The 112529-nt window shown below is 54.9% G+C and carries 111 protein-coding genes and 2 riboswitches (2 of these 113 running past the window's edge); of the genes, 74 read left to right on the forward strand and 37 right to left on the reverse strand.

Annotated elements, in window-relative coordinates:
• Positions 1 to 1519: the 3' portion of a M3 family oligoendopeptidase gene (locus AC2TF6_RS05950; RefSeq protein WP_491310308.1), read on the forward strand. 284 nt of this gene lie to the left of the window's left edge; the window shows 1519 of its 1803 coding nt (coding positions 285-1803); the start codon falls outside the window, past its left edge; it ends in the stop codon at positions 1517 to 1519.
• Positions 1520 to 1721: 202 nt separating this feature from the next.
• Here the strand turns inward: AC2TF6_RS05950 and AC2TF6_RS05955 are convergent, their stop codons facing one another.
• Positions 1722 to 2981: a methyl-accepting chemotaxis protein gene (locus AC2TF6_RS05955; protein WP_491310309.1), complete on the reverse strand. Its 1260-nt coding sequence runs from the start codon at positions 2979 to 2981 to the stop codon at positions 1722 to 1724.
• A 350-nt stretch (positions 2982 to 3331) separates the two neighbouring features.
• Between AC2TF6_RS05955 and AC2TF6_RS05960 the strand changes: the two genes are divergently transcribed.
• Positions 3332 to 3694 (forward strand): hypothetical protein, encoded by a 363-nt coding sequence (locus AC2TF6_RS05960; protein ID WP_009673102.1) that lies wholly within the window; start codon positions 3332 to 3334, stop codon positions 3692 to 3694.
• 78 nt (positions 3695 to 3772) lie between these two features.
• On the opposite strand, the gene AC2TF6_RS05965 is transcribed toward AC2TF6_RS05960, so the two are convergent.
• Positions 3773 to 4000, reverse strand: coding sequence for an alpha/beta-type small acid-soluble spore protein (locus AC2TF6_RS05965; RefSeq protein ID WP_009673104.1), 228 nt, complete (start codon positions 3998 to 4000; stop codon positions 3773 to 3775).
• Between the two features lie 289 nt (positions 4001 to 4289).
• Here AC2TF6_RS05965 and rnhA point away from each other — a divergent pair, with 289 nt between their 5' ends.
• From rnhA to AC2TF6_RS05985, 4 genes are all read left to right on the forward strand, one after another.
• Positions 4290 to 4931 (forward strand): ribonuclease H, encoded by a 642-nt coding sequence (rnhA, locus tag AC2TF6_RS05970; RefSeq protein ID WP_491310310.1) that lies wholly within the window; start codon positions 4290 to 4292, stop codon positions 4929 to 4931.
• 207 nt (positions 4932 to 5138) lie between these two features.
• Complete coding sequence (locus AC2TF6_RS05975; protein WP_491310311.1) at positions 5139 to 6251, forward strand: sugar ABC transporter substrate-binding protein; 1113 nt, start codon at positions 5139 to 5141, stop codon at positions 6249 to 6251.
• Positions 6252 to 6323: 72 nt separating this feature from the next.
• Positions 6324 to 7844, forward strand: coding sequence for a sugar ABC transporter ATP-binding protein (locus tag AC2TF6_RS05980; protein ID WP_491310312.1), 1521 nt, complete (start codon positions 6324 to 6326; stop codon positions 7842 to 7844).
• Complete coding sequence (locus tag AC2TF6_RS05985; RefSeq protein ID WP_009673127.1) at positions 7834 to 8820, forward strand: ABC transporter permease; 987 nt, start codon at positions 7834 to 7836, stop codon at positions 8818 to 8820. The genes AC2TF6_RS05980 and AC2TF6_RS05985 overlap by 11 nt, the downstream gene beginning before the upstream one ends.
• A 90-nt stretch (positions 8821 to 8910) precedes the next feature.
• On the opposite strand, the gene AC2TF6_RS05990 is transcribed toward AC2TF6_RS05985, so the two are convergent.
• Positions 8911 to 9330 (reverse strand): hypothetical protein, encoded by a 420-nt coding sequence (locus AC2TF6_RS05990; RefSeq protein ID WP_491310313.1) that lies wholly within the window; start codon positions 9328 to 9330, stop codon positions 8911 to 8913.
• 601 nt (positions 9331 to 9931) lie between these two features.
• Between AC2TF6_RS05990 and AC2TF6_RS05995 the strand changes: the two genes are divergently transcribed.
• Positions 9932 to 10966, forward strand: a complete 1035-nt coding sequence (locus AC2TF6_RS05995) for an AI-2E family transporter (protein ID WP_491310314.1) — start codon at positions 9932 to 9934, stop codon at positions 10964 to 10966.
• A 690-nt stretch (positions 10967 to 11656) separates the two neighbouring features.
• On the opposite strand, the gene AC2TF6_RS06000 is transcribed toward AC2TF6_RS05995, so the two are convergent.
• The gene (locus AC2TF6_RS06000) at positions 11657 to 11845 is read right to left on the reverse strand and encodes a hypothetical protein (protein ID WP_491310315.1); all 189 of its coding nucleotides are present in this window, start codon (positions 11843 to 11845) and stop codon (positions 11657 to 11659) included.
• Positions 11846 to 11986: 141 nt separating this feature from the next.
• Between AC2TF6_RS06000 and AC2TF6_RS06005 the strand changes: the two genes are divergently transcribed.
• The 16 genes from AC2TF6_RS06005 (at position 11987) to trpS (ending at position 29990) form a co-directional block, all read left to right on the forward strand.
• A complete protein-coding gene (locus AC2TF6_RS06005; RefSeq protein ID WP_491310316.1) occupies positions 11987 to 12850 on the forward strand; it encodes a metallophosphoesterase in 864 nt (287 codons plus the stop codon).
• Positions 12851 to 12982: 132 nt separating this feature from the next.
• The gene (locus AC2TF6_RS06010) at positions 12983 to 13141 is read left to right on the forward strand and encodes a hypothetical protein (RefSeq protein WP_491310317.1); all 159 of its coding nucleotides are present in this window, start codon (positions 12983 to 12985) and stop codon (positions 13139 to 13141) included.
• A 172-nt stretch (positions 13142 to 13313) separates the two neighbouring features.
• Positions 13314 to 14099, forward strand: a complete 786-nt coding sequence (locus tag AC2TF6_RS06015; protein WP_491310318.1) for a glucose-1-dehydrogenase — start codon at positions 13314 to 13316, stop codon at positions 14097 to 14099.
• Between the two features lie 19 nt (positions 14100 to 14118).
• Positions 14119 to 15807, forward strand: a complete 1689-nt coding sequence (locus AC2TF6_RS06020; protein ID WP_491310319.1) for a glycoside hydrolase family 13 protein — start codon at positions 14119 to 14121, stop codon at positions 15805 to 15807.
• Between the two features lie 106 nt (positions 15808 to 15913).
• Positions 15914 to 16102, forward strand: a riboswitch (cobalamin riboswitch).
• A 357-nt stretch (positions 16103 to 16459) separates the two neighbouring features.
• Positions 16460 to 18379: a precorrin-3B C(17)-methyltransferase gene (cobJ, locus tag AC2TF6_RS06025; RefSeq protein WP_491310320.1), complete on the forward strand. Its 1920-nt coding sequence runs from the start codon at positions 16460 to 16462 to the stop codon at positions 18377 to 18379.
• A 63-nt stretch (positions 18380 to 18442) separates the two neighbouring features.
• On the forward strand, positions 18443 to 19513 hold the full coding sequence (locus AC2TF6_RS06030) for a sirohydrochlorin chelatase (protein WP_491310321.1): 1071 nt from the start codon (positions 18443 to 18445) through the stop codon (positions 19511 to 19513).
• The gene (gene cobK, locus AC2TF6_RS06035; protein WP_491310322.1) at positions 19510 to 20289 is read left to right on the forward strand and encodes a precorrin-6A reductase; all 780 of its coding nucleotides are present in this window, start codon (positions 19510 to 19512) and stop codon (positions 20287 to 20289) included. Before AC2TF6_RS06030 ends, cobK begins: the two co-directional genes overlap by 4 nt.
• Positions 20289 to 20939 (forward strand): precorrin-8X methylmutase, encoded by a 651-nt coding sequence (locus AC2TF6_RS06040; RefSeq protein WP_009673181.1) that lies wholly within the window; start codon positions 20289 to 20291, stop codon positions 20937 to 20939. The genes cobK and AC2TF6_RS06040 overlap by 1 nt, the downstream gene beginning before the upstream one ends.
• Before the next feature lie 10 nt (positions 20940 to 20949).
• Positions 20950 to 22086 (forward strand): cobalt-precorrin-5B (C(1))-methyltransferase, encoded by a 1137-nt coding sequence (locus AC2TF6_RS06045; RefSeq protein ID WP_491310323.1) that lies wholly within the window; start codon positions 20950 to 20952, stop codon positions 22084 to 22086.
• Positions 22083 to 23339, forward strand: coding sequence for a precorrin-6y C5,15-methyltransferase (decarboxylating) subunit CbiE (cbiE, locus tag AC2TF6_RS06050; protein ID WP_491310324.1), 1257 nt, complete (start codon positions 22083 to 22085; stop codon positions 23337 to 23339). The genes AC2TF6_RS06045 and cbiE overlap by 4 nt, the downstream gene beginning before the upstream one ends.
• Positions 23336 to 24112 carry a precorrin-2 C(20)-methyltransferase gene (gene cobI, locus AC2TF6_RS06055; protein ID WP_491310325.1) on the forward strand — a complete coding sequence of 259 codons (777 nt, stop codon included), beginning with the start codon at positions 23336 to 23338 and terminating at the stop codon, positions 24110 to 24112. The genes cbiE and cobI overlap by 4 nt, the downstream gene beginning before the upstream one ends.
• Complete coding sequence (gene cobM, locus AC2TF6_RS06060) at positions 24109 to 24885, forward strand: precorrin-4 C(11)-methyltransferase (RefSeq protein WP_491310326.1); 777 nt, start codon at positions 24109 to 24111, stop codon at positions 24883 to 24885. Before cobI ends, cobM begins: the two co-directional genes overlap by 4 nt.
• Positions 24882 to 26243, forward strand: a complete 1362-nt coding sequence (locus AC2TF6_RS06065) for a cobalt-precorrin 5A hydrolase (RefSeq protein ID WP_491310327.1) — start codon at positions 24882 to 24884, stop codon at positions 26241 to 26243. Before cobM ends, AC2TF6_RS06065 begins: the two co-directional genes overlap by 4 nt.
• 30 nt (positions 26244 to 26273) lie before the next feature.
• Complete coding sequence (locus AC2TF6_RS06070) at positions 26274 to 27848, forward strand: cobyrinic acid a,c-diamide synthase CobB (RefSeq protein WP_491310328.1); 1575 nt, start codon at positions 26274 to 26276, stop codon at positions 27846 to 27848.
• Between the two features lie 152 nt (positions 27849 to 28000).
• A complete protein-coding gene (locus AC2TF6_RS06075) occupies positions 28001 to 28573 on the forward strand; it encodes a nitroreductase family protein (protein WP_491310329.1) in 573 nt (190 codons plus the stop codon).
• Between the two features lie 433 nt (positions 28574 to 29006).
• The gene (trpS, locus tag AC2TF6_RS06080) at positions 29007 to 29990 is read left to right on the forward strand and encodes a tryptophan--tRNA ligase (RefSeq protein ID WP_491310330.1); all 984 of its coding nucleotides are present in this window, start codon (positions 29007 to 29009) and stop codon (positions 29988 to 29990) included.
• A 36-nt stretch (positions 29991 to 30026) separates the two neighbouring features.
• Here trpS and AC2TF6_RS06085 read toward each other — a convergent pair whose 3' ends face one another.
• Entirely contained in the window at positions 30027 to 30218 is a 192-nt protein-coding gene (locus AC2TF6_RS06085; protein WP_009673090.1) for a DUF5325 family protein, read from the reverse strand.
• Between the two features lie 129 nt (positions 30219 to 30347).
• Here AC2TF6_RS06085 and AC2TF6_RS06090 point away from each other — a divergent pair, with 129 nt between their 5' ends.
• On the forward strand, positions 30348 to 30578 hold the full coding sequence (locus tag AC2TF6_RS06090) for an alpha/beta-type small acid-soluble spore protein (protein WP_491310331.1): 231 nt from the start codon (positions 30348 to 30350) through the stop codon (positions 30576 to 30578).
• Positions 30579 to 30730: 152 nt separating this feature from the next.
• On the opposite strand, the gene AC2TF6_RS06095 is transcribed toward AC2TF6_RS06090, so the two are convergent.
• A complete protein-coding gene (locus AC2TF6_RS06095; protein ID WP_491310332.1) occupies positions 30731 to 31714 on the reverse strand; it encodes a metal-dependent hydrolase in 984 nt (327 codons plus the stop codon).
• An 88-nt stretch (positions 31715 to 31802) separates the two neighbouring features.
• Between AC2TF6_RS06095 and AC2TF6_RS06100 the strand changes: the two genes are divergently transcribed.
• A complete protein-coding gene (locus tag AC2TF6_RS06100; RefSeq protein WP_491310333.1) occupies positions 31803 to 32096 on the forward strand; it encodes a hypothetical protein in 294 nt (97 codons plus the stop codon).
• Positions 32097 to 32234: 138 nt separating this feature from the next.
• Here AC2TF6_RS06100 and gerQ read toward each other — a convergent pair whose 3' ends face one another.
• Both gerQ and AC2TF6_RS06110 read right to left on the reverse strand, forming a co-directional pair.
• Entirely contained in the window at positions 32235 to 32738 is a 504-nt protein-coding gene (gene gerQ, locus AC2TF6_RS06105; RefSeq protein ID WP_491310334.1) for a spore coat protein GerQ, read from the reverse strand.
• A gap of 161 nt (positions 32739 to 32899) precedes the next feature.
• A complete protein-coding gene (locus AC2TF6_RS06110; protein WP_491310335.1) occupies positions 32900 to 33595 on the reverse strand; it encodes a response regulator transcription factor in 696 nt (231 codons plus the stop codon).
• Positions 33596 to 33900: 305 nt separating this feature from the next.
• Here AC2TF6_RS06110 and cyoE point away from each other — a divergent pair, with 305 nt between their 5' ends.
• Both cyoE and AC2TF6_RS06120 read left to right on the forward strand, forming a co-directional pair.
• Positions 33901 to 34890: a heme o synthase gene (cyoE, locus tag AC2TF6_RS06115; protein ID WP_491310336.1), complete on the forward strand. Its 990-nt coding sequence runs from the start codon at positions 33901 to 33903 to the stop codon at positions 34888 to 34890.
• A 92-nt stretch (positions 34891 to 34982) separates the two neighbouring features.
• Positions 34983 to 35615: an SCO family protein gene (locus AC2TF6_RS06120; RefSeq protein WP_491310337.1), complete on the forward strand. Its 633-nt coding sequence runs from the start codon at positions 34983 to 34985 to the stop codon at positions 35613 to 35615.
• Between the two features lie 7 nt (positions 35616 to 35622).
• Here AC2TF6_RS06120 and AC2TF6_RS06125 read toward each other — a convergent pair whose 3' ends face one another.
• From AC2TF6_RS06125 to AC2TF6_RS06135, 3 genes are all read right to left on the reverse strand, one after another.
• Complete coding sequence (locus AC2TF6_RS06125) at positions 35623 to 35970, reverse strand: toprim domain-containing protein (RefSeq protein WP_491310338.1); 348 nt, start codon at positions 35968 to 35970, stop codon at positions 35623 to 35625.
• 206 nt (positions 35971 to 36176) lie between these two features.
• Entirely contained in the window at positions 36177 to 36272 is a 96-nt protein-coding gene (locus tag AC2TF6_RS06130) for a YjcZ family sporulation protein (protein WP_491310339.1), read from the reverse strand.
• Positions 36273 to 36381: 109 nt separating this feature from the next.
• Positions 36382 to 37662 carry an MFS transporter gene (locus AC2TF6_RS06135; RefSeq protein ID WP_491310340.1) on the reverse strand — a complete coding sequence of 427 codons (1281 nt, stop codon included), beginning with the start codon at positions 37660 to 37662 and terminating at the stop codon, positions 36382 to 36384.
• A gap of 141 nt (positions 37663 to 37803) precedes the next feature.
• Between AC2TF6_RS06135 and AC2TF6_RS06140 the strand changes: the two genes are divergently transcribed.
• From AC2TF6_RS06140 to AC2TF6_RS06180, 9 genes are all read left to right on the forward strand, one after another.
• On the forward strand, positions 37804 to 37959 hold the full coding sequence (locus AC2TF6_RS06140; RefSeq protein ID WP_370001018.1) for a hypothetical protein: 156 nt from the start codon (positions 37804 to 37806) through the stop codon (positions 37957 to 37959).
• 56 nt (positions 37960 to 38015) lie between these two features.
• Positions 38016 to 38438, forward strand: a complete 423-nt coding sequence (locus tag AC2TF6_RS06145) for a hypothetical protein (RefSeq protein WP_491310341.1) — start codon at positions 38016 to 38018, stop codon at positions 38436 to 38438.
• A gap of 44 nt (positions 38439 to 38482) precedes the next feature.
• Complete coding sequence (locus tag AC2TF6_RS06150) at positions 38483 to 39628, forward strand: transglutaminase domain-containing protein (RefSeq protein WP_491310342.1); 1146 nt, start codon at positions 38483 to 38485, stop codon at positions 39626 to 39628.
• Positions 39629 to 39777: 149 nt separating this feature from the next.
• A complete protein-coding gene (locus AC2TF6_RS06155) occupies positions 39778 to 41823 on the forward strand; it encodes a peptidoglycan D,D-transpeptidase FtsI family protein (RefSeq protein WP_491310343.1) in 2046 nt (681 codons plus the stop codon).
• 602 nt (positions 41824 to 42425) lie between these two features.
• Complete coding sequence (gene asnB / locus AC2TF6_RS06160) at positions 42426 to 44300, forward strand: asparagine synthase (glutamine-hydrolyzing) (protein WP_491310344.1); 1875 nt, start codon at positions 42426 to 42428, stop codon at positions 44298 to 44300.
• A 98-nt stretch (positions 44301 to 44398) separates the two neighbouring features.
• Positions 44399 to 45151 carry a Cof-type HAD-IIB family hydrolase gene (locus tag AC2TF6_RS06165; RefSeq protein ID WP_009673175.1) on the forward strand — a complete coding sequence of 251 codons (753 nt, stop codon included), beginning with the start codon at positions 44399 to 44401 and terminating at the stop codon, positions 45149 to 45151.
• A 41-nt stretch (positions 45152 to 45192) separates the two neighbouring features.
• A complete protein-coding gene (locus AC2TF6_RS06170) occupies positions 45193 to 45669 on the forward strand; it encodes a DUF456 domain-containing protein (protein ID WP_370001028.1) in 477 nt (158 codons plus the stop codon).
• A gap of 85 nt (positions 45670 to 45754) precedes the next feature.
• Positions 45755 to 46477, forward strand: coding sequence for a ThuA domain-containing protein (locus AC2TF6_RS06175; protein ID WP_491310345.1), 723 nt, complete (start codon positions 45755 to 45757; stop codon positions 46475 to 46477).
• Positions 46478 to 46552: 75 nt separating this feature from the next.
• Positions 46553 to 48211, forward strand: coding sequence for a putative polysaccharide biosynthesis protein (locus AC2TF6_RS06180; protein ID WP_491310346.1), 1659 nt, complete (start codon positions 46553 to 46555; stop codon positions 48209 to 48211).
• Positions 48212 to 48309: 98 nt separating this feature from the next.
• On the opposite strand, the gene AC2TF6_RS06185 is transcribed toward AC2TF6_RS06180, so the two are convergent.
• Complete coding sequence (locus AC2TF6_RS06185) at positions 48310 to 49617, reverse strand: DUF2515 family protein (RefSeq protein WP_491310347.1); 1308 nt, start codon at positions 49615 to 49617, stop codon at positions 48310 to 48312.
• 220 nt (positions 49618 to 49837) lie between these two features.
• On the opposite strand from AC2TF6_RS06185, the gene AC2TF6_RS06190 reads away from it, so the two are divergent.
• A complete protein-coding gene (locus tag AC2TF6_RS06190; RefSeq protein WP_491310348.1) occupies positions 49838 to 51412 on the forward strand; it encodes a copper amine oxidase N-terminal domain-containing protein in 1575 nt (524 codons plus the stop codon).
• A gap of 141 nt (positions 51413 to 51553) precedes the next feature.
• A complete protein-coding gene (locus tag AC2TF6_RS06195) occupies positions 51554 to 52036 on the forward strand; it encodes a GNAT family N-acetyltransferase (RefSeq protein WP_491310349.1) in 483 nt (160 codons plus the stop codon).
• Positions 52037 to 52150: 114 nt separating this feature from the next.
• Here the strand turns inward: AC2TF6_RS06195 and AC2TF6_RS06200 are convergent, their stop codons facing one another.
• Together AC2TF6_RS06200 and AC2TF6_RS06205 are read right to left on the reverse strand one after the other, a co-directional pair.
• On the reverse strand, positions 52151 to 52348 hold the full coding sequence (locus AC2TF6_RS06200) for a type II toxin-antitoxin system antitoxin (RefSeq protein WP_009673157.1): 198 nt from the start codon (positions 52346 to 52348) through the stop codon (positions 52151 to 52153).
• Positions 52349 to 52356: 8 nt separating this feature from the next.
• Positions 52357 to 53199, reverse strand: coding sequence for an SPFH domain-containing protein (locus AC2TF6_RS06205; RefSeq protein ID WP_491310350.1), 843 nt, complete (start codon positions 53197 to 53199; stop codon positions 52357 to 52359).
• A 217-nt stretch (positions 53200 to 53416) separates the two neighbouring features.
• On the opposite strand from AC2TF6_RS06205, the gene AC2TF6_RS06210 reads away from it, so the two are divergent.
• The 4 genes from AC2TF6_RS06210 (at position 53417) to AC2TF6_RS06225 (ending at position 57023) form a co-directional block, all read left to right on the forward strand.
• Positions 53417 to 53761, forward strand: coding sequence for a thioredoxin family protein (locus AC2TF6_RS06210; RefSeq protein ID WP_370001044.1), 345 nt, complete (start codon positions 53417 to 53419; stop codon positions 53759 to 53761).
• A 296-nt stretch (positions 53762 to 54057) separates the two neighbouring features.
• The gene (locus AC2TF6_RS06215; RefSeq protein WP_491310351.1) at positions 54058 to 55089 is read left to right on the forward strand and encodes a COX15/CtaA family protein; all 1032 of its coding nucleotides are present in this window, start codon (positions 54058 to 54060) and stop codon (positions 55087 to 55089) included.
• 415 nt (positions 55090 to 55504) lie between these two features.
• A complete protein-coding gene (locus AC2TF6_RS06220; RefSeq protein WP_491310352.1) occupies positions 55505 to 56326 on the forward strand; it encodes a Cthe_2314 family HEPN domain-containing protein in 822 nt (273 codons plus the stop codon).
• Positions 56235 to 57023, forward strand: coding sequence for an SDR family oxidoreductase (locus AC2TF6_RS06225; RefSeq protein ID WP_009673113.1), 789 nt, complete (start codon positions 56235 to 56237; stop codon positions 57021 to 57023). Before AC2TF6_RS06220 ends, AC2TF6_RS06225 begins: the two co-directional genes overlap by 92 nt.
• A gap of 63 nt (positions 57024 to 57086) precedes the next feature.
• Here AC2TF6_RS06225 and AC2TF6_RS06230 read toward each other — a convergent pair whose 3' ends face one another.
• Positions 57087 to 57335, reverse strand: a complete 249-nt coding sequence (locus AC2TF6_RS06230) for a NifU family protein (RefSeq protein WP_009673094.1) — start codon at positions 57333 to 57335, stop codon at positions 57087 to 57089.
• A 208-nt stretch (positions 57336 to 57543) separates the two neighbouring features.
• Between AC2TF6_RS06230 and AC2TF6_RS06235 the strand changes: the two genes are divergently transcribed.
• Both AC2TF6_RS06235 and AC2TF6_RS06240 read left to right on the forward strand, forming a co-directional pair.
• Positions 57544 to 57786, forward strand: a complete 243-nt coding sequence (locus AC2TF6_RS06235; protein ID WP_370001050.1) for a hypothetical protein — start codon at positions 57544 to 57546, stop codon at positions 57784 to 57786.
• 88 nt (positions 57787 to 57874) lie between these two features.
• On the forward strand, positions 57875 to 58129 hold the full coding sequence (locus AC2TF6_RS06240) for a YuzB family protein (RefSeq protein ID WP_491310353.1): 255 nt from the start codon (positions 57875 to 57877) through the stop codon (positions 58127 to 58129).
• A 55-nt stretch (positions 58130 to 58184) separates the two neighbouring features.
• On the opposite strand, the gene AC2TF6_RS06245 is transcribed toward AC2TF6_RS06240, so the two are convergent.
• Both AC2TF6_RS06245 and mqnE read right to left on the reverse strand, forming a co-directional pair.
• Complete coding sequence (locus AC2TF6_RS06245; RefSeq protein WP_009673186.1) at positions 58185 to 59249, reverse strand: NAD(P)/FAD-dependent oxidoreductase; 1065 nt, start codon at positions 59247 to 59249, stop codon at positions 58185 to 58187.
• A gap of 80 nt (positions 59250 to 59329) precedes the next feature.
• The gene (gene mqnE / locus AC2TF6_RS06250) at positions 59330 to 60433 is read right to left on the reverse strand and encodes an aminofutalosine synthase MqnE (RefSeq protein ID WP_491310354.1); all 1104 of its coding nucleotides are present in this window, start codon (positions 60431 to 60433) and stop codon (positions 59330 to 59332) included.
• Positions 60434 to 60805: 372 nt separating this feature from the next.
• Between mqnE and AC2TF6_RS06255 the strand changes: the two genes are divergently transcribed.
• Together AC2TF6_RS06255 and erpA are read left to right on the forward strand one after the other, a co-directional pair.
• Positions 60806 to 61009, forward strand: a complete 204-nt coding sequence (locus AC2TF6_RS06255; RefSeq protein ID WP_016423556.1) for an aspartyl-phosphate phosphatase Spo0E family protein — start codon at positions 60806 to 60808, stop codon at positions 61007 to 61009.
• Positions 61010 to 61110: 101 nt separating this feature from the next.
• Positions 61111 to 61470, forward strand: coding sequence for an iron-sulfur cluster insertion protein ErpA (erpA, locus tag AC2TF6_RS06260; protein ID WP_170318715.1), 360 nt, complete (start codon positions 61111 to 61113; stop codon positions 61468 to 61470).
• Between the two features lie 184 nt (positions 61471 to 61654).
• Here erpA and mscL read toward each other — a convergent pair whose 3' ends face one another.
• Together mscL and AC2TF6_RS06270 are read right to left on the reverse strand one after the other, a co-directional pair.
• Positions 61655 to 62080, reverse strand: a complete 426-nt coding sequence (gene mscL / locus AC2TF6_RS06265; RefSeq protein WP_085981308.1) for a large-conductance mechanosensitive channel protein MscL — start codon at positions 62078 to 62080, stop codon at positions 61655 to 61657.
• A 93-nt stretch (positions 62081 to 62173) separates the two neighbouring features.
• The gene (locus tag AC2TF6_RS06270; protein WP_009676280.1) at positions 62174 to 62335 is read right to left on the reverse strand and encodes a hypothetical protein; all 162 of its coding nucleotides are present in this window, start codon (positions 62333 to 62335) and stop codon (positions 62174 to 62176) included.
• 441 nt (positions 62336 to 62776) lie between these two features.
• Between AC2TF6_RS06270 and sda the strand changes: the two genes are divergently transcribed.
• Positions 62777 to 62932 carry a sporulation histidine kinase inhibitor Sda gene (gene sda / locus AC2TF6_RS06275; protein ID WP_009676266.1) on the forward strand — a complete coding sequence of 52 codons (156 nt, stop codon included), beginning with the start codon at positions 62777 to 62779 and terminating at the stop codon, positions 62930 to 62932.
• 40 nt (positions 62933 to 62972) lie between these two features.
• Here sda and AC2TF6_RS06280 read toward each other — a convergent pair whose 3' ends face one another.
• Positions 62973 to 63227, reverse strand: coding sequence for a hypothetical protein (locus tag AC2TF6_RS06280; RefSeq protein WP_491310355.1), 255 nt, complete (start codon positions 63225 to 63227; stop codon positions 62973 to 62975).
• Positions 63228 to 63328: 101 nt separating this feature from the next.
• Complete coding sequence (locus AC2TF6_RS06285) at positions 63329 to 64264, reverse strand: NAD(P)/FAD-dependent oxidoreductase (RefSeq protein ID WP_491311598.1); 936 nt, start codon at positions 64262 to 64264, stop codon at positions 63329 to 63331.
• Between the two features lie 467 nt (positions 64265 to 64731).
• Between AC2TF6_RS06285 and AC2TF6_RS06290 the strand changes: the two genes are divergently transcribed.
• Complete coding sequence (locus tag AC2TF6_RS06290) at positions 64732 to 65925, forward strand: NAD(P)/FAD-dependent oxidoreductase (protein ID WP_491310356.1); 1194 nt, start codon at positions 64732 to 64734, stop codon at positions 65923 to 65925.
• 120 nt (positions 65926 to 66045) lie between these two features.
• A complete protein-coding gene (locus tag AC2TF6_RS06295; protein ID WP_009676256.1) occupies positions 66046 to 66324 on the forward strand; it encodes a hypothetical protein in 279 nt (92 codons plus the stop codon).
• A gap of 394 nt (positions 66325 to 66718) precedes the next feature.
• Here AC2TF6_RS06295 and hemQ read toward each other — a convergent pair whose 3' ends face one another.
• Complete coding sequence (hemQ, locus tag AC2TF6_RS06300; protein ID WP_491310357.1) at positions 66719 to 67465, reverse strand: hydrogen peroxide-dependent heme synthase; 747 nt, start codon at positions 67463 to 67465, stop codon at positions 66719 to 66721.
• 193 nt (positions 67466 to 67658) lie between these two features.
• On the opposite strand from hemQ, the gene AC2TF6_RS06305 reads away from it, so the two are divergent.
• A complete protein-coding gene (locus tag AC2TF6_RS06305; RefSeq protein WP_009676274.1) occupies positions 67659 to 67922 on the forward strand; it encodes a YuiB family protein in 264 nt (87 codons plus the stop codon).
• Positions 67923 to 68015: 93 nt separating this feature from the next.
• Here the strand turns inward: AC2TF6_RS06305 and AC2TF6_RS06310 are convergent, their stop codons facing one another.
• Positions 68016 to 68240: a PspC domain-containing protein gene (locus AC2TF6_RS06310; RefSeq protein WP_009676275.1), complete on the reverse strand. Its 225-nt coding sequence runs from the start codon at positions 68238 to 68240 to the stop codon at positions 68016 to 68018.
• A 267-nt stretch (positions 68241 to 68507) separates the two neighbouring features.
• Here AC2TF6_RS06310 and AC2TF6_RS06315 point away from each other — a divergent pair, with 267 nt between their 5' ends.
• Entirely contained in the window at positions 68508 to 70016 is a 1509-nt protein-coding gene (locus tag AC2TF6_RS06315) for a replication initiation and membrane attachment family protein (RefSeq protein ID WP_491310358.1), read from the forward strand.
• 33 nt (positions 70017 to 70049) lie between these two features.
• Positions 70050 to 71000 carry a primosomal protein DnaI gene (dnaI, locus tag AC2TF6_RS06320; RefSeq protein ID WP_009676271.1) on the forward strand — a complete coding sequence of 317 codons (951 nt, stop codon included), beginning with the start codon at positions 70050 to 70052 and terminating at the stop codon, positions 70998 to 71000.
• A gap of 140 nt (positions 71001 to 71140) precedes the next feature.
• Here the strand turns inward: dnaI and AC2TF6_RS06325 are convergent, their stop codons facing one another.
• Together AC2TF6_RS06325 and AC2TF6_RS06330 are read right to left on the reverse strand one after the other, a co-directional pair.
• The gene (locus tag AC2TF6_RS06325) at positions 71141 to 72148 is read right to left on the reverse strand and encodes a protoglobin domain-containing protein (RefSeq protein ID WP_491310359.1); all 1008 of its coding nucleotides are present in this window, start codon (positions 72146 to 72148) and stop codon (positions 71141 to 71143) included.
• 193 nt (positions 72149 to 72341) lie between these two features.
• The gene (locus AC2TF6_RS06330) at positions 72342 to 72488 is read right to left on the reverse strand and encodes a YqzM family protein (protein ID WP_009676287.1); all 147 of its coding nucleotides are present in this window, start codon (positions 72486 to 72488) and stop codon (positions 72342 to 72344) included.
• A gap of 259 nt (positions 72489 to 72747) precedes the next feature.
• Between AC2TF6_RS06330 and trxA the strand changes: the two genes are divergently transcribed.
• Positions 72748 to 73062: a thioredoxin gene (trxA, locus tag AC2TF6_RS06335; protein ID WP_009676258.1), complete on the forward strand. Its 315-nt coding sequence runs from the start codon at positions 72748 to 72750 to the stop codon at positions 73060 to 73062.
• A gap of 163 nt (positions 73063 to 73225) precedes the next feature.
• Positions 73226 to 75247, forward strand: a complete 2022-nt coding sequence (uvrC, locus tag AC2TF6_RS06340) for an excinuclease ABC subunit UvrC (RefSeq protein ID WP_491311599.1) — start codon at positions 73226 to 73228, stop codon at positions 75245 to 75247.
• 248 nt (positions 75248 to 75495) lie between these two features.
• Here uvrC and AC2TF6_RS06345 read toward each other — a convergent pair whose 3' ends face one another.
• On the reverse strand, positions 75496 to 77154 hold the full coding sequence (locus tag AC2TF6_RS06345) for a CPBP family intramembrane glutamic endopeptidase (RefSeq protein ID WP_491310360.1): 1659 nt from the start codon (positions 77152 to 77154) through the stop codon (positions 75496 to 75498).
• 179 nt (positions 77155 to 77333) lie between these two features.
• Positions 77334 to 77483: riboswitch (cyclic di-AMP (ydaO/yuaA leader) on the forward strand.
• A 57-nt stretch (positions 77484 to 77540) separates the two neighbouring features.
• On the opposite strand from AC2TF6_RS06345, the gene AC2TF6_RS06350 reads away from it, so the two are divergent.
• The 3 genes from AC2TF6_RS06350 to AC2TF6_RS06360 are packed head-to-tail and all read left to right on the forward strand — an operon-like array spanning position 77541 to position 80863.
• Positions 77541 to 78884, forward strand: a complete 1344-nt coding sequence (locus AC2TF6_RS06350; protein ID WP_491310361.1) for a TrkH family potassium uptake protein — start codon at positions 77541 to 77543, stop codon at positions 78882 to 78884.
• Positions 78885 to 78898: 14 nt separating this feature from the next.
• A complete protein-coding gene (locus AC2TF6_RS06355; protein WP_009676247.1) occupies positions 78899 to 79561 on the forward strand; it encodes a potassium channel family protein in 663 nt (220 codons plus the stop codon).
• Positions 79562 to 79585: 24 nt separating this feature from the next.
• On the forward strand, positions 79586 to 80863 hold the full coding sequence (locus AC2TF6_RS06360) for a cation:proton antiporter (RefSeq protein ID WP_491310362.1): 1278 nt from the start codon (positions 79586 to 79588) through the stop codon (positions 80861 to 80863).
• A 134-nt stretch (positions 80864 to 80997) separates the two neighbouring features.
• On the opposite strand, the gene AC2TF6_RS06365 is transcribed toward AC2TF6_RS06360, so the two are convergent.
• Both AC2TF6_RS06365 and AC2TF6_RS06370 read right to left on the reverse strand, forming a co-directional pair.
• Positions 80998 to 81219, reverse strand: coding sequence for a hypothetical protein (locus AC2TF6_RS06365; protein WP_218228106.1), 222 nt, complete (start codon positions 81217 to 81219; stop codon positions 80998 to 81000).
• A 338-nt stretch (positions 81220 to 81557) separates the two neighbouring features.
• Positions 81558 to 82457: a LysR family transcriptional regulator gene (locus AC2TF6_RS06370; protein WP_491310363.1), complete on the reverse strand. Its 900-nt coding sequence runs from the start codon at positions 82455 to 82457 to the stop codon at positions 81558 to 81560.
• Between the two features lie 292 nt (positions 82458 to 82749).
• Between AC2TF6_RS06370 and AC2TF6_RS06375 the strand changes: the two genes are divergently transcribed.
• The 10 genes from AC2TF6_RS06375 to AC2TF6_RS06420 all read left to right on the forward strand — a co-directional run bounded on the left by AC2TF6_RS06375 (position 82750) and on the right by AC2TF6_RS06420 (position 95173).
• On the forward strand, positions 82750 to 83427 hold the full coding sequence (locus tag AC2TF6_RS06375; RefSeq protein WP_009676260.1) for a succinate dehydrogenase cytochrome b558 subunit: 678 nt from the start codon (positions 82750 to 82752) through the stop codon (positions 83425 to 83427).
• Positions 83420 to 85192: a succinate dehydrogenase flavoprotein subunit gene (sdhA, locus tag AC2TF6_RS06380; RefSeq protein WP_491310364.1), complete on the forward strand. Its 1773-nt coding sequence runs from the start codon at positions 83420 to 83422 to the stop codon at positions 85190 to 85192. Before AC2TF6_RS06375 ends, sdhA begins: the two co-directional genes overlap by 8 nt.
• Positions 85193 to 85194: 2 nt before the next feature.
• A complete protein-coding gene (sdhB, locus tag AC2TF6_RS06385; protein WP_009676242.1) occupies positions 85195 to 85965 on the forward strand; it encodes a succinate dehydrogenase iron-sulfur subunit in 771 nt (256 codons plus the stop codon).
• Positions 85966 to 86119: 154 nt separating this feature from the next.
• The gene (locus AC2TF6_RS06390; protein ID WP_491310365.1) at positions 86120 to 87004 is read left to right on the forward strand and encodes an EamA family transporter; all 885 of its coding nucleotides are present in this window, start codon (positions 86120 to 86122) and stop codon (positions 87002 to 87004) included.
• A gap of 247 nt (positions 87005 to 87251) precedes the next feature.
• Complete coding sequence (locus AC2TF6_RS06395; RefSeq protein WP_491310366.1) at positions 87252 to 88547, forward strand: ABC transporter substrate-binding protein; 1296 nt, start codon at positions 87252 to 87254, stop codon at positions 88545 to 88547.
• Positions 88531 to 89448 (forward strand): carbohydrate ABC transporter permease, encoded by a 918-nt coding sequence (locus AC2TF6_RS06400; protein WP_491310367.1) that lies wholly within the window; start codon positions 88531 to 88533, stop codon positions 89446 to 89448. The genes AC2TF6_RS06395 and AC2TF6_RS06400 overlap by 17 nt, the downstream gene beginning before the upstream one ends.
• Positions 89445 to 90284, forward strand: a complete 840-nt coding sequence (locus AC2TF6_RS06405; RefSeq protein WP_491310368.1) for a carbohydrate ABC transporter permease — start codon at positions 89445 to 89447, stop codon at positions 90282 to 90284. The genes AC2TF6_RS06400 and AC2TF6_RS06405 overlap by 4 nt, the downstream gene beginning before the upstream one ends.
• Positions 90285 to 90300: 16 nt before the next feature.
• Positions 90301 to 91761, forward strand: a complete 1461-nt coding sequence (locus AC2TF6_RS06410) for an arylsulfatase (protein WP_491310369.1) — start codon at positions 90301 to 90303, stop codon at positions 91759 to 91761.
• 77 nt (positions 91762 to 91838) lie between these two features.
• Positions 91839 to 92717, forward strand: coding sequence for a MurR/RpiR family transcriptional regulator (locus AC2TF6_RS06415; protein ID WP_491310370.1), 879 nt, complete (start codon positions 91839 to 91841; stop codon positions 92715 to 92717).
• A gap of 80 nt (positions 92718 to 92797) precedes the next feature.
• Positions 92798 to 95173: a polysaccharide lyase 8 family protein gene (locus AC2TF6_RS06420; RefSeq protein ID WP_491310371.1), complete on the forward strand. Its 2376-nt coding sequence runs from the start codon at positions 92798 to 92800 to the stop codon at positions 95171 to 95173.
• A gap of 303 nt (positions 95174 to 95476) precedes the next feature.
• On the opposite strand, the gene AC2TF6_RS06425 is transcribed toward AC2TF6_RS06420, so the two are convergent.
• The 5 genes from AC2TF6_RS06425 to AC2TF6_RS06445 form a co-directional block, all read right to left on the reverse strand.
• Entirely contained in the window at positions 95477 to 96475 is a 999-nt protein-coding gene (locus AC2TF6_RS06425; RefSeq protein ID WP_491310372.1) for a zinc-dependent alcohol dehydrogenase family protein, read from the reverse strand.
• 143 nt (positions 96476 to 96618) lie between these two features.
• Positions 96619 to 97599 (reverse strand): cation diffusion facilitator family transporter, encoded by a 981-nt coding sequence (locus AC2TF6_RS06430; protein WP_491310373.1) that lies wholly within the window; start codon positions 97597 to 97599, stop codon positions 96619 to 96621.
• Positions 97600 to 98215: 616 nt separating this feature from the next.
• Complete coding sequence (locus AC2TF6_RS06435) at positions 98216 to 99022, reverse strand: histidinol-phosphatase (RefSeq protein ID WP_491310374.1); 807 nt, start codon at positions 99020 to 99022, stop codon at positions 98216 to 98218.
• 11 nt (positions 99023 to 99033) lie between these two features.
• A complete protein-coding gene (locus AC2TF6_RS06440) occupies positions 99034 to 99936 on the reverse strand; it encodes a LysR family transcriptional regulator (RefSeq protein ID WP_009676241.1) in 903 nt (300 codons plus the stop codon).
• A 247-nt stretch (positions 99937 to 100183) separates the two neighbouring features.
• Positions 100184 to 100963 carry a TIGR01457 family HAD-type hydrolase gene (locus AC2TF6_RS06445; RefSeq protein WP_491310375.1) on the reverse strand — a complete coding sequence of 260 codons (780 nt, stop codon included), beginning with the start codon at positions 100961 to 100963 and terminating at the stop codon, positions 100184 to 100186.
• 405 nt (positions 100964 to 101368) lie between these two features.
• On the opposite strand from AC2TF6_RS06445, the gene AC2TF6_RS06450 reads away from it, so the two are divergent.
• Positions 101369 to 101824, forward strand: coding sequence for a chemotaxis protein CheX (locus tag AC2TF6_RS06450; protein WP_009676282.1), 456 nt, complete (start codon positions 101369 to 101371; stop codon positions 101822 to 101824).
• A gap of 407 nt (positions 101825 to 102231) precedes the next feature.
• Positions 102232 to 103008 (forward strand): SDR family NAD(P)-dependent oxidoreductase, encoded by a 777-nt coding sequence (locus AC2TF6_RS06455; RefSeq protein ID WP_491310376.1) that lies wholly within the window; start codon positions 102232 to 102234, stop codon positions 103006 to 103008.
• A gap of 107 nt (positions 103009 to 103115) precedes the next feature.
• Here the strand turns inward: AC2TF6_RS06455 and AC2TF6_RS06460 are convergent, their stop codons facing one another.
• On the reverse strand, positions 103116 to 103364 hold the full coding sequence (locus tag AC2TF6_RS06460) for a YkuS family protein (protein WP_009676264.1): 249 nt from the start codon (positions 103362 to 103364) through the stop codon (positions 103116 to 103118).
• A gap of 57 nt (positions 103365 to 103421) precedes the next feature.
• A complete protein-coding gene (locus tag AC2TF6_RS06465; RefSeq protein WP_491310377.1) occupies positions 103422 to 103679 on the reverse strand; it encodes a DUF2573 family protein in 258 nt (85 codons plus the stop codon).
• Positions 103680 to 103818: 139 nt separating this feature from the next.
• Between AC2TF6_RS06465 and AC2TF6_RS06470 the strand changes: the two genes are divergently transcribed.
• The 5 genes from AC2TF6_RS06470 (at position 103819) to AC2TF6_RS06490 (ending at position 109251) form a co-directional block, all read left to right on the forward strand.
• Positions 103819 to 104760 carry an alpha/beta hydrolase family protein gene (locus AC2TF6_RS06470; protein ID WP_491310378.1) on the forward strand — a complete coding sequence of 314 codons (942 nt, stop codon included), beginning with the start codon at positions 103819 to 103821 and terminating at the stop codon, positions 104758 to 104760.
• Positions 104761 to 104959: 199 nt separating this feature from the next.
• Positions 104960 to 105541 carry an RNA polymerase sigma factor gene (locus tag AC2TF6_RS06475; protein WP_009676277.1) on the forward strand — a complete coding sequence of 194 codons (582 nt, stop codon included), beginning with the start codon at positions 104960 to 104962 and terminating at the stop codon, positions 105539 to 105541.
• A 153-nt stretch (positions 105542 to 105694) separates the two neighbouring features.
• A complete protein-coding gene (locus tag AC2TF6_RS06480; protein ID WP_491310379.1) occupies positions 105695 to 107209 on the forward strand; it encodes a DEAD/DEAH box helicase in 1515 nt (504 codons plus the stop codon).
• 118 nt (positions 107210 to 107327) lie between these two features.
• The gene (locus AC2TF6_RS06485; protein WP_491310380.1) at positions 107328 to 107876 is read left to right on the forward strand and encodes a hypothetical protein; all 549 of its coding nucleotides are present in this window, start codon (positions 107328 to 107330) and stop codon (positions 107874 to 107876) included.
• 169 nt (positions 107877 to 108045) lie between these two features.
• A complete protein-coding gene (locus tag AC2TF6_RS06490; protein WP_491310381.1) occupies positions 108046 to 109251 on the forward strand; it encodes an S-layer homology domain-containing protein in 1206 nt (401 codons plus the stop codon).
• Positions 109252 to 109504: 253 nt separating this feature from the next.
• Here AC2TF6_RS06490 and AC2TF6_RS06495 read toward each other — a convergent pair whose 3' ends face one another.
• Both AC2TF6_RS06495 and AC2TF6_RS06500 read right to left on the reverse strand, forming a co-directional pair.
• Complete coding sequence (locus AC2TF6_RS06495) at positions 109505 to 110518, reverse strand: LLM class flavin-dependent oxidoreductase (protein ID WP_491310382.1); 1014 nt, start codon at positions 110516 to 110518, stop codon at positions 109505 to 109507.
• A gap of 266 nt (positions 110519 to 110784) precedes the next feature.
• Positions 110785 to 112529, reverse strand: partial view of a putative bifunctional diguanylate cyclase/phosphodiesterase gene (locus AC2TF6_RS06500; protein ID WP_491310383.1) — the 3' portion only. The gene runs 268 nt beyond the window's last position; only the last 1745 of its 2013 coding nucleotides appear in the window; the start codon falls outside the window, past its right edge; it ends in the stop codon at positions 110785 to 110787.

The raw sequence follows: 112529 nt of genomic DNA on the forward strand, positions 1-112529 counted from the left end.
CGGTAAAGTGAAAACGCTCTATGCCGATTTCCTGGCATCTCTGACCCGTCTGGACCCTGTGATCACGGGAACGCCGGATGACGTCTGGAGCGCTCTGCTTGAGCAGGAAGGTCTCCGCGAGATCGCGTTTTCCCTGAACGAGCGCAGAACGCAGGCGAAAGAGAAGCTTCCGCCGGAGCAGGAAGCGCTGATCAGCGACTTGGCCGTTGACGGCTATCACGGCTGGAACGACCTTTACAACACGACGGTGGGCCAGTTCCGTATGGTGGTGGAAGAAAACGGCGAGCGCCAGGAGCTGTCGGCGGGCCAGGCCTTTAACCGCCTGCATACGCCGGAGCTTGCGAAGCGCACCGAGCTTTTCAACCAGTGGGAAGAGGCATGGGCCGAGAAAGCCGACTTTGCGGCGGAGGCTCTCAATCATATCGCCGGCTTCAGGCTGCAGGTTTACAAACAGCGCGGCTGGGATTCCGTACATAAAGAACCGCTTGAAATTAACCGCATGAGCAAGCAGACGCTCGATGTGATGTGGGACGTCATTACCCGCAATAAGGGCGTGCTCGTCGATTATCTGAACCGCAAAGCACAGCTGCTGGGCCTTGAAAAGCTGGCGTGGGCGGATGTGGACGCCCCTCTGGAAGGCGGAACGAAGACCATCGGCTACGACGAAGGCGCCAAGCTGATCGTCGACCAGTTCCGCGACTTCAGCCCGCGTCTGGCGGATTATGCCGCGGAAGCGTTCGAGAACCGCTGGATCGAAGCGGAAGACCGCGCAGGCAAGCGTCCGGGCGGCTTCTGTACGTCGTTCCCGCTGGCGAAGCAGACGCGCATTTTCATGACCTACAGCGGAACACTGAACAACCTGTCCACGCTCGCTCACGAGCTCGGCCACGGCTTCCATCAGTATCTGATGGATGATATGCCGGCGCTGGCCCAGGAATACGCCATGAACGTGGCGGAGACGGCTTCCACCTTCGCGGAGCTGATCGTCTCCGACGCGGCTGTAAAAGCGGCTGTCAGCGACGAGGAGCGCATCGTCCTGCTGGAAGACAAAATTCAGCGCGCGGTCGCGTTCTTCATGAACATTCACGCCCGGTTTATTTTCGAGACCAACTTCTACGACGAGCGCCGAAAAGGTCTCGTAAGCGCAGACCGCCTCAGCGAACTGATGGTCCAGGCGCAGAAAGAAGCGTTCAACGATTCGCTCAGCGCTTATCACCCTCATTTCTGGGCGGCGAAGCTGCACTTCTACGCGACGGATGTGCCGTTCTACAACTTCCCGTATACGTTCGGTTTCCTGTTCAGCGCGGGCATTTATGCGCGTGCGCTCGAAGAAGGAACCGCGTTCGAGGACAAATACGCGGCGCTTCTCCGGGATACCGGCAGCATGACGGTCGAAGAGCTGGCTCATAAGCATCTCGGCGTCGATCTGACCCAGCCGGATTTCTGGCAGAGCGCGGTCGATACCGTTATCGAAGACGTGAACGAATTCATGCGCCTGACGGAAGGCAAAGTGAAGTAAAACCGTTCCTTGCAGCCCAAAGAACCTTTACATCCACAAATTGTGGATGTAAAGGTTCTTTTTACATGAACACGCCGGCGGATCGGGATTAAACTTTCTCAAGATGACTTTTGCTGCTGTCATTACACGGCCGCTGTATCCCAGGCCCGGTTTTGTGCTCGGCCAAGTCTCTATTTTAACTCAAACAAGTTTCTATTTTAACTCAAAATTTAAAAATTTGTATCGTCTGCTCCAGCTGTTTGACGGAACGTGTCATTTGTTCGCACCGGCTCACCATTTCGAGAACGCCGCTGATCTGCTCGTTCATCGAAGCGGACACTTCCTCCGTTCCCGCAGCGGACTGCTCGGTAATGGCGGAGATGTTCTCCATCGTTGCGGAAATTTGACGTGCGCCTGCCAGCATATGGTCGCTCTCTCCGGCAAATTCTCCGATCCGGTCGGAAATAAAACGGACGGCGTTAAAAATATCGGAGAAAACGGCCTCGGTGTCCCGGATCAGCTCCGTCTGTCTGCCGACTGCTTCCTCATTTACTTCGATATGAGACAGCGCCTGACGAATGCCGGATTCGATGGCCGTCACCAGCCCGAACACTTCCCGCGTCTGGGTCGTCGCTTCTTCGGCCAGCTTCCTCACCTCCTGCGCAACTACGGCAAATCCCCGCCCCTGTTCCCCCGCTCTTGCCGCTTCTATTGACGCGTTCAGCGACAATAGGTTGGTTTGTTCGGCAATTTCCGAGATCGCCTTGGTGATTTTGGAGATTCCTGCGGTTTGTTCCGCAAGCGTGCGAATCGTGTCGGAAACGCGCGCGGTAGCTTCGACATTTCTTTTCATGCCCTGCCCCTGTATTTCGACAGCTTCACGGCCTTTGTCTACAAGCGACAGCATTTGCTCCGAACGGGCATTCATCGTTTTGGTCGACCCCGCGAAGTTCGAAACCTTCTGCTCGATATCTTTCGTAGAGACGGAGATGGTGGAGACTTCTTCCGAAATCTGTCCGGCTCCCGAGGCGAGCTCCTGGGCGGAAACCGTCACCTGCTGAAGAACGTCCTTAAGCTGCAAGTTCTGGGAATAGATGCTTTGGCTCGTATCGGCGACTTGTCTCGTGATGGCTCCGGTTTCGCCCAAAATGCCGCGCAGCTTGTCGATCATGCTGTTGAAGGAACGTCCGAGATCGCCCAAGGCATCGTCCGTTGCCGCATCCACCTTGCGGGAGAAATCGCCTTTGGAGATGTTGAGAGCCGCGCGGGTAAGGTCTTCGACCGGTTCTGTAAGCGCTCTCTCGAACCAGCGGACGAAAGGGAAACTTGCAGCCAGCATAACCGCGAGAAAAATAAAGCCGATCAAGCGGTTGGAACCCGGAAGCAGGAGAAGGAGAAGCAGCACCGCGGAATAAACGGCGATCAAGCCGTAACAGCCGGCCAGCAGCTTGCTTTTGAAGGAGAGAGACGACCAGTTCTTCATACTTAACGCTCCTATAGACAGAGTAAATTCAAAATGTAACATATTTCCTGCCGCCATTATATCACCGTGTTTTATAAGGGTCTATAGTTTTATTTGGTGTAAAAAAGGTGAGTGAAAAGACCTAGAAAAGAAATGGGAATATAGGTCCTAAAATAAATTTTATCTTAATTTTAGAAGGAAAAACCATATGAAATGTGACTTTTAGGCGGATTTTAGCGAGAAAAAGATTGAAAAAAATAAAATTAATGTAAAATTTTGTTGTATTGGATCTAAAGACACATTATACTGTGGCTACATACCTAGAACATACAAATTCATACCATTTTAAGAGGGACATAAGGGGGAAAATCATGATTATTGAACCGATTTCATTGGTGCGTCAGGTTGAAATTGTATTTACCGAGCTTCGGCAGGAATTGAGCGAGTTAAACTCGGGAACGGTCTTTTTGCAGATCCGCAACAATGCGGTCGGAAAGTTCGGCGTCCGGCATAATCCTCTCGAAGGAAGGGACGGGGTTGTGCAGAAGAGCGGGACGGGTCTGGCGGAATCCCAGTGGCAGGCTTTCCGGAAGCTTGCGCTGGATTCCCTGAAGTACAAAGTGAATTGGACGCACGGGGAAATTACGTTTGATTTCACGGTAAAGAAAGAAACGCTGTATGCCAGCGTCATGTTCGAATCGAACTATAACATGTCCAGCCTCATCCGCGGATAAAGACGTTTAAAACAAGCAAAAAGGTGGCTGTTTCGGCCACCTTTTTTGGTCGTGCTTAAGTATGTTTGAATCAGACGATTAACGTCCCAGTTTGCCTGCCAGCTGTTGCTCGGCGATTTGAACCAGTCTGCGAGTGATGTGTCCACCGATCGCGCCTGTGTCGCGAGTAGCCATGTAACCGTAGTAGCCGTCTTGAGGGATTTGAATACCAAGCTCTTGAGCGACTTCGTATTTCAGCTGGTCCAAAGCTTGGTTAGCTTGTGGAACAACCAGTGTGTTGCTGCTGCGGGATTGTCCTGCACCCATTGATATCACCTCCTTCGGTAATGGGTAGTATGAACCGTTTTGTTAAAAATACTCATGCCTGAAAAAAATATTTTAACTTGTCGAAAAGAGTCTGGATAGAGGTGTATAAATAGGTAGAAAAAGTCGAAAGCGTCAAAAAAGGAAAAGAAAAGAGGGTCTTTATGAAGGGCGGCAAGGAGGCTTTATGAACGGGCGGAGCCCCGTCATTTTGTGATAAACTATAGGCCGGGGATCGGACAGATACGCACGTAGTCCGGAACGACCCCTTTGCATGGAAAGGAAGGGAAGTATGGCCGAGAAAAAGTTTTATGTGGTATGGGTGGGCAGAACCCCGGGAATTTATTCGACTTGGGCCCAGTGCAAGGAGCAGACCGATGCGTTCCCGCAGGCCAAATACAAGTCGTATCCGACGGAAGCCGAGGCGCGGGCCGCTTTCGAACGCGGCTGGCAGAAGTCGCTTGATTTCGGAGCGAAGAAAAAGTCCGCGGGAGCGGGGGGATCAGGGAAATCCGAGGCGCCTCCGGAGGTGGATTACGACAGCATTTCCGTCGATGTGGGCTGTTCCGGCAATCCCGGAATCGTGGAATACAAAGGCGTGGATACGAAGACGGGCGAAGTGATTTTCTACAGAGGGCCGATTTCCAAAGGGACGAACAATATGGGGGAGTTTCTCGCCATCGTTCATGCTCTCGCCTATCTGCAGAAGCAGGGAAGCGGCAAGACCATTTATACGGATTCGATGACCGCCCTCAGCTGGCTCCGCAAAAAAGAGGTCGCTTCCAATCTGGTCAGGGATGCTTCGACCGAAGAAATATGGACCTTGGTAGACCGCGCGCTTGAGTGGATCCGCACCAACACATACACCAATAAAATCGTGAAATGGGATACTAAAAAATGGGGCGAAATCAAGGCCGATTTCGGCCGTAAATAAGCCAGGCTCTTAGTCCGGAATGCTATCCGGGCTGAGAGCTTTTTTAGTTTGCGCGCAAAAAGGGCGTCTCGGAACCTGCGCAAGTGCGCCTAAAATTTTCGTTGACGAAAAGAAGGACGTACAGTATGATATGCCTTAATCCAACTGGAATACTTGGATTAAACAGAATCTTTTACACAGAAAATGAACAACGGGGGAGATGGAACTATGAAAGGGATACGCAAAGTTGTCCATGTTTTCACTATGATGATTCTCATCGTCGGTCTGGTGGCGGCATGCGGCAAAGCAAACACGGAGACAACTACGGGATCGGCCGCGCAGACACCTGGCGCCTCGCCGGCTGGCGGAGATAAAGCAAATGCCCTGGCGGGCAAGAAAGTCGCGCTGATTATGCGTCAGAATCTCGGAACATTCTCGGCTCAATACGTGGAAGGCGTGAAGGAGCAGGTTACCAAGCTTGGCGGTACGGTAACGGTGATTCCTGCGGACGGCGATCTGACGAAGATGGCCTCCAACCTCGATGCGGCCGTCAATCAGAAATTCGATGGTATTCTGCTCGATCACGGAACACCGGATGCCCTTCAGAACGGAATCAATAAAGCCGTGGAGAAGAAAATTCCGATCGTCGCATTTGATTCCAACGTCAAAGGACCCGGCATCGTGGCACTGGAGCAGAACGACCAGAAGCTGGCTGAACTGACGCTGGAGCAGCTCGGTAAAGACGCCGGCGGCAAAGGCAACATTGTCAAAGTATGGGTAGCGGGCTTCCCTCCGATGGAAAGCCGACAGATTGCCTACAAAGCTTTTATGGATAAGAACAAAGACATTAAAGAGGTCTCGACGTTCGGTAACGCGCAGAACCCGGCTTTGGATACGCAGGCGCAAATGGAAGCGATCTTGAAAAAGTATCCGAACAAAGGCGATATTACGGCCGTGTGGGCGGCTTGGGACGAGTTCGCCAAAGGCGCAACGCGCGCCATTCAGCAGGCGGGCCGCACGGAAATTAAAGTATACGGCATCGACATGAGCGACGAGGACCTTCAGCTCATTCAGGATGCGAACAGCTCCTGGGTAGCTTCGGCCGCTGTCGATCCGAAAGATATCGGACGCATTCAGGTCCGCTACCTGTATCAGAAGCTTCACGGGGACCAGACTCCGGAGAAAGTCATCCTGGAGCCGGTATTCGTTTCCCGCGACCAGCTGCCGAAAGACAAGAAAGTAACGACGGCGGAACTCAGCCAGTACGTGAAAGGCTGGGGCAACAGCCAGCAGGGCTATACCGACTGGCTTAAGGAAGCCGAGAAACAGTCAGGCAAATAAGAAGAATACGCGAAATCCCATCGGGTTGTTGACGATGGGATTTTGAAAGTTCGGGGAGGAGTACGGTTCATCATGACGATGACTTCACTATCCGTGCTGCGGATGAACGGCATAACGAAAACATTTCCGGGCGTAAAAGCGTTGTCGGAAGTGGATTTTGAAGTAAAAGGCGGAGAAATTCACGGGCTTCTGGGAGCCAACGGGGCGGGAAAAAGCACGCTCATGAAGATTTTGTCCGGCGCTTATACCGCCGACGGGGGAACGATCGAAATCGACGGGGCGCCCGTGCCGATTTCGTCGCCCAAGGATGCGATGCGTCAGGGAATCTTCTGCGTGTATCAGGAAGTCGACACCGCGCTCGTCCCGGAGCTCACGGTGGCGGAGAACGTGCTGCTGGACAGCGTCGCGCACGGGAGCGCCTGGCTCCGCTGGGGCACCTTGAACCGGGAAGCGGCGAGAATCCTCGCCTCGATAGGCTCGGACATCCCGGTGAAGCTGAAGGCGTCTCAGCTGACCATCGCGCAGAAGCAGCTCGTGCTCATCGCACGGGCGGTGGCTCATGCGGCGAAGTGCGTCATTTTCGACGAGCCGACGGCTCCCCTCAGCCTAGAAGAATCGGAGCAGCTATTTGCGATTATGGAACGGCTGAAGGCAAACGGCGTCGGCTGCGTATTTATTTCGCACCGGCTTGCGGAAGTGACCCGGCTGTGCGACCGGATCACGGTCATGCGGGACGGAAGCCGCGTGCTGACGAAGGCCGCCCAGGGCACCAGCCACGGCGAAATCATTGAAACGATGCTCGGCAAGACGTTCGCCGAGGAGTTTCCCAAGCTGCCGGCGGACCTGGGCGGGACGGTGCTGGAGGTCCGGGGGCTGCGCCGCGGAACGAAGGTGCGCGGGGTTGATTTCACGCTCCGCGAGGGCGAAATCCTCGGCATCGTGGGCCTGGTCGGCGCCGGTAAAACCGAGCTGAGCCGGCTGCTCTTCGGAGCCGACCGAGCCGACGGCGGCGAAGTCTCCCTGCGCGGCAAACGGCTTCGGCTCTCCGAGCCGGAGGATGCCGTCCGCGCAGGCGTGGTGCTTGTGCCGGAGGAGCGGCGCAAGCAGGGCGTGCTTGTGGAGGAATCGGTCCAGCGCAACTTGTCGCTGCCGATTCTCCGGAGCCTGAGCGCCGGCGGATTCATCCGCCGGCGCGAGGAGCGCGGCCACGCCGAGCGGCTGATCGGCCAGCTCGGGGTGAAGCCGTCGCAGCCGGAGCGGCCGGTGAAGCACCTGAGCGGCGGCAACCAGCAGAAGGTGGCCGTAGGCAAGTGGCTGCCGACGGACGCTTCGGTGTACATGTTCGACGAGCCGACGAAGGGCGTGGATGTCGGCGCGAAGAGCGACATTTTCCGGCTGATCGGACAGCTGGCGCAGGAAGGCAAGGGCGTTATCTACCTGTCCTGCGAAATCGCCGAAATTCTCGGGATCGCCGACCGGATTCTCGTGATGAGCTACGGCCGGATCACAGGCGAGCTCAGCCGCGAGGAAGCCACGGCGGAAGCCATTTTATCTTATGCCAGCGCAGGGGAGGCCGAACACGTTGAAAGATAAAGCACTGGACGTTTCGTTCCGCTACGGGACGCTTGTCGTCATCGCCGCGGTTTTTGTCTTTTTTTCCATTACGAACCCGAACTTCTTAAGTTATGATAATATTTTTGATATATTGCGTTCCATTTCTATTGTTACGTTTGTGGCGATCGGCGTCACGTTGTCGCAGATTGTCGACGGATTCGACTTGTCTGTCGGCTCTACCGTTTCCATTACGACCGTCGTGGCCGCTTCGCTGATGGTCTGGTACGAGCAGCCTCTGATCGTGGTTCTGCTGGTGCCCTTGGCGATCGGTATCGGAATCGGCCTGCTCAACGCCTTCCTTATTGTGAAGGTGCGCATTCCCGACCTGCTTGCCACACTGACGGTGATGTATATTATCGCAGGGGTGCACAAGACGTACACCAAAGGGTTTTCGGTCTACAACAACATGCCGATGCCCGACGGAACGACGGCAAAGGGTGTAGTGACGGAAAGCTTCAAATGGCTGGGCCAGGGAAAAATCATCGGCCTGCCGGTTCCCGTCGTCCTGATGATTATCGCGGTAGCGGCCGTCCATATTTTCTTGACGTATACGCGCTGGGGCCGTCAGCTCTATATTACGGGAGGCAATCGTGAAGCCGCCCGATTGTCCGGGATCGGCGTAAACCGGGTGCGGACGGCCGCCTACGTGCTCTCGGGGCTCTTCGCCGCGATAGGGGGAATCCTGTATGCGGCCCGGATCGGTTCGGGCCAGATCGACGCGGGGGCCCCGCTGCTCATGGAAGCGGTGGCGGCCGTGTTCGTGGGGTATTCCGTCCTGGGCGCGGGCAAGCCCAATGTAATCGGCACTTTCTTCGGAGCGGTGCTGATCGGCATTTTGCTCAACGGCTTGACGATGCTGAACGTGCCGTACTACTCCTTCGATATCATCAAGGGGGGCGTGCTTCTTGCGGCGCTTGCCGTTACGTTCGTTCACTTGAACCGCCGGCGTCAGTAGGCCGGCACGAACAAAAGACCTTGAAGGAAATCCTTCAAGGTCTTTTTTTGAAGATAAAGCGGCTCTTCCGAACCCCTCGTCAGGAAGATTTTAGTTGACGGTGGACAGATTGAGCGTATAATTTTTTCTTGTATCGACATTCAGGAAAGCTGGAGTCACTTTAACGTAAAAAGTAGTCCCGGACGCGCCGCCGTTCAGCGTAACCGATCCGTTGCCGCTTGCGGAGGACTGGTAAACAGGCACACCCAGCGGGGACAGTGTATATAACGTAATGAGGTAAGGGTAGCCGGAAGGAGACGTTAGCGTGACTTTGTGTACGCTGCCGGCCGGAACTTGGTCGGACCACCAGTCTCTGTCGAGCGATCCGCTCAGTTTGCCGTAGTTGTCTCCTTGGGACAAAACATTGGCGGTTGTGTAAGTATCGTTAGGCTCGGTTTCGGTGTTAGCGTAAGCGGAAGAGGCTCCTAAGGTCAGCAGGAAAAGAAGCGTGAGGACAACGATTTTTTTCATAAACGATACCTCCAGGTTATAATAAATAGTAGGTTGGCCAACCTACCTTAAAAAATAACATAAAAAGGTAGAATTGTAAATTTAGTATTTGTAAAAACATCCGCTTCATTGCCTCGATTAAGCTCTACAAGCAGAAAAAAAACAGCCAGCCCCGTTTATCAAAAGGAGCAGGCTGCTTTTACAACCTTCGGATTCTAGCAAACTTTCACTTTCCGGAGGTATAGAAAACCCGATTGTTAGACAGGATGTATAAGGAGAAAGAGTCATACCCGTTTTCCGGCCGTTGTGGTGCAAACAAGCCGGCTAGAGCCTCATGTACAGCAGCCAGCCCAAACTTCCGGCAATCGCGCCTGCCGCCACAGCGACCCAGAACCAGCCATTGTGCAGCAATTGCCGCAAAAATGCAGGAAGTTCCCGCATAAAACCGCCTCCTTTTTCATACTTTTTATCATAATCGCAAGGGCAGGGGCGTGCCGCCCGCAATTTTTGCTGAAAGTTCTGAAATACCGGAACCATCTCCCCGTCTTTACGTTATATAGTAGAGAGAGTTAGAGCGGGCGGAAAGGCCCCGAGTTTTGTGAGGATAGGAGCACACCATCACATGTTTACCAAACAATATTTTCAAAGCAAAGGTTTCCGGAGGATTTTGATCTTCGCCCTGCTTGCCCTTATTCTTTATGCTATGCAGAGTATGATCAATCTCATTCTGCTTACGTTCATCTTCGCTTTTCTGATGGACCGTATGCAGTCGTTCGTCTCATCCAGGCTGAACCGGTATATGAGAGTGGACCGGCGCTGGATCGTTGCGATTCTGTACGTGGTTATTCTGGCGCTGCTGGGGATCGGAATGTACAGGTATTTGCCTGTCGTGGCCATCCAGGTATCGCAGGTCGTCAGGCAGCTGTATGAATTTTATACGCAGCCGCAGGACAATGAGGTGCTCAGCTATATCATCAACCTGATTAAACCTTACATTGAACAGACCGAGCTCTCGAAGTATATGAATCAGGGATTCGGCTTTGTGTTCAAATCGGTGACCGACATCGGAAAAGTGCTTCTGCATGTGTTCATCGCCCTGCTCCTCAGCCTGTTTTTCCTGCTCGAGAAGCCGAGAATCATCCGCTTTACCGCGAAGTTCAAAGACAGCAAAATCGCGGCGTTTTACGAAGAGGTGGCCTATTTCGGCAGCCGTTTTGTCCACTCTTTCGGTAAAGTGCTGGAAGCTCAGTTCCTCATTGCGCTCGTAAATGGGATTCTGTCCGTTATCGCGCTGTGGATTCTCGGTTTTCCTCAGCTGTTCGGCCTCGGCCTGATGATTTTCCTGCTGGGCCTCGTCCCAGTGGCGGGCGTCATTATATCCCTGATTCCGCTCTGTACGATTGCTTACAGCATAGACGGGATCATGATGGTGGTATATGTGCTTGTCCTGGTCGCTGTTCTGCACGCCCTGGAAGCTTATATGCTGAATCCGAAGCTGATGTCCGCCAAAACGAACCTGCCCGTGTTTTACACCTTTATCGTCCTCATCTTCTGCGAGCATTTTATGGGTGTGTGGGGACTGATTATCGGGATTCCGATCTTTATGTTCCTGCTGGACGTACTGGATGTGACCCGGGAAAAAGAAACCGTTGCTTAAACCGAAAAGAGCAAGCGTCCCTTAAAGGGATGTCTTGCTCTTTTCGGTTATGCTGCTGCCAATCGGTCAGCCGGTAGAACGGGCCGCGGTACCGTCGCCTTCCGGATGTATCGGGAAGGCATGTGCCCTGCATGCTGACCCAGCGCTATGACCGGATTCGCCTGAATCGTGTTTTGAACCGGATGGGCGCAGCTGATCGAAAATAGGTGTTGAAAAAAGTAAGTCATCTATGATATAATTTGTAATTGTATTGTTAAACCCTCTTTTTTAGTTCCTCTTTTATGAATAACATTCCTCCACCGAATCAAATTCCAACAACCCTAAGAATTTGTTTACCGTGTTACTTGATTCACACTGGCGCGGTCATCGGAGCCGCAAGGATGAAAGAGAGGCAGGGCTTTCATTGTTTTAGGAACACTAATTGGTCATTTCTTTATTCAGAGATCATTAGGAACTAGAAAACAAGGCCGTTTCTTCGAGCCTTCTATATGAGTATACTAACGACATTTTCTATAGAAACGGCAGTGGGTTTCTTTCCGCCATAGTAGCCATGGCACAAGGAAGAAGCAGATGGACACATAACCGCTACAGGCAGTAAACGAACATACGAAAAACCCGTCAGCATGGCTGGCGGGTTTTTTCTGTTTCCGGTTGTTTTTGCGGTGCTCGTTTTTATCTCAGCAGTCGATTTCAAATGAATTTGAAACGGCGTTTCAGCAGAAAACGGAGAATGAAATAAACCGCAGCTCCCCCCAAGAGGAATGCAAAGCAGTAGGCATAATTGTACGCGCCGCTTTGCTGATATTGATAGTAGGCGTACGTGAAATTTTTGGCGACAAGCCCGGCAAAACAAGCTCCGCAAACTACGACGCTCCACAAAAAGTAAGGCTCCAGACTGGGAAAAGCATTTTTCCGGATCCTTAACGGTGCTGAAGAAGAGAAGTTGCGATTTTGGCCTTCCGGCCGGAGACATGTTAATATCAAGTACAAACGAAACCGGAGAAAGGAAAAGGAAACACGATGGACCCCAATCCGAAGATGACACGCAGAGCCTTTCTGGCAAAAGGCAAATTTCTGGCAGGCGCTTTGTTGGCAGCCCCTTTTGTTTCCTACGGATACGCGCGGTTTGCCGAACCGCGTTGGATCCGCACCAAGCATGTCCCGCTGGAGCTGGAACGGCTGCCGCAGGCGTTCGATGGCGTACGTGTCGTCCAGTTCAGCGATGTTCACGTCGGACCCTATCTGGCGCCCGGAGATCTGCCGCAGCTTGTGGACATGATCAACGCGCTGAAGCCGGATTTGCTGTGCTTCACCGGCGATTTGTACGATTACCGCGTGTATGACGCTTCCGCAGTCAGTCAGGCATTGGCGGCACTCAAGGCCCCGCTGGGTAAATTCGCGGTACTCGGCAATCACGATTATTACGGCTCACCCGGGGAGACGGAGAAGGTGCTGAAGCCGGGAGGCTTCGAGCTGCTCACGAACCGGTCCGTCGCGGTCGGCAAAGACAAGGCGCTGATCCGGGTGGCCGGCGTCGATGACATGTGGGAAGGCCGCCCCGATCTGAACCGGGCGCTGAAAGGCGTACGTCGAGACGACTTCGTGCTCCTGCTGTCCCATGCCCCGGATTTCGCGGATATCGCGCTGGAAGCGCCGGTTGATATGCAGCTGTCCGGGCACAGCCACGGGGGGCAGGTCCGGCTGCCGTTCTACGGCGCGATTACGACGCCGATGTACGGACGGAAGTATGTCGACGGCTTGTACAAACTCGGCGGGGGCAAGCTGCACGTGTACACGAACCGGGGCATCGGCATGACGATGCACCCCGTCAGGTTCTGGTGCCGGCCTGAGCTGACGGTGTTCACGTTAAAAAAGCGCTTGTAACGCCCCATAGGACGGCAGCACCGGCGGAGTATCACTTAATTTAGCCGAATGCGGGCTGACATCCACTCCATCTTAGCGGAACCTCATATAGTGTACGGTAAGACATTAACTCACCGAGAGGGGATACGAAAGATGGGTTATGTTGGAGGAGTAGGCGGAGTAGGCGTAGGTGGCGTAGGAGGCTACGGAGGCGGAGGCTACGGAGGATACGGGGGCATAGGCACGAGCGTAGGTGCGATTCTGGTTCTGTTCATTCTGCTGGTTATTATCTCCCGCACGTTCCTGTACTAATTTCCTTATAAGTTCCGGCGGCCGGGTTAACGGCCGTAAGCGTTCATGAACAAACTCCAGGCTGCTTGCAGCCGGGGTTTGTTCTTTTTTTATGCGTTTTTTCCTTCTAAAACGTTTAATTAAGGTGGAGGTCTTCTGTGAGGCCGCATTCCAAAATCAAGGAGGTACCGCCATGTATAAGGATTTGGAAGGAAAAACGGTTGTCATCACGGGAGCGTCCACGGGGATAGGAAGAGCGGCTGCGGTCCGTTTCGGCCAAGAGAAAGCGAATGTCCTGATCAATTACTTAAGCCATGAAGAAAACATTCCCGCCTTGATCGCTGAAGTGGAAGCCGCGGGGGGCAGAGCGCTGGCCATCCGGGGAGACGTGACCAAAGAAGAGGACGTGAAGAAGCTGGTGGAAACCGCCCGTGAGCATTTCGGTTCTCTGGACGTGATGATCAACAACGCGGGAATCGAGAATGAAGTTCCTTCTCAGGAGCTGTCCACCGACGATTGGCGCAAAGTGCTGGACGTGAACCTGACCGGGGCGTTTCTCGGCAGCCGGGAAGCCATCTCCTATATGCTGGAGCATGAAATCAGAGGGGCCGTTATCAACGTTTCAAGTGTGCACGAAATGATCCCTTGGCCCCATTTCGTCCATTATGCGGCGAGCAAAGGCGGCATCAAAATGATGACTGAAACGCTGGCGCTGGAGTTTGCGCCCAAAGGAATCCGGGTGAACAATATCGGGCCGGGGGCGATCGACACGCCCATCAATGAATCCAAATTCGCCGACGAGCAGGCGCGCGCCGGCGTGGAAGCCCTCATTCCGATGGGATATATCGGCAAACCGGAAGAGATTGCGGCCGTAGCCGCCTGGCTGGCTTCGTCGGAGTCCAGCTACGTCACCGGCATCACGCTGTTCGCGGACGGAGGGATGACGAAATATCCGTCGTTCCAAGGAGGAAGAGGCTGAGAGAGAGGAGAGAATTCACATGAACCAAACATGGTGGAAAGAAAGCGTCGTGTATCAGATTTATCCGTCCAGCTTCAAAGATTCGGACGGGGACGGCCGAGGAGACCTGCGCGGGATCATTTCCAAGCTGGATTATCTCGCGGAGCTTGGCGTCAACGTCATCTGGCTGTGTCCCGTTTACCGCTCGCCGGGCGCCGACAACGGCTACGATATCAGCGATTATTACGAGATCGATCCGCAGTACGGCACGATGGAGGATTTTGACGAGCTGCTTCTGGAAGCGCGCAAGCGCGGGCTAAAAATCATGATGGATCTTGTGCTGAACCATACCTCCGACCAGCATGCCTGGTTTAAAGAATCGCGTTCTTCCAGGGACAATCCCAAACGCGACTATTATATCTGGAGGAAGGGGAGAGAGGGGCTCTTCCCGAACAACTGGGAGTCCTACTTCAGCGGAAGCGTCTGGGAGCACGACCCGGAGACGGATGAGTATTACATGCATCTGTATTCGAAGCATCAGCCCGACCTCAACTGGGAGAACGACGAAATGGTCGACGAGCTTTTCCGGATGGTGCAATGGTGGCTAGGCAAGGGAGTCGACGGTTTCCGCTTCGATGCCATCGCTCATATCGTAAAAGCGCAGGGGCTGCCGGATGCCGATAATCCCCGGCATTTGCCCGTTGTGCAGGCTTACCAGCTTTTTTCGAATCTGGAAAAGGTACATACGCTGCTGCACAAACTCAATGACCGGGTGCTGTTTAACTACGACATCATGACGGTCGGCGAAACATCCGGACTGGGTCCGGAGCAGGCGCTGGATTACGTGGGGGACGAGCGCCATGAGCTGAACATGGTTTTCCAGTTCGAGCATATGAATCTGGATGCGGCTTCCGCCGGGACGGGCAAATGGGAGTCGAAGCCGTGGACCCTGCTGGAGCTGAAAAAAGTGATGAGCCGCTGGCAGACGGTCCTTCACGGCAAAGGCTGGAACGCCAACTATCTCGGCAATCACGATCAGCCCCGTCCCGTTTCGAGGTTCGGAGATGAAGGCCGGTACCGGGTGGAATCGGCCAAAATGCTGGCTGCGTTTCTCCTGACGCTGGAGGGGACGCCGTATATTTTTCAGGGGGAAGAATTCGGTATGACCAATGTCGCGTTCGATCTGATCGGCGATTACCGCGATGTGGAAACGATCAATTACTACAAGCAGGCCAAGCTGCTTGGCAAGCCCCAGGACGAAGTCATGAAGGCGATCTGGAAAAAAAGCCGGGACAACGCCCGCACCCCCATGCAGTGGGACGATACGGCGAACGCCGGATTTACGACGGGGGAACCGTGGATCAAGGTCAACCCGAATTATACCGGGATCAATGCGGCGGCAGCGGCAGCAGATCCGAAGTCCGTCTACCACTACTACCGCAGCCTAATCGCGCTTCGCAAAAAGCATCCCGTCATCGTTTACGGCGAATACAAGCTTCTGCTTCCGCTGGACACGGAAATTTATGCGTATACGCGGACGCTGAACGGGGAGAAGCTGCTGGTGATTCTGAACTTTTTCGACGGAACGCCGGAGTTTACATGGCCGGAAGAGCTGGGAAAGGGGAAGGACGCGGAGCTTCTCATTTCAAATTACGATCCCGTCTCCGGCGAAGATACCGGCGTCCTCAAACTGCGGGCTTATGAAGCCAGAGTTTATCTGCTCGGTTGAGGGGGAGCGTTTATCGGCATAGACAAGTTCTTTGACCGGATGTTATGATGAACAGAACACAATCGAATATGGTAAAAACAGGTGCGGAGCCCATTCGAACGGATCAGACAGTCCATAAGAACCGGGTTCGGCTTAAAACGGGAAGTTCGGTGAAAGACCGACGCGGACCCGCCACTGTAAGGAGCCCCCTGCAATCGCAGGGAAAATTTTTTTCGGCATCAACGTCACTGGATTTTCCGGGAAGGCGCCGAAGAAAGCTCCGAGCCAGGAGACCTGCCTGTTTAAATAACACTAGATAACCTACGAGGATTTAGGGAGGTGTTGAGAACGGCTGAATCGCTGCCAACGGCGGCTTGCCGGAACGTGGGCGTACAAGATTGCCCGGGGCCGGCGACTGTGCGGGTTGGAAGCATATGCGGGATATTCCCGCTTAATGGCTCGAAAGTTCGAAGCATTTCTATCCGAAGAGGGTGGAAATGCTTTTTTTATTGTCCGGACGAGACGGGAAGGCAAACGGCAGGTCGCCGGAAGGCGCACCGCCGTGCATATAGAAGGCCGCCTGTTCGAAGCGGACAGGAAGGCCGGACTGCTTGATAACGGTTGTTCAGCGTAAGCGCTGGAGCTTTTTTTACAGGGAAGAGGAGGAATGGGAATGGCCGGTAAACTGCTTATCATCGGATTTGGCCCCGGGGACGAAGCCCATATTACAAAACGCGCGCGCGAGGCGATTTCGGAAAGCGAAGTCATTATTGGCTATAACACTTACGTGGATCTGATACGCAGCCTGATCGACGGCAAACAGGTCGTGCGTACGGGCATGACCGAGGAAGTGAGCCGTGCGCAGGAAGCCGTCAGACAGGCGGAGGCCGGACGTAAGGTGGCCGTTATATCCAGCGGAGATGCGGGCGTCTACGGTATGGCGGGTCTCGTGTACGAGGTGCTGATCGAGAAAGGATGGAAGCCGAGCGATGGCGTGGAAGTCGAAATCGTGCCCGGCATCTCGGCGATCAACTCGTGCGCTTCGCTGCTTGGAGCTCCCGTTATGCACGACGCATGCACGATCAGCCTCAGCGATCACCTGACGCCGTGGGATCTCATCCGGCGCAGAGTCGAAGCGGCCGCATCCGCCGATTTCGTCATCGCGCTGTACAACCCGCGGAGCGGCAGAAGAACACGCCAGATCGTGGAGACGCAGCAGATTTTGCTGAAACACCGCTCTCCCGATACTCCGGTGGGTATCGTCAAAAGCGCCTACCGCGACAGGGAGCACGTCGTGCTGACGACGCTTGCGGAGATGCTGGAGCATGACATCGGCATGCTTACTACCGTGATCATCGGCAACTCCGCGACCCGCAACTACGAGGGACTCATGATTACGCCAAGGGGCTATCAGCGCAAGTATACGCTGGACAGCGATATTCAGCCCCTGCGCCCTCATGAGCGTCTCCGGCGGGAAGCCGAGCCGTGGGCTCTGGAGCAGGAAGCGGAAACCGGCGCGGAAACGGAAGCGGCCCTGACGGGACAGCCCGGTACCGCTTTCCGGTCCGCGGAGCAGCGGGAAGCCGGCAGCGCCGGTCTGCCGTCCTTCTTCGACGAGGACGAGTACGGGGATGACGGCTACGGCGAATACAGCCCCGAAGCCGAAGGGACCGGTACTGCCGACGACTACGACCGCGAAGATTCGCCGGTCCGCATACAAGCGGCCGGGACACGGTCCGCGTACGATACGCCCGCGTCTTCGGGGGCCGGGGAGTACGGGGACTCGGCGGTTGCGGTCGCCGTACGTCCGTCTGCCGCACCTGCGGCTTCCTTCGAAGCTTCGGCTCCTACCGCGTATGAGCTTGCGGAAGAGGCGCTCCGTCTCGTGACGGGCGAGCCCGTCGGAACGGCTCCCTCCGCTTCCCCAAGCGGATTTTTCCGCCAGCAGGCTATTCTCGAGTTCGCCGTCAGCCCCGGACTTGCGAACAAAAACCTGACTGCCAAACAGCTGATGGTCCTCGCGGCCGCTGTCGGCGATACAGGAACGATGGAATATACGCCTCATCATCAGCTGCTCGTCAAGCTGCGGACCGACGATCCCGATTCCGTAACGAAACGGCTTCGCGGAGAAGGGCTTCTGCTGGCTCCGGTCGGCGATGTGGTCCAGGTCAAAGCCTGCGACTTCTGCAATATGGACAAGGGCGACGCCGTGCCGTATGCGGAGGAGCTTCACGATCTTCTGGGCGGAGCGGCCGTGCCCAAAGAGATGAAAATCGGTTTCAACGGCTGCGGCATGGCCTGCTACGGCGCGGTGAAGGAAGATATCGGCATCGTGTACCGCCGGGAGAAGTTTGATCTGTTCCTCGGGGGGAAAACGGTCGGCCGCAATGCCCACGCGGCGCAGCCCGTTGCGGAAGGCATCGAGCCGGACAAACTGGTCGAGACCATAGAGCGGATCGTCGCCCGGTACCGGAACGAAGGGCACCCGAACGAACGGTTCCATAAGTTTTTTGCCCGCGTAAAAGAGCTGGAAGGCTACCGTCACCGGGAAGTCCCCGCTTTTCAAATCGAAAACGCTTTGTGCGGAGATTAACGAACCCGTAAACATGAGGAGTTCTTTTCAATACAGGGATACAAAAAAAAGGAGGCAGAACCGATGGATGCGGTACTGTTTGTAGGTCACGGAAGCCGTGACGCGGAAGGGAACAGCGAGGTCCGGGCGTTTGTAAGCCGGCTCGCCGAAACGATGGAGCAGGCCATTATCGAAACCTGTTTTCTGGAGCTTGAAAAACCGACAATTTCGCAAGGGATACAGACTTGCGTCAATAGAGGAGCCACACGAATTGCCGTGGTGCCGATCATTTTATTTTCCGCCGGTCATGCCAAAATTCATATTCCGGCTGCCATTGACGAAGCGAAAGAGCGTTACCCGGGCGTGCAGTTCATTTACGGGCGGCCGATCGGCGTACATGAAGGTGTAGTCGACATCATGACGGCAAGGCTGGGCGGGGCGGACCGGTTCCGCGAGGAAACGCCGGGGGATACCGCCGTGCTGGTCGTCGGACGCGGAAGCAGCGATCCCGATGCGAACAGCGAGCTGTTCAAAATTTCCCGCCTGCTCTGGGAAAAGCTCCAGGTTCCTTGGGTCGAAACGGCATTTATCGGCGTAACGGCGCCGCTTCTGGAGAACGGGATCGAACGCTGCCTGAGATTGGGCGCGAAGAAAGTGATCGTGCTTCCTTATTTTCTTTTTACGGGGATTCTGATCAAACGGATGGAAGGCATGCTGCTCGACTTTTCTCTGCGCTATCCCGATTGTACGTTTGAGATGACCGATTATTTCGGCCTTGATCCGATTCTTGGCGGCATTCTCCGCGACCGCGCGGGCGAGGCGCTTCAGGACGAGGTGAAAATGAACTGCGACATGTGCTCCTTCCGTCTGGAAGCGATGAAACATATCGATCACCACCATCATCACGACCACGATCATGATCACCACCATGAACACGATCATCACCACGGGCACCATCATGACCATGAGCACGATCACGGCCATGCACACGAACACGTTCACGGCCATGAACATCACGATCATGAGGCGCACGCGCATAACCACGCGGACGACCGCCGTGCCGCAGGTGAGGCCGGCGCCATCGGCGGCGAAGCGTCCCAGTCTGCGCCGGGCCCTGTAGCCGCAGGCGCGGCCGGCCAGGAGGGAGGACGATGATCCTCCTCCTGGCCGGCACGAGCGACGCCCGCGAGCTCGCGGTGCTGCTGGCGCAGGCCGGGCACCGCGTGCTGGCGACGATCGTCACCGACAGCGCCGCCAAGAGCCTGACCGACGCCGGCATCGCCGCCGCCGTCGGTCGCCTCGACGCCGAAGCCCTGGCGGCGCTCATCCGGCGCGAAGAGGTCTCGCTCGTCGTAGACGCGAGCCATCCCTTCGCGGAGGAAGCCTCGCGCAACGCCATGGCGGCGTCGAAAGCGGCGGCTGTGCCGTACGTCCGCTACGAACGCGAAGGGTCGGACCTGCAGGTCCGGCCCGGCATCGTGTTTGCGGACGATTACGCGCACGCCGCCGAGCTGGCGGCCGTTTGCGGCGGTGTTGTCATGCTGACGACGGGCAGCAAGACGCTGCATATTTTTGCCCGGCGTCTCGGCGGTCTGCCGGACGTGAGGCTCGTCGCCCGCATGCTCCCGCGTCTTGACAATATGGAGAAGTGCGAGGAGCTGGGGATCGAGCAGCGCAATATCGTGGCGATGCAGGGTCCTTTTTCCAAGGAATTGAACAAGGCGCTCTATGCTCATTACGGCGTGACGCTGATGATTACCAAAGAAAGCGGAAAAGTCGGCGCGGTGGACGAGAAGCTGGAAGCGGCTCTGGAGATGGGGATCGAGACGATCGTGATCGGCCGTCCGGGCCTGGAATACGGCATTCATTTTTCCGATTATGAGGGCGTGCTGAAAGCGGCCGCCGATCTTTTGCAGGAGGTATCTTCCTAATGGACTTTCGTACCGAATTTAAACCGCTGACGGTTCAGCCGCAGGAAATAGAAGCGAAAAGTTTTGAAATGATTACGGAGGAGCTGGGTTCTCACGACTTTACCGAGGAGCAGTACCCGGTTGTCCAGCGGGTCATTCACGCATCGGCCGATTTCGAGCTGGGCCGAAGCCTTGTTTTTCATCCCCGTGCCATAGAAGCCGGGATTGAAGCGATCCGGGCGGGCCGCACGGTCGTGGCGGACGTTCAGATGGTGCAGGTGGGAATCAGCAAACCCCGCATCGAGAAATTCGGCGGCAAGGTCAACGTTTACATCTCCGATCCGGACGTGATGGAAGAGGCCAAAAGGCTGAACACGACACGCGCGATCATTTCGGTCCGCAAGGCGATCCGTGAAGCGGAAGGCGGGATTTTCGCCATCGGGAATGCTCCTACGGCTTTGCTGGAGCTGATCCGTCTGGTCAAGGAAGGCGAAGCGCGCCCGGGACTTATCGTAGGCGTTCCGGTCGGTTTCGTATCCGCGGCGGAATCCAAAGAAGAGCTGCTTCAGCTCGACGTGCCGTTCATTACGAACATCGGCCGCAAAGGAGGCAGTCCGGTCGCGGTCGCGGCAGTCAATGCGCTGTCTCTGATGGCAGAGAAGCGGGGGTAAGCTTACGCCTATGGAAGAGCAGGCAGCCAAACCGCTCCGCCACGGCTACACGACAGGCTCCTGTGCCGCGGCTACGGCCAAGGCGGCTCTGACCGCGCTGATCGAGCAGGAGCTGCAAAGCGAAGCGACGATCCGGCTGCCGATCGGGGAGGTCGTCACGTTCACGATGACGGCCTGCTCCGTCGGAGAGGAATCGGCTTCTGCCGAGACGGTCAAAGACGGGGGCGACGACCCCGATGCGACTCACGGCGCCCGGATTATTACCGAGGTGAAGTGGCTATCGGAACCCGGGATCGTCATCGACGGCGGAATCGGAGTAGGCCGGGTCACGAAACCGGGTCTGCCCGTTCCGGTCGGCGAGGCGGCGATCAACCCCGTTCCGCGCAAAATGATCCGGGAAGCGGTAGAAGACGTCCTGAACGTTTACGGTTCCGACCGCGGCGTTCAAGTAGTCGTTTCCGTTCCGGACGGCGAGGAAATCGCGAAGAAAACATTGAACGGCCGTCTGGGGATCATCGGCGGCATTTCTATTCTGGGAACGCGGGGAACCGTCGTCCCTTTTTCCACGTCGGCCTACAAAGCGAGTGTGGCCCAGGCGATCCGCGTCGCCGTACGCTGCGGCTGCGAGCACATCGTGCTCTCGACCGGAGGACGTTCGGAGAAGTTCGGCATCGACCTGTATCCCGGGCTGTCGGAAGAAGCTTTTGTCGAGATGGGGGACTTTGTCGGCTTCGCTTTGAAGCAGTGCCGGGGCCAAGGCGTGAAGAAGATTACGCTCGTCGGCATGATGGGCAAGTTCTCTAAGCTGGCGCAGGGCGTCATGATGGTCCATTCCAAAAGCGCCCCGGTGGATTTCGGGTTTCTGGCCGAGCTCGCGGAAGCGGCCGGCGCGGATGCCGAGCTCATCGGCGAGGTGCTCTCGGCCAACACGGCCTCCCAGGTGGGGGACCGGATGCAGGAGCTGGGCCTGACGGCTTTCTTCGAGGAAATGAGCAGCCGCTGCTGCCGGGAAAGCTTGAAGGAAATGGGAATGGAGCAGACGGCGCGGGAGAACGACGGATCTGTCACGATTGAAACGTTCCTGATCTCCATGAAAGCCCAGCTTCTGGGTCAGGCTGTTTTATACGGAAAGGGGAAAGACAAGTGAACAAACCCATTAAAGTGATCGGGATAGGGGACAACGGAGCGGACAGCCTGCTCCCGGCGTACCGGCAGTGGATCGAGGAAAGCGAGGTGCTGGTCGGAGGGGAGCGGCATCTGGCTTTTTTTCCGGATTACCGGGGGGAGAAGAAGGTGCTGAAAGGCGGCTTGTCGGCAATAACGGACCAGCTTGCGGCAGAGGATCGGACGGTTGTCGTGCTGGCGTCGGGCGATCCCCTGTTCTACGGCATCGGCTCCCTGCTCGCGCGTAAGCTCCAGGTAGAGCTGTATCCGTACCTGAGCTCGCTCCAGCTTGCTTTCGCCCGGATGGGCGAGAGCTGGCAGGACGCGCACGTCGTGTCCCTGCACGGCCGCAGCATCAAGGGCCTTGCCCAGCGAATCGACGGCAGGCCGAAGGTAGCGCTGCTGACGGACGAGCATAATACGCCGGCCGCTATCGCCGCTTATCTGCTCGAGTACGGCATGACCGAATACGGCGCCTTCGTAGCCGAAAATGCCGGGGGAGCCGCCGAGCGCACGGGCTGGTACGAGCTGGAGCAGCTTGCGCGTACCGAGTGCGCTCCGCTTAACCTGGTGGTGCTGAAGCGTACGGGTCCTTCACCGGTCTGGCCGCTCGGCATTTCCGATGAGCAGTTCGCCCAGCGCAAGCCGGACAAAGGGCTTATCACCAAACGCGAGGTGCGCGTGCTGAGTCTTGCCCAGCTCGCTCTCCGGCCGGACAGCGTGGTGTGGGACATCGGGACCTGTACCGGCTCCGTTGCCATCGAAGCGGGAAGAATCGCCCGCGAGGGAGCGGTTTTTGCCATCGAAAAAAACGAGGGAGACCTCGCCAACTGCCATGCAAACGCGCGGCGTTTCCGGGTCGATCTGATGGCCGTGCACGGAAGGGCGCCTGAAGGACTGGAGGCGTTCCCCGATCCCGATGCGATTTTCATCGGCGGTACCGGCGGAGAGATGAGAGAACTCCTGCGCATCTGCGCTTCGCGGCTGAAGAAAGGGGGCCGCATTGTGCTTAATGCCGTCACCATAGAGAATTTAAGCGATGCGATGCGCGCTTTTGCCGAAGAAGGGATGCGGACGGACATCCAGCTCGTCCAGATTTCGCGGAGCAAGCCGATTTTGCAGCTGACGCGTTTTGACGCGCTGAATCCGGTCTATATCTTGACGGCCGCGCACCCTCCTGAAGAGAACACGGATACATTCGACATACCTGTAGAAAAAGGAGACACAGCCACATGAGCGAATATGCAGCAAGCGGCCCCCGTTCGGGTGGTGCCGGGCAACCCGCGAATCGCGCGGAATCAAGCGGAACAGGGACCCTGTACGGGCTTGGAGTCGGTCCGGGGGACCCGGAGCTTCTGACCGTTAAAGCGTTCCGCATTCTCAAGCAGTCCCCGGTAATCGCGTACCCGCGCAAAAAAAGCGGTGCCCAGAGCTACGCGCTGAAGATTGCGGAGACTTACGTCGATACGACGGCGAAGGAAATGCTGGGGCTGACTTTTCCGATGACGAAAGACCGGGAAGCCCTCGAAAAAAGCTGGAACAAGACGGTGGATGCCGTATGGGAACATCTGGCCGCGGGCCGGGATGTCGCGTTTCTTACGGAAGGCGATCCCATGCTTTACAGCACGTTTATCCATATGATGCGTTTTCTCAAGCAGCGCCATCCCGAAGCGAAAACCGTATCGGTCCCGGGCATTTCTTCCGTCAACGCCTCGGCATCCCGGCTGGGCATTCCGCTGGCCGACGGAGACGAGCGGATCGCCATCGTTCCGGCAACGGACGATTACGGGGCGGTCCGGGAAGCGATCGAAGAGCACGACTGCGTCGTGTTTATCAAGGTGGCGAAAGTGATCGATCTTATGCTGCAAGTGCTCGGGGACCTCGGTCTTACGGACAAAGCGGCCGTGCTCACGAAAGTGACGTCCGCCGAAGAATCCGTCTGGCTGGATGTGCGGGAGCTCCAGGGCCGGCAGCTTGAATATCTGACTTTGATGGTGGTGAGAAAATGAGCCGTGTGGTTATTATCGGCGCGGGGCCCGGAGACCCCGATCTGATCACGGTAAAAGGACTTCGTCTGCTGCAGGAGGCCGATGTCGTCCTGTATACAGATTCACTTGTTAACGACGACCTGATCGCCCGGGCCAAACCCGAGGCCGAGGTGCTCAAAAGCGCGGGCATGGAGCTGGACGAAATGGTCGCCCTTATGATCAAGCGGGTGGAGGAAGGAAAGCTGGTCGCGCGCGTTCATACGGGCGATCCTGCCGTGTACGGAGCGATTATGGAACAGATGACTCTGCTCAAAAAAGCAGGCGTTCCCGTAGAAATTATTCCGGGCGTAAGCTCGGTATTCGGCGCCGCCGCAGCGCTTCAGGCGGAACTTACGATTCCGGACCTCACTCAGACGCTCATTCTGACGCGGGCGGAGGGCAGAACGCCTGTACCGGAAGCCGAGCAGCTTCGTGAGCTGGCCAAGCATCACTGCACCCTGGCTTTGTATTTAAGCGCAACTCTGGTCAAAAAGGTCGTCGGAGACCTGCTGGAAGCGGGCTGGAGCAAGGATACGCCGGTAGCCGTCGTTCAGAAAGCAACCTGGCCCGACCAGTTGATCGTCCGCACGACGGTGGAGAATCTGGAAGCGGATATGCGGAGCAACGGGATTCGCTCCCATGCGATGATTCTTGCAGGATGGGCGCTGGACCCTCATATTCACGATAAGGAATACCGCTCGAAGCTGTATGACAAATCGTTTACGCACCGCTATCGCCGCGGGGTGAAGCCATGATTTCCCTCCAGGAAGGAATCGCGCCGGAAATCCGGGTACGCTCCGATTACGCGGTTATCGCCATCACGAAGCACGGGGTGGAGCTTGCCCGTAACTTGCTCCGGTCTTTCGGCGGCGTGGACGTGTATTACATGAGCAAATTCTCGCGCGGCGATGAGGACGTTGTCTTTGCCGGTAGCGCGGAGGAATTAACGTCCGCAAGCGCAGACGGGGGCCGGGCCGCGGGTTCCAGCGAGGCTGGAGCTGAGGCATCGGCCCGGGCGGCAGCCGCAAACGCGGCGGTATCCCCGGCTGGTATCGCATCCGCCGGTACGGCCGGGACCACGCCAGTCGATGCGGCTGTAGTCGGAGCGGCTGCTCCCAACACAGCAAGCAGCCCTTACGGGGGCATCCAATTGTTCGAAGGCAGCGTCAGGATGCTTTTTCCCGCGTTATTTCCCGCGTATAAAGGGATTATCTGCATCATCTCGCTCGGAGCCGTAGTACGCATGATTGCGCCGCTGCTGCAGGACAAGAAAAAAGACCCGGGCATCGTCGTCATCGACGACAAAGGGGAACATGTCATCAGCGTGCTGTCCGGACATTTGGGCGGCGCGAACGAGCTGGCCCGTGAAGTCGCCGCCGCGATGGGGGCCCGTGCGGTCATCACGACCGCTTCGGATGTCCAGAAAACGATCGCCGTCGATTTATTCGGCCGCCGGTTCGGCTGGGAATGGGAATCCGCCGACAAACTGACCCCGGTCAGCGCTTCGGTAGTCAACGAAGAGCCGGTCGCCGTCGTCATCGAATCCGGGGAGCCGGGCTGGTGGACTCTGGACACCCCCGTTCCGCCAAATATCCGTAGCTACGGCAGCGTGCAAGAGGCGCTGGAAGCGGCGCCGCATGCGGCGCTCGTCGTCACGCACCGGCTGCTGTCATCGGCCGAGCAAGCGATTCTGAGCAACGGCGTCCTTTACCGGCCGAAGGTGATCGTACTCGGTATCGGCTGCAACCGGGGAACCCCGGCGGAAGAGATCGAAGAAGTGATCGCCTCCACGCTGGCCGAACTGGATTTTTCGATCCGCAGCGTGAAGACGGTGTGCACCATCAACCTGAAGGCGGATGAGGAGGGGCTTTTGGCCGTTTGCGGCAAGTATGGCTGGCCTTTGGTCACTTATACGCCGGAGGAGCTGAACGAAATGCCGATGAATCAGCCGTCTCCTACCGTGTTCAAATATACGGGCGCGTACGGGGTCAGCGAGCCTGCTGTCCAAAGATACATCGGCGGCTCCGTCCCCTTGGCCCTTGTGAAGAAAAAATCGGGAAACGTAACGATTTCAGTCGGCATTCAGCCGTTCACGGAAGAGCTTCCCCAGTAAATAACGGCACATGGAAAGAGAGGGACAGAGATGGCTGCTGAGCAGGAAAAAGAACCGGGAATCCTCTCCGGAACGGCGGAAACGTCTGCCGCAGATTTTGTCCCGGAAGCGGGCGGTCTGATCGTCAGCCGGGCTAAGCGGCTCCTCATCGCAGGAACGGGCAGCGGCGTCGGCAAGACGACGGTCACGATCGGCGTTATGGCCGCTTTGAAAGCGAGAGGCTTGTCCGTACAAGGCTTCAAGTGCGGTCCGGATTATATCGATCCGACCTATCACACCGCGGTTACGGGCCGTCTGTCCCGCAATCTGGACAGCTGGATGCTTCCGGCGGACACCGTACGCGAGATTTACTGCCGGGCGTCCCGGGACGCCGACATCGCCGTCATCGAAGGCGTAATGGGTTTTTATGACGGCAAAAACCCGAAAACGAACGAAGGCAGCTCGGCCGAAATCAGCCTGCTGCTTGATTGCCCGGTCATTCTGGTCGTGAACTGCAAAAGCATGGCGCGCAGCGCGGCCGCCATCGTGAAGGGCTTCCAGCTTCTGGACCCGCGCGTCAGGATCGCCGGGGTTTTCGCCAATCTGGTCGGCAGCGAGGGGCATTACCGGATCGTCCGGGACGCTATTGAGCAGGAGTGCGGGGTCCCGGTAATCGGGTACATGCTGCGGGACGAGAATCTGGCGATGCCGGAGCGTCATCTGGGGCTGGTCCCGTCCATCGGGCGGGGCGAGCTGTCGCCGTTCTTCTCGCAGCTGGCGGAGCGCATTTCCGCTCATACGGATTTGGAGCGGCTTTTGCAGGCTGCCGATACGGAGCCGCTGGAAGCGTCTGCCCGGATCTTCCGGCCGCAGGAAGCGGATGGAGGCGGCACAGCCCCGGAGGCGTCGCGCAGCCCGCTGACAGGCGCGGACGCGGATGCGGCTTCCGAGACGGTTCGCCCGCCGGAACCCCGGGTGCGTATCGCGGTCGCCAAAGACGCGGCTTTCCATTTCTACTACCCGGAAAATCTGGAACTGCTTCAAGCTTACGGGGCGGAGCTCGTTTATTTCTCCCCGCTTGCCGGAGAGAAGCTGCCCGCAGGTGCTGACGGGCTCTACCTGGGAGGAGGGTTCCCGGAGGAGTTTGCCGAACGCCTGGCGGAGCTTCAGGAGATGAAGCAGTCCATCGCCGAGGGCATCGGATCGGGTCTGCCGACCTTGGCGGAGTGCGGCGGGTATATGTTCCTGACCGACGCGATCGTGGACACCTCCGGCAGGCAGTATCCGATGCTTGGCCTCGTTCCGGGCAAGGTGACTATGCAGACCAAGCTTGCGGCGTTAGGCTACAGGGAAGCGACGGGGACGGAAGGGAATTTCCTGCTCGGTCCGGGCGATACCGCGAGAGGGCACGAATTCCATTATTCCGTATTCGAGCCTGCGGCGTCTGCGACGCTCCCGCCCGCGTACCAAACGAAAGGAATGCGCGGATCGAAGGAAGAGGGGGCGCTTAACGGCAGCCTCGTATCGGGGTACACCCATCTTCATTTCGCTTCCAATCCCGACATGCCGCGCAGATGGATCAAGAAATGCCTTCTTTTCCGGAAGATGCGGGACGGCCTTGTTTAACAGCACGGCCCAAATTCCCGGATGACCTTTTTGCCTTGTGCGAGAAGAGATGGTTTCAGCTTGCTGTTTTTGAGCCATACCGAACGATTTTAAGGAATGACTAACATTCCGAAGTTATCTGTAACCCAAACTTTTTCGGAGGTGCACCATACATGACTACAGCCGCAGCATCTATTCTGGACCTGCTGAACAAAAGGCGTGCCGTGCGCGGGTACACGGAGCATCCGGTCGAGGAGCAGGATATCCGCACGCTTTTGCAAGCGGCCGTTACAGCGCCTAACGACAGGCTCAGAGAGCCCTGGCATTTTTACGTCATCCAAGGAGAAGCCAAAGCACGCTATGAGGCTGCTGCCGAAGCTTTTCTGACGGAAAGATTTCCGACCAAGCCTCATCTGGTGGAAGAGACGATGAAGGCCGTCAAAGGCGTGCCGCTCGTCATCGTCGTGACTGCGGACGTCATTCCCGGCGACGAACCTTCCAGCCGCGACAACGAATATGCGGCCGCCTGCGCGATATACGGCATGTGGCTTACGGCCGAAGAGATGGGTCTGGGCCTTGTTTGGCGGACCCGGGGAGTGGGGCTGGTCCATGACGGGCGCATGCACGAGTTTATCGGTTCGCCCGAGAACCGGAAGGTCGTCGGGACTCTTTTTATCGGTCACCCGGCAGAGCCTGCGAAACCTACGGCAAGAGCCCCTTATGAAGAGAAAACGACCTGGCTGTAGTTGCCGCTGTCGTTGACATTAAGAGCAAACGGGGTATAATAAATAAAAATCGATGCAATCAACGCGAAGACGGGAACAAGTAAGCGGTATTCGTTCCGTACAGAGAGCCGGTGGGTGGTGTGAACCGGCGGAACATGCAGGCCGAATGGATCCCCGAGCTTAAAGTGGAACGGAAAGCGGACCGGCGATGACGGTTCATGGAACCAGCTGCTTTTTTTAAGCCGCATGGACCTTTCCCAGTATACGGAAACGGCTTTTCTCCCCGTTATCGGAGACGAAGGTTTGTTCTTTTTGTGGTCCGCGGATTTCGGGTGCGGTACCTGCAGCAGGCAAACGAATAAGGGTGGCACCGCGGTCTCTCGTCCCTTCGACGAGAGGCCTTTTTTGCGTTTATTTTCCAATCAAAATTCAGATCCAAACAGGAGGTTTTGTCATGAAACGCGTACTTTCGGGCATTCAACCAAGCGGTCAATTAACGCTCGGCAACTATATCGGGGCCCTTCGCAACTTTGTTAAACTCCAGAACGAGCATCAATGCTATTTCATGATCGTAGATCTTCATGCCATCACGGTTCCTCAGGACCCGGCGGCATTGAAAGAACAGACGGAATCGGTAGCGGCGCTTTATCTGGCCTGCGGAATCGACCCTGCCAAAGCCAGCGTCTTCCTGCAGTCCACAGTCAAGGAGCATGCCGAGCTGGGATGGCTCCTGACGACGCTGACTTACATCGGCGAACTGGAACGGATGACCCAGTTCAAAGACAAATCGGCCGGTAAGGAATCTGTCGGCGCCGGGCTGTTCACGTACCCTTCGCTGATGGCGGCGGACATCCTGCTGTACAACGCGGACCTCGTTCCGGTAGGCGAGGATCAGAAGCAGCACCTGGAGCTTACGCGCGACCTGGCGGCCCGCTTTAACCACCGCTACGGGGATACGTTCACGATTCCGGAGCCGTATATTCCGGAAGTGGGGGCGCGCATCATGTCGCTGGACGATGCATCCAAGAAAATGAGCAAGAGCAATCCGAACCCCGGCAGCTTCATCGCCATGCTGGATGAGCCTTCGGTAATCCGCAAAAAGCTCAGCCGCGCCGTGACGGACTCGGGCCGCGAAGTGAAGTTCGATCCTAAGAACAAGCCGGAAGTGAGCAACCTCATGGGCATTTATTCCCAATGTGCCGATATGACGGTAGCCGAGGTGGAAGCGAGATACGAAGGCCAAGGCTACGGCGCCTTCAAGAAAGATCTCGCCGAAGTCGTCGTGGCGGCGCTGGAGCCGATTCAGCAGCGTTACCGCGAGATCCGCGAATCCGGAGAGCTTTACGATGTGCTCCGCAAGGGGGCGGCCGAAGCGTCGGAGGTTGCGGGAGAAACGATTAAGCAGGTTAAAGAACGGATGGGCTTTGTTCTTCTGTAAAGCAAATTAAAAAAAGCGCCGCAGCGGCGCTTCGGGTTATTGTTTCCCCGAGGCTTCCCGCTTGCGGCGCATTTTTGCTTTTGTAGCGAATCCGAATCCCATAAAACCGATGGACAAGACGATAAACAGCACGACCAGCAGCGGCTCCCTCAGGGCGATGGCGAAGCTGATGCCTGCCAGAAGTAGAGTGCCGATCACGGCAAAAAGTAGTGCGAGTCCGCGACTCATTGAAAATCCCCTGCTTTCAAAGTTTTTTTTGTTTGAGATGCGTATAGAATTCTTCAACCGTCACATACTATCTTTGCAAGCTTGCAAATACATCAAGAATCTTAACTGACCGAAAGGAGTCTGATCCCAATGGGAACTGGACAATCTCGCAGCAGCAACGTACTGGTAGTACCTCAAGCTAACCAAGCTCTGGAACAATTGAAATACGAAGTAGCTCAAGAACTCGGCATTCAAATTCCTCAAGATGGTTACTACGGTTACATGGCTTCTCGTGACACTGGCGCGATCGGTGGACACATCACTCGTCGTCTGGTGCAAATCGCTGAGCAACAGCTGGCAGGTCAAGGTCAAGGCCGCTAATCTTGCGGAAACTGTAATACGCAGTCTTCATATGAGCCCGAGGGACTTGTCCCTCGGGCTTTGCCTTGTGATCCCGCCGATGCGGACACGGCAAAACCGCGCCGGTATCGGCGCGGATTAACCGTCGTACATAAGCGATGCCGTGCCCCGCTCTAGTAGCTGTCCACACGGAGCCGCTTCTGAAGACGGTCGTCGCTGAGCCAGCCGATATAGGAATCGAGCGGCTTGTAGCTGTGGTCCATGAGCAGCACGGCAACGAACGGATACTGCTTGCGGTGCCGATACCTTACATCGCTCCATCTTACTTCATAACCCCAGGGCTTTTCAATCACCTGAGCGCACGCATGGCCCGAGAAATAAAGGAAAGCCTGGATGTCCTTATGGCTTTTGGACGCTTCCGCCGCCGGATGGATGTCGCATTGGACCTGATCGATCCACCGGAGATTCCCTTTTCGCAAGTCTCCAAGGGTGTACAGGCCGTCTTCGCCCTGCTTGACCACATTCCACGCCGTTAAACTATAGGTGGGAATGGCCATATATTTATCCCCGGCTTTGTGTGCGGGATCTTGGACCGGCAGCTTCTTTTCCACCAGATAGTGGGCGAGTGTCCGCCATACGTAATAGAGAGCGATCAGCCCGTACAGCACCGGGAAAATCAAGGTGGGTTCCGCGGCGTGAACGGCCCACAGAAATATCGCGACAAGGTGAGCGGTAAAAATAAACGGATCGAAAATGTGGATAATGTTCCACGATATCCATTTCTGGTTAAAAGGCCGGAAGGCCTGCGTTCCGTAGGTGTTGAACAAATCGGTAAAGACATGAAACGCCACGGCGATCAAAACCCACATTCCTAAATGCAGGACGGGCACACCCCGGAAAATAAGGGCGAGAACACCTGTGATAAGCAGAGTCCAAAGAGCGACGAACGGCAGGGAATGCGAAATGCCGCGGTGATTGCGGATATAGACGGCATTGTTTTTGAATCTGAGCAGGGTATCGAAATCCGGAGCCTGCGAGCCCAATACGGTCCCGATGAAAACAGCGGTCATGACCGAAGGGTTGGAGGCTACTACCGGATCCACCATGGATAAGCCGGCGAGGCCGAAGCCGATGACTAAATGGGTTCCCGTATCCACTGGCTCTCCTCCTAAGCTGGAATTGTCTTTGACGGTATATTATAGTTTACCATGTTCGGTGTGAATTTAAATCAAGCGGAGGGGAAAAATGAGTAAAGTTTTTGTTGAATACGCCATACTGCCTGAATCGCGCGAGGCTTTCCTGTCCTTTATGCGGGAAAGACTCCGGGATAACGAAAAACTCTCCTTATTGGAAGGGACAGACCAGCCTAACTTGTTCGTCGAGATATGGACTCCCGTTTCCCCTGACGAATACACTCGTATGCGGGAAGTCCGTCTCAGCGGCGGAGATCCTATATGGGGGCGTATGCACCCGTGGATCAAAGGCGGCGGGGAGAAGCTGCACATCTGGCATTTCCGGTCCATCGGTCCGGATGAATAGAAGGGCATTCCGGCTACGTTTCATTAACCTTTAGAGACGGGTTAGAACCTGAAAGAGCCTATGACTTAAGCGAAATAAAGCTGCCGGGCGGGCAAAAGGAAAGCCCCGGCTGTCTGCCGGGGCTTCGTCCTGAATCCGTTACCGGGGCTGAACCGGCTTGTTGAAATAGTTCAGCGGCTCGTCAAACGTCACGTAATCCAGATTGACCATCAGCAGAAGATAGCGCATGCCCGTTTTGGGATCGCTGATGATGATGTGATCGCGCCCCGCCGCTTCGATAACGCCGCGGAAAATTTTCGCGTTCCATTCTTTATTGTTCTCGTACGTCATGTAGAAGGTGCCGACTTTACCCAGATTGAGCCGCAGAATGTTCTCGATGAACGATTCTTCCAGGGGAAGCTGGCTTATTGGGCCTCCGCTCGGGACCCCAGTGCCGCCCGATCCCGCTCCCGGAGGAGGAAATTGGCCCGGATAAGACGGATAGCCGGGGAATTGTGAGCCCGGAAACGAGGTTCCGGGTAACTGGGAACCCGGGAACGAAGGATAGCCGCCCTGCGCGGATCCGGGGTAAGACGGATAAGTCGTGTAACCGGGAGCTGTTGTGCCGTACGATTTGCTGCCTGGATTTGAACTGATCGTCATGGGAGTACACCCTCCTTATAATGCCCACTAGGTTCGCTGTTGCGCCGGCTTTTGCCGGATGGGCGCTTTTCCCTACTTAGCATATGGTCTAGGCGCTTGTCTCGTGACACAAAAAAAACCTTGCGCCGGCACAAAAGCCGTCGACAAGGTATTCATTAGGGCTATTCCGCGGCGAGAACGAATTTATATCCGACTCCCCACACGGTTTTGATGTATTTGGGATCTTTGGGATCGACTTCGATCTTCTTGCGCAAATTCGCGATATGTACGTCTATGGCCCGTTCCGTTACAAAAGAATCGATGCCCCTGATCCGGTTAAGCAGCTCTTCGCGGCTGAACACTTTTCCCTCATGCAGCCAAAGCAGTTTAATAAGTTCAAACTCGGAGAAAGTTGTTTCCACAGGTGTGTGGTTGACGTATAAACAGCGCTTATCGGTATCCACATGAATGGACGGCGGAGCCTCCCTAACCGCAGGGGCGGATTTGGCCTGTACGATTTGAGACCGTCTGAGAAGAGCCTGAATCCTGGCGGAAAGCTCGCGCATGCTGAAAGGCTTGCATAAATAATCGTCGGCGCCGATCAGCAGGGCTTTCACGCGGTCGGACACATCGTTCTTCGCAGAAACCATGAGGATAGGCAAGGAAGACAGACTGCGGATATCCGCGCACAGCTTCATCCCGTCGGAATCGGGGAGCATGATATCCAGGACGATCAGGTCGGGCTCGAATTCTTTGAAAAACCGGAGCCCCGATTGACCGTCCGAAGCGCGTTTTACCGTGTAGCCGTCTTCCGCCAGGTAAATCGACATCATATCCCCAATGCTGTTATCGTCCTCAATGATCAGAATGCTCGACATTAAGGGGGACCCTCCTTGCATGAGGTTGATGAAAATTGTTAGGAAAATGTTTAGGAATCTAAATCTTTTCTAACTGCTTTCTTTAATTTTCCTAAAACGATTAATTTAACTATACTAAATCCGTTTTGTGACGTCTAGGAAAGAATTCGTCGGGAACGTGACGGGACCGTCTGTCCGAATTCGACAATATGATGACAACTCATGCCATTACATTGTCAAACGTGGTCCTGCTTGATATGATGAGTGGGTACGAAAGACAGATGACTCGTTATGGTTTTGATGAATTTCTATGGAGGTTGAGATCCTTGGATAAACAATTAGGATACAAGGCTGCTCCCGATACGGTGCTTCACGCGGATCATCAAGCGGAAGTCGAATCGGCGGCGCAGACTGACGTTCCTTCGGAGCCGGCTACATGGAAAGATTATTTCGCCCTGACCAAGCCGGGGATTATATTTTCTAATCTGATTACCGCTTTCGGCGGATTTTGGATCGCATCGGCGGGAAACTTTACGATAGACTGGTTTTTCCTGATGATTTTCACCCTGGTCGGCACGGCGCTTGTCATGGCTTCGGGAACGGTGCTTAACAACTACCTGGACCGCGATATGGACGCCAAAATGGAACGGACGAAGAAGCGGGCTACCGTAAGCGGCAAAATCAAGCCGTCCGTGGTGCTCGGCTACGGGATTATTCTCGGCATCGCGGGTATTGCCCTGTTGTTTGTCGCCGTGAACCCGTTAAGTTCTCTTCTCGGTTTGACCGGTCTTTTCCTGTATGTGTGGGTTTACACGGCTATTTTCAAACGTACTTCCGTATGGAGCACGTTCGCGGGAAGCTTTTCCGGAGCGGTTCCGCCCGTGATCGGTTACTGCGCCGTTTCAGGCAAGCTCGATATGACCGGGCTCATCCTGTTCCTCATCATGTTCCTGTGGCAACCGCCGCACTTCTGGGCGCTTGGAATCCGCAGGAAGGAAGAATACCGTGCAGCCGGTTATCCGCTGCTGCCTGTCGTGAAAGGCAACTACGTCACCAAAGTAAGCATGATGCGTTACATCGTCCTGCTGGTGCCGGTTTCCCAGCTTCTCTTCTTCTATAGCGGAGACGCTCACGTTGGACCGCTGTATTTCTTCGCGGCGACGATTATGGGGCTGATCTGGGCCTTTATGGGCTACAAAGGATTTAAGACGAAAGATGACGACAAATGGGCCAAAGGCATGTTCATTTATTCCGTGAATTACCTGACACTGCTGTTTTTGATCATGGTGGTCGATTCGACCATTATGAACTTATAAAGTAGATTACCCAAACTTGAATCCAGATGAACAAGACATCCCATGGCGACATTGCGACATGGGATGTTTATTTAGAGGGGAGAAGTGTATTTATGGCGGGTGGATTTTGGGCAAAAAACTGGTTTAAGGTAGGTATTACCGTCGTTCTGCTTGCGATCATCGCATCGTTTGCCTACAAATTATACGGTCAGGAGCAGGCCAGCGCTTATTTGAAGGATAAGCCGGTCGGCACCGCGGCGCCTTTTGAACTGACGGATACGGAAGGCAAGAAGGTTTCTTCTTCCGATTTGGACAACAAGGTTAAACTGGTGTATTTCTTTTTCGCAAGCTGTCCGGACGTATGTCCGATAACGACCAATTTTTTATCCAAAGTCCAGGATGAGATGAAAGCCCAGAAAGTATTTGGGGACAAAGCGGACATCGTATCGATTTCGTTTGATCCGGCCAGAGACAATCCTGCCGCCCTCAAGGAGTATGCGGTCCGCAACCGCGCCGATTTCACGGGATGGAAATTTCTGACCGGCACGGACGAACAGGCAATGGCACAGCTGGCCAAGAAGTACTCCATCGGAGTCACGAAGGACAACACGGGGAATTTCACCCATTCCAATGTCATCCTGCTGGTGGACAAAAAAGGCCAGATTCGTACGTATTACAATCCGGGCAGACCCGATCTTGATTACAAAACCATCGTGAAGGACATCAAGACGTTAAGCAAGGAATAGGCGGAACCTACAAGGCAGGAGCCGGGGGATACACAATGTATTCTTCGAGCCCTGCCTTTTCCAGTTGCTGGATCAAGTATTCCTCGGGTGTGCCTTCCACGCCCGCGTATCCGCGTCTCGTGTAAATTTGCTCGCCGTCCGGGAACAGGTCCCGGAGGCGGCCGCGGATTTTTTTGCCGGAAGAATCGTTGTCGGTAAACACATACACTTCACTCGTCCCGACTTTTTTCTTCAGCTGTTCCAGAGCTTCGGTGCCGGGAGTCCCGTATGTACAGTATATATCCACTTCACTGATGAGCAGACGCCTAAGCCTGCTGCGGTCGTTTTTTCCCTCTACAATAATGGCGATAGACATATTCCCGGTTCCTCCGTTCAAGCTCATTCCGCTTGTCTGTTCAAGGTGCAGATAAGTGTCGATATTTATTATAATGGACAGAATTCCGGCTCACAAATAGTCCGATCGGCAAAGAACGATGTGCATTTCCTGGGAAATGTCGAAACGGCAAAAAGACGGCTTGAACGCTCAAGCCGTCTTTCGCGCCTTTTGCAGGCGCTATAGGGTTAGATGAAGGTGCGCGAAATGATAACCAGCAAAATGAACAGAACGAGAATCGTTCCCGTCGAAGTCCAACCGCCATATCCGCCGACTGTTCCCATTCGTCTTCACTCCTTTATTAGAAGATCACCCGCCCCTGTATCAATGGCGCCGCGAGAAGGAATTCCTGTGCTTTTGCCCGAATCGGACGTGAAATGAGACGGACGGCTATCAGACTGCCGCGGGCTTCTGTCTCAGAACCCGGAACGGAAGCAGTGTCAGGGCGGCCATGAGGATAACGAAGGCAATGAAGTAAGGCGAGATGGAGTCGCGGAGCTTGCCCGCCACCATCGGACCGATAAAAGCGCCGATGGAGTACGCGATGGAGAGGAGCGAGAACACTCTGCCGTAACGGTTGCTGCTCGTTATTCCGGCGAGTAGGGTTGCGAGCGACGGGAAAATAAGGCCTTTGGCCATCCCGATCATAAACAGGGTGACCGTCAAAGGAAGCGGCCAGTCCACCGCGAGACCGAAGAAAAGCACCGCGAGGGCAAGAGCGCCGGAAACGGTCCGGTGGGCGGGCGGTATCCGGTTCAGGAACAGCATGCTGAGCGTAACGAGAGCGCCGAGACTGATCAGAGAGAAGAAAAGGCCGGAAGTAAGCAGCGAAGACTGGGCTGTTTTCATCAGGGGAAGCTCGAAGAACAAAATTCCTTGCGAACAGGAAATCGCCAGCGGAACGAAATAAAACATCCACGGGATTTTGTCCGCGCCCCCGGCAAGACCTCCGGAGTTGTCCGCTACCGGCGCATGAAGCTGTGCAGCCTTCCGTCCGGTGCCCTGCGAACCGGGTGACGGCGCGGCTGCTTCCGTGCCGCCGCTTCCCGGCTTGCGCGACATGGCGGCGGATACGCTTATCCCTGCGGAACCGGCCCCCGTGTGAAGCGGGGGAGCCGCGGGTTCCGGGCGCGTTTCTTTCAGCCACGGAATGGAGAGCAGCCCTGTCACGATAAGGAGCCAGCCGAGGAGGGTGAAGGAGGCCGTGAAGCCGAACTGGGCGACGAGATAGGCGCCGGCCGCGGGCGAGACGACGGAAGCGAGCGTGTGGATCAGCCCGTTTCCGGCCATAAGCTTGCTCTGGTGCACGCTGTCTTTAGCGATTTTGGCCAGCATCGACAAGCAGGCGGGAGACAGGAAGGCGAGAACGAAACCGCTGATGGAACGGATCATCAGAAGCTGCCAGGGGTCTTTAACCTGCGATTGAAAGATAAGTACGATACCTGCTACAATCAGGCTGAACACGATGAAGAGCTTGCTTCCGTATTTATCGACCCCGTATCCGGCAAGAAGATTGCCGGGGAGATGGGTGAGGGAATACATGCCCATGATCAGACCGATAAAAGAAGGCGCCGCGCCCAGGGACAGGGCGAAGGGTGTCAGGATGGGGTATTGGGCATGTAAGTCGAAGAATGCGACAAACATGAAGAAATAGAGCCATATTGCCGTTTTCATACGTAGCACACCGCCTCGTTATTTTTGCTGGCGAAACAACTTCTCGGTTCCGTTCGTCTTTTCTAGATGTACGCCCCTTGTCCCGTACTTATGCTACCGTTAGCGTTCAGGCACGTAATAGGAAAGGAAGAAGGTGGCCGTATGGACCGGTTCATCGTCGCTCTGCTGGCTGCGCTCGGCGCTTTGGCCGTTATCCGGTTTCTGAAAACGAGACGGAGCGTGCAGCAGGAAACCGACCGCGAAGAACAGATTCGGCAGGAATTGAAGGAGCTCCGCAGAAAACGGGAAGAGGAATAAAAGCTTCCGCCGGGCGGAGCCGGTATTTTATTTTACAAAGGGGGATATACAAGGAAATGGATGCCTGGATAGCGTTTTTTCAGGAGCGCTGGCTGCTGATTCTCGTGGCTGTCATCGTTCTGCTCGTCGTCGTCAGTCTCGTCAAAACCGTGGTCAAGTGGCTGCTGGTTATCGCCATTGTGGGGGCGCTGGTGGTTTACGGAGCCAACTATAAGGAAACGCTGCAAAGTATCGGAAACGCCGCGTTAACCGAACTCAGCAGTCAAGCGGTCAAAGCCGTGCAGAACGAGGCGAAGGATGCCACCTACACGGCCAACCCGGACGGTACTTATACAGCCTCGACCAAAAATGTTAAAATTGTAGGAACACCCGGTTCGTCCGAAGTGTCCGTCACGTTTATGAACCAGACTTTTAAGGTTAAAGCAGAAGAAGCGGTCCGCGCATTCGTCGAGCAGGCGAAGAAGAACGCCGGCCAATAATACAAAGCGAAGTTATATGTGTGTAAAAGGAGGCCCGCCTGCCTATGTTTACCTCGTTGTTTTCCGGGGACACGACGATCAATTTCATCTCGGTTGCACTTATCCTCATCGTGATCGTTTCAGCCATTCAAGGCATCATACGCGGAGCCTCCGGTTCTGCCAAGCATCTGCTGCATATGGTCTGCGGAATTCTGATCACGGTAGTGGCCATCTATCTGGCCTGGCAGACGGCGACCCTGGTTTCGGACCCAGTCCGCAACTGGCTGAGCAGCCTTGCCATTCAAATACCCGCCCAGGAAATGCCCGTCTGGAAGCAGACGTATTACACGGCGGTTACGGCTATCCGCGACTTTGAACTGTTCCGCTTCGGCGTCCTGTTCCTGCTGGCTTATCTGATCATCCGTCAGGCTCTTTACTGGTTCGTCGATCCCGTTCTGCTCAGATGGGCGCAAAGCCGCTGGGACCGGGAAAGCAGCCCTTCCGTCATCAGCGCGGCGACAGGCGGACTGATCGGCTCCGTAACGGGCGTTTGGCGGGCCCTGCTCGTCGTAGCCGTGCTGTTTGTTTTTGTGACGCTGTTCCCGCAGGCGAAGCCCGCAGGGTATATCCAGGCTTCGTCCCTGTACCAGAAAGGCGCGCAGGAAGTCATCCAGCCGTTTACGGGCGATTTTCTGCAAAACCAGGTGCCGGTCTTCACCAGGGCCGTGGAGCAGGAATTCAGCCAGATTCTGCAGCGCAAATACGAGGTTCTGGACGCGAATATTCCGAACAATATTTCCGCGGCCGCCCAGGAAGTCACGAAGGCCGGCAAGACGGACGAGGAGAAAGCGGAGCTGCTCTATAAATGGGTCGGCAGCCGGGTCGAGTACGACTGGAACAAAGTCGAGCTTTATGAGCAGCAGCGTATCTGGAAGGAACAGACACCGGAGGATACGTTTGCGACGCGCAAAGGAGTATGCATCGACTATTCCCGTCTCTACGCCGTTATGGCCCGTTCCGTCGGTCTCGACGTGAAAGTGGTGACCGGCCTCGGGTACGACGGCCGGGGCGGATACGGTCCGCATGCCTGGAACGAGGTGTACCTGGCGGATTCCAAGAAATGGATTCCGCTCGATTCCACCTGGTTTTCCAGTGGAGGCAACTGGTTTAACCCGTCCAATTTTAATCAGACGCATATCCGTGAAGCTTAGAGGACCGCTCCCTTACGGGGGGCGGTTTTCTTTTGCCGGAACCCCAAGGGATTGATTCTCCCATTCTCTTACATTTTTCTAGCGGTACATGTCTATGGTAAACTGGTAGATAGAGCAAGGATAGAAAAGGACACAAGGAAGGAAGCAAGATGCACAACGAAGATTTTGAAAAACCGGATTCCTCTAAACGCACGCGTTTCTCTGTTCGCATTAATTTGTTCTTTTTCACGACGTTTATTTTGTTTTCCGTTCTGATCGTCCGTCTGGCCATCCTCCAGTTTGTCGAAGGAGACAGGCTCGCGGAAGAGGAGAACTCGGCCACCAACCGGGAAACTCCCATCCCGCCGATCCGGGGCAATATTTATGATTCCAACAGCTACCCCATTGCCTATACGATTCCGGTCCAGTCTGTCTTTTTCCGGATTGAATCGGGGCAGAACAATAAGGAAGAGGTAATCGGTCTCGCCCGTAAGCTTGCGGACGTTTTCCAGCAGTACGGTTCCAAGACGGCCAAACCTTTGACGCCCGAGGAAATCGTAGAGCTGATGGACGTAGGCTACGATATCAACCAGCAGCAGACGAAGGCGCCGAGCTATTACTCCATTCCGAGAAGGATCAAAGCCGATCTGACGAAGGAAGAGGTCTCCTATTTGCTGGAGCACCGGGATGAATTCAAATGGATCGAAGTGATGGAAGAGAGCATCCGGACCTACGACCAGGATAAAATCGCCGTTCAACTGACCGGATACATGCGGCAGTTTTCGACTGCGAGGGAATCCAAATACGGGCTCAGCTTTTATAAAAACAAAGAAAACACGACCGAATATCTCGATACGGAAGACGTCGGCTATGACGGGCTTGAGCTGATGTATCAGGAAGAACTGCGCGGCAAGAACGGCTATAAGAAATATCCCGTGAACTCCTCGCAGAAAATTATCGGGCCCGTGTCTATCACGAAGCCCGAAAAAGGCAACAACCTGTACTTGACGATTCACAAGGACATCCAGAACCGCACGGAACAGAAAATTATGGATCATCTGGCTTACTTGCGTCAGCCGAAATCGAGCTCCTACGGTTATTCGCCCAATGCCCGTTCGGGTTACGCCGTCGCCATGGAAGTCGATACGGGACGTGTCGTCGCCATGGCCAGCATGCCGGATTACGATCCCAACCTATGGACCGGCGGGATTAAGACGACGGAGTACAAAAAAATCCAGCCGTTCGTCAACAACGGGACGATTACGACGGCCTATCCGGATTATCCGGAGAACGAGCTGAAAAAGCACGCCAATTCCATCGTGTACGTGGGCTCGACGATTAAACCGCTGACTGTGCTTGCCGGTCTTAAAGAAGGCTTTTTCGGCGTGAACGATTATTATAACGACAGAGGCTCTTATTCGTTCGGTAAAAAGGGATCGCAAAGCACGATCTGGAACTCCGGCCGCAAAGCGTTCGGCCCGATCAATGCCGCCGATGCGATTAAGCACTCCTCCAACACGTTTATGTCCGCATTGGTCGGGGAACGGCTGTATTTCGACCGGGAAGACGGGCTGAAGGTGTGGGACGATTACTTGAAGCGGTTCGGCCTCGTCGTGTCTACGGAAAGCGGCCTTCCGAACGAGTATGCGGGCTCCAACGAGTCGCTCGCCAACGCGAAGCTCGACAGCAAGCAGTCCGCGCTCGTTTACGCTTCCTGGGGGCAGAACGAGAAGTCGACCACGCTGCAGCTCGCCCAGCATGCTGCCATGCTCGCCAGCCGGGGCAAACGGATGAAGCCGTTGTTCGTGGACCGCATCACGACCTACGAAGGCGAAACCATCAAGAAGTTCGATCCCGTTGTGCTCAGCGAGGAAACTTCGTTCAAGCCCCAGTACTGGGACACGATTTTCAAAGGCATGAAGGAAGTCAGCAAGCAGGGCTTCGACGGCGTCAACTACACCGTAGCCGCCAAAACGGGTACGTCCACGCAGCAGATCGGCTCCAAAGAGGTGGACAACGCCGTATTTATCGCGTTCGCTCCGGCCGATAAGCCGAAGCTTGCCGTTGCGGTCGTCGTCCCGGAAGGGGGCTACGGCTCCTACGGTGCCGCTCCGATCGCGAGGGAAATGTTCGACGCATACGACGAATATATCGGCCTGAACGGCACCCCGCGCGGACCGGCTAACGGCAAGACGGACGGCGCAGCTAAGAACTAGGCCGGGACACCGCGTGCAGTCTCCTCACCTGGGGCTCCGCGTGACGGTGGACGCCCGCCGGGCGGGAGTCTGTGTGGGGAGACGAACTCCCCGGACACGGAGAGCGCGGGAGCTTGCCGTGTCGGCGGAGGCTGCTGCCCGCACGGGTACAGCCGGGCCGGCGGGCAAAACCGTCGGCATGACCGGCCGCCAGACAATATCGCCAAACCGGGCACTTGTTCATATTTGTCACTTCTAAACGGGAAGGGACATAAACTGAGAGCAGGGAACCCGGTTTTTTTTTGCTTCAAAAGTTGCCTAATGCCAACAATTATGTATAAAGGAAAAGGGGCGGTGGATATGAAAAAACGGAGGCTGGCTTCATCTGTTAAACGCCTTATGTGGGTTATTGCCTTTTTGTAAACGAGGGCTGCCCGCAGTCCCCGGAAAAAGGCGGAGACGCTTCTATTCCAAGGAATTTGAAGCGTCTCCGGCGAGCTTAAAAAGCCGCGGTTAAAGGGGGCCGCGAGTTTTCATTTTCAGAAAGGCGACCGGGTGTGCTATACTAGTTTATCGAATAACAACAAGACTAGTTGTAGCTTTAGTGGAGGTGTGAATCACTCGTGTGTGGTATCACCGGTATTATGTATTTTGAAGATAGAGAGCCATCCGTATCCATGCTTCAGCAGATGACGGACGTGATTCATCACCGCGGCCCGAACGACTCGGGCTTCTGGACAGAGAATCGGATCGGGCTCGGGTTCCGACGACTGTCGATTATCGATATTGCGGAGGGCCATCAGCCGCTTTGCAACGAAGACGAATCCGTTTGGATCATTTTTAACGGGGAAATTTACAATTATAAATCTTTGCGGAGCATGCTGCAGGACCGCGGCCATGTTTTCCGGACGAACAGCGATACCGAAGTCATCGTCCACTTGTACGAAGAATTCGGCGAAGAATGCGTGAAGCATCTTCGCGGCATGTTCGGTTTTGCCATCTGGGACCGCCGCAAGAAGCAGCTCTTCGCCGCCCGTGATCATTTCGGCATCAAACCTTTTTATTATCAGTACAACGACCGGCAGCTGCTGTTCGGTTCCGAGATCAAAAGCCTTGTCGCATCGGGAAGCGTAAGTCCGTCCATTCGGACCGAGAGCCTGATGAACTACTTGACGTTCCAATACGTCCCTGAACCGAACACGATGTTCGAGGGGATTCAGAAACTGCCGCCGGCGCACTACATAAAAGCGTCCTTCGACGGCGAAATGTCGATTCACCGCTATTGGGATCCGATGTTCGATCCGGTGGACCGCCCCTTCGGGGAATATGTGGAGCAAATCCGCGAAACGCTCAAAGATTCCGTCGTCCATCACATGGTCAGCGACGTGGAGCGCGGCTGCTTCCTGTCCAGCGGAATCGACTCGACCGCGATTGCGGCTCATATGCGCCAGATCGAGCCTATCCGGACGTTCTCCGTCGGTTTCGAAGGTCCGAACAACGAGACCCTGATCGCGGCCGAAACGGCCAAAGCGCTCGGTACGGAGCACTACTCCAAGATCATCACGCGCGAAGATTTCTTCAACACGCTGCCGAAAGCCGTCTGGCATCAGGACGAGCCTGTTGCCGACCCTTCGGCCATCGCGCTCTATCACGTGGCTCAGCTTGCCCGTGAGCACGTTACCGTGACGCTGTCGGGCGAAGGCGCGGACGAGCTGTTCGGCGGCTACCGGATCTACCGGGAGCCTCTGTCGCTGGCTCCGCTGGAGAGCCTGCCGCTTTCCGTACGCCGCATGCTTCACCGGCTGGTGAAAATGCTGCCCGCCGGCATGAAGGGCCGCAACTACCTGCTTCGCGGAACGACTCCGCTGGAGGAGCGTTTCCTCGGCAACGCGAAAATTTTCACCGAGGATATGAAGGCGGAAGTGCTGCGCGTGGACAGCGAGATGTTCAAGCAGTATCAGAATCCGTTCCAGATTGCCGCCCAATATTACGACAAGACGAAGCATCAGGATCCCGTGACGCGGATGCAGTACATCGACATGAACCTGTGGATGCCGGGCGACATCCTGATGAAAGCGGACAAAATGACGATGGCCCATTCCCTGGAGCTGCGCGTTCCTCTGCTCGACAAGGAACTGTTCGAGGTTGCCCGCCGCATCCCGACGAAATACCGGATCGCCGAAGGAACCACGAAGCATATCTTCCGCAAAGCGATGGAAGGCATCGTGCCGGATTTCATCCTGAACCGTCCGAAGCTCGGATTCCCGGTTCCGCTGCGCGACTGGCTCAAAGGGCCGACGGGCTCCACCATGGTGGAGCAGATTAAAGCGAGCGGCATCGAAGACTATGTAAAAATCGACGCGGTCGAAAGAATGGCCAAGCTCCATCAGGACGGACAGGGCGATTATGCACGCCGTCTGTGGACCATTTACATGTTCGCTCTCTGGCACGCGACCTACATGGAAGAAACCACGAAGAAAACCGTAGCCGCGTTCTGACATAAAAGTTTCGTTTAGCTCCAGATTCCCCTACAGGGAGTCTGGGGCAATACTTACGAAGCGGCTTTCCTAAAGGAAAGCTTGGAGGAGGAAACATTTTGAGTCAATATAAGCTGGTAGCATTGGATATGGACGGCACGCTGCTTAACGAAGAAAAGCAGGTTTCCCCGGCGAACCGGGAAGCGATTTACGCGGCTCTGGAAGCGGGAGTCACCGTTATTTTCTCGACCGGGCGCGGCGTGCAAAGCGCCCTTCCTTATGCGGAAGAGCTCAAGCTGGAAACCCCGATTGTTTCCGTTAACGGAAGCGAAGTCTGGAAAGCTCCGCACGACCTTCTGAAACGTACGCTGCTTGATTTGGATCTGGTCAAACGGATGTACGACCTGGCGATTGAGCACGATACCTGGTATTGGGCTTATTCGGTCGAGGGCATGTACAACCGGGATAACTGGGCGGAAGATATCACCAAACCCGAGTGGCTCAAATTTGGCTTTTACACGGAAAATAAAGAAAGCCTGGAGATCATCCGCGGAGAGCTGGCCCGCTGGGGAGAGCTTGAAATCACGAACTCCCATCCGGACAATCTCGAGCTGAACCCCAAAGGAATCAGCAAAGCGAGCGGCATCGAAGAAGTCTGCAAGCTTCTCGGCATCGAGATGTCGCAGGTCATCGCCATGGGCGACAGCGAGAACGACATCGCGATGATCCGCGCGGCGGGTCTGGGCGTAGCGATGGGCAATGCCCAGGACGGCGTGAAGCGTATCGCCGACCTTGTTACGGTTACCAACGACGAGGACGGGGTCGCCAAAATCATTCAGGAATACGTGCTGGACCCGTTATCCGCCCGTTAAGATAACCGCGGACGTTTTTCGGGAAGAAAGGATGAGAAGACATGGCTATTTTGGGATGGATCCTCATTATTTTGCTGTTTGCCGTCGGGATGCTGGGTGCGATTTTTCCTATTCTTCCGGGCGCGCTCGCTATTTTCGGAGCCTTTTTCGTCTACGGGTTTTTCTTCAGCTTTGAACCTTTCGGCTTCTGGTTCTGGCTGATCCAATCGGCGATCGTTATCGCCATCACTATCGCCGACTATCTCGTGAGTGCGTTCGGCGTCAAGAAATTCGGCGGTTCCAAGGCGTCCGTATGGGGAAGCACGATCGGTCTGCTCGCCGGTCCGTTCGTCATACCGGCTTTCGGGCTTATCCTGGGGCCTTTTATAGGCGCTGTGCTGGGCGAACTGATCCATGGCTCGAACCTTAAGCACTCCGCCCAGGTCGGGGTAGGATCGGTTCTCGGTTTCTTCTCCAGCGTTGTCGTCAAAGTCGTTCTTCAACTGCTGATGATCATTCTGTTTATCATTTGGATTTAACCCGTTCAGGGATACCCGTCAAAAAAGGCGGACTGCGGAAGCGCGCGGAATACGCCTTATCTCTCCTTTGGAAAGGAAGACCGAAATGATTAAAGTAACCGTGTGGAATGAAAACGTGCATGAGAAAACGAATGCCAAAGTAGCCGAAGTATATCCGGAAGGCATCCACGGAGCGATTGCGGCGGGGATTGCGGGAGACTCCTTCCAGATCCGGACCGCAACGCAGGAACAGCCCGAGCACGGGCTTACGCAGGAGGTTCTGGATGACACGGACGTTCTGATCTGGTGGGGACACAAAGCTCACGGCGAAGTCGCCGATGAAATCGTGAACCGCGTACACCAACGCGTATTGGACGGCATGGGACTTGTCGTACTGCACTCCGGTCATTTCTCGAAAATTTTCAAAAAGCTGATGGGCACTTCCTGCGATTTGAAATGGCGCGAAGCCGGCGAGAAAGAACGCCTGTGGGTCGTGGATCCTTCCCATCCGATCGCCGAAGGCATCGGGCAATATTTCGAGCTGGAGCAGGAAGAAATGTACGGGGAGCATTTTGATATTCCCGCGCCGGACGAGCTGGTCTTCGTCAGCTGGTTCGAAGGCGGAGAAGTATTCCGCAGCGGCTGCACCTATCACCGCGGGCAGGGCCGGATTTTCTATTTCCGTCCCGGTCATGAAACGTATCCGACCTATTACAACGAGAACGTTCTGAAAGTCATTACAAACGGCGTGAAATGGGCGGCTCCGGTACGTACGGCCAAGCCGGTTTACGGGAACGCGCAGCCTTTGGAGAAGCTTCAGGCGAAGTAAAACGGCGTCAGCCGATCACGTCCGGAAAAGGATCTCCTTTTCCGGTCTTATTATGTATGGGGAGAAGGAACGACATTGTCTAAGGATTCGCTAGTCAAAGGCACTCTGATCTTGACGGTCGCGGCTTTGATTGCCCGCTTTCTCGGTGTATTTCAGCGTTTTCCGCTCGTTTATATGCTGGGGAACGAGGGAATGGCGAGTTATGCGATCGCTTTTAATCTCTACAGCAATCTGCTGGTTATCGCAACGGCGGGCATTCCGAGTGCCCTGAGCAAAATGATTTCCGAGCGGACCGCGCTCGGGCGGATGGATGAAGCGAACCGGATCTACAAAGCCGCGTTGATATTCGCGGCCTTGGCCGGCGTTGTCATGTGCGCGATCCTGTTCCTTCTGGCTCCGCATTATGCGGAATCGTCCGGTGATCCTCATGCCACGCTGGCTACGCTGGCCATCGCTCCGGCGCTGCTGTTTTTCCCGCTGATCGCCATCATGCGCGGTTATTTCCAGGGCCGCCAGAGAATGATGCCCAACGGCATCTCGCAGGTGATCGAGCAGATCGTCCGTCTGATTACGGCGGTGGGGCTGGCTTATCTGCTGCTGGGCGTCTCGCTCGACTGGGCCGTGGCGGGGGCGTCCTTCGGCGGTGTAACCGGCGGAATCGCAGCCTTGGCCGTCATGCTGTATTACGCGCTTAAGCTGCGTAAAGAAGACAGGGGGACGTTGCCGGTTTCCGAACCCGTATATACGGAAACCGGTCAAAGCCGCCCATCGGGAGAAAAGATCCGTTACGGGCAAATTTACGGCCAATTGCTCAGATTGTCCATTCCGATCGTTATTTTTTCGATTACGGTGACGCTGATTTATAACATTGACTCTTCCACCATTATTCCGCTTCTGCGGGATCAGATCGGCGAAGCCAAAGCCAAGGATATCGTCGGTATCCTCGGCGGGCAGGCCCAATCGCTTGCGGGGCTGCCGATCGTGCTGGCGATCGCGCTCAGCCAGTCGGTCGTCCCCATTATTTCGGGTGCCTACTCCCGCCGGGACTTGGAACTGGTCCGCAACCAGTCCTCCCGCGTGATGCAGCTCGCTATCCTGTCCGGCCTGCCCATGGTTCTGGCGATCTGTACGGCGGCACGCCCGCTTTCGGGCATGTTCGACTACGGCGGCACTCCGACAGGCTACGAGTACGGCCCTCCGATGATCGCCATGATGACCGCGGGAGCGATGTTCCAGATCATCATGCAGACGTCGGGCGCCGTCCTGATGGGCATGGGCAAAATGCGCGCGCTCGTGTCCAGTGTCGTTTTCGGCATAGCCGTAAAGTTGCTCGGCAACCTGATTCTATCGCCGTGGCTCGGCATTTACGGCATTCTGGCGTCGACGATGCTCTGCTTCATCGTCATGTCCGCCTTTAACCTGGCCGTGATGCGCAATGTGGTTACCTTCCGCATCATGGCTCCGCGCCGCTGGACCGGCCTGATCGTCACGACGGCTGTCGTCGTGGTGATCGGCGTGTTCGCGGAGCGGCTGCTCTTCGAGCATCTCCACTTGTTCCCGTGGAGAGTCGTGAACGCAACCGTCAACGCCGTCCTGATCGGCGCCTTGGCTTGCGTGCTCTATGTCATCCTTCTGTTTGTCACGAAAGTGGTCACGAAGGATGACATCAAGACCTTCCCCGCGCCGCTGCAGAAGCTTTATGCCAAGGCGGGCCGCGTGCTCGGCCGGGGATAAAGCTCCCGCGGGGCGGCCGCAAGGACCGGCGCCGCCGGACCAACCCATAAAAACGCCCGATGTGCCTCTGCATAAGCAGAAGGGACGCCGGGCGTTTTTTAGTCCCCTTTCAACTGAGTGGACGCGAGGGCGGCCAGTTGAATTTTATGGAGGCCGAAGCAGCATTCGGCGCTCATCTCGAACAAAGCGGGGACGTCGATGTCCCCGAAGTAGCCCGTCACGCTCCCGGCATACGCGGGGAACCAGTCCCCGGGCTCGGGAGCCGTCAACGGGACGTCCTTCCACGTGCGTTCGAGCTCCGGACTGTAGATGCCCGCGGCTCCGGCCTTCAGTTCGCAGCCTTCCAGCTTCGGGCCCGCTGCGCTGACTCCGGGGGCGTCCTTGCGGATGCGGGAGAACAAATGCGGCCAGTAGTCCGCACGTGAGCCGGTGTGCGGCTGTGCGGAAGCGAAAAGCACCACGCCTTGGTGGACCGCCGGAATGCCGAACAAGATGGCGTACAGCGTTTTTCCGAATCCGATCCGTTCCTTGATATCCGTGAAGTTCTCCAATATTTCTCCGGCCAAATTCAGGCGGTCTGCGGACTTGTGCATAGGATCTTTGTGCAGGGCGAAGGGAAAGAAAACCTGATTCAGCTGAAGGAGCGCCTGGGCTTGAAATTCCGCCGTTTCCATAACATGCGTAATGAAATACTGCTGTTTGACTACACGGCTTTCTATAAAATGTTGTTCATTTACGATTAGGGAGACCGTTAGCAGCACCGGATCGTGAACCGCCCAGAATTCCTCCCAGACGGGCCTCATAAAAACGGACACCCCGAAGGCCGGGAGCAGATGAAACAGAGGCTCGCCGGACCGCTTCGACTCCTCGTAGAGCAGCAGCTGCGGGTAAGCGTCCCCGAATATGAGCGCATTCGCTCTCTCCAGAAAAGCGAAAAGAGCTTCGCGTCCCGGACGTTTCAGCAGGGCGGGAAGAAACTCCCCTTCCAGGTCCGTCATGTTCCAGCCGCCGTTGCGGGAGACCATATGGGCGAGAAGGGCCCAATGAAGCTCGGGATGCTGCTCATACAGGTTCCAGTAAGCCCGGGTGCGGGTTACGTTGTTCCGGTTTTTCCGCTGCGTATCGAGGCGGATGCGTTCCACGAGCCGCCGCTCCTGCGCGGACAGGGAAAACTCCGGAGCCGGCGGGCTTACGGGCAGTACCGCGAGGTCCTTCCATGTCCTGCGCAATCTTTTGACACTGTCTTTGCCCGGTACAAGTTTCTGGGCACTCTGGCCCAAGTGAAACGCGGACTGCAAAGAAGCCAGTTTGCCTGATGCAAGCTGGGTAATCGTGTGCGGTACGCCCGCCAGCCAGTGTCCGATCGCTTTGAGCGGATTGTTCTCTTTGACCCCGTTGCCGTTCATGATACAGCCTCTTTTCCCCGGAATACTTTGTGAAGCAGCCGTAACGTCAATTATTAGGATGCCCGTTTTTTCCGATTTTCCATCTTCTTGCACGATATGCAAACAAATGGGCAGAGGTCCTGCTTTCCAGGAAAATTTATCGGGAATGTGAGTCTTTTTGCTTACTTGTGCGTATATAAAAGAGTTAGCAATACTTGGGAGATGGAAAGGAGCCGGAGAAATGAAAGTGAATAACTGGAAGAAGGTTGTGTGCGGGGGGACAGGCGCGCTCATGATCGTCCTTACGGGTTGCGAATCCGTAGGAGGTCTTGATGTGAATAAGGCGCTGGTCAACCAGTACGCCGTCAAATCGGCGGAATCGCAGGAGTCACTCAAGTTTGAACTTCTGACGGGAGATCTGGCCGGGCTGCCGCCCGAGGCGCAGAAGCTGGTAGGCCTGTTTAAAGAAGTGACGATCAAGTTTACGGAGGAGAAGATCCAAGATCCCCGGAACGCATCGATGAAAGGCGAATTTACATACGGCAAGGGAAGCATCCCTTTCGAGCTGTCCCTTCAGAACGAAGATATTATTATCCGCATCGAAGGCGTAAGCAAGCCGATTTACATTCGCAACGCGCAGACAGGTCCGCTTAACGGAGGCTTACTTGTACCGGGCCAGAAGAGCATCCAGGAGCTTCAGAAGGTGATCGAGGACAAACTTCCGACACTTGCGTCGTTCTTCATCGGCCATGCGCCGAATCCGAAGACGATCGGGGTTACGTCCGTTTCAGAGAAAGTGAACGATGAGACGGTTTCCCTGCAAAAACTTCATGCCGAAATTAAAGGCAGCGAAGCGCTCGGTCTGGTCAAAACCTTCCTGCAGAACATCGCCGCAGATGAGAAAGGCCTGAAGGAATTCCTCGGCACCGTATTCGACGTATTCGGGCCGATCGCCAAAGAAGCCGCCGCACAAGCGGGCGAGGAGAACAAGCTGCTGGATGCTTATCTGTCCAACAAAACGCTAGCGGTCGAAACGATGTATACCGCCGTACAAACCGGGCTGAAGGATGTTCTGGCAAGCTATGACGAAACGACCGACAAGCTGGTGAACGGTCCCGGCAATGAGCCGATCCGCGACATTCTGAGCGACCGCTCGTCCGTAAACGTGGACTTGTATGTGGACAGCTCCCAGCAAATCCGCAAAAGCAGCGCGGGAATTACCATTCCGCTGCCTGAAGCGGAAACGGGATTGAAAGGGATCAAACTGAGCATGGCCGGAGAAAGATGGAATATTAATCAGCCCGTCACGATCAGCCCTGTCAAAGCCGAAGGAGACCGTTTCGTCTTCGATGCGGCCGATCCCGAATCGATTCCTTCTCTCGGAAGCTTCCTGAAATCGGTGGATAAAAATTCCTCGATTTACAAGCTGCTCAAAGAGGATTTCCAGATTACGAAGCGTTCCTTTACGCTGCCGCTGGACGATGAGGACATGAGTTTGTTCGGCTTTGGGGGCTACCGCAAAGGCGACGTTTCCATGGCGCCGGTGACGTACGTAGCGAATATGCTGGACGCGAAAGTGAAATGGGACGGGGAAACGAAGCAAATTACGGTAACGGATGACCTCGGCGGCCATACGATCGTGTTTACGCTGGGCAGCGCCGAAGCGCTTGTCGACGGTAAGCCGGTGACGCTGGAGCAGGCTGTCGAGCTTCACGGGGATTACACCAGCGTTCCTTTGAGATTCCTGACCGAAGCGCTGGGCGGGGAAGCGAAATGGGACAGCAAGCAGGATGCTGTTATCATTACACGTCCATAAATACGGCAGAAATTGAAGGCGGAAGCCGAATAGCATGAGCAGGGAGCGGGCTGTATACAGTCCGCTCTTTTTTTGCCCGCAATGGGTTAAAGCCGGGTGCATACGGCGATAATCCTACAAAGATGGCAAAGAGGAGATAAAATGGAAATCAGAAAATTTCAGGTATCGGATATTCGCGCCATCGTCTCGTTGTTTTATGAAACCGTTCATTCCGTGAATAAGAAAGATTATACCCAAGAGCAGCTTCATGCATGGGCATCCCAAGAGGAAGAGGAGCTCAGATTGGAATCCTGGAAGGATTCGATGAGCCGCAATATCACGTATGTCGCTCTAATTGATGGCAAAATTGTGGGTTTTTCGGATATGACCGTAAACGGATACGTGGACAGACTGTACGTGGATAAGGATTTTCAAGGAGAGGGAATAGCTTCAGCTTTAATGAACGTTCTTGAATACGAGGCAAAAAACCGGGGGGTTGCCGAACTGGAAACGGACGCGAGTATCACGGCGAAACCGTTTTTCGAACATCACGGGTTCCGGTTGGTTCGGAAGCAAAGCGTGGAACGCAGAGGGATTAAGCTGGTTAACTTTAAGATGAAGAAAGAATTAAGCCGTGACGTTTGAGAGAAAAGACCAGCAGCGCAGCTCACGCATGGCCTTAAAAATGTAGAGCCGATATCCCCGAGGGGAGTATCGGCTCTCTTATGGTGGGGCGGGAGGTTTATGTCGCCTCTCGCCTCAGTTCTCATTCTCCAATTCCCCGTCCGGAGGCGGTGCCGGTGCGTGGCCCGGCATTCTGCCTGCACGCACCAGCGCCTCCCGGAGCAGGAATTCGATGTGCCCGTTGACGCTGCGGAACTCGTCGGCTGCCCAGCGCTCCAAAGCTTGATGGAGCTTCGGATCGAGCCGCAGCGGAAAGTTCTTCTTAACAACCATGTGTCAGCTTAATAAATGGAGCTGGAGTTGATGACAGGCTGGGCGGACCTGTCGGAGACAACCGCTACGAGCAGGTTGTTGATCATCGCGGCTTTGCGCTCTTCATCCAGCTCGACGACGCCTTCCGCCTGAAGGCGGGCGATTGCCATCTGCACCATGCTGACCGCGCCTTCTACGATCTTCTCGCGTGCGGATATGATGGCGGAGGCCTGCTGGCGCTGGAGCATGGCGCTTGCAATCTCGGTGGAGTAGGCCAAGTGAGTCAGCCTGGACTCCAATACTTCAACCCCGGCTACGCTGAGACGGCTTTGCAGCTCGAGGGTGAGTTCCTTGGCAACCTCTTCGCTGTTGGCGCGCAGAGAGTAGGCTTCTCCGGCATAGGAGTCGTACGGGTATTTGGAGGCGACATGACGGAGGGCGGTTTCGCTTTGAATTTCCACGAATGCCTGGTAATTATCGACTTCGAACTTGGCTTTGGCCGTATCGACTACGCGAAAAACGACGACGGCCGCAATTTCAATGGGATTGCCGTCCACATCGTTGACTTTCAGCCGCGCGCTGTTGAAGTTGCGGACACGCAGCGATATTTTTTTGCGCTCGCTGAAAGGGATCGTTACCCAGAAGCCGCTGTCGCGGACTGTGCCGCTGTAGCGGCCGAAGAAATTGACGATCATCCCCTGGTTCGGCTGTACGACGGTAAACGAGCTGAGTACTACGCCTGCCAGCACAAACAGCAGTACGGCGGGGATAATCAGCTCCGCGGTCAGGCAGAAAATACCTGCTCCGATAAATACGACCATAGCAAGCAGGCCGACAAATCCATTGATTTTCCAGACATGACGTTCGGTCATCGCGTTCATCTCCTTTTAGACAATCAGAAAATTTTAAATATCTTTTTGATATTTATATGATATCACTTTTTACAATGTATGTAAATGGTCGAATGGACCGCATTTTTGCTGTTATTGACAGGCCCGGAGGAGCATGCTATAAGATAAACAAGTTTATCAGATTCCGATGAAGCCGGTCGGGAATGAAGGCCGGACGATTCTATTCGAGGTGATCCCCATGGAAAAAGTCCACAATGAACAAGATTTCCGGGCGGCGGTAGAGAAATCCGAAGTGACCGTTGCCGTTTTTAAAGCAACCTGGTGTAAAGACTGCCATTATATCGAGCCTTTTATGCCGGATCTGGAGAAGGCGTATGCCGGGCGCATCTCGTTCATCGAGCTGGACCGGGACGAAGTGCCCGATCTCTGCGAGGAATTGAACATTCTGGGCATTCCGAGCTTTATCGCCTTCAGCGGCGGGCAAGAGCTGATCCGTTTTGTCAGCAAGCTGCGCAAAACGCGTGAAGAGATCGAGCAGTTCCTTGACCGCGCGATCGAAGTGGGCAACGCGCTGGCCAAGTAATACAGGCACTCGGGAGACTCGTTCTCCTTTAAGTAGAACAAAAACAGCCGTTTCTTCGGGAACGGCTGTTTTTTTGTATACCGTTTCCAGCCGCGTCTTTCTGCATAATTTGCGGTCATTAGGGACTCCCTAATGATGGGCTGCGTGCCAGCCGCTTCTTTCAAGGCTTTGTAACATTTGCGAATGGAATTGGCCCCGAATAGTAGCTATAATGAATACAAGCGGCATTGCTGCTGTCGGCAGCCAAATCTCTTGCAAAAATAGCCTTATTGATTATAGAGAAGTAGGTGCATGGTATGTATAAATTAACGAAGCGGCTCTCTTTACTCACCATGATCGGCATGTTCCTGATCGTGATTATGGGCGCGCTCGTAACCAAAACCGATTCGGGTTTGGGCTGCGGTAACGAATGGCCGCTCTGCAACGGCAAGTTCGTCCCGGCCTATACGATCTCATCCGTTATCGAATACAGTCACCGGGCGGTGACGGGCCTTGTGGGTCTGCTGCTACTCGCCACATTTATTCTTGTTTTCAAAACGGTCAGCCGTAAGGACGCGAAGTATTTCGTAGCGGGTGCGGGCTTCTTCACCGTGCTGCAGGCGATTATGGGCGCCCTGGCCGTTGTCTTTTCGCAGTCTTCCGCGGTTATGGCGCTTCATTTCGGCCTTTCGCTGCTTGCCTTCGCCATGACGCTGCTGCTCTGGCTGACGTTCACGAAATGGGGAAACTACACGGTTTCCGTCGCCCGCACGGCGGACGGCCGCACACCGGCGCTGCCGAAAGATGCCGCTCCGATCGGCCGCGGCTTCCGCGCATTCGTCTGGTTTGTCGGCGTCTACTGTTACATCGTCGTTTATGTGGGCGCTTTTGTCCGGCATACGGAGTCTTCGGGAGGCTGCATCGGCTGGCCGCTCTGTAACGGACAGGTCGTCCCGGAACTGACGGGCGCCACCGGAATCGTATTTGTCCACCGCATCGCGGCGGTGATTATGTTCATCTTCGGACTCGCTTTGTTCTTGATCGCACGCAAGAAATACAGCCATCTTGAAAATGTGTACAAAGGCGCGGGCTGGGTGCTGGGCTTCCTGATCGCTCAAATTTTCAGCGGAGCTACCGTTACCTGGTCCTTGGGACACGATACGGCTTTCTTGTTCACCGGCATGATCCACGCGGTTCTGATCTGCGCCTTGTTCGGATGGATCAGCTACCTGTGCGTCGTGATGCTGAATGCGCGCGTACCGCTGGGCGCCGAGCAGCCGCGCAGCAAGCAGGAAAGTCCGAAGCCGGCGAAGGCTCCCGTTAACCGAAAGGAAGCCGTAACGGAATGACTTTTTGCGGTCCTGGCTGTCTCCGGCGTCCCTTCAACCCGAGAACTTGCGGTCGATTCCACGCCGCATTCAATTAGAGGAAGGAAAACGCGCTGCTTTTCACGAATGTGAAGGGCAGCCGTTTTTTTTGCCTCGAATATATTCGGGACTTGCTGCCTGGAGGAACCTGATATTCCGGTGTATGCGCGCCAACCAATGCGGGCGGTGCAGAGCGGCTTAACTGTTCCGGCGGGACTGTCCGGGCCCAACGGTGACGACTCCCGTTTTTCGAAAAAGGCTCATTTAGGGTAATCCAAAAGTAGACGCCCCGGAAGGAGCGGCCGCTTCATAGGAAGCTCCGGCCCGGCCGGACCTGAATGTATGGATCGCGGAGACGGAGCTCATACTGAAAAAAATAAGGAAATGAGTGAAAGCTATGCTAAGAACGATTTTCAACGAGACGAAACGCGGCGAGCGCTCCGACGAGCGGCTGGAACAAGCTTTCACTTCGATCAAGCGTTATTTGACCGTCCTTCAGCAAAGCCGACATTCTTCGCCCTCCTACAGCCCCAAAAAGCTGCATAGACTCTATGTATGGTCCCAAGGGTTTCTCGATGCCTTGGATGAGCTGGAGGAAAGCAAATACTGCGCCGGTCGTTTTGCCGAGCGTGTCAAGAAGTCTTATCTCGATGAAATGCAGCCCGAGGAGCTGGACGATTACAGGCGGTATGTTTATTTTTATAAAAACGCGCTTATCCGTCTTTTTTCGGTGCTGGATAAGCTGGGGTATTTTTTGAACGATTTGTTCGACCTCAAGACGGAGACCCTCAAAACGCACTTTTCCTTTTTTACCGTATTGCGTAAAATGAGAGAGAGCGGGGTTCATCCCGCCCTGCAGCAAAAATTGTACGAACTGAAAACAGAAGCCAAACAGCCGCTTCAGGTTCTTCGCAACCAGCGGAATATGGAAATTCACTACGTGAATGTAGAGATGCTGGATGATCTGATGCTGTCCCAATCCTATTTGGGCGACCGTATCCAAGTGGAGAATATCGCGGATAATCTGGCGCAGATGGACCGCGGATACGAGATGGTTTGCATCACGATGGATCTCGTGTTCCAGTATATATCCAGGGGCAGCACAGGGGGAAACGGGGAGGAGAATCATGGCGGAGGTACGCAGAACGGCTCTCATCACGGGCAGCGCGAAAGGGCTCGGCAAAATGGCGGCGCTAACGCTGGCCAATCAAGGGTATGATATCGTTATCAATTATGTACATAGTGAAGAGGAAGCGCACGATCTGGTCAGGCACATCCAGAATACGGGCGTCCGCGCCGCCGCGATTCAAGGCGACGTCTCCCGCGGCGAGGATATCGAGCGCATCGCGGAGACGGTGGGGGAAACGATGGGCGGCGTCGATGTGCTCGTCAACAACGCCGGCCCTTTCATCCGCGAACGGAGGCTGTTCGCGGATTATACACGCGATGAGATTGATTATCTCATCAACGGCAACCTGCTCGGCGTGATCCGGCTGGATCACGCGCTGCTGCCCCACATGCGGCGTAAGCGCTGGGGCCGCATCATCCACTTCGGCTTCGGCCATGCCGCCGAAGCGCGTGCTTGGCCCCACAGGGCCGTCTACGCGGCCGCCAAGGTGGGGCTGGTTTCGTTCACGAAGACACTGGCCGAAGAAGAAGCGGCCCACGGGATCACCGTGAACATGATCTGTCCGGGCGATATCCGCGGAGCCAACAAGGAGAAGCGGATCGAGGAAGTGGAGAACTGCACCGACGATGAAACGCCTCGGGGCAGACCCGGCACGGGCGAGGATGTCGCCCGGGTGTTGTCCTTCCTATGCGACCCGAAGTCGGATTTCCTGACGGGGAACATCATGGAAGTGAACGGCGGCCTCGATCCGATCCAGACGCTGCCGATGCTGAAGCAGGGAAGGTAAGCAGCACCGGCTTCGCACCCATAAGCCATAAAAAAAACCGGCCCCAAGGGCCGGTCTTTTTTATTAGAATACTTGAACAACCTCGACAACGCCTTCTACTTCTTCGACAAGCGCACGCTCGATACCGGCTTTCAGCGTAATTGTGGAGCTCGGGCAGCTTCCGCATGCACCCATCAGCTTCAGTTTTACGATACCGTCTTCCACGTCCACCAGTTCCACGTCACCGCCATCACGCTGCAGGAACGGGCGAAGCTTATCTAGAACCTCAAGTACTTCATCATACATGGTTGCACTTTGGGTATTTTCAGTCATTTCAATCGACTCCTTTCTTATTTTATTATAGTACATTTCGGGAAAAAAAAATATCCCCCGCATAGAAAGGGGCGGCCGGACGTTCGGGCCGGCCATTTATTTTTTTTCAAAAAAACACTTCTTATTCCTTGGCATATGTTATATAATACAAATCATATAAAAGGAGAACTGTATTATAACATTCAAAAGCGGAGAGGATTGAGTCACGATGAACGAGAATAACGATTGCTTCCACTGTTATGGAGATGGGGAAACGGAGTGTCAAAGCTGTTCCGGTGAAGGAAGCCGGGGAGACCGGGGAATCTGCACGTCCTGCGGGGGAAGCGGGAAAACGGCCTGCGCGCGCTGCAGCGGAAGCGGTGTAGTGGCCGATGCGTTCGACGTTCAAGACTCGATCACCGACATTATGCGGAGCCTGTACTTCAGACCGGAGTATACCAGGGGAAGATAATGGCGTGCCGTCCGTCCGCGATCCTATGCTCAAATCTCCCCGGATGTGTTACAATACAGATAGTTTGTGAAACAGGTGGAGATCAAACATGAGACCTATCATTGAGTTTTGCGCAAGCAATATGCATCACGGTACGGACGCCGTCATGAAGAAGCTGGAGGACAACCCGGATTACGATGTCATCGAATACGGATGTCTGGGAAACTGCGGGGAATGTTACCTTTTTCCTTTTGCCATGGTGAACGGTGAAATCGTAGCGGCGGAGACAGCCGACAAGCTGTTTGACGAAATTTCCAGAAAAATAAAGGAAGTCGAAGAGATGTTCGATCTGTTCGGCGACTGAATAACAAAAAGCCCGGTCTGCACAATGTCTGCAAACCGGGCTTTTTTTTGCTTTTCTAGCCCCAGTGGTGTTTGGACATCCACAGGACTCCGTTTTTCAAGACACGCGGAACCATGCCTGTCATAACGGTTTTCTTGCCCATCAGGCCGAAACCTGTCTTCTTGCCGAGGGAGCCGAGAACCCCTTTGAGCTTGATCTGGCCTAGCTTAGGCGTTTCGTTCTTCCACAGAGCCTGCATAACCTCGACGATCTGTTTGCCCTGCGATTCGGCCGCCTGGGCGCTCGGGGAGAACGGCAGGCTGGCGCAGTCGCCGACGACGAACACGTTCGGGTGGGACGGGATCTGATGGTACTCGTTCAGCAGCACGCGTCCGGAAGGATCTTTGTCCACCGCGAGCTGTTCGACGATCGGACTCGGCTTGATGCCGGCCGTCCAGATCGTGGCGTCCGTACGGATGATCTCTTCTTCGTTGTAGAGATCGCCGCCTTCCAGTCTTTTCAGAGAGACGTGGGAACGCATTTCGATGTCGTGGTCGAGCATCCAATCGCGTACGAATTCTTTCGCCTTGGTAGGGAAGGAGGACAGAATGCTTGCGCCGCGGTCCAGGATACGGATATTGATATCCTGCCGGCTTTCGCGAAGCTCCGCCGCCATTTCCACCCCGCTAAGGCCGCCGCCGACGATGGTAACCTGACCGTAAGGAACGACGTCATTGACACGCTGATACGTGATGCGGGTTTGCGAGAAGGTCTGAATGCCGTTGGAAAATTCCTGCGCGCCCGGAATGCCGTGGAAATTGTCCACACAGCCGAGGCCGATCACGAGGTAATCGTAGTCGAGCGGTTCTTTGTCGGCAAAGATCACCTGTTTCGTTTCCAGGTTCACTTCCGTAACCTCTCCGTATTTAAGCGATAATCTGGGATCGTTGGGATAGGCAACGCGAAGTTCCGTCTCGGCGGCCGTACCGGCAGCCAGCGCGTAGTATTCCGTCTTCAGCCCTTGAAAAGGCGAACGGTCGACCATCGTGACCGTCCAGTTGTCGGGTATTTCTTTTTCCAGAAGCTCCGTGGCTATGGTAATGCCGCCATAACCGCCTCCCAGAATAACAAACTTGTTCATGTTACATGAATCCCTTCTGCCATGGCTTTTGTTCGTTGCATCATCTTGTGTCAAAGGCTTCTAAAAGGTTCTTACCCCAATTAGTTGTAGGTTTGAACCACATTGTAGAAGGTATCCCGTTCAACCGGAACTCGTCCCGCTCCTTTAATCAGCCAGACCAGATCTTCTTTCGTGACTCCGTCCGGCGATTGAGCGCCCGCGGCGTGGGAAATGCGTTCCTTCACAATGGTTCCGTGAGCGTCAGATGCGCCGAATTGGAACGCAAGCTGAGTCACTTTGATACCCATGTTAATAAAATAGGCTTTAATATGCGGGAAATTGTCGAGCATCAAACGGCTGATCGCAATCGTTTTGAGCTCGTCGACGGCAGGCACGCGGCGGCGGATACCCGCGCTCGCGCTGGCCGGCTGGATCGAATTCGGGATGAACACGAGGAATCCTTCGGTTTCATCCTGCAGATCGCGCAGCAGGGCCATGTGCTCGACACGCTCTTCAAGCGTCTCGATCGAGCCGTAAAGCATCGTCGCATGCGTCTTCATGCCGAGCTCGTGAGCCGAACGATGGACATCCAGCCACTGGTTCGTGTCGGCTTTCTCGACTCTCATCTTCTTGCGGTAGCGCTCGGTCAAAATCTCGGCTCCGCCGCCGGGCAGCGTATCGAGACCTACATCCATCAGGGTGCGGAGCACCTCTTTGTAGCTGAGTCCGCTGATTCGCGCGAAGAAGTCGATTTCGGCCGCCGTATGGGCTTTGATCGATACTTGCGGATAATGCTGTTTCAGGGTGCGCAGGGCGTCCACATAATATTGGAACGGCACATGCGGATTGTGACCCTGGCTGATGTGGAACTCGCGAATATCCGGGTGGAAATTTTCGGAGATATACGTCAGCATCTCAGAAGGCGTCAGTGTGTAGGAACCTGCCTCGCCTTCATCTCTGCGGAAATGGCAAAACGCGCAGTGTTCTTCGCATACGTTCGTAAAATACAAACTCATGTTTTGTACAAAATACACGTTTTTGCCGTTCTTGCGCAGGTTGACCTTATTGGCTAATTGACCAATGGTCAACAAATCGTCCGATTGGTACAAAAACAGGCCGTCCTCCCGCGAAAGACGTTCTCCGTTCTCAACCTTTTCTGCAATTTCCGCCATGCGGCGGTCAGGACTGTCTATAATGACATTCACTAGTATACCCTCCCCGTCGGATCTTTTGAATCCATCCTGTGTAAATTTTTCACCGTACGTTCAAAATCAAGTGAACCTCTACAAAGAAGCATATCCCGTCAACCGTATAACGTCGGCTGCAGGATTCCATACTAAAAAAAGCGATAAAAGTCCGGTTTCATCCCTCCTATTATAAACCTGTCATCCCAAAGGGGCAATAAGGATAAAGCTTGCAGCTCTTCCAGGGCGGCCTGATTCGCCGCCTCTGTACCGGTTTGCCGGTAAATATATTCGCAGACCCGGACAAAAACTGGTAAAAAGGTCTTTATTATCCTTCGGGGTTTGATGTACACTGAAATGGTGATCTTTTTTTGGATAGGATGGTAGGTACATATGCAGCAATCGGAGGAGTGGGAATGCAGACAGAAGCTTGACGTCAGAATCGAGCAACTGCGGTCCCAGATGGTAGAGAACGGGATGAAATACGGATTCCTGCACCCGAGTGTACAGCACGACAGCAGAAGACTCGACAAACTTATACTGCGGTACTACCAGCTGGAGCGGGGAGAGTCACCTCTTGAGACGAAGCTTGAATAGGAGTATACTATAGGAAGATAAGTGGATTACTAAAAGACTGCTTTCAGGAGTCGGGCGCTGGACTAAGGCCGCTCCGTACAAGGAGGTTTATTTATATGAGTCTGATCAAGATCAGTGAAGAGGCAACGGACAAAATCAAGGAAATGCTCGCGGCCGAGGAAACACCGGATCTTTTTCTGCGCGTCGGTGTCAAAGAAGGCGGATGCAGCGGTTTTTCGTACGGTATGGGTTTCGACAACGACCAGAAGGAAGAAGATAAGGTTCTGGATTTCAGCGGCTTGAAAGTGGTCGTGGACCCGGAAAGCGCGAAATACCTGTATGGCGTCGAGATTGACTACAAGGATGCGGGCATGGGCGGAGGTTTCACGATCGACAATCCCAATGCGGTAGCATCTTGCGGCTGCGGCGCTTCTTTCAAGGTGAAAGGCGAAGAGGGCAAGGCGGAGAAGTGCGACGACTAAGCCGGTTAAGAGAGAGAACCCCAGGGCGGTTTACGTCCCTGCGGTTCTTTTCTTTTGCTTCAGGGAGCATGAGAGCCCGGAAAAATAAAAACCTGCGAGATGCGCCCGAAGGCTGCCATCTAGCAGGTTTCTTTTGTGGAATTCAATAGTTTAAGATGTGAAATGAAAGCAGAGCGAACCAGCCCTATGATTGGGGCAGAGCTTCCGGTTCAAGCACCGAAGTGCAGCGAGGACAACGGGTTGCCTTCGCGGCGATTTCCGAAATGCAGTAAGGGCACTCCTTCGTCGGCTCGGACTTGACTTCCTCTTGAGGTTCTTCTTTTCTGCGCAGCTTGTTCATCTGGCGGATCATCAGGAAAATGACGGCCGAAACGATGATAAAATCAATGATGTTATTGATAAAGGCTCCGTAATTGATCGTGACGCCGCCTGACAGAGGAAGTTTTAAATTCTTGAAATCCATCTTGCCGAGCAGCAAACCGATCGGGGGCATAAGAATATCGTTGACGAGCGAGGTCACGATTTTATTGAAAGCGGCCCCTATGATAACGCCGACCGCAAGGTCCACAACGTTGCCGCGCATAATAAACTTTTTGAATTCGCCGATGATTTGAATTTTTTTAGGTTGATTTTCCAAGTCCAATACAGCCTCCCTTTTACCCTCCTAGTCTATCAGAGGGGGCACCAGGGAATCAATATGCAATTAATAGAGAATGCGTTTGAGAACGCGCGTGTTTTCCCCGTACTTCATTTTCATCTGCTTGGACTGTTCCAGCATGTACGCATACAGTTCCTTCAAACGGAGCTTCTGCGGCCGGATGGTCTCTTTCACTTCTCCGTTGACTACGATGTCGTAGACGATCATGACTCACTTCTCCTTTCGCTTACTGAACCCAGTATAAACGGCCAGTATTAAATCTACGTTAAATGAGATCGTCCATCCTGTGAAATTTACAGGTCCCAAAAGGGAGTAGGGACGACAACTACGTTCAATATATGCGAAAGGAGTCGGATTATTCCCGTTATATGGGAAATCGGTGTGGAGATTTAAATAAATCCGCAAATGAAGCTTCATGAATTCTGTTGATGGAGGGACAAGTTCCGATTATTTGTTTTTATCACGGTAAAGTAAAAAAAGGTGTGTATAACTTTGTCCACATCATCCACCTACAAAACTCGCCATTATTAGAGTCTATTCACAAATTACCCACAAGATATGCACATGGGATTGTGGATAACAGAACGATTGTTCTAATTTTTGGCGCATGGTAATATAATGACAAGTTAAGCAGGAAAGGTGGTTGGTATGAGACAGATTAGCGACGAGACCCTCGTTGAATCGTATTTCAAAGCCCTTGACCTTGAACTGGAATCGGAATTTGTCGATCTACTACTAGGCGAAATTAACCGGAGACATATTGTGCTGGAAGCTTATCATAGCGACGAAGCTGCGCTTGCGTAGCTTCTTTTTTTGTCCGCCGGTCAATATAGAAGATTGAAGATCAAGTTAAGCTCTCAGAAACGGCCAGCACCGAGCTTGCGCCGCATGCCTCGCAATAAAGCATATGCAGACATTCGCTCCGCGTGACATCCGGGTATCCGTTGGTCATGGAGATATCTTCGATCGGCCGGTAAGGTGAGTAGGGGCCGAAATAATCGTTAACCCGTCCGCAGTCGGACGCGCTGCCGCTTCCGCAGTGCGGACAGACGGCGCTGAGCACGTCCATTCCGTTGCAAACGGTGCAGAAAGTAGACAAAAGGCATTCCTCCTCAATCGGCTCGCGGGTTCGCGGCGTCAAAGTTAGAATGCCCTTCGTGCTTTATTTTCATTTGTAAGAGTCGGCCTGCGGCTCTTGCATCAGAACTTCATGTTGCTGCTGTGTCCCGGTGAAAGTTTGGCGGACGGGTCCAGATAAACTTTCGCGTTGTTGACGGCGGTGGGCGCTTCTCCGAAGCCCACGGCGATGAGCTTCAGCTTGCCCGGGTACGTGGTGATGTCTCCTGCCGCGAAGATGCCGGGTACGTTCGTCTCCATCCGCGAATCGACGACGATGGAGCCGTTCTCGATCTGAAGCCCCCACTCCGCGATCGGACCCAATGAAGAAACGAAACCGAAATTAACGACGACGGCATCGACGTCGAGCACCGTTTCTTCTCCTGTCTTGACATGCTTCAGGGTTACTTTGCGGATCGCATCGTCGCCTTCGAGCCCGGTGATTTCGGTCGGCGTGACGACGTTGACGCGGGAATTCATCAGCTTCTCCACGCTGTGCTCATGGGCGCGGAATTTATCCCGGCGGTGAATGAGCGTAACCTGCTCGGCGATCGGCTCCAGCATGAGCGACCAGTCGACGGCGGAATCGCCTCCCCCGCTGATAAGAACCTTCTGACCGGCGAACGAGTTCAGATCGCTGACGAAATAGTGCAGATTCGTTTTCTCGTACCGGGCAGCTTCCGGCAGTTCCAGACGGCGCGGTTCGAAGGCGCCGACGCCTCCGGTAATGATAACCGCCTTGCCCAAATGAGATTCCTTATCCGTGATAACCTCGAACAGGCGCTCCTCTTTCTTGACCACCTGCACAACTTTCTCTTCCAGACAAACGTGAATCGGAAAGTGATTCATCTGGACGGCCAGGCTGTTCACAAGCTCCTGCGCGGTCACTTTCGGAAATCCCGCTACATCGTATATATGCTTCTCCGGATACAGAGCGGCAAGCTGCCCGCCCAGTTGAGGCATACTTTCGATTAACGTAACGGAAGCCTGACGCATACCCCCGTAAAACGCCGCAAACATACCGGCCGGTCCGCCCCCGATGATGATCAGATCTTTCACTTGGTCGTGCTGAATTTCGGTTTCACTCACTACTCGGACACCTCCACTGTTCTGCACATTGCTTTCTGCTCCATTATAAACGCCCGAAATGCGGAAATAAACCAAATAGATGTATAAAGCCGAGCAAAGCGGTTGACAATCCTTCTGAAAAGCTCTTCCAAAGGCGCTTATATGGGACTAACTTCCCTTTTAACAGGTGGAAAATACTGGTTGAAAAACCTTCGTTTTTGAGGAAATTGACCCTTGCTATTTAACAGGGCACATTATATGATTGCATGAGATTGGTGCTGCATTTCCGTGAAAAATGGCGAATTTGCCTGGCTCGAAGGATAGAGAGAGAAACATTTTCACGGACATATCCGTAAGGAGATATGTGTTAATTTTCACAATGCAAGCCCTTAAAAAAGTATGGAAGTGAGAGAGAACCAATGAGTAGAGTCCCAAGGATAGTCATATTGGGCGCTGGCTACGGTGGTGTTGTAACATCTTTACGTCTTCAGAAGCTGTTAAATTATAACGAAGCGGACGTAACGCTGGTGAACAAGCATGATTATCATTATATTACGACCCATCTGCATATGCCCGCAGCCGGAACGGATAAACCTGATAATGCACGTGTCAATATTTCCTCACTGATCGATGAATTCAAGGTGGACTTCGTGAAATCGACCGTAGTTCAAATCCGCCCGGGGGAGAAGAAAGTCATCCTCGAAGACGGCACCCTGTCCTACGATTATCTGGTTATCGGTCTCGGCGGCGAGCCGGAAACGTTCGGAATCCCGGGTTTAAAAGAATATGCGATGACGATCCGCAGCATTAACAGCGTACGTCATATCCGCGAACATATCGAATACCAGTTCGCCAGGTTCAAACAGGAGCCGGACCGCAAAGAGCTGCTGACTTTCGTCGTAGGCGGCGCGGGTTTCTCCGGCATTGAATTCGTCGGGGAACTGGCGGACCGTATCCCCGAGCTGTGCAAAGAGTTCGACGTGGACCCGGCGCTTGTCCACATTTATAATATCGAAGCGGCTCCGACGGCTTTGCCCGGCTTCGATCCGGAGCTGGTGGAGTATGCGATGCGCCTGCTCACCGATAAAGGCGTCACGTTCAAAATCGCCACCGCGATCAAGGAATGCACGCCGGAAGGCGTCCTCATCGCAGGGGACGAATTCATCAAAGCGGGTACCGTCATCTGGACGGGAGGAATCCGCGGCAATCATCTCCTGGAGGATGCGGGCTTCGAAACGATGCGCGGCCGCATCAAGGTCGATGAATTCCTGCGCGCGCCGGGTTACGACAATATTTTCGTAACGGGCGACTGCTCCCTGGTGATGAATCCCGAAGGGAGGCCTTACCCGCCGACGGCTCAAATCGCGACCCAGCAGGGGGAGAACTGCGCGTTGAACCTCGTGGCTTCCATCCGCGGCAACGCATTGAAGGAATTCGCGTTCGTCAACCGCGGCACGGTAGCTTCCCTGGGCAAAGGCGAAGCCATCGGCATTGTCGGTACGAAGAAAATGAAGGGCGGTACGGCGGCTCTAATGAAGAAAGTCATCGATATGCGCTACCTGTATACGATTGGCGGTCTTCCGCTCATGGTCCGCAAAGGAAAGCTGCGCTAACCGGCTTTCCGGACAGGATGATCAAGACCGAAGCCGCCACCGGCAACCGTCCGCAAAGGGCGCGCCGGGGCGGCTTTTTTGCTGAACGGATAAGGCAGCCAGGGGAGGTGTACATACGAAATGAGACACTGCAGTGTACAAGTACGCGGGCTTTTGACCCGCAGCGAGCTGGACCGCTACAATGCGCTGATCGAAGTCGGCCACTATCTGGAGAATCAGAAGGAATACGGTCACGTGGCCGTCGTTCAGAAGGAGATCGACATACTTATCCTTCCGGCGATAGAACGGCTCAAGGAGAAGAGCCGCCAGCGTGACCGCGACACGGAGGACTATCTGCGCCGCAAGGCGGAGATGGAAGCCGAAATGAAGCGGATCGCGGAGGAAGACGACGAGGACTAAGGAGCCGCCTCGCGCCGGTCGGGTTCCGTCGGGAACGGGACATAACGCCCGCCGGTCTTCGCGAGGTTTGCGGGCACGCAACGAAGCCGAATCGCGTGTCACGGGGCTTAACTCGCGGTACGCACCGCCCATTGCATGCGTACGGAAGCAAGGCGGCCGTACGGAACGCAGCGGCTGCACTGTACGCGAGGCCCGCCCGGAAGCGGCCGCTGAGGCGCGGTTTCCCGCTGCGTAGTTCGCCGGTCGCGAGTCGCGCTCCGCGGGGAAGCGCCGGCCGCGGCACCTCCCCGCCGGACCCTTGGCGGAGAAGCCGCGCTCCGTCCGCCGGCGCAAAAAAGCCTGAGCGTCTTCCCTAAGGGAAACGTTCAGGCTTTTTTGCTTGCCGCGGGGCGGGCTATACGTCCAGCAGACGGCCGAGGCGGTCATTGTCGAGCAGGTTGCCGACGTAGAAGTCGCCGAACTCGCCGTAGCGTGCGCTCACTTCATCGAAGCGCATTTCGTACACGAGCTTCTTGAACTGCAGCGCGTCGTCGGCGAACAGCGTGACGCCCCATTCCCACAGATCGAAGCCGACGGAGCCGGTGATGATCTGTTTGACTTTGCCGGCGTAGCTGCGGCCGATCATGCCGTGGCTGCGCATCATGGCTTTGCGCGATTCGAGGTCGAGCATGTACCAGTTGTCGCTGCCTTGACGGCGTTTGTTCATCGGATAGAAGCAGATGTGCTTCGCTTTAGGCAGCGTCGGCTTCAAGCGTGCGACCACTTCGGGACTTTCCATCGGATCGGAGCCCGGCTTGGCCATGTAGCTGCTCAGCTCGACGACCGATACATAGGAGTAGACCGGGATTGTGTATTTGGCGAACGCCGATTTGTTGAAGGCGGTCTCCAGATCGTTCAGCTCTTCGAGCGTTTCGCGGAGCTGCATGAACAGAATATCGGCCTTCTGGCCTACGATGCTGTACAGAGCCGTGCTTCCTTCTTTATTATCTTCAATTGTTGCCCACTCGCCGATAAACGAACGAAGCTCGTCCTCCGCGCGCTTGCGCTCTTCCGGAGACGCTTCTTTCCAGGCATTCCAGTCCATGCGGCGGAAATCGTGCAGGGCGTACCAACCTTCTAATGTTTCGATGGCTTCACTCATAAGAAACGGAAACCCTCCTTTAATCTAGAGAAATTCGGGTCTTACCAATCTTTCTCATTGTATCGGCTCCGCTTTCAAAAGGCAAATGAACAAACGGTGTCGTGCGCTCAATGTTCATGATGTGGACACTTTACCTGACTGTGGAAATTGCTTTACAATAGAGAGAAGAATGCGTAAAAGGAGTGGACCGATTTTGATTCAGTTGGTCATCGTCATCGTCCTGATGTTCGTGCTGTTTTTTGGACTCGGGTTTATTCTAAATATGCTGATGAAAACGACCTGGTTTCCGGTCTATGCGTTTGTGGCGCTGATCATCGGGTTGAGCTTCTATTACAGCGACAAAATGACATCGATTACAGCGGTGGATATCGCGCCGGTCATCGGCGGACTCATAGGAGCTGTCGTGAGCGGCACGACGATCCGCACGCTGAGAATCAAAGGCTTCAAAATGTTCTAGAACACGCTGTAAAGACAGCCAGAAAAAGCCCGGAGCATCAGCTCCGGGCTTTCTTAATTATAAGGGATATCCGTTTGCGGCTTCCGCAGCCGATTAGTACGTGTGGTAAGAATCGTGATAGCCGTAGCCTGCATAAGGCTCTTTGGGAACGAGCAGGGAAGCGACGATGTAAATCAGAGTGAAGGTGCCGAAGCTGAACACGGCTCCGATTACGGCGATCAGGCGGACGATGGTAGCGTCTACGCCCAGCAGCTGGGCAAGGCCTCCGCAAAGTCCTGTAAGCTTACGGTCTGTTCTGGAACGGAAAAGTTTATTCATGATTAATTCTCTCCTTTGGGATAGTCGATTGTGGGGTCCGGAACGGGTCCGGCTCGTTTGTCTTGCGCCGTTTCCGTATTTCATGTCTTTATCTTACCAGATCGGAAGGAGAGCCAAAACGGCCCTAAGGCGGTTTTGGAGTTAGACTTTAGTCGGGGCGGCCCCTCGTCATTAAGGCCAGGTAACATTTTTCACTCCCTTCCCTGTCGAGATTTGTGGTAAAATGATGTTCAGACCTTTTAAGGTACGGATGGAGAGTTTGATGCTATGCGATTGACCAATTTGCTGCATTTTACAGAGAATCACCGGTTCTGCGTGTACCGGGATTTCGCGTTAAGCAGTCTTGATTATAAAATGTTGTCTTCGATCTATCAGCCGATGATCGGGGGCTACGCCGTCAGCTTGTACCATACGCTCTACCAGCAGGTTCCGTCGGATAAAACGGGCTATGCCGGGCTGGAGCAGCAGCGCAAGCTTTTTTTATCGCTGGAATTGGATCCGGGCGAGCGCAGCCGCAAGCTGTTCATCGAGCAGTCCTCGAAGCTGGAGGCCGTCGGGCTGCTCCAGACGTCTCGCATTTACATGCAGGACGAGGATGATTACATCTACGAGTACACGCTGTTCTGCCCGCTTTCACCGAACGAATTTTTCCGCAATCAGCATCTGACCCTGCTCCTCCGGGACAAAATCGGCAAGTTTCTGCTGCTGTCGCTGCGCGACGAGCTTACGATGCCGGAGCCCGCGGAGCTGGCGGGAGCGGACAGCGAGAATTTGTCGGTGCCGTTCTACGAGCTGTTCCGCCTGAACACCCAGGTGATCGACTACGAGCTGGAGCAGGCTCTGTACGAAGCGTCGGCCGGCAAACAGGCGGCGCAGGCGCTTGACGTGACGACCAAAGGCTACGCCTACGCGGATCTCATCACCCGGTATCCCCGGGAGTCGTTTAACCGCATCTATGTCGAGAATCTGAAGTACAAGCCCGAAACGATGATCTCCATTAACATGGTAGCGAGGAAATACAGTTTGACTCTGCAGGAAACGGTCCGTCTGCTGGATGAGGACGGAATGTTCGACGAGGACGGCGAGCTTCAGATCGATTCCCTGCAGTACAAGGCGAATCTGTATTTCCGCCAGGGAAAGAAGAGAGAGGAAGAGCGCGAGCGTTTCCTTCACCGCGCAGAGCCGGGCGACGCCGGGGACAATACGGCCGATTCCGAAGAAGGAACCCGATCGGTGGAAATGCAGTACTACCTGGAGGTTCCGGCTTTCCTGCAGGGAGCGCACAACGAGCACCAGTACAATTCGCTGCTTAAAAACGAACCTTACACCCTGGTGCTGCAAAGCTTTTTCACCCAAGGTCCGGTTCCGAACGGCGTTCTGGATATTTTCGAGAAAATCGATCTCAATTATAAGCTTAAAGAAGAAGTCATTAATGTCCTGATCCATTATATCCATATCGACAAACGCTCGTGGGCCAAGTCGTCCATCGAAGCGGTCGCGTCGGACATGCTCGGCAAGCAGATCGCCTCGTTCGAGCAGGCCGTCGAATATGTGCGCCAGCGGCTGCAGTTCCGGCAGCAGGCGGCAGCCAAAGCGGCGGCGGCCAAAGCTTCCGGCGGTTACGCCGGCAAAGGGAAAGCGCGCACGGCAGGCAAGCAGATGAAGCCGCAGATCCCGATCGTCCAGAACAAGGGGCAGACGTCTCGTGTGACGGAAGAAGAGCTGGAAGCGATGCTGCGCAAGGCGAAGAAGCTCGATGAAATGTTTAATTCCTGAGAGTGCTAGACAATGGCGGGAGGAGGAACCCCGATGGAATCCCTGTCCGATATGCTGAAACAAATGCCCAAGAGCAGCTGGATGCAGAGGGCGGAGGAACAGGCCAAACAGGTGCTGGAGGATCCGCTGATCCTGAAGCTCCGCGGACAGTATCCGCAGCTGGACGATCATACGCTCAAAATCAACATGAACCGTCTGTACCAGTATGCGAGAGAACATAAGAACTGCCTGAACTGCCCGGGACTGGAGCGGTGCCCGAACGATATGCAGGGGCATTACACGATGCTGAACGTGGAAGACAACGGCGGCCGGACTTATATTCATGAAGAAAAAACGGCCTGCCGCAAATTTATAGCGAAGCAGTCCCAGGATGCGATCCGCAGCCGGATCCGCACGTTTCACATCGACGAGCAGGCGCTCAGCCGGGAGCATACGTACACGGATATTTTGCGGACGGATATGGAGCGCGCCAAGGCTGTCGATTTCCTGAACGACTATGTGATGCGGACAACGGAAGAAGGGCTGCAGAAGAAAGGGCTTTACCTGCAGGGCTCCTTCGGTACGGGCAAAACGTTCCTGATGTGCTACATGCTTTATCAGCTGGCGAAAAAAGGCTTTACGGGAGCCATCGTATATATGCCGGATTTTGCGGAGGATCTCAAGGGGATGTTCGGGGAACCGCAAAAGCTGAAGGAGACGATCGAGCTGCTGAAGGAGACGGACCTTCTGGTCTTCGACGATATCGGAGCGGAGAATCTCAATCCATGGCTGCGCGACCATGTCCTGGGAGCGATTCTCAACTACCGGATGAACCGCAAGCCGACATTCTTTACGTCCAATTACGATCTGGACGCCCTGGAGAAGCATTTCAGCTTCACGAACAAAGACGGTGACGAAGAGTACAAAGGCCAGCGGATTATGGACCGTGTACGGCCTTACGTCGAAGTCGTGACCGTAGACGGATATAACAAACGGGGGGCCTAGCTGCCCCCCGTTTGTTCGTATACGCCAAGAGCCGCCGCGGAATATGATCCGCAGGCGGCTCTTGGTTGTTCCTGCTCCGCGATATGCCGCCAGCATGCCGGGGAGCAGGGAAGGAGGAGCCGGCAGCGAAGTTGCCCGGCTTATTTCTTTTTGAGGCGCTCCAGATCGTGCGCGACCTGCTCGACCATCTGGACGAACGAGCTGAGCTCCTGGGAGCTTGCCGCCTGCGTGCGCGCGTAGATGGACGTCTGCTCGGACTCGTCGTGTACGGTGCCGAGAATCGTGCGAATCGCGGTCAGCTTGTCCTCGATCAGCTCCAGCGATTCCCGGGAACGGGAGGCGAGCTTGCGCACTTCGTTGGCGACGACTTCGAAGCCGCGCCCGGCATCGCCGGCACGGGCCGCTTCGATGGCCGCATTGAGGCCGAGAAGGTGAGTCTGCTCGGACACTTCCTTCATGAGAGCGCCCATCGCGTGGATGTGGCCGACTTCTTCCTCCAGGTCTTTTAAATATTGATGCGACTTGTCTTGGGACTCCGCGGTTTGTACGGCCGTCTCGGCCACGATCTGACTGCTGCTGCTCAGCTCGACCATCATGGAGGCGAGGTCCTGAACGGCTTTGGAAATGCCGGAGAGCATGATGGCCTGATCATCGGCCAGTTGTTGTATTTTAGCTTTCTCGTCATGCTCGTATGCTTCCAGAACGAGCTGCGAGTCAAGGTTGAACATTTTCGTCAGGGCATGGACAACTTCAAGCCAGGCTCCGTCCGGAAGGACACGCTTGAAATGACGGAGGGACAGATCGAGATACAGCATGTAGGTTCCCAGATACCATTCCGTTGTCAGACCGATCCGGGAATGCACTCTGCCTACGATCAGCCGGTTCTGGATATACCGTTCGTTCAGTACGCCCGAAGTCATGGACAGGAAGTAATCCGCCTGCGTCTGCTTCAAGCGCTCCAGCGTGCTGTGCCGCGAGATCAGGTCTCTGAGTTCGGGTTCGGCGGCGATCTGCTCGTAGAGCTGCTCCACCACCACTTCTACGATTTCGTTGAAAGCGGGTTCATTTGCTTTTAGCAGCTGCAGGTCATTCTCGGTTATACCGGTAAAACGGACCTGCTTCATCCGGTCATCAGACAATTGAATCAAAAAGGGCACCCCATTTTCTCTAGTTTCACCTGTTATTAGGAAGGGCGTAAATGGCCCTTTACCACAATTCTCCGTTTTGAGACCAAAGTCCTGCTTGATTGCTGCCAAAAGGTATTTTTCTCCCGATAAAACGCTGGAAAACAAGAAAAAAACCTGTCCGCATATGCAGCAGGTTTCTTTCAGGCGGTCTGGATTATCCGATCACCAGTTTAATAATGACCCCAATGATAAATATGATCATCAAAACGGCGAAGAATCCGCCAAAACCGAGGGCAACATCCATAAGGTCGTTGCGGGGCTCTTCATTCAAATGAAGTTCCGGATGTTTAGGATCGCTCATGCCTGTTCCTCCTCACTTGTCCGCCCGAAAATAAGCAGACGTAGGCTTATTGCCAGTATACCCATTTTTCGCGAAACTTGTAAAGATGCCCGGAGATTCAAAGCAAGACAAAGTTGGCACAACCCGGAGACTGCCAGATTTTAGGGCTTGCCCTGTTCGGTTGAAAAACCGACACATTGTGGTATACTTTACATGTTGACAATATCCGGATCCGCTGAGGATTTCGATGAACTTTTAGATAAATGAGGAGGAAGAAATCATGGCGATCGTAAACGTAACAGACCAATCCTTTAAAGGTGAAGTAGAAGGAGAAGGCACGGTTCTCGTTGATTTCTGGGCACCATGGTGCGGACCTTGCAAGATGATCGCACCGGTTCTGGAAGAATTGGCGAAAGAGGAAGAAAGCTTGAAAATCGCGAAAGTGAACGTGGATGACAATCCGGAATCCGCTTCCCGCTTCGGCGTTATGAGCATCCCGACCCTGATCGTATTCAAAAACGGTCAACCGGTCGATAAAGTCGTCGGTTTCCAATCGAAGGACGCGCTCAAGAACGTTCTTTCCCGTCACCAATAATTGCCTCGCGCAAACAAACGATGAGAAAAAGCTCTTTTTCTGCTATGCTGAAAAGGAGCTTTTTTTGTCATTTATCCGATAAAGACAGGACCATTTTGGATACAGGAAGCCTAAGGAGGGAGAGGCAGTGACGGAAGAACGGGGGGGAGAACCTCTCCACAGAATGACCCGCGAGGAGAGCGAGGAGCATATCCGCAACAAGCTGGCTTTGCTGCCGGATAAGTCGGGTTGCTACCTTATGAAGAACGCGGAAGGCACGATTATTTACGTGGGGAAAGCCAAAGTGCTCAAAAACCGCGTGCGTTCTTATTTTACCGGAAGCCATGACGGGAAGACACAGCGGCTTGTGTCGGAAATCCGTGATTTCGAATATATCGTGACCTCAAGCAACATCGAGGCGCTTATCCTGGAATGCAATCTGATTAAACAGCATTATCCGAGATATAATGTGCTGCTTAAAGACGACAAGTCGTTTCCTTATATCAAAATTACCCATGAAGAGCATCCGCGTCTGGAAGTGACGCGCAAGATCGTCAAAGACAAAGGGAAGTATTTCGGGCCTTATCCGAACGCTTTTGCCGCGCAGGAGACGAAAAAGCTGCTTGACCGGCTGTATCCGCTGCGGAAGTGCAAAACGATCCCGGACCGCGTCTGCCTGTATTACCATCTGGGCCAATGCCTGGCTCCGTGCGAGCATGACATCACGCAGCGGGAGAATGACGAGATGGTGCAGGGGATTGTGCGCTTCCTGAACGGCGGTCACGAACAGGTCAAGCAGGAGCTGACCTCGAAGATGCACGCCGCGGCCGAGGATTTGAACTTCGAGCGGGCGAAGGAGCTCCGCGATCTGATCGTGAACATCGACGCGGTGATGGAGAAGCAGAAGATTACGACGACGGATGTGGTGGACCGCGATATTTTCGGCTACGTCGCCGATAAAGGCTGGATGTGCGTGCAGATTCTGTACATGCGGCAGGGCAAGCTGATCGAACGGCATGTGACCATGTTCCCGTACTATGGAGACGAGTACGAGGACTTCATCACTTACGTGATGCAGGTATACAGCGAGAACCCGGCGCTGCCGAAGGAAATCTTCCTGCCCGGTCGCAGCCAGCAGGAGCTGCCGGCAGAAAGCCTGAGCGCCGGTATGGAGGCAGTGGCGGGCGCGGCTGTGCGGCAGGCCGGAGAAGACGGCGGATCGCCGGAGAGCCTGCGGGAAGCCCCGGAAGAGGCGGCTTCGCCGTCGCCGCTCGCGGCGGAAGCCGAGGAACAATCCGGTTCCGATTCGCGCAGCATGCCGACGACCGCGGAGCAGAAAGACGTGAAGGAAGCGCTGGAGAGCTGGCTGAAGGTGAAAGTGCATTTTCCGCAGCGCGGGCTGAAAAAGCAGATGGTCGACATGGCCAGGGACAACGCGCGCGTCGGCCTGGAGGAGAAGTTCCGCCTCATCGAGCGGGATGCGCAGCGCACGGTGCTGGCTGTCGAGAACCTCGGCAGTTGGCTCGGTACGGGGCCTGTCACGCGGATCGAGGCGTTCGACAACTCGAACATCCAGGGCTCCGACCCTGTGGCCGCGATGGTCGTCTTCACGGACGGAAAGCCGGACCGGAAGGAATACCGCAAATACAAGATCAAGACGGTGCAGGGACCGGACGATTACGAGTCCATGCGGGAAGTCATCCGCCGCCGTTACGAGCGGGTGCTGAAGGAGAACCTGGCGCTGCCCGATCTGATCATCGTGGACGGCGGCAAAGGGCAGATGTCGGTCGCTATCGACGTGCTGGAGAACGAGCTGGGGCTGTTCGTTCCGGTGTGCGGCCTGTCCAAGGACGTGAAGCACAAAACCGCGATGCTGCTGGCCGGCGACCCCGCCGAAGTCGTTCCTATTCCGCGCGACAGTCAGGAATTTTACCTGCTTCAGCGGATCCAGGACGAAGTCCACCGCTTCGCGATTACGTTCCACCGGGAGCGGCGGGCGAAGTCGATGGTCGTTTCGCAGCTCGATGCCATTCCCGGTATCGGGGAGAAACGCCGGAAGCTGCTGTTGAAGCATTTCGGGTCCGTTAAAAAAATCAAAGAGGCCGCGGTCGAAGACTTCCGGCCTCTAGGGATCGGCGAGAAACTCGCCGCACAAATATTGACCGCTCTGCGGGGAGAACAAGAACAAGAGAAACCGTCCATTTGAGACGGTTCCTCTTTTTTGTGCGTTTTATGCGGCGCAAGTCGGCGGTGATTGCACTTCCGCTGGTTTCCGGGCCTTGCCGCAGCCGCACGGCTATGCCGTTTGCGCCGTGCCGCTCCTTCGCGGCGATGTGCCGCATGACCGTGTGCATCGCACTGCCGCCGTGTCCGGGCTGCCGTATCCAAGAGTCCGGGCGGCTTGCTGCCGGCAGGCGGTCCACTGCCCCCGCTTCAGACAAAGCCGCCGACTCTCTAGACGGGCCGCCGGTTCCGCCTGCTTCCGCTCACAAATCTCAGCTTGTGGAGCCAGGACACCGCAAGGGCGACGGCGGCGGGCAGCGCCATATAGAGCAGGCCGAGCGCAGGCGTGCCGGCTGCCAGTCCTTCGCCCGTGAGAAGGGACAGGCCCATAAGGATGCTGTCCATAGCCGTATGGGCGAACAGGGCGGTCAGGAACCCGTACCGCAGGAAGGCGTAGCCGAACACGAGGCCGAGCACCGTGACCTCGATCAGCCTGGTGTACACCGGGTAGATCGGGTAGGCGGTGTGTCCCGCCGCCCAGATGAGGCTGGGCAGAAGCACGGCCAGCCATTTGAACCGGAGCAGCCTGCTGAACAGGGCGATGCCGAGCAGCCGGAAGGTGGCCTCCTCGGAGATGCCCGCCGCCCAAGCCATCAGCGGAAGCAAAGCGGGCTGCAGCATGTTGCGGGGAGACGACATCGGGTCGTTCACCGACCAGACACCGAAGCCTTTCTCCGCCACAAGGAACAGCACCTGCTGGAGGCCGAGCAGGAACAGGCAGAGCAGATAGCCCTGCGCCATGCTGCGGGTTACGCGCGAGCCGAAGTCGGCGTCGCGCCAGCGGGGCATGACGGACTTTCCTACGCGTCTCCACAGGGCTTCGCCCGCCGTGAAAGAGAAGTAGACGGCTGCGGCCATCAGCAGCGTCACGAAGTTGATCAGCACGATCGAAAGCATCGCTTCCTGGCCGCTGCTCGTCAGCGTACTGCCGGCCTTATAAGCCGGATACATGTTGATGTTGTTCATGACGTAGATCACGGCATACACCGCCGTTAGCAGGACGCCCCGGGAAAAATCGACCGTCCTCCATTTAAGGACGGTATAGCCGAGGGCGATCAGGGCCATCAGGCCGTTGCCCCACAAGCTGATGCGGGTCCACATGGAGGCGGTATCCTCTTGGTGCTCCAGCCAAGACGTGAAAGCGTCGGGGAGCCGGAACGATTGGGTGAACGAGGAAACGGAGGTTCCGTCCAGTTTCACGCCGATCGTCAGCTTAGCGTCCCCGACAGGCTCTTTCCGCCGCTCGAACAGCAGCAGACCGGACTTGGCGGCAGGCGGGCTGATCCGCTCGAACTCCGCCTCTTCGTAGCCCTGCCTCGCTATCGCTTCCCGGGCGAGCTTCTCCGCATCGGCCGCGGACACGACGGCCCGGTCTTCGCCGCCGATGCCGGACCAGCCGATGACGGCTTTCGTGGTCATATGGATATCGATGATCCACTTCCGGACCGAAGGGGAAGCCTCGGTGACTTCTACCCGATAGTAATCGACGGGCACCCGGCTGGCGTAGCTTTTGTCATACAACGTTTGAAGCTTCTCTTTGGTGAGATAACCGCTGAGTTCCTTCTCCGATTGGTAGCTGACGAATGTGCCGGGAGCCCCGCCGCCCGTAACGACGCCGGAACCGTTTACTGTATCGGCGCCCTGCCTTTGCCGCAGCCATGCGACCGCTGCCTCCGCGGCTTGTTCTTTCGTAATGGAGGTTGCCGTTTCGTAAGGATCGGAACCGGCGGGAGCGGCCCCGGTATTATAGATGAAAACTACGGCTGCATATAGAAGGAATCCGGTCAGGGCGAGCAGCAGCAGCGGTTTATCCAGACCGTATTTTTTCATGGTCAGCTCCTTCTCCGATTGTTTTTTTAACCGTATCATAGTTTGCGTAAGGATGCCAATTCGTGACTCCCAGTTAGCTGCAGGAAGATTGTCTATGTTTCCCCCCGTAAAATCCGGTTAAAAGGGCTTTGTGCTTGTTTAATAACAGATATATAATGCGGATGATTCATTTCTTCGCGCAACTTCATACGCCGAATTTCCGCAGGAAAACGGGGGAACCATACTTTGGGGTGAATTTTACCGCTTGTGCCTGAATAGGGAAGGGTAAATAGGGTGGCCTGTACATCCGAATCCGTCAGCTAACCTCGTAGGCGACAGCAGGAACCATAACCGAAAGGCAGTGGGTTTCCAGTGTCTTTTTTGTGCTTCATATAGGAGGAAATTATGTGTTAAAAAAGTCGAGGTTTACGCCGCCTCAGATTCTCGTTCTCGGGTTTGCGCTCATTATTCTCGTCGGCTCCGGCCTGCTGATGCTGCCGGTCTCGTCAACGGACGGGCTGCCGCTTCCGTTCATCGACGCCCTCTTCACGGCCACCTCGGCTACCTGTGTAACAGGTCTGGTCGTGGTAGACACCGGGTCGCATTTTACGATGTTCGGGCAAATTGTCATTATCTCGCTGATTCAAATCGGCGGCCTCGGATTCATGAGTATGGCGACGCTTTTTGCCTTCATCCTGCGCAAGAAGATATCGCTCCGCGAAAGGCTACTGCTTCAGGAAGCCTTGAACCAGGGCAGCATGGAAGGGATTGTCCGCCTTTTCCGGAAAGTACTGATCTACTCGCTGAGCATCGAAGGAATCGCGGCTGTCCTGTTTACCGCCCGCTGGTCGATGGATCTCGGTTTTCCGAAGGGGCTGTACTACGGCATCTGGCACGCCGTTTCCTTTTTCAACAATGCCGGGTTTGACCTGTTCGGTCCCATTACCGGCCCATTCTCTTCGCTGACCGCTTACGCCGACGATTTTATTACCAATGTAGTGACGATGGCGCTCATCGTTCTGGGCGGGATCGGTTTTATCGTGATGTCCGATGTGATGGATTACCGGAAAACGAAGAGGCTGACCCTTCACTCCAAGGTGGTGCTGAGCGCCACAAGCATTCTGATCGTGACCGGGGCGCTTGTTATTTTTATCTTCGAGTATTCCAATTCGAAAACGCTGGGTTCGCTGGACTTCGGCGGCAAGATTCTCGCTTCGTTCTTTCAATCGGTCACACCGCGTACGGCGGGAGCGAACACGCTTGATCTCGCTTCTCTCCGCCAAGCGACTCAATTTTTCATGATCATCCTGATGTTTATCGGGGCTTCTCCCGGTTCTACCGGGGGCGGGATCAAGACGACTACGTTTACGATGCTGGTCGGGGCAATCGTGGCGATGGTGCGGGGAAAAGAAGATATCGTCTTCTTCCGCAACCGTCTCGGCAAGGAACGCATCCTGAAGGCGATCACTTTGACGATGTTTGCACTCTTTCTTGTTATTTTCGTTACCATGCTTCTGTCTACGACGGAAGATCACGAGTTTCTTATGATTTTGTATGAAGTGACCTCGGCATTCGGGACTGTAGGACTCACCCTGGGGCTGACCACGAAGCTTACCGCGTTCGGCAAGGTTATGATCGCCTTGACCATGTTCGCCGGACGTCTCGGGCCTTTGACATTGGCGTATGCGCTGCAGCCTAAAGCCGAGAAAGAACTGTACCGTTATCCAGAAGGAAAAATCACGATAGGTTAAGGAGAAACAAAACAATGGCTTTCATTCAATATGCAGTTATCGGACTCGGACGCTTCGGTTCCAGCTTGTCCCAAGAATTGACTCAGCTCGGGCACGAGGTGCTGGGCATCGACAGAGACGAAGAGAAAGTGGACGAGATGAGCGACAAGCTCACCCATACCGTAGTTGCGGACGCGACGGATGAAGAGGTTCTCCGCTCGCTCGGCGTCCGCAATTTCGACTGCGCCGTCGTGGCTATCGGAGACAACATCCAGGCGAGTATCATGGCGGCGATTCTGCTTAAGGAGCTAGGCGTTAAAACGGTCGTCGCGAAGGCGTTGACCGATCAGCATGCCAAGGTGCTTGAAAAAATCGGCGTGGACCGGATTATCTTTCCGGAGCGGGATATGGGCGTGCGCGTGGCTCACCAGCTGGTGTCGCCGAACCTTCTCGATTACATCGAATTGTCCAAAAACTATACGATCGCGGAGCTCGTCGTTTCCCGGCGTATTTCCGGCCTTACTCTAAAGGAACTCGATCCGAGGGCCAAGTACGGCTGCAGTATCGTCGCCATCAATAAAACGGACGACGTGATTATCGCGCCTACCGCCGAAGATGTCCTGCACGAGAAAGACGTGATGGTCGTCATCGGCACGAAAGAGCAGATCGATACGTTTGAGAGCCGCGCGATCCGCTAAGAAGCGGGAAAGGGGCGTATGCGCATGGAGAATGCTTTGACACAGCTCATAGACTATGAGCTGTATTTATTTATCCTGATTGTCGTTCTGGGCATGTTGTTCGGCAAACTGGCGGGATGGCTGCGCCTGCCCGATGTGGCGCTTTTTCTGATCGCGGGGATGATTTTCGGACAAGCGTTTCACTGGATCGCGGAACCGAGCAGTTCGCTGACCAACCAGTTCATCCTGGTCGTCGGCTCCACGCTCATTCTGTTTGACGGTGGGCGCAATATCCGGCTGAGCGGGCTGAAGCATGTCTGGATCTCCGTCACGCTGCTGAGCATACCGGGCGTCATCCTTACGTGCGCGGCGGTCGCGGCCGCTTCCCACTGGTTTCTCGGCCTGCCCTGGCTGCACGCGCTTCTCCTCGGAGCTATCATCTCTTCCACCGATCCGGCTACGCTTATTCCCGTGTTCAAACAGGTGAGAATCCGGACCAAAGTGCGCGAGACGGTGGAGAGCGAGTCGGCATTCAATGACGCTACGGGCTCCATCCTTACCTTCTCGCTGATTGCCATTCTTCTGGGAACGGAGCACGTATCCGTCGCTTCAGGCGCCTGGCAGTTTGTGAAAACCGCGCTGGGCGGGCTGTCGGTCGGCGCCATTATCGGGTATGCGGGAGCCTTCCTGACCGCACACGTGAAAATCGGCTTTCTGCGCGATTACGCGACGATCCTGATGCTGGCGGCGGCTCTCGGCTCTTATCTGGCGGGTGAACATCTGGGGGTCAGCGGTTTTATGGCGACGTTCACGGCCGGGCTGATCTGGGGCAATTCCGACGTCTTCAAGCTGCATATGGAGGATAAAAAGCAGGAAATGACGCATTTCTCGGAAAATGTGACCGTTCTGATGCGGATGCTGATTTTTATCCTGCTCGGCAGCCAGGTCAATTTTCCGCTGCTTCTCAAGTATTTGTGGCCGAGTCTCGGCATAATTTTCGTGTTCATGTTCATCGCCCGTCCGCTGGTCGTGCTTCTCTGCGCGCTGCCGGACCGCAAAGCGAAATGGACTTGGAGAGAGATTGTCTTCATGTTCTGGGTGAGGGAAACCGGCGTGATTCCGGCCGCGCTTTCCGGCATGGTGGCGGGGCTGGGCATCGCCCATGCGGATCTGATCGCTTCCGTTACGTTTATGGCGGTTCTGATCACCATCCTGTTCCAGGCGAGCACCACGGCCTTTGTGGCGCGTAAGCTGGGCCTTGAAGAGGACAGCGGCGGCGAAGGCGCGCATGGCTTACCGTCCGCGAAGCCGGGGCCGCAATAATGGAAGAAACATTTCTTCCAGATGATGAAAAAATGGAAACCGCCTCTGCTCGCAGGGGCGGTTTTTTGGCGAAGAGCTTTGTTATCCTTGAGTGTTGATTTTTGTCCAAAAGAAAAACTGCTCAATTCGGCGGTTCATTCTTCTTTAGCTTGTGAATTTTTCCCCTCATGATAGTCTTTCCATAATGGACTGATGTATTTTTCCATTGTTTTTACGACGACATCTCTTCGGCTCTCTTCGACATTTACAGTGTCATTTGAAATCTCATTTCTAATTCGTATGAGCACAAATAAAGGAGGTAATGCAGCCTCACGGAGAGCCTTAATCATGATTTCTTCTTGTGGAGTAATATCCATAACTTATCTTTTTTCCTTTCTAGTAGGTTATACGACGAATATTATAAGTCCTGACACCAGTGTTAGGGTCAAGCGAAAATAATCAATTCCACTATGCTGCCCGTTGCTTCAATAAAAAATCAACAATACAGTTTAACAGAGCCTTGGCGAAAAAAAAGAACCTCGCCAGGCCGTGCAGGGCTGGAAGGTTCTGTGCAGTCGGCAGCGGAGGCACTACTGGCGGCTCTTTGGAGCATCAGGCGGAGCATGACGGCTTGGCCGTCATAGCCGTCATACAGGCATAACCGGATAACGGTCCCAAACGCTCGCGTGGCAGCGGCCTCTGCCTGGGTTCCGCACTACTGGCTCAGGCCCGCGAAATGCGCCTTGGCCTTGCGGATAAAATGCGCGACCGCCTCGTTCTGGTGAGTTTCCTTCACAAAAATGAGCGAGGTGGTCCGCGGCGTTTTCATAAGCTCGGGCAGCTCCCGGACGCAGAGCCCGTCCTGATCGGACGAATGGTCGTGCAGGTACGATTTCGGCAGCAGCGTAGCCGCCTGGCACGTAACGACGAGACGCATGATCGCCTCGAACGAGTCGATTTCCATTTTGACGTCCGGAAAAATGAAAAAGCGGTGAAACAGCTCGTCGGTAAGCACCCGGTACCAGGTGCCCTTGGAGAAGAGGATCATCGAGAGGCCGTTTAGATCGGCGATGGACAGCTCCTCGCGGTCCAGGTAAGGATGACCCTGCGGCAGCACCAGACAGAGATGATCGTCGAAAAGAGGCTCGCAGGCAAGTCCGGGCTGGTCGATGGAGGAGGCGACGAGGCCGATGTCGACTTTCTTCTCCTTGACCATCATGACGATCTCGTGAGTCTTGCCGGTCAGAGCTTTCATATCCGTGGACGGATATTCCGCCAGGTACATCGTCACGAGCTCGGGGAGCGTGGTCTGCAGCGTGGTCAGACTGGCTCCGATGGTGAGGCTCATATGGCGTCCGGCGGTTTTATATTCGTACAGGGTCTGCAGGAAGCGGCGTTCGCCCTGCCTCTGCTCCAGCGCATACTCGTATGCGATTTCGCCGGCCCGGGTTAAATCAAGGCGCTTCCCCTTGCGGGAAAAGAGCTGGACGCCGAGCTGCTCTTCCAGCTTCATGATCTTGCGCGATAAGGCAGGCTGCGACAAATTTAGCACCTGCGACGCTTTATTCAAGCTGGCCTGTTCGACAACGACAGCAAAAACGTCGAGATGTTCCATAATTCGTGCCTCCCCGGGGTTTAAATTCTTCTTATTATGCAAAAATATTATAATGAATATAAAAAAACAGCAATTCCATTATAAGCGATAAAGAGGTACGATGTATATGTCACCAGTTGTTCACAAAAAATTCGGCCCATTGTCGCTAATCCGAGGCAGGAAAAAGCGATGAGTGTGCCTTTTTTGGCGGTTGACGGTCCCCGGACAGGGGAGTACAATGGAATTTGGTTTTGTCTGGAATTGTCGAGACGTATCGTGTCGAGGCGAAAATTTGAGGGGGGAAGCATCACTAATGGGCAAGAACTCGTATTTTAACCGCAAGCTGCATTCCTTGCTTGGCGTTATTCCGGTTGGTTTCTTCTTGATCGAGCATTTGCTTACCAACTTTGAAGCAACTAAGGGACCTGAAGCGTTTGTGGATCAAATCAACTGGCTGAACAGCCTGCCGCTCGTGCTTGTGCTCGAGATCGTCGGGATCTGGATTCCGCTTCTGTACCATGCCGTTTACGGGCTGTACGTAGCGTTTACGGCCCGCAACAACGTAAGCCGTTACGGCTATTTCCGCAACCAGATGTTTTTATGGCAGCGGATCACGGGGGTTCTTACCTTCCTGTTCGTGGCATGGCATTTCTTTGAAACGCGTTTTCAAGTGGCACTCGGCAACGTAGAGCATGAACGCTTAGGACAGACGATGCATGACATCGTATCTCAGCCGCTTTTGCTGACCATATACGTAATCGGCGTTATCGCCGCGTCTTTCCATTTTACAAACGGCATGTGGTCGTTCCTTGTCAGCTGGGGCATCACGGTGGGTCCACGCGCCCAACGCGTGTCTTCCTATATCTGGATCGGCTTGTTCCTTGTCATGTCTGTAATGTTCATCGCATCTCTCGTGGCATTTAAAGACCCGCAATTTCAGGAGCTTCCTGTCGTTAGCGGAATGATCGGAGGGGTGACCAGCAATGGCTAATTCAAAAGTAATTGTCGTCGGCGGCGGTTTGGCCGGTCTGATGGCAACCATTAAGGCAGCGGAAGCGGGTGTGCCCGTACAGCTTTTCTCCCTTGTTCCTGTAAAACGTTCCCACTCCGTGTGCGCCCAAGGCGGCATCAACGGAGCGGTTAATACGAAAGGCGAAGGAGACTCCACTTGGGAGCACTTTGACGATACGGTATACGGCGGCGACTTCCTCGCCAACCAACCGCCGGTTAAGGCGATGTGCGACGCGGCTCCCGGCATTATCCACTTGATGGACCGGATGGGCGTTATGTTCAACCGGACACCGGAAGGTCTTCTGGATTTCCGCCGTTTCGGCGGCACGAAATACCACCGTACGGCATTCGCCGGCGCTACGACAGGCCAGCAGCTGCTGTACGCGCTCGACGAGCAGGTCCGCCGTTTCGAAACAGCGGGACTCGTAACGAAGTTCGAGCACTGGGAATTCCTCGGCGCGGTCATCGACGACGACGGCGTTTGCCGCGGGATTGCCGCCCAGGATCTGCGCAACATGGAAGTGCAGACCTTCTCTTCCGATGCCGTCATCATGGCGACCGGCGGTCCCGGCATCATTTTCGGTAAAACAACGAACTCCGTTATCAACACCGGTACGGCAGCAAGCGCCGTGTACCAGCAGGGCGTTTACTACGCGAACGGCGAGTTCATCCAGATTCACCCGACCGCGATTCCGGGCGACGATAAGCTTCGCCTGATGTCCGAATCCGCGCGCGGTGAAGGCGGACGCGTATGGACGTATAAAGACGGCAAGCCGTGGTACTTCCTTGAAGAGAAATACCCGGCTTACGGAAACCTGGTTCCGCGTGATATCGCGACCCGTGAAATTTTCCACGTTTGTAACGACCTGAAGCTCGGCATCAACGGCGAGAACATGGTTTACCTGGATCTGTCTCACAAAGATCCGAAAGAACTGGATGTTAAACTGGGCGGTATCATCGAAATTTACGAGAAATTCACAGGCGACGACCCGCGGAAGCTTCCGATGAAGATTTTCCCTGCGGTTCACTATTCGATGGGCGGCATCTGGGTCGATTACAACCAAATGACGAACATTCCGGGCTTGTTCGCCGCAGGCGAGTGCGACTACTCGGTTCACGGCGCGAACCGTCTTGGAGCGAACTCCCTCGTATCCGCTATTTTCGGCGGTATGGTAGCGGGTCCTAAAGCAATCGAATATATCCAAGGTCTCGACAAGCACGTGGAAGATATGTCCACCGCTATGTTCGACCGCGAGAAGCAGAAGCACACCGATCGTTACGAAAGCCTGCTTAAAATGGACGGCAAGGAAAATGCTTATGTCATCCACAAAGAGCTCGGCGAGCTGATGACTTCGAACATGACCGTCGTGCGTTACAACAAAAATCTTGAAGAGGCGATCGTCAAGATTAAAGAATATAAAGAACGTTTCCAGAATATCAACATGACGGATACGGCCCGCTGGAACAACCAGGGTGTCGCCTTCACGAGACAGCTCTGGAACATGCTCGAACTTTCCGAAGCGATGACGCTGGGCGCTCTTCTGCGTAACGAGAGCCGCGGCGCTCACTACAAGCCGGAGTTCCCGGAACGCGATGACGATAACTTCCTGAAGACCACCAAAGCCAAGTGGACCCCTGAAGGTCCGGTTATCGAATACGAGGACGTAGACGTATCGCTTATCGCACCGCGTAAACGCGATTACACTACGGACAAGAAGAAGAAAGAGAAAGAGGGAGGGCATTGATCATGGCCGAAGCGCAAACCGCAGTACCAAGCAAAACGGTCAAGTTTATCGTCACCCGTCAAGACAGCCCGGAATCGGCTCCTTACAAAGAGGAGTTTGAAATCCCGTACCGTCCGAATATGAACGTGATCAGCGCACTGATGGAAGTTCAGCGCAATCCGAAAAAATCGGACGGCGGCGAAACGACTCCGGTTTGCTGGGAGTCCAACTGTCTCGAGGAAGTATGCGGCGCCTGCTCCATGATCATCAACGGCAAAGCGCGCCAAGCCTGCGCTGCCTTGATCGACAAGCTGGAACAGCCGATTCGCGTAGAACCGATGCGTACGTTCCCGGTCGTAAGAGACCTGGTTATCGACCGCACCCGGATGTTCAACGCCCTCAAGAAAGTGAAAGCGTGGATTCCGATCGACGGTACGTACGATCTGGGTCCGGGACCGCGTATGGCGGAATCGAAGCGTCAATGGGCTTACGAGCTTTCCAAGTGCATGACGTGCGGCGTATGTCTGGAAGTTTGCCCGAACGTAAACGAGAAGACAAGCTTTATCGGTCCTGCCGCGGTTTCGCAAGTCCGCCTGTTCAACTCCCACCCTACAGGTGAAATGAACAAGGACGAGCGTCTCGATACGCTGATGGAAGACGGAGGCATCGAGGGCTGCGGTAACTCGCAGAACTGCGTGCGTTCCTGTCCGAAAGGCATTCCGCTCACGACTTCCATCGCAGAAATGAACAAGGACACCACGAAACGTCTGTTCAAAAAATGGTTGGGCATGTAAGCACGCCAACCTGGCATATTATGAAGTATACGGCACTTCCGCGCAGCTTTTCCCGCGCGGAAGTGCTTTTGTTATGAAAAGAAAACCTGCGGCATGCTAATGAAATAAAGCGTTCCACGCCGTTTAGTTCGGAAAGAGAGAAGGGGATCCCATCATGTGGAAAGCGATTATTCTTGTATTCCTGGGAGCATGCAGTTACGGGATGCTCTCTACGTTCGTTAAATTCGCGTATGACGCGGGTTTCGAGCCGGGTGAGGTAGTAGGCGCCCAGAACTTGTTCGGCACGCTGATCTCGCTCGTACTCGTTCTGACGCTCTCCCGCCATAAAATGAAGCCGGGGCAATGGGTGCCGCTGCTTATGGTGGGGCTGACAACCGGTTCGACCGGCATTTTATATTACAATTCCCTGCAGACGGTTCCGGCCTCCATCGCCATCGTGCTGCTGTTCCAGTTCACGTGGATCGGCGTCATTCTGGAAGCGGTGCTGGAACGCAAAAGACCAAGCCGCGCGAAGGCGGTCTCCCTCGTGCTGCTATTGATCGGAACGGGGCTGGCATCCGGCGTGGCCAATCTCGGCTCCATCGATTTACCTGTTGTCGGGGTGGTGCTTGGCCTGCTGTCCGCCGTGACCTACACCGGTTTTATTTATTTCAGCGGCAAGGTGAGCACGGGAGTGCCGGCCATCAACCGGACCCTGATGATGAATATGGGAGGGCTTCTTCTCGTATTCGTTTATCATACGCCGAGTTTTATATGGAACGGCGCGCTCGGAGAGGGACTCTGGAAATATGCGCTGCTCGTCGGAGTTTTCGGGATCGTGATTCCGACCGTATGCTTTAACTACGGCATGCCGAAGCTGGGGACCGGTCTGGGTTCCATTCTCGGAGCAGCCGAGCTGCCCGTAGCCGTCGTGCTTTCGGCAGCCGTGCTTAAGGAAAGCGTGTCATTGGTGCAGTGGGCGGGTGTCCTGCTCATCCTTTTCGGAATCGCTTATCCTCATCTGCGGAGAGGAAAAGCCGGGGAACTTAAGCCGACTTGATGGGGCTGCAGCCGATCGATTCTCGTTACAAAAACTTATAAAGAGCCGGAACGCATAAGCGTTTCGGCTCTTTTTTTGTTAAATAATACTTGACGGGTAGGATAAGTCGGAATAAAATAAAACGAAATAATATTTATCTCATATAAATTAAAAGCGAAATAAATATTACAAACCGTTTTGTTCAGCCGGCCGACCAGTCCACTGGAAGCTCGCAGCAAAAGCGAACCTACAACTTGGAGGGTTGGTCATGAGAAGGAAAACAAGATGGAAAGCAATAGTGCCCCTGACTGCATTGACGGCGGTGATTGCCGCAGGCTGCTCGCAGGAAGCCGAAAGTACGGTGCAAAGCGGAAAAGCAGGCGCTTCTTCGCAGGAACCGATTACGTTGAATCTGGCCGTCTGGGATGAGAAGTTGAAAGATACGCTGAATCAGACCATCGAGATTTACAAAAAAACGCACAGCAACGTGAACGTCCAGGTCACCATTACGCCTAACAAGGATTATTGGACCAAAATGCAGACAAGCCTCGTCGGCGGGGCAGGGCCGGACATTTTAATGATGAACGGGCCTAACTTTTACAAATTTGCCGCTTTGGGCTTACTGACGGACCTTCAGCCTTACATAGAAAAAGACAAGCTGGATACGGCCGTTTTTCCGGAAGGGATCACCGAGCTTTACAAGTACAACAAGCATTCTTACGGTATTCCTTATTATTTGGGATCGCTCGGTTTGTTTTACAACAAGGAATTGTTCGATCAGGCCAAAATCCCTTACCCCGACGAAACGTGGGATTGGGAGAAGCTTAAAGCGAATGCCGCCAAACTGACGGACAAGGAGAAAAAAACATACGGCTACATTGCGGTAAACGCCGATCAGGTGGGCTATTATCCGCTTATTTACCAGGCGGGCGGTTCCGTCGTCAGCGAAGACCGCACCAAGTCCGGTCTGGATCTCCCGGAAACCCGGAAAGCGCTGGAGTTTATGAAATCGCTGATGGACGAAGGGATTTCTCCGAGCGCCCAGCAGCAGTTGGATACGGAGGCGCTGCAGATTTTCGGCTCGGGCAAAGCGGCCATGTATCCGGGCGGGTCTTTCGACGCGTACAACCTGAACCGGATGCTCGGCGGCAAACTCGGGGTTGCCCCACTGCCGAAGGGCGCGAAGCAGGGCTTTTACGTACACGGATCGAGCTGGGTAATCAACAATAAAACAAAACATCCCCAAGAGACATGGGACCTCCTCAAAGTACTTGCCGGTAAGGAAGGGTCCGGGCTGCTGGCGAAGAACGGCATCAACTTCCCCGCCTACACGGAAAACGTCGATCTCTGGGCAAAGTCGATTCCGGCTCTGGATATGAACGCTTTCGTTTCATCGCTTAACCATACGGCTCCTTACCCTGTTTCCAAAAACACGGCCGAATGGCAAAAGGTCCTCACGGAGGAAGTGACCGGCGCGTTCCTCGGCAAGAAATCCGTACAAGAGGCCCTTCAGGCGGCCGCGCAGAAAATGAACGGGATACTCGCGAATGAACAAAACCAATAGACGCAGCCGCGCTGAGGGCTGGCCGCACTACCGGATCGAAGCGGCCTGGGCTTATCTGTTCATCGCTCCGGCGTTCTTATGCCTGGCGATCTTTCACTTGTTTCCGGCAGCCGCCTCCCTGGTCCTGTCCTTTACCAAGTGGAACGGGCTGACCGCACCGGTTTTCAACGGACTTCTGAATTATGCCGCCCTTCTGAAAGACAAGGAATTTATTCAGTCGATCCTTCACACCGCCACGTTCAGCATCGTAACTGTCCCTGTTTCCGTGGTTCTTGCCACGGCATTAGCCGTCCTCCTCAACCGGAAAATGAAGGGAGTGTCTCTGTACCGGGTGATTTACTTCCTGCCCGTTGTTACGATGTCTACGGCGGTCGGGATGATCTGGAAGTGGCTTTACAACGCGGAATTCGGGCCGATCAATTATATCCTGGGCTGGCTGCATCTGCCCCAGCCGAACTGGATCTCGGACCCTGCTTACACGATGCTGTCCATTATGATCGTCTCCGTTTGGTCCACCGTCGGCTACAACATGGTCATTCTGCTGGCGGGGCTTCAGGGAATATCCGGCTTCTACTATGAAGCCGCCAAGATGGACGGAGCCTCGGCCCGGTATCTTTTTTTCGGGATCACCCTTCCGCTGCTGTCGCCGAGCCTTTTCTTCGTTCTGATGATCTCGGTTATTCACGCTCTGCAGGTGTTTGATCTGGTTTTCGTCATGACCGGGGGAAACGCGGCTCTGCTGGAGGCGACTAGAACGGTCGTCTACAACATGTATGATCAGGGCTTCGTTTTGTTCCGTATGGGATACGCCTCCGCTCAGGCGGTCGTACTGTTCGTTCTCATTTTTGCGATGACGCTGGTGCAGATGGCGCTGCAAAGAAAGTGGGTGCACTATCAATGAGCCGGCTTGAAAAGCGGAGGGTGCCCTTCGCGAAAATTGTACTGCACGCCGTGCTTATTGCCGGAGCGGCCATTATGCTGCTGCCTTTTCTGTGGATGCTGGACACTTCGCTCAAAACATTCGCGGAATCGATGCAGGCCCCGCCCGTTCTGATCCCGGAAAAATTGAGATTCGATAATTATCTGGAAGTGTTCAGGGAAACCAGATTTTCCCGGTATTATTTGAACACGCTTATGGTAACGACCGTTAAAACCGCCGGTCAGCTGCTGTTCTGCTCTTTGGCGGCCTACGCGTTCGCGACTATGAGTTTTCCGGGCAAAAGGGTCTTGTTTCTGCTTATTTTATCCAACATGATGATCCCGCAGCAGATTATTCTGATTCCGGCCTTTGTCGTCATGAAACAGCTCGGCTGGCTGGACACCTACTATGCCTTGATCGTACCGGGACTTGCCAGCGCATTCGGCATTTTCCTGCTCCGGCAGTTCTTCATGTCCATTCCGAAGGAAATCGGAGAGGCGGCCCGTATAGACGGCAGTTCGTTTTTCCGCATTTACCGGTCCATCTACCTCCCGCTGGCGAAGCCGGGTCTTGCCGCATTGGCGATCTTCGTCATCATGGCGTCCTGGAACGATTTTATATGGCCGCTGTTGTTTACAAGCTCGGATGAAATGCGTGTTCTGTCACTGGCGGTATCGAGCTTCGTAGGGGAATTTTCCACGGAGTATCCCCTTATGATGGCGGCCGCTTGCATGGCAGTGCTGCCGCTTCTGCTGCTTTTCTTGTTTTTTCAAAAATACTTCGTTCAAGGCATTGCCCTGACGGGAATAAAAAGCTGAAAGCGGGTATGCCATCGTGCAAAAACCGAATGTGTTGATTATAATGACGGACCAGCAGCGCTGGGATACGCTCGGCTGTTACGGAAACTCCGTAATCGAGACACCTAATCTGGACTGGCTTGCTTCGGAAGGGACGATCTTTACGAATGCGTATACGCCGTCGCCTTCGTGTGTTCCGGCCAGAGCGTCCCTGCTGACGGGAATGGACCCGTGGAATACGGGCGTGCTCGGGATGGGAGGAGGCCAGGGACCGATGGGCGGAGGATTTGCCCACACGCTGCCGGGCGAGCTGAGCCGGGCCGGCTACCACACACAGGGCGTGGGCAAGATGCACTTTCATCCCCAGCGTCTGCTGAACGGTTTTCACAACACGGTACTGGATGAATCGGGCCGGGTGGAATCACCGGGGTTCGTGTCGGATTACAAAGCCTGGTTCGATGCGAACAAGACCGGCGATTACGGAATCACCGATCACGGTATCGACTGGAACTCCTGGATGGCGAGGCCGTATCACGCCCCGGAATTTTTGCATCCGACAAATTGGACGGTCAACCGATCCATCGAATTTCTGGAGAAAAGAGATCCGAGCCGGCCGTTTTTTCTGATGACGTCGTTTGCAAGGCCGCACTCGCCTTACGACGCGCCCTCTTTTTATTTCGATCTCTACCGGGGCAAAAAGCTGCCGGAGCCGTTCATGGGAGACTGGGCGGGGCGCCATAACGTGCCTGAGGACGCCGCCAAACCGGACGCCTGGCGGGGCGTCCGGAGTCCGGAGGAAATCCAACGGGCAAGAGCGGGCTATTACGGGTCCATCCACCATATTGACCATCAGATCGGGAGGCTGCTTTTTCACTTAAGGAAGACGGGGCTGCTGGACGAGACGCTAATCGTGTTCACCTCGGATCACGGGGATATGCTGGGAGATCATCATTTATGGCGCAAAACGTATGCGTACGAGGGATCGTCGCACATTCCCCTGCTCGTCAAACTGCCGGGGGGCGGGCAGGAAACCCGGCTGAAGAAGGTGGAGGCTCCCGTCGTTCTGCAGGATCTTATGCCGACGCTCTTGGAAGCGGCCGGAGCCGGAATCCCGGATACGGTCGACGGGGTAAGCCTTCTCGGCCTGATCCGGGGAGAGCAGGCGCAGCGCCGGTTCGTTCACGGGGAGCACAGCACCTGTTACGCCGAGGAACAGGAGATGCAGTATGTAACGGACGGGGAAATGAAATATATCTGGTTCCCCAGATTGAATGAAGAGCAGCTCTTCGACCTTCGCGTCGACCGGGAAGAAAACCGCGACGTGTCCGGCTGTCCCGAATACCGGGAGGATCTGGACATGTGGAGACAACGGCTGATCGCTGTCCTGGAAAGCCGCAATGCGGGGCTGACCGAAAACGGCAAGCTTGCGCTGCAGGCCGGGAGGCCGTATCTCGTTTCCCCTCATTACGAGAAGCGGATGAGCCTGCTTCGGACTTGAGCTTTCGGCAATGGGCCGCTAAAGTAAAGGGGAAGACAAGCACGGGATTGAACCCGCACGTTAAGGACGTGAAAAGCATGATCAAAGGCATACTGACCGTCATAGACGAAACCTTCGACTCGCTGACGGCAATGGAGCAGAAAGTCGCCCGGTTTATTCTTGACCACCCGCAGGACATGGTCCATATATCCGTGCAGAAACTGGCCGGGCTCACGCAAACGAGCGAGGCTACGATTGTACGTCTGTCCCGCAAGTTCCGCTGCAAGGGGTTCAAGGAGCTGAAGCTGAGAATAGCCGCCGACCTGTTTGTCCCCGCCAGGGAGAATGCGGAATTCCAGCAGGTTAACGTCGGCAGCCCGACGGGCGAGCTGATGGAATCCGTGGCGCACAACAGCGTCAAGTCGATCCAGGACACCCTCGCTATCCTCTCGGCCGACGTCATGGACGAGGCCATCGAAGTGTTATCCCGCGCCAGAAAAATCGCCTTGTTCGGGATCGGAGCCTCCGCGGTTGTAGCGGAAGATTTCAAGCACAAGACCGCCCGGATCAACCGGTGGTGCGAAGCGGGATACAGCGGAGACATGCAGGCGATCATCGCGGCGAATCTGACCGCGGATGACGCCGCCCTCTGCATTTCCTATACGGGAGAAAATGCGGAGGTGGTGCATGCGATGCGGATCGCCAAACGAAACGGCGCGACGGTTATTTCCTTGACGCAGCTGGGGCTTAATCCCATTGCGGAGCATTCGGACATTCAGCTGTTCACAAGCACGCTGGAGCAGAACTTCCGGCAGGGCGCCATGAGCTCGCGGATCGCCCAGTTGTATGTGATCGACCTGCTGTATGTCGGGCTGGTTTCGCGGGATTACGAGAGCAGCCTCGCTTCCATCGAGAAAACCAAACGGGCGGTCCAGAGCCTGCATCCGGGGCGGGAAGGCGCTTCCCAGAACAATTAAATAAGTTGACCATACCATTGGAGACGCTATTTTTCGAGAATAGGGTCTCTTTTTCTATGGAAAAAAGGAGAGTGGAAAAGATGATTCAAAGCTTACGCGCCGCAAAAATAGGAATGGTTCTGCTGCTGGTTCTGCTGTCGGGAGCGGCCGGTTTTCAACCTGCCCAAGCATCCGATGAATTTGACAGCCTGCGTATCAAATGGAAAAACCTGCTCACCGGCGGTAACTACCCTGCAGGCGACCCCGATATCGCGGCCCAAGTGGCCGTTTCGGCTGAAACGGCCGGCGGATACTGGTCGTCGCTCGATAAAAGCGCGGGCCGTACGTTTCTGTGGCCGGATCTTGCGGATTGGAGCGCATCCAAGACAATGACAGCCTCTTACAACCGGCTGAAAAGGTTGGCGGCCGCCTATTCGACGCCCGGGTCTTCCCTATACGGCAATGCGGAGCTCGGAAGCGACATCGTAGACGGCCTCGATTGGATGTATAGCCGCATATACAACGAGAACAAAAGCCAGTCCGACAACTGGTGGGACTGGCAGATCGGGACTCCTCAGGCGCTAAACGATTCCGCGGTATTGGTCTACGATCTACTCGGCTCCGTCCGGCTTGCGAATTATATCGCCGCGGTCGATAAATTCGTTCCCGATCCGACCAAGCGCCTGAACAGTACACTGACCGAAACGGGGGCTAACCGGTCGGATAAAGCCCAGGTCGTTACGATACGGGGAATTCTGGGCAAAACAGGCGGAAAACTGGCCCAAGGCCGGGACGCCTTAAGCCAGATCTTTCTCTATGTCACCGATGGGGACGGATTTTACCGGGACGGATCGTTTATCCAGCATACCAATATCGCCTATACGGCGAGCTACGGCCGGGTGCTTCTGGCCGGCATATCAAGGCTTCTGTATGTACTCAGCGGCTCTTCGTGGCAGGTAACGGATGCAAACCTGGGGAATGTGTACAACTGGGTGCAGGACTCCTTCCTGCCTGTTATATACAAAGGTGCCGCCATGGATATGGTACGCGGCAGGGCGATATCGAGGCAGCATCAGCAGGACCACGAGATGGGAAGAGATATCGTCGCTTCGGTTAACCGGCTCTCGTTGTCGGCACCGGCGGCCAAACAGGCTGAACTGAAAAGTCTGGTAAAAGCCTGGGTCCAGCAGGATACGAGCTTCGGTTCCTATTATGCGGGTCTGCCTGCCGACGATATCATCCGGCTCAAATCGGTTCTGAACGATTCTGCGCTTAGCCCGGCTCCTGCCGGTCAACTGACGAAAATTTTCCCTGAAATGGACAGGGCTGTTCAAAGGGGGCCGGCTTTCGCTTTTGGAATCAGTATGTCTTCGAGCCGCATAGCCCGGTACGAATCGGGGGGAACCGAAAATTTGCACGGCTGGCACACGGGAGATGGAATGACGTACCTGTACAACGGCGATCTTACCCAATTTTCCAATGACTACTGGCCGACCGTGAATCCGTACAGATTGCCCGGCACAACGGTGGATTCCGGTGCTCTTACCGACAATCAGGGAAATATAAGCACATCGGCTTACAATTTCGTTGGCGGGGCCTCCAGCGGAAATGCAGCCGCAGTCGGTATGCGGTTCTCGGGAATCGGAACCGATCTGACAGGCAGAAAATCCTGGTTTCTGCTGGGAGACAAAGTCGCTGCGCTGGGAACGGGGATTTCAAGCGCTTCGGGGCGTAAAATCGAAACAATTGTGGAAAACCGCAAATTGGACAGCGGCGGAACGAATGTTTTCACGGTCAACGGAGGGGCCAAACCGGGACAGACCGGATGGTCGGAGTCCATGGCGGGCGTGAGATGGGCTCATTTGGCGGGGAGTACGGTGAATTCGGATATCGGCTACTATTTTCCTCAACTCCCCTCAATAGACGGATTACGGGAAACGAGAACGGGCTCTTGGCGGAATATCAATAAGGACGGCCCGACAACACCGGTTACGAACTCCTTTCTGAGTCTTGCTTTCAACCATGGCATCAATCCGTCCAACGCAAGCTACGCGTATGTTCTTCTTCCCGGGAGAACGGCCGCGCAAACACTCTCGTATGCGGAAAATCCGGATCTTGTCGTGCTCGAAAATTCGAACGATGCCCAAGCCGTTCAGGATCTTAGTTCACATGTGATTGCCGCAAATTTCTGGAACAACATAACGAAGTCGGTTGCGGTGAACGGAACGGATCTGCTGACAAGCGGCAAACAGGCTTCGGTCGTCTACACGGAAACCTCCGCAGAAATCGAAATTGCCGCCGCCGATCCCACTCAAACGAACACGGGCAGTATTCCTCTGCAAATTAACAGGAGCGCATCGGCTGTTCTTGCCGCGGATGCCGGGGTGACGGTTACCCAACTAAGCCCGGTCATCAAGTTGAACGTCAACGTGAACAAGGCAAACGGAGCGACGTTTAAAATCCGGCTCCAAAAGTAGCGGACATGGGAAGGAAAAACGGAATCGGGGCCTTGAAGATTACGAACGGAAGCGTCTTAAAGAGGGAATTACCGAAACAAGCCTGCAGGTAAGTAAAAATGAAAGAGAAAAGCCGTGGACGAAAGCTGTCGGTGAGACATCAACTTGGCACCCTTCAAAAAATAGAATAAAAGAGCAGGATCGCAATGATTGATCCCCCAGCTAAATCCGGGAGGGAATGATTGCGAAGCCTGCTCTTTTACCATGGAGATAGGCAGAGTAGTTTACTGCCCGCAGCCTCGGCCTGCATCCGGGGCCACGTCCTTACAGATCGTTCGTCAGCACGACCTTGCCGATCGCGCTGCCCGACTCCAGGCGGCGGTGAGCCCCCGCCGCGTCGCGGAACGTAAACCGCTGCTCGTCCAGCAGCGGGCGCAGATGCCCTTCGTCGGCCAGGCGCGCAAGACGCTCCAGCGTCTCGCCCTGATGCTTGCGGCCGACGCCGGTCAGAAGCGGCAGCACGGTGAACACCACGTGCAGCGTCAACCCCTTCGCATGAAGCGGGCTGAGATCATGCGTGGAGCGGGCGGCGATGGCGACGACATGGCCGCCTGCGCGCGCGGCGGCGAAGGAACGGTCGAGGTTGTCTTTCCCGACCGTGTCGAACACGACGTCGAAGCCCTGGCCGCCGCCCGAGCATCTGCGGACGTAATCTTCTACCGGTTCCGTCCGGTAGTTGATGACGCCGTCCGCGCCCAGCCGCGAAGCGATGTCCAGCTTCGCGTCGGAGGATGCCGTCGCGAAGACGTCGGCGCCGCCACATTTCGCGAGCTGGATCGCGATGTGGCCGACGCCGCCTGCGGCGGCATGCACGAGAACCTGCTGGCCGGGCTGAAGCCGCGCCCGGTCGAACAAGCCCTGCCAGGCGGTAAGCGCCACGACGGGCAGGGCCGCCGCCTCGCTCATCGAGAGCGAGGCGGGCTTGCGGGCGATGAGCTCCGCATCGGCCAGCATGTATTCGGCGAGTGCGCCGCCGAAGCCCTTGAAGCCGCCGGCGAAGCCGTACACTTCGTCGCCGGGCCGGAACTTCGTCACGCCTTCGCCCACGGCTTCGACGGTGCCCGCTACATCGCCGTGCAGGACCGCGGGAGCAGGCGGAGCGAGATTCGGCATCAGGCCCTGGCGGATCCGCGCGTCGATCGGATTCACGCCGCTGGCGGCGACGCGGATAAGCACGTGTCCGGGCCGGACGGCCGGGGTCGGAATTTCTCCGATGGAGAACGATTCCGGTGCGCCGAATGTTTCGAGAAGAATTGCTTTCATGGGAAGCACCTCCGATAGGTTGGCTGGTATGGGTACGTTAGATCCATTATAAAACACCCGGCATGAGAATGGTACAAGCCCGGCTAACGCGAAAAACACCGGACCCCTTGCAGGGGATTCCGGTGTTTGCGTGCCATGTCGTCTTACGTCATGGCTTGTTTTTGAACGGGAGCCAGAGAATCTTCCTGATGCTTCTCTTCCCGGTGTTTGAGAAATTCCCGGCCGTATTCGCCGTGAGGATGAATACCCGCATGCTCCATCTGAATGGTGGAATGCGTAATGCCGTATTTTTCCTTCAGCGTTTCGTTAATGGCGAGGATGATGCAGAACGGCTGGATTTTGTCGTCGATAAAAACGTGCGCGGTCAGAGAGTAATGATCCGTCGAGATCGCCCAGAGGTGCATTTCATGCACATCTTCAACCCCTTCGACATTGCCGATATCGCGGCGGATTTCCTCCAGATTGAACTTGGCGGGAACGGATTCCATCAGAATGAGGTAAGATTCCTTAATGATCCGGCTGCCTCCGATGAAAATAATGCAGCTGATTACGATACTGATCAAAGGATCAAACCACAGCATTCCCGTAAAATAAATGAGAATCGCCGAAATAATAACCCCTACGGAACTGAGCAGGTCTCCGATAAAATGCCACAAGGCACTCTGGACGTTGAGATTCTCCTCTTCTTCCATACTGCGGTGCAGGACCAGCGTGAGCACCAGATTGACCACGAGCCCGATGGAGGAGATGATGAGCATAAGTTTGAAATCAATGTCCTGCGGCTCGTAAAACCGCTTGATTCCCTCGATAAGGATTCCGATGGCGATCACGGCCAAGGCAAGCCCATTAAGGAAGGAGGCAATGATTTCGAACCGCAGAAAGCCGAATGTGTAGCGGCTGTTGGGTTTCCGGGAGGCCAAGTAAATAGCGGTCATGCTGAGTCCGAGCGCAATGACGTCTGAGATCATATGCGCGGAATCCGAGAGCAGGGCGAGGGAGTTCGACATAATCCCCCCGACAACTTCAACAATGGTGAAAAATAAGGTGAGGAAAAGGGTAATCCACAGCGTACGCTTGGACGTGGATTGTTCCTTTACATGGTCAAGATGGTGAAAATCGGTCATGGCTTGTACCTGCTTTCCGGCTTTTTTATATGGATGAACGGACGATAGTAGACTCTTCACCAGGTTGTTCTGTTGGAATTATACGTCACGTTCCGAAATCCTGCAACGGCTGTTCTATGAAATAGACAAAAGCGGAATTTTCATAGGCGAATGCTGCCAAACCGGGGAAGTTGCCGTCGGAATATAAGAGAACGCTTTCAATTTTGTTACATAAATGAAATATTTCTGTTACGTTCCTATAATGTAAGGGAGGTATTATAATAACCAAGACCCCCTTTTTAATATACAACGTTTCAGGCTTACCCCGTTGGTAAGCCTGCTTTTTTTGTCTGGAGACTTGCTGCCTACGCCGCAATGTACCCGGAAGCCTCAGTATGAGCACGCTACATCCTGTTTGGAACGGTATCTGATCTTGCAGGCGCCTTTTTCCTGTATGATCTCCGTTGGGACGGGGAAGCTGTTTCAGGCAGTCCGAACCGGATGGCGCGTGCAGGGAACTGTCGGCTTTATGGGCCGACTTCCTACGGATAATCCGGAATCACAGCTCCCGGAATTAAAGAAAACCGGCCGATTGACGGCCGGTTTTCTTATGTCCTTTTATGAAATGCGGCGGCAATTACAGGGTAACGAGAACCCGCTCTTTATTGCGGAAGAAACACCATTCTTTAAACCCGATTTCTTTCAGCCGTTTGCTCACGAGTTCGAAGTCGTCGCCAACACGCTGGGGCACATGAGAGTCTGACCCGAAAGTGACTTTAACCCCGTAATGGAGGGCGCGTTCCAGAATAAGATCGGACGGATACCACCCACCTACGGTTTTGGTTTTGCCGGAAGTGTTGATTTCGATCGCCACATCCTCATCCGCGATGACTTTCAGGGTTTCGTCCACTTTGGGAGTCGGAATATCCGAGAAAGCGGGATAGAATCCTTTCATCGCGTCGATATGACCCAGTATCTGAAACAATCCGGCTCTTGCCGATTGCTGGATCAGATCGTAGTAGGTCTCTTTATGGAGGATATGCTGAGCGTCGTCAAGCCCTTTCCACCGGTTCTTGTTAAAAATACTGACGCCGCCGGACAGATGGACCGAACCTATAATATAGTCGAACGGGAATTTCTCATACATGGAACGGTACAGGTCCAGATGCTCCGGGAAAAAGTCGGATTCGACCCCCAGCAGCACTTCGATTTTGTCCGCATATTCCTTCTTCAGGCCGAGCACTTCTTCCACATAGGCGGCGAAGGCGCTTTTGGCCATGGCGATTCCGGGAAACAACTGGTCCTGCTCGCTGTAAAAATACGGGGAATGATCCGAAATGCCGATCACGGACAAGCCCGCTTCCACCGCCGCGTCTACGTAGTGACGGATGGTCCCCGTTGCATGCCCGCATCTTTCGTTGTGCGTATGAAGATCGAATTTCATAAGTAGCCCTCCTATTCGGAACCGAGAAATTGGGTTTCCGGCATTCCTTTCAAATCCTGCAGGAACTGGTGCATCGCGGAGTTGAGGTAGCGGCCGGATTTGTACACAACGCCGACGGGATGAGTAATATCTAACTCGTCTACTTTCAGCATTTTCAGCGTACCGTGGTCGAGATCGTTGACGACAGACAACTTCGAGATGATGGCGGCGCCGAGATTCAGCTCGACCATCCGTTTGACTTCTTCGCTGCTTGAAAGCTCCATCACGATTTGCGGGTTGATATCGTACGTTTTGAACACCTGATCGACGAATCGGCGTCCCGCCGTTTCCGGCGATAGCATGATAAAGGGCAGATTGCGCAGCTTCTCGATGGAAATATGAGAGTACCGGCTTAGCGGATGACTGGTGGATACGATGAGTTCGAACGTGTCGTAGTACAGGACGGAAGCCTCCAGAGACGGATACTTTTCGTAGAGATACGAAATGCCGATATCTACACTGCCGTTGTCGACACTGGCCATAATTTGCGAAGAGGTCATGGAATGAATGGTGGTTTTGATTAAAGGGAACTGGTCCTGAAAATAAAACAGCACCCGCGGTAAAATTTGCATGGCAATGGACGTGGTTGTCCCGATATGGATATGGCCCTGGGGAGTCTGGCTCAGATCGGCCAACCGTTGTTTCAAATCCTCGACAGTGCGGAGGATTCTTTCGGCGTGCTCCAGGAACAGCTTGCCGCTGTCCGTCAGCGTCACAGGCTGGTTGCGGTCGATCAGAATCGTCCCGAACTCTTCTTCCAAGCTTCTAATCTGCGCAGACACGGCCGGCTGCGTCAGGTTGAGAAGTTCGCCTGCCTTGCGGAAACTCATCGTCTTGGAAATCGTGATGAGCGTCTCCAATTGATTGAGATTCATGGGCAGCCCTCCGATTATAAGTAAAATTTATCGAAACATATAACGAGATAACTTAATTTTCTTTCTATTATAAAGGATGGCCGGGGAGAGTTCAAATGATTGAATGTAAATAAATGACAATCGGGTTTTGCGGGATCATTTCAATCCCGGTTACAAAAAGAGGGGAGAGAACCGGGCCTCCTTGTCAAGGGGAGATTCCCGTTTCTCTGTAAAGGGAGCTGTCTGATTTCCAGGCTGTCGGGCCGGGCTATTTCATCAGACTGTTCCAAAAATGAGGCAGGTCGCGGCAAATCAGATCCGGCTCGTTCCCGGACTTCGAAATGTGCTCCCGGACATTGGCCTCCGTGGCAAGGCCTGTCAGCACGAGAGCTGTCCGGCAGCCGGCCGATATACCGCCGCCGATGTCCGTTGCGGTATTGTCGCCGATCACCCACGTGTCTTTCGCCTGCAGTTCCAGTCGGGCCAGGGCATAGTTCATAATGACCGGCGACGGCTTGCCGATGACGACCGGATTGGCGCCGGAAGCGGTCCGGATGAGGGCGCTGATGGAGCCGGCTCCGGGAATCAGGCCGCTGTCAGACGGAAGCAGGTGATCCGGGTTCGTCAGGATGTACCGGGCGCCGCCCAGCAGGTGCTTGACCGCCGACGCCAGCTTGTCGTAGGTCAATTGCCGGTCGATACCTTGAACGACGTAATCCGGCTCCTTGTCGGTGAGCTCGAACCCCGCTTCCAGCAGAGCGCTCTGCAGTCCTTCTTCGCCGATGCAGTAGACGCGATTGCCGTTTCCGTGTTCGAGCAAATACTGAACGGAAGCCATAGCCGTCGTGTACACGCGGTCGGGCCCGACTTCTATGCCCATCCCGTTTAAATGGCCGGCCACGTGTTCCGGGGAGCGGGACGAATTATTGGTCACAAGGAGGTAAGGGAGGCCGTTCTTATTGAGCAGCTCCACAAACTCCTTCGCGCCCGGTATGGCTTCGTTCCCTTTGTACAGTGTGCCATCCAAATCAATCAAAAATCCGTGCATGCTTTTGTTCACCTCACCTTTCATCGTACCAAACGGAATGCTTCCTCACAAGCGCGGTCATTTATGACGTGCAAAGAGGTTCGGCGGCGTCTAACCCGGTAAAAGACTGATTTGCTCTACCCCCGCGGTGTCCGGAAAATCCCATAACGGGAAATAGGACCGCCGTGCGATTCTCTTCCTGTTTGGCCCCGCTTTATAGGTCCAATGATAAAAAAGACTCAAAGTTGACATGGATAAAATAGGACAAAAGAAGTATACGGACAACGATTTTTACTATATAATGTAGAAAAATGTGTAAGTTTGGTTCGAAAAAATCCGACATGAGTACCTAAACCGGAGGAACGGTTTTATCGCCTTGTGAAACAATTTTTGTTCCTATATGTTGGTAAAGGGGTTAAAGAGCACATGAAAGCGGAGTACATCAATCCTTTTCTGGAATCCGCGCGGATTGTCATCGAACAAGTCGCGAACGTGCGTCCGACTACCGGTAAATTGTCTGTCAAAGATATTTACTTTATCGAACGTTATGTATGGATACAAATCGGTATGACCGGTCAAATGCAAGGAAACATACGCTTCGGTTTTGAAGAATCAACGGCGCTGCGGATGGTTTCCGCTATGATGGGCGGATTTATTTTGACCGAGCTGGACGAAATGGGACACAGTGCGATTTCCGAACTCGGAAACATGATCAGCGGCAACGCCAGCACGATTTTGTACAATCAGGGCATCAAGGTTGACATTACGCCCCCTAAGGTCGTCACGGGAGACGTCCATGAGGTGGATGCACTGAAAGCGCTGACGGTTCCTCTGCTCATGGACGGAATCGGCGAACTGGATATTCAGGTCCTTCTCGCTTAGCTAAACCGGACCAAGCTGGAGAACCGGCAAAAGGACTGCTTCTGTTGAAGCAGTCTTTTTTTGATGCGAGTTTCTCCGATACGGGGTGTGGGAGGAGCGAGAGAAGTTGTAATGTATAAGCTAAATTCCACGAAATTGAAATTTCGGCGGCCGTCCGCGAAGGGAAGAGACGTATTCTCGGGTATATTCAACAGGGCATGACAAATTCTCAGATTGAAAAAGAACCAAGCATTACGGAAAGAACCATAATGAACCGCGTAAACTCCATCTGTATCCGGTCTCAAAGTGCTGAAGGATATAAAATGGAGCGGAATAAAATCTGTACTGCCCGCCTCCGCCTGGTGAAGAAAAGCCGCGTAAGGTATACTAAGCCTACAAGCGTCATCGGAAGGGGAAGAAGCACATCCATGAATATAGAAGGCAAAGTAGTCGTCGTCACCGGAGCCTCCAGCGGAATAGGCGCGCAGACCGCGCGTGCGTTGGCGCAGCGCGGAGCGGTGCCCGTTCTGATGGCACGTTCGCGGGACAAGCTGGAGCGGCTGGCGGCGGAGATCGGCGGCGGATGCGGCGTGTACCGGCTCGATGTGCAGGATACGGCCGAAGTGAACCGGGTTTTCGCCGAAGTTCTAGCCGAGTACGGGCGGATTGACGTTCTCGTCAATAACGCGGGGTTCGGAGTATTCGAACGGTTTCTGGACGCTCCGCTGGAGCAGTTCGAAGAGATGATGGACGTGAATTACATGGGCATCGTCCGCTGCACGAAAGCGGTTCTTCCGTCCATGGTCAAATCGGGCTCGGGCCACATCGTCAATATCGCTTCGATGGCCGGCAAAATCGGATCGGCCAAGTCCTCCGGATACTCCGCGACAAAGCACGCCGTGCTCGGCCTGACAAATTCGCTTCGCCAGGAACTGGCGGGAACCGGTGTCCGGCTCAGCGCCGTTAATCCGGGCCCGATCGATACCCCGTTCTTGGAACGGGCGGACCCTACGGGAAATTACGTCAAGAACATCAGCTGGTTCATGCTGAAACCGGAGCGGGTGGCCGGAGCGATCATCCGCGCGATCGAGAAAGAGAAGGCGGAGATTGATCTGCCTTTTATAGCGGGAATCGGCACGAAGCTGTATTCGCTGTTTCCCCGTCTGCTGGATAAAACCGCACAGCGCATGCTGAACAAGAAATAACCCAGAAAAAAAGCGGCTCTCCTGCAGGAGAATCGCTTTTTTAATCGGTTCCATGGGGACCATGCGGAAAAACGTGCGGCAAGAAAACCAAGGACGGTTTGCGCGGATCAGAAGCCCTGGTTTTGCCCGGTCGTTCTGCCGACTTCCTGGACGATTTCTTCGTCCGTTAAGCCGTGAGCGTTGATGACGGAAGCGGAGGTGGTGGCATCCGCGAAGCCCATCACATTCTGGTCCAGACCGGAAATGACCACGCAGGACGCTCCGTCCGCCTGATTCAACGAGGTAACTTCGTAGCCGCTGCTCTGCAGGGCCTGCTTCACACTGGACAAGCTGTCTTCGACTGCGATTTTAGACATATGCCTTCGCTCCTTTATAAGGGATCTCAGGCTTATTGTGGCTGCGTGGACGAGTTCTTATTCAGGTTTGCCCCGGCTTGCCTTCTGCTGCTCGTTGAGATCGCGGATTTCTTCGAAAATGGCCCGGACTTGCGTTTTGGCGTCGGGGTGCGAGCCGTTCCAGTGATTCGTTAGAGCGGGCATCGCTTTATGTAAGTGTTGATAGACGGCCCAGATTTTTATTTTCTTGGTCATTTCGGAGGAACCGTCCCCGGTCAACAGCTCGGCCGCTTTGGATACGAGGGCGTTAAACTCGTTTTCGAATTCTTGACTCATAAGATCATTCCTTCCGTATGAAAATAAGATACTCCCAGTCTATCGGAAGCCATGGGGACTGTAAAGTTCCTTCACCACGGGTCCCGGGTCGGTCCGCAACTACATTCAGGACATATACCTACAAGGAGGCTGAACAAGCATGTCGGAATCCATTCAATCGGGGAAAAAAATCAGCACCCTCTCGCCGGTCACCTTGTCGCCTGCCGTACGCGCGGCCGGTAACGAAGCGGGAAGCCTTAAAGACGGCCAGCTCCTGGAGCGGGAGCTGCTGTCCCGGCACGCGAGAAACGTCTCGCTGTACGTCGTGACGTACGCGGCCCAGGGACTTCGCGTCAAAGGCTATCTCGCCGTGCCGGATCACGCGGAACCGCTGCCGGCCGTCGTCTACTGCCGGGGAGGCATCCGGCGCGTCGGAATGGTGCGGATCCGCCGGATCGTTTCGATGGCACGGCGGGGGTATGTCGTTTTCGCGCCCTTCTACCGCGGCAACGAAGGAGGAGAAGGACGCGAGGACTTCGCCGGAGAGGACCGGTACGATGTGTATCACGGGCTGCTGATGCTGAGGGATCTGCCCGAAGTCGCCTCCGTACCGGTCTCGCTGATCGGCTTCTCCCGCGGCGCGCTGATGGCGCTGCTGGCCGCCAGAGACTGCGAGGAAGTCGGCCCCGTCGTCGTATGGGGCGGCGTCAGCGACCTTCACGACACGTATGAAGAGCGGGTCGACTTACGACGTATGCTCAAACGGGTCGTCGGCCATCCCCTCAAGCAGGCGGATGAATATATCCGCAGGTCTCCGGCCAGGTGGGCCGATCTTATCGAGTCTCCCGTGCTGATCGTGCACGGAACCGCCGATCCGCAGGTTAAAATTTCCCACGCCTACAAGCTGGCCGCAGCGCTTGAACATGCGGGCAAAGATCATACCATGCTCATTTACGAAGGGCTGGAACACCGTTTTCCGAAGGAAATGGACGAAGTGGCGCTGGACGAAGTTTTCCGCTGGATGGAGCAGAAAAGAATTGAAATAGAAGGGAAGAAAAGTAAAAAAGAAGGAAAACAGCTTGATTTTCCTAAAATTAAATAGAAAAAAATCTCCTTTTTTGGTGATTAGAATGACGTTATCCCGCCTGATTTTATCCAAAATGAGACTTAGAAGCACGGTTGGATAGAAATGTAAGCTTTTTCTTTAAATATAATGAATTTTTTTGCTGTTTAATATTGTTAACTCCCTCGGTATAGCCTAATATGAGTTTTAGGAATGGTTTACATAAGGGGGATGTCTCATGTCAAAGTACATGATTCATTTGTTTACATCGAATTATTTCCACCTGGACAAAAGCCTTCAGGAAAAAATATATAAAGAATTTCATGTCATGGTATATCCGACCATTTATTTCATCCTCCAGGATCACAATTTAGTCGAGGATATCATTCAGGAATCGTTTCTCCGTGCTATCGACAAGGCTCCTCAACTAAAGGAGACGGAGAAATATGAAGGCTGGCTCAAGAAGCTGACACGCAACGTGACGCTCAATTATTTGCAGAAGCATAAGCGCAACCGCAACGAGCTGGATTCGGAGATTACGCTGACGCTGAGGGAAACGGCCCCGGCTTACGAGGCCGGCAGCACCCCGCTGGAGAAGGAAGTTGAGCTGAAGATCATGCAGGAAGCGATCAACCATTACGTGAACCAGCTCAGCCCCGCTTACCGGCAGATTCTCGCCATGAAAGTGGTTCATAACATGTCTTACAAGGAAATGGCGGAAGAGATGAACGTGACGGAAGGCGTTATCCGGCAGCGTCTGTACCGTGCGCGCGAAGCGATCCGGCAAATGCTGCTGGAAGAATGGGATTTTCTCAGATAAGCGCCCCATGCAGGCCGGATAGGGCCGTTAAGGGTGGGCAGTGCGGTCAGGCTCCGCAGCTCATCCTTTTTTTGCGTGCCCCGGTTTGTTCCTGGGAGCTTCCTCGCGTATAATGTAGACAAACAACAACGGCATACAGAAAAGAGGTTCTTCATGTACGACAATTTTGAACAGCTGCAAATCGCCCCCGTCTGGGCGGAAAAGTTGAAGGAACGGGGGATAGGCAGACCTACGGCCGTTCAGGCCGAGGCGATCCCGCTCATTCTCACGGGACGGGACGCCATTGTGCAGTCGCAAACGGGAACGGGCAAAACACTGGCTTTCCTGCTTCCCGCCCTGCAGCGGATCGATGTGAACGCGAAGCATGTCCAGGCCGCTATCATCGTTCCGACACGGGAGCTCGGCATGCAGATTTTGCGCGTGGCGGAAGATCTGATCGGCGACGGTCCCATTAAGTGCCAAGCTCTGATCGGAGGAGCGGCCTTGGCCCGGCAGGTAGAGAAACTCAAAAAAGGTTCCCCGCACCTGATTATAGGAACTCCCGGCCGCATTAACGAGCTGATCAAGGCCCGTAAGCTGAATGTGCATCATGTGTCCATGCTGATCGTGGACGAAGTCGATCACGTGCTGGAGCTGGGCTCCATGAAAGAAGTCTATTCGATCTTCAAAGCGCTTCAGCGCTCGTCCCAGTCGCTGTTCTTCTCGGCGACCATTCCCGCGGAGATCGGACAAGCGGCGGAAAGCTTGATGAATGACCCGGCCGAGATCCGGATCAACCCGGATCAGCGTACGGCGTCCACACTGGAGCATCTCGCTTTTAACTGCGAAGCCCGCAATAAAATCGACACGCTCCGCCGGATCATCCGTCTGTACGAGCCGCCCAAGGCGATGGTATTCGTCAATGCGACGGCCGACGTGTCGGAAGTGGTATCGAAGCTGCAGCACCTCGGATTGTCCGTGGAGGCGCTCTACGGGGAAGCGGGCAAGCAGCAGCGGGCGAACGTCATGCAGTCGTTCCGCGAAGGCAAGTTCCAGCTGCTGCTGGCTACCGATGTGGCGGCCCGCGGGCTCGACATCGAGGAAGTGACGCATGTCATCAATCTCGACATGCCGCTTAACGCCGAGTACTACCTGCACCGTGCAGGGCGTACCGGAAGGATGGGGCGCAGCGGAACCGTGATCTCGATCGTCGCTCCGAAGGAGCGTTTCATCATCGATAAGTTCCGCAAGGCTCTGCGCATCTCCATCGACGAGAAGGAGATGTACGAGGGCCGGGTGGTCGATGCCGGCCAAGGCCCGCGCAGCGGCTTCCGCGGCGCACCGCGCCGGGATGACGCGGGCGGGGGGGGCGCCGCAGCCCGCGTTTCGGGCACGGCCCAGCGCGCGTCCGGCGGCGAAGCGGGGTCGCACCGCGGCGGGACTGCCGGCGCGGACGGGGAGCGCCTCTCCACGGATCGCCGTGGAGAGAGCGGCCGCAGCGGCGCGCCGGCCCGAACGGGACGCGGCAGCTCGGGCGCAGCCTCCCGGAGCGGTGCGGGCGAGGGCCGCGGCTCCGCGCCGCAGCCGGTCTCGCGCAAGGCCGCCCGCAAGCAGGAGACCGCCCAGGACCGCAAGAACAAAGGCGCGCCGAAATGGCTGAAAGCCAAAAGAGACGGAGACGGGAAATAACCGGAGCTGCAGCATCGCGTATAAGACTCCAAGCCGGTTCGGGTTGAACCGGCTTTTTCATTTGCAGTCCGCTGGGTAAATAGAGGGTATGCGTCATTACGGCAAGGAGGGAATAAACATGAAAATCATCCGGCGTATAATCGTGGTCCTGCTCGTTCTGGCCGTTGCGGCGGGGCTGGCGACCTGGGGACTCTTAACGTATATCAAACCTCAGCAGCAGCTTGATCTGGCTTATACGGAACTTTCGCTGGAAAGCCAGTTGGTGGATATCATCAGGAGCAAGAAGCCCGAAGTGCGGCTGTCCAATGAGGAAATCAATCAGCTCGGCAAAAAAGCGATCGCCAAACACGCGCGGGTATCGCCCGATGTAACGATAACCGGAGCCGACTTTACACGAAGCGGCGAGGATCTGACCGCGGATGTAAATCTGCTATGGAAAAATACTGTGCCTGTCGGGGCGCAAATGACGTTTAAACTGGCCTGGGCAGGCAAAGAACTGACCGTAACGCATACGGGCACGCATATCCGGAACTTCGAAGTGCCGTCGGGATTGGTATCCCTCGCGCCGGTTTCGATTTCGCTGGATTCGTATTTGCCTTCCATCGTGCATATCAAGGATGTCCGATTTGACCCTGATTTCGTCGTGATTGGTCTCACTCTCCGGTAGAGTGGGACTTTTTTTCATCATTTTACCGGTTGCAATTGGAACGGACCCCCCTAAAACGCCGCGGCTCCAAGAATTGCTATAGTGTAAACCGTCATGCTTCGCGAAGAGTTGCCGGTTCATCCAGCCCGGGCCGGGGCTGATTCCTACACGCATAAAGGAGAGTTTCCCGATGAAAAAACTTGACATGAAAAAAACCGTTCTATCCACGGTCGTACTCGCTATGGCAATGGGCGGAGGCACTGCCGCGTTCGCTAACGGAAACGGCAAGGATAAGGACCATGATAAGGATAAAGACTGGAAAGAGGGCAAAAACGGCGGCGTACACGGTTCTTTCGATTTCCGGATTACGTTCGACGATCTGAAGGGTTCGGACGTGGAGTGGGCGCTGAAAAATATTGCAAGCCTTTCCTCGAAGCGTGTTTTTGAAGGCTATGAAGACGGTTCGTTCAAACCGCGGAATACGGTTACCCGTATTGAAGCCATTACGGCTGCCGTCCGGCTGATGGGCCTGCGCGATAAAGCGGAATCGAACGAAGAGAAGCAGACAAAGCTGAACTTCAAGGATGCGAACAAAATTCCCGACTGGGCGGTAGGTTACGTGGCCGTAGCGCTTGAGAATGACCTGTTCGGCGAGAGCGAGGACATGGTTCAGCCGTCCAAGCCTGCCGACCGCCTGTGGGCGACGGTTCTCCTCGTGAAAGCGATGAAGCTGGATGCCGAGGCTAAAGCAAAAGTCAACACGCAGCTTTCGTTCAAGGATGCGAAGCAGATTCCGGCCGGTTCCGTCGGTTATGTGGCCGTCGCTATCGAGAAAGGGCTGATCGACGGATTCGAAGACAACACGTTCCGTCCGAATATGCCGGTAACTCGCGCTCAGCTCGCCGCGCTGCTGGATCGCACGGACAGCCAGATGCCGGGACAGGACCAAACCACGGCCGTCGGCAAAGTGACGGGAACCGTGAGCGGGAATACGCTGGTGCTCGATCAGAACGGCACCCTGAAAACGTATGCGCTGCATCCCGAAGTGTTCGTTTACCGCAACGGCGCCAAAGTAAGCGCGTCCCAGCTTCAAAACGGGGATGTCGTCAGACTGCGCTCGTACAACAACACGGTTGTTTTTATCGAAGTAACGAAAAAAGCGGTTGAAGACCGCACGCTTCAGGTCAGCGGCTTTTTCGATTCGATGACGCTGAGCAAGGAAGGCCGTATCGCTACGGTTACCGTAACGAACCAAGTCTACGGAAATACGGACAAAGCAACGTACAAGGTTGCCTCCGACGTTGCGATTCAAGGCGATGTGAGCCGGTTGGTCAAGCCGACTGCGGTCGAGCTGAAAGGCAAAGATAAAGTCGTTGAGACCATTATCATCAAGTAGGATTCACGACAAAAAAAGCCCGGAGTCTGGGGAAATCCCCAAGCTCCGGGTTTTTCTATGAAGGTGCGGCTGCGGTGTGAAAATCGTTTGAGCGGTTAGCCGATTTTGCCGTGGGAAACGCCTTTCGGAAGGTGCGAGCCGGACGGCGTCCCGGACGAAGCCGAAGCCGGTTCCGGTCAAGCGGCCTTGGCCCGCAGCGTGCTCGCCGTGCGGAGAGAAGCCGGACTGCTTCGGGCGCATACTCGGCCTTGTTTTACTCCTCGCCCTTCATGCCGAAGGCGTCGGCGATCAGGCGGTAAGAGCGGAGGCGGGCGCCGAAATTGTGGATGGGCGAAACGATCAGCAGTTCATCCGCGCTGTAAGCTTCCGCAACCGCATGAAGCTGGCGTTTGACCTGCTCCGGATTGCCGACAATGCGCCGTTCCCGGCGCTCTTTGATGCGTGCGAGGTCATACTCCGTGTACGGATAATTCAGCGCCGTATCCACGGACGGGAAGAACCCGAGCTCCAGGCCGCGTTCCAGGCGCAGGAAGTACAAGTCCGTGCTTGACGCGAGCTTGTTCGCTTCTTCTTCCGTATCCGCGCAGACGGCGAGAACGGCTGCCAGCGTACGCGGCTTGTCGCCCAGCACGGAAGGCTGGAAATGCGCCTTGTAGTGGCGCATGGCTTCCTCGCCGCCGGGGCTGCCGAAGAATTGGGCGAAGCCGAACGCGGCGCCCTGTCTGGCGGCGATGCGGGCGCTTTCGCCGCTGGAGCCGAGCAGCCATACCTCCGGCGCCGTCGGTATGGAGGGCGAAGCCTGCAGCGCGGCGAAGGGGTGCTCCGGAGGCATCGCTTCGTGAAGGTAGCCGGCGATATCGGCTACCTGATCCGGATAGCGGTCGATGCTGACGTATTTGTCCGCCTGCAGGGCGCGGGTCGCCAGCGGCATACCGCCCGGCGCGCGGCCGAGCCCGAGGTCGATCCGCCCCGGGTGGAGCGCCTCCAGCAGGCGGAAGTTTTCCGCGACCTTGTAGGCGCTGTAATGCGGCAGCATAATGCCGCCGGAGCCCACGCGGATGCGGGAGGTTGCCGCCGCGAGATGGGCCAGGAGCACCTCAGGGCTCGAATGGGCCAGCGATTTCGAAGCGTGATGCTCCGAAACCCAGTAGCGGGTGAAGCCGAGACGGTCCGCTTCCTGCGCAAGCCGGGTCGTTTCTTTAAGAGCGTCGGAGGCCGTACGGCCTTCGGCTACTTGCGATTGATCCAGAATCCCCAATTTCAACATAAGCTCACCTCTTGTGGGTAACTGTAACAAAAACGATTTAACTGTAATCTTAACTGTAACAAATTTACGTTCCAAGGTCAAAGTTCCATCCGGTTTCGTTCCGTACACCTTGACGCGCAAAGGAGAGATGGCATTTTGTGCGAAGCTCGCTTTCTCGGATGACCGCCCATGTGTCCAGGCTGTTCCAGCCTGCGCATGCTGTCCGGCGGCACCCTGGCCCCGCCCGAATGCTGAAAAGACCCGCAGCTGCCTGCGGGTCTCCCGTATTAATCCGGCCGGGTTTCCGGCGTTCCGCTGCCGCCCCAAAGCTTTTCCTGCAGCCGGGAGGGGGTCAGCGGCTTGCTGATCAGGAAGCCCTGAATGCAATCGCAGCCCTGTTCTTTCAAATAAGCGAGCTGCTCTTTCGTCTCGACGCCCTCCGCCACGACCGTCATATGGAGGCCGTGGGCCAGTTGGATGACCGTGCGGACGATCCATTCATCTCCCGCGCGGTCGTTCATATGATGGATGAAGGACTTGTCGATTTTAAGCCGGTCGAACGGATAGTAGTTCAAGTAGCTGAGAGAAGAATAGCCGACGCCAAAATCGTCCATGGCGATGTGAACGCCAAGTTCTTTGAGCTGCCTGAGCGTACGCATCGTTTTGATTTTATTGCGGAGCAGAAGACTCTCCGTGATTTCCAGCTCCAGCCACCGGGCTTCCAGTCCGGTTTCGTCCAATATACGCCGGATCGTGGGGATCAGCTCGTCGTGTTCAAACTGGATGGAAGATAAGTTGACCGCCATTCTGACGGGCGGGAAGCCTTCGTTCTGCCAGGCTTTGTTTTGCTCGCAGGCAGTCCTCAGCACCCATTCGCCAATCGAAAGAATTTGCCGGCTTTCTTCCGCAAGAGGGATAAAATCTTCGGGAGATACGAGGCCGAGCTCCGGGTTGTTCCAGCGGACGAGAGCCTCCGTGCCTTGAATTTGGCCCGTATCCAGCTGGAGCTGAGGCTGATAGACGAGATGGAATTCGTCGCGTTCCAGCGCCTTATGTAGATTTCTCTGCAAAATCAGTTTCTTTTCGATCGTTTCTTCCAGGTCGGAGGTGAACATGGAGTACAAGTTGCCGCCGAGCTCTTTGGCCCTGTACATGGCGGTGTCCGCGTTTTTCACGATTGTTTCCGAATCGTATCCGTTGTCCGGATACAGGCTGATGCCGATGCTCGGCGTAATATAGATGTCTTTCCCCTGTAGGAAAAAGCCCGTTTTCAGCGCGGATAGGACCGTTTCGGCCACCAGAACGCAATCCTGCGCCCCCGCAATGTCCCGCACGATAATCGTAAATTCATCGCCCCCCAGCCTGGATACCGTATGGTCTTGCCCCAGACAGCTTTGCAGCCGTCCGGCCACTTGAACGAGCAGGGCGTCCCCGCTGATGTGTCCCATGGTGTCGTTAATATTTTTGAACTGGTCGAGATCGAGAAAAAGCAGTCCGACTTTTCCTTTCGTTTCCCGTGCCACGGCAATGTCCTGAGTCAAGTGTTCGTTAAAATGAGCCCGGTTGGGCAGATCCGTGACCGAGTCGTAATAAGCCATCTTTTTGTAGCGCTTGTTGCTTTCCTCAATGATATCGATCTGCTTCAAATACCCGGAAACAAAATAATGAATGATCTTGATCGCAATGATCGTGAATACGATTTCCGAAATAAAAAGCTCATAGCTGGGCTGCTTCAGCATTTTATAAAGCACGACCGAGGCGATCAGGATGCCGATTTGAAGACTGCGCGCCTCATAAATGGCTTTGCCTGCGGAAACGGGCGTACCTGGGACCGAACGCATGATGCCGAGCCTCAGCAGGAGGTTCACTCCCTCGAACGCGAGTAATGCGCATACGATTTTGACGTACAGAGGGGCCTGAGCGGTCAGAACGCCCGTACCCCAGGCAGCCAGCATACTGATGCCGTACATGCCGAGCGTAGAGAAGAAGCGGAACCATCTGATTTTATAGAAAGGCTTGGAGTGCAGCGTAA

Source organism: Paenibacillus sp. JNUCC 35 (assembly GCF_058269095.1).

What these genes read in the sequence shown, in the direction of transcription:
- AC2TF6_RS05955 (WP_491310309.1), bottom strand. Translation starts at nt 2,981, where the DNA reads ATGAAGAACTGGTCGTCTCTCTCCTTCAAAAGCAAGCTGCTGGCCGGC.
- AC2TF6_RS05960 (WP_009673102.1), top strand. Translation starts at nt 3,332, where the DNA reads ATGATTATTGAACCGATTTCATTGGTGCGTCAGGTTGAAATTGTATTT.
- AC2TF6_RS05965 (WP_009673104.1), bottom strand. Translation starts at nt 4,000, where the DNA reads ATGGGTGCAGGACAATCCCGCAGCAGCAACACACTGGTTGTTCCACAA.
- rnhA (WP_491310310.1), top strand. Translation starts at nt 4,290, where the DNA reads ATGGCCGAGAAAAAGTTTTATGTGGTATGGGTGGGCAGAACCCCGGGA.
- AC2TF6_RS05975 (WP_491310311.1), top strand. Translation starts at nt 5,139, where the DNA reads ATGAAAGGGATACGCAAAGTTGTCCATGTTTTCACTATGATGATTCTC.
- AC2TF6_RS05980 (WP_491310312.1), top strand. Translation starts at nt 6,324, where the DNA reads ATGACGATGACTTCACTATCCGTGCTGCGGATGAACGGCATAACGAAA.
- AC2TF6_RS05990 (WP_491310313.1), bottom strand. Translation starts at nt 9,330, where the DNA reads ATGAAAAAAATCGTTGTCCTCACGCTTCTTTTCCTGCTGACCTTAGGA.
- AC2TF6_RS05995 (WP_491310314.1), top strand. Translation starts at nt 9,932, where the DNA reads ATGTTTACCAAACAATATTTTCAAAGCAAAGGTTTCCGGAGGATTTTG.
- AC2TF6_RS06005 (WP_491310316.1), top strand. Translation starts at nt 11,987, where the DNA reads ATGGACCCCAATCCGAAGATGACACGCAGAGCCTTTCTGGCAAAAGGC.
- AC2TF6_RS06010 (WP_491310317.1), top strand. Translation starts at nt 12,983, where the DNA reads ATGGGTTATGTTGGAGGAGTAGGCGGAGTAGGCGTAGGTGGCGTAGGA.
- AC2TF6_RS06015 (WP_491310318.1), top strand. Translation starts at nt 13,314, where the DNA reads ATGTATAAGGATTTGGAAGGAAAAACGGTTGTCATCACGGGAGCGTCC.
- AC2TF6_RS06020 (WP_491310319.1), top strand. Translation starts at nt 14,119, where the DNA reads ATGAACCAAACATGGTGGAAAGAAAGCGTCGTGTATCAGATTTATCCG.
- cobJ (WP_491310320.1), top strand. Translation starts at nt 16,460, where the DNA reads ATGGCCGGTAAACTGCTTATCATCGGATTTGGCCCCGGGGACGAAGCC.
- AC2TF6_RS06030 (WP_491310321.1), top strand. Translation starts at nt 18,443, where the DNA reads ATGGATGCGGTACTGTTTGTAGGTCACGGAAGCCGTGACGCGGAAGGG.
- cobK (WP_491310322.1), top strand. Translation starts at nt 19,510, where the DNA reads ATGATCCTCCTCCTGGCCGGCACGAGCGACGCCCGCGAGCTCGCGGTG.
- AC2TF6_RS06040 (WP_009673181.1), top strand. Translation starts at nt 20,289, where the DNA reads ATGGACTTTCGTACCGAATTTAAACCGCTGACGGTTCAGCCGCAGGAA.
- AC2TF6_RS06045 (WP_491310323.1), top strand. Translation starts at nt 20,950, where the DNA reads ATGGAAGAGCAGGCAGCCAAACCGCTCCGCCACGGCTACACGACAGGC.
- cobI (WP_491310325.1), top strand. Translation starts at nt 23,336, where the DNA reads ATGAGCGAATATGCAGCAAGCGGCCCCCGTTCGGGTGGTGCCGGGCAA.
- cobM (WP_491310326.1), top strand. Translation starts at nt 24,109, where the DNA reads ATGAGCCGTGTGGTTATTATCGGCGCGGGGCCCGGAGACCCCGATCTG.
- AC2TF6_RS06065 (WP_491310327.1), top strand. Translation starts at nt 24,882, where the DNA reads ATGATTTCCCTCCAGGAAGGAATCGCGCCGGAAATCCGGGTACGCTCC.
- AC2TF6_RS06070 (WP_491310328.1), top strand. Translation starts at nt 26,274, where the DNA reads ATGGCTGCTGAGCAGGAAAAAGAACCGGGAATCCTCTCCGGAACGGCG.
- AC2TF6_RS06075 (WP_491310329.1), top strand. Translation starts at nt 28,001, where the DNA reads ATGACTACAGCCGCAGCATCTATTCTGGACCTGCTGAACAAAAGGCGT.
- trpS (WP_491310330.1), top strand. Translation starts at nt 29,007, where the DNA reads ATGAAACGCGTACTTTCGGGCATTCAACCAAGCGGTCAATTAACGCTC.
- AC2TF6_RS06085 (WP_009673090.1), bottom strand. Translation starts at nt 30,218, where the DNA reads ATGAGTCGCGGACTCGCACTACTTTTTGCCGTGATCGGCACTCTACTT.
- AC2TF6_RS06090 (WP_491310331.1), top strand. Translation starts at nt 30,348, where the DNA reads ATGGGAACTGGACAATCTCGCAGCAGCAACGTACTGGTAGTACCTCAA.
- AC2TF6_RS06100 (WP_491310333.1), top strand. Translation starts at nt 31,803, where the DNA reads ATGAGTAAAGTTTTTGTTGAATACGCCATACTGCCTGAATCGCGCGAG.
- gerQ (WP_491310334.1), bottom strand. Translation starts at nt 32,738, where the DNA reads ATGACGATCAGTTCAAATCCAGGCAGCAAATCGTACGGCACAACAGCT.
- AC2TF6_RS06110 (WP_491310335.1), bottom strand. Translation starts at nt 33,595, where the DNA reads ATGTCGAGCATTCTGATCATTGAGGACGATAACAGCATTGGGGATATG.
- AC2TF6_RS06120 (WP_491310337.1), top strand. Translation starts at nt 34,983, where the DNA reads ATGGCGGGTGGATTTTGGGCAAAAAACTGGTTTAAGGTAGGTATTACC.
- AC2TF6_RS06125 (WP_491310338.1), bottom strand. Translation starts at nt 35,970, where the DNA reads ATGTCTATCGCCATTATTGTAGAGGGAAAAAACGACCGCAGCAGGCTT.
- AC2TF6_RS06130 (WP_491310339.1), bottom strand. Translation starts at nt 36,272, where the DNA reads ATGGGAACAGTCGGCGGATATGGCGGTTGGACTTCGACGGGAACGATT.
- AC2TF6_RS06135 (WP_491310340.1), bottom strand. Translation starts at nt 37,662, where the DNA reads ATGAAAACGGCAATATGGCTCTATTTCTTCATGTTTGTCGCATTCTTC.
- AC2TF6_RS06140 (WP_370001018.1), top strand. Translation starts at nt 37,804, where the DNA reads ATGGACCGGTTCATCGTCGCTCTGCTGGCTGCGCTCGGCGCTTTGGCC.
- AC2TF6_RS06145 (WP_491310341.1), top strand. Translation starts at nt 38,016, where the DNA reads ATGGATGCCTGGATAGCGTTTTTTCAGGAGCGCTGGCTGCTGATTCTC.
- AC2TF6_RS06150 (WP_491310342.1), top strand. Translation starts at nt 38,483, where the DNA reads ATGTTTACCTCGTTGTTTTCCGGGGACACGACGATCAATTTCATCTCG.
- AC2TF6_RS06155 (WP_491310343.1), top strand. Translation starts at nt 39,778, where the DNA reads ATGCACAACGAAGATTTTGAAAAACCGGATTCCTCTAAACGCACGCGT.
- AC2TF6_RS06170 (WP_370001028.1), top strand. Translation starts at nt 45,193, where the DNA reads ATGGCTATTTTGGGATGGATCCTCATTATTTTGCTGTTTGCCGTCGGG.
- AC2TF6_RS06175 (WP_491310345.1), top strand. Translation starts at nt 45,755, where the DNA reads ATGATTAAAGTAACCGTGTGGAATGAAAACGTGCATGAGAAAACGAAT.
- AC2TF6_RS06185 (WP_491310347.1), bottom strand. Translation starts at nt 49,617, where the DNA reads ATGAACGGCAACGGGGTCAAAGAGAACAATCCGCTCAAAGCGATCGGA.
- AC2TF6_RS06190 (WP_491310348.1), top strand. Translation starts at nt 49,838, where the DNA reads ATGAAAGTGAATAACTGGAAGAAGGTTGTGTGCGGGGGGACAGGCGCG.
- AC2TF6_RS06195 (WP_491310349.1), top strand. Translation starts at nt 51,554, where the DNA reads ATGGAAATCAGAAAATTTCAGGTATCGGATATTCGCGCCATCGTCTCG.
- AC2TF6_RS06200 (WP_009673157.1), bottom strand. Translation starts at nt 52,348, where the DNA reads ATGGTTGTTAAGAAGAACTTTCCGCTGCGGCTCGATCCGAAGCTCCAT.
- AC2TF6_RS06205 (WP_491310350.1), bottom strand. Translation starts at nt 53,199, where the DNA reads ATGACCGAACGTCATGTCTGGAAAATCAATGGATTTGTCGGCCTGCTT.
- AC2TF6_RS06210 (WP_370001044.1), top strand. Translation starts at nt 53,417, where the DNA reads ATGGAAAAAGTCCACAATGAACAAGATTTCCGGGCGGCGGTAGAGAAA.
- AC2TF6_RS06215 (WP_491310351.1), top strand. Translation starts at nt 54,058, where the DNA reads ATGTATAAATTAACGAAGCGGCTCTCTTTACTCACCATGATCGGCATG.
- AC2TF6_RS06220 (WP_491310352.1), top strand. Translation starts at nt 55,505, where the DNA reads ATGCTAAGAACGATTTTCAACGAGACGAAACGCGGCGAGCGCTCCGAC.
- AC2TF6_RS06225 (WP_009673113.1), top strand. Translation starts at nt 56,235, where the DNA reads ATGGCGGAGGTACGCAGAACGGCTCTCATCACGGGCAGCGCGAAAGGG.
- AC2TF6_RS06230 (WP_009673094.1), bottom strand. Translation starts at nt 57,335, where the DNA reads ATGACTGAAAATACCCAAAGTGCAACCATGTATGATGAAGTACTTGAG.
- AC2TF6_RS06235 (WP_370001050.1), top strand. Translation starts at nt 57,544, where the DNA reads ATGAACGAGAATAACGATTGCTTCCACTGTTATGGAGATGGGGAAACG.
- AC2TF6_RS06240 (WP_491310353.1), top strand. Translation starts at nt 57,875, where the DNA reads ATGAGACCTATCATTGAGTTTTGCGCAAGCAATATGCATCACGGTACG.
- AC2TF6_RS06245 (WP_009673186.1), bottom strand. Translation starts at nt 59,249, where the DNA reads ATGAACAAGTTTGTTATTCTGGGAGGCGGTTATGGCGGCATTACCATA.
- AC2TF6_RS06255 (WP_016423556.1), top strand. Translation starts at nt 60,806, where the DNA reads ATGCAGCAATCGGAGGAGTGGGAATGCAGACAGAAGCTTGACGTCAGA.
- AC2TF6_RS06270 (WP_009676280.1), bottom strand. Translation starts at nt 62,335, where the DNA reads ATGATCGTCTACGACATCGTAGTCAACGGAGAAGTGAAAGAGACCATC.
- sda (WP_009676266.1), top strand. Translation starts at nt 62,777, where the DNA reads ATGAGACAGATTAGCGACGAGACCCTCGTTGAATCGTATTTCAAAGCC.
- AC2TF6_RS06285 (WP_491311598.1), bottom strand. Translation starts at nt 64,264, where the DNA reads ATGTTTGCGGCGTTTTACGGGGGTATGCGTCAGGCTTCCGTTACGTTA.
- AC2TF6_RS06290 (WP_491310356.1), top strand. Translation starts at nt 64,732, where the DNA reads ATGAGTAGAGTCCCAAGGATAGTCATATTGGGCGCTGGCTACGGTGGT.
- AC2TF6_RS06295 (WP_009676256.1), top strand. Translation starts at nt 66,046, where the DNA reads ATGAGACACTGCAGTGTACAAGTACGCGGGCTTTTGACCCGCAGCGAG.
- hemQ (WP_491310357.1), bottom strand. Translation starts at nt 67,465, where the DNA reads ATGAGTGAAGCCATCGAAACATTAGAAGGTTGGTACGCCCTGCACGAT.
- AC2TF6_RS06310 (WP_009676275.1), bottom strand. Translation starts at nt 68,240, where the DNA reads ATGAATAAACTTTTCCGTTCCAGAACAGACCGTAAGCTTACAGGACTT.
- AC2TF6_RS06315 (WP_491310358.1), top strand. Translation starts at nt 68,508, where the DNA reads ATGCGATTGACCAATTTGCTGCATTTTACAGAGAATCACCGGTTCTGC.
- dnaI (WP_009676271.1), top strand. Translation starts at nt 70,050, where the DNA reads ATGGAATCCCTGTCCGATATGCTGAAACAAATGCCCAAGAGCAGCTGG.
- AC2TF6_RS06330 (WP_009676287.1), bottom strand. Translation starts at nt 72,488, where the DNA reads ATGAGCGATCCTAAACATCCGGAACTTCATTTGAATGAAGAGCCCCGC.
- trxA (WP_009676258.1), top strand. Translation starts at nt 72,748, where the DNA reads ATGGCGATCGTAAACGTAACAGACCAATCCTTTAAAGGTGAAGTAGAA.
- uvrC (WP_491311599.1), top strand. Translation starts at nt 73,226, where the DNA reads ATGACCCGCGAGGAGAGCGAGGAGCATATCCGCAACAAGCTGGCTTTG.
- AC2TF6_RS06345 (WP_491310360.1), bottom strand. Translation starts at nt 77,154, where the DNA reads ATGAAAAAATACGGTCTGGATAAACCGCTGCTGCTGCTCGCCCTGACC.
- AC2TF6_RS06355 (WP_009676247.1), top strand. Translation starts at nt 78,899, where the DNA reads ATGGCTTTCATTCAATATGCAGTTATCGGACTCGGACGCTTCGGTTCC.
- AC2TF6_RS06360 (WP_491310362.1), top strand. Translation starts at nt 79,586, where the DNA reads ATGGAGAATGCTTTGACACAGCTCATAGACTATGAGCTGTATTTATTT.
- AC2TF6_RS06365 (WP_218228106.1), bottom strand. Translation starts at nt 81,219, where the DNA reads ATGGATATTACTCCACAAGAAGAAATCATGATTAAGGCTCTCCGTGAG.
- AC2TF6_RS06370 (WP_491310363.1), bottom strand. Translation starts at nt 82,457, where the DNA reads ATGGAACATCTCGACGTTTTTGCTGTCGTTGTCGAACAGGCCAGCTTG.
- AC2TF6_RS06375 (WP_009676260.1), top strand. Translation starts at nt 82,750, where the DNA reads ATGGGCAAGAACTCGTATTTTAACCGCAAGCTGCATTCCTTGCTTGGC.
- sdhA (WP_491310364.1), top strand. Translation starts at nt 83,420, where the DNA reads ATGGCTAATTCAAAAGTAATTGTCGTCGGCGGCGGTTTGGCCGGTCTG.
- sdhB (WP_009676242.1), top strand. Translation starts at nt 85,195, where the DNA reads ATGGCCGAAGCGCAAACCGCAGTACCAAGCAAAACGGTCAAGTTTATC.
- AC2TF6_RS06390 (WP_491310365.1), top strand. Translation starts at nt 86,120, where the DNA reads ATGTGGAAAGCGATTATTCTTGTATTCCTGGGAGCATGCAGTTACGGG.
- AC2TF6_RS06395 (WP_491310366.1), top strand. Translation starts at nt 87,252, where the DNA reads ATGAGAAGGAAAACAAGATGGAAAGCAATAGTGCCCCTGACTGCATTG.
- AC2TF6_RS06400 (WP_491310367.1), top strand. Translation starts at nt 88,531, where the DNA reads ATGAACAAAACCAATAGACGCAGCCGCGCTGAGGGCTGGCCGCACTAC.
- AC2TF6_RS06405 (WP_491310368.1), top strand. Translation starts at nt 89,445, where the DNA reads ATGAGCCGGCTTGAAAAGCGGAGGGTGCCCTTCGCGAAAATTGTACTG.
- AC2TF6_RS06415 (WP_491310370.1), top strand. Translation starts at nt 91,839, where the DNA reads ATGATCAAAGGCATACTGACCGTCATAGACGAAACCTTCGACTCGCTG.
- AC2TF6_RS06420 (WP_491310371.1), top strand. Translation starts at nt 92,798, where the DNA reads ATGATTCAAAGCTTACGCGCCGCAAAAATAGGAATGGTTCTGCTGCTG.
- AC2TF6_RS06425 (WP_491310372.1), bottom strand. Translation starts at nt 96,475, where the DNA reads ATGAAAGCAATTCTTCTCGAAACATTCGGCGCACCGGAATCGTTCTCC.
- AC2TF6_RS06430 (WP_491310373.1), bottom strand. Translation starts at nt 97,599, where the DNA reads ATGACCGATTTTCACCATCTTGACCATGTAAAGGAACAATCCACGTCC.
- AC2TF6_RS06435 (WP_491310374.1), bottom strand. Translation starts at nt 99,022, where the DNA reads ATGAAATTCGATCTTCATACGCACAACGAAAGATGCGGGCATGCAACG.
- AC2TF6_RS06440 (WP_009676241.1), bottom strand. Translation starts at nt 99,936, where the DNA reads ATGAATCTCAATCAATTGGAGACGCTCATCACGATTTCCAAGACGATG.
- AC2TF6_RS06445 (WP_491310375.1), bottom strand. Translation starts at nt 100,963, where the DNA reads ATGCACGGATTTTTGATTGATTTGGATGGCACACTGTACAAAGGGAAC.
- AC2TF6_RS06450 (WP_009676282.1), top strand. Translation starts at nt 101,369, where the DNA reads ATGAAAGCGGAGTACATCAATCCTTTTCTGGAATCCGCGCGGATTGTC.
- AC2TF6_RS06455 (WP_491310376.1), top strand. Translation starts at nt 102,232, where the DNA reads ATGAATATAGAAGGCAAAGTAGTCGTCGTCACCGGAGCCTCCAGCGGA.
- AC2TF6_RS06460 (WP_009676264.1), bottom strand. Translation starts at nt 103,364, where the DNA reads ATGTCTAAAATCGCAGTCGAAGACAGCTTGTCCAGTGTGAAGCAGGCC.
- AC2TF6_RS06465 (WP_491310377.1), bottom strand. Translation starts at nt 103,679, where the DNA reads ATGAGTCAAGAATTCGAAAACGAGTTTAACGCCCTCGTATCCAAAGCG.
- AC2TF6_RS06470 (WP_491310378.1), top strand. Translation starts at nt 103,819, where the DNA reads ATGTCGGAATCCATTCAATCGGGGAAAAAAATCAGCACCCTCTCGCCG.
- AC2TF6_RS06475 (WP_009676277.1), top strand. Translation starts at nt 104,960, where the DNA reads ATGTCAAAGTACATGATTCATTTGTTTACATCGAATTATTTCCACCTG.
- AC2TF6_RS06480 (WP_491310379.1), top strand. Translation starts at nt 105,695, where the DNA reads ATGTACGACAATTTTGAACAGCTGCAAATCGCCCCCGTCTGGGCGGAA.
- AC2TF6_RS06485 (WP_491310380.1), top strand. Translation starts at nt 107,328, where the DNA reads ATGAAAATCATCCGGCGTATAATCGTGGTCCTGCTCGTTCTGGCCGTT.
- AC2TF6_RS06490 (WP_491310381.1), top strand. Translation starts at nt 108,046, where the DNA reads ATGAAAAAACTTGACATGAAAAAAACCGTTCTATCCACGGTCGTACTC.
- AC2TF6_RS06495 (WP_491310382.1), bottom strand. Translation starts at nt 110,518, where the DNA reads ATGTTGAAATTGGGGATTCTGGATCAATCGCAAGTAGCCGAAGGCCGT.